This window comes from Flavobacterium sp. KACC 22761, assembly GCF_034058155.1.
Taxonomy (GTDB): domain Bacteria; phylum Bacteroidota; class Bacteroidia; order Flavobacteriales; family Flavobacteriaceae; genus Flavobacterium.
Window position 1 is genome coordinate 1,384,116 of record NZ_CP139148.1, and the last position, 115,343, is coordinate 1,499,458.

The 115,343-nt window shown below is 34.3% G+C and carries 114 protein-coding genes and 1 pseudogene (1 of these 115 only partly in view); 67 read left to right on the forward strand and 48 right to left on the reverse strand.

Going from position 1 to position 115,343, the window contains the following annotated elements; all coding sequences use genetic code 11:
* Positions 1–50: 50 nt before the first annotated feature.
* Together SCB73_RS06075 and SCB73_RS06080 are read right to left on the reverse strand one after the other, a co-directional pair.
* Positions 51–326, reverse strand: coding sequence for a TM2 domain-containing protein (locus SCB73_RS06075; protein ID WP_320569195.1), 276 nt, complete (start codon positions 324–326; stop codon positions 51–53).
* Between the two features lie 173 nt (positions 327–499).
* A complete protein-coding gene (locus SCB73_RS06080; protein WP_320569196.1) occupies positions 500–1,462 on the reverse strand; it encodes a 2-hydroxyacid dehydrogenase in 963 nt (320 codons plus the stop codon).
* 154 nt (positions 1,463–1,616) lie between these two features.
* On the opposite strand from SCB73_RS06080, the gene nhaA reads away from it, so the two are divergent.
* From nhaA to SCB73_RS06095, 3 genes are read left to right on the forward strand one after another with little or no spacing between them, the layout of a single operon-like run.
* Entirely contained in the window at positions 1,617–2,768 is a 1,152-nt protein-coding gene (gene nhaA / locus SCB73_RS06085) for a Na+/H+ antiporter NhaA (RefSeq protein ID WP_320569197.1), read from the forward strand.
* On the forward strand, positions 2,765–3,064 hold the full coding sequence (locus SCB73_RS06090; RefSeq protein ID WP_320569198.1) for an antibiotic biosynthesis monooxygenase: 300 nt from the start codon (positions 2,765–2,767) through the stop codon (positions 3,062–3,064). The genes nhaA and SCB73_RS06090 overlap by 4 nt, the downstream gene beginning before the upstream one ends.
* Before the next feature lie 18 nt (positions 3,065–3,082).
* Positions 3,083–3,487, forward strand: a complete 405-nt coding sequence (locus tag SCB73_RS06095; protein ID WP_320569199.1) for a c-type cytochrome — start codon at positions 3,083–3,085, stop codon at positions 3,485–3,487.
* Positions 3,488–3,560: 73 nt separating this feature from the next.
* On the opposite strand, the gene proC is transcribed toward SCB73_RS06095, so the two are convergent.
* The 7 genes from proC to SCB73_RS06130 all read right to left on the reverse strand — a co-directional run bounded on the left by proC (position 3,561) and on the right by SCB73_RS06130 (position 11,049).
* The gene (gene proC, locus SCB73_RS06100) at positions 3,561–4,346 is read right to left on the reverse strand and encodes a pyrroline-5-carboxylate reductase (RefSeq protein WP_320569200.1); all 786 of its coding nucleotides are present in this window, start codon (positions 4,344–4,346) and stop codon (positions 3,561–3,563) included.
* A gap of 113 nt (positions 4,347–4,459) precedes the next feature.
* A complete protein-coding gene (gene mgtE, locus SCB73_RS06105; protein ID WP_320569201.1) occupies positions 4,460–5,809 on the reverse strand; it encodes a magnesium transporter in 1,350 nt (449 codons plus the stop codon).
* Entirely contained in the window at positions 5,793–6,578 is a 786-nt protein-coding gene (gene rsmA / locus SCB73_RS06110) for a 16S rRNA (adenine(1518)-N(6)/adenine(1519)-N(6))-dimethyltransferase RsmA (RefSeq protein WP_132987813.1), read from the reverse strand. Before rsmA ends, mgtE begins: the two co-directional genes overlap by 17 nt.
* 237 nt (positions 6,579–6,815) lie before the next feature.
* Entirely contained in the window at positions 6,816–7,127 is a 312-nt protein-coding gene (locus SCB73_RS06115) for a DUF4286 family protein (protein WP_132987814.1), read from the reverse strand.
* 140 nt (positions 7,128–7,267) lie between these two features.
* The gene (locus SCB73_RS06120; RefSeq protein ID WP_320569202.1) at positions 7,268–9,049 is read right to left on the reverse strand and encodes a tetratricopeptide repeat protein; all 1,782 of its coding nucleotides are present in this window, start codon (positions 9,047–9,049) and stop codon (positions 7,268–7,270) included.
* Between the two features lie 105 nt (positions 9,050–9,154).
* The gene (gene serS / locus SCB73_RS06125; RefSeq protein ID WP_320569203.1) at positions 9,155–10,426 is read right to left on the reverse strand and encodes a serine--tRNA ligase; all 1,272 of its coding nucleotides are present in this window, start codon (positions 10,424–10,426) and stop codon (positions 9,155–9,157) included.
* 257 nt (positions 10,427–10,683) lie between these two features.
* On the reverse strand, positions 10,684–11,049 hold the full coding sequence (locus SCB73_RS06130; RefSeq protein ID WP_320569204.1) for a lipocalin family protein: 366 nt from the start codon (positions 11,047–11,049) through the stop codon (positions 10,684–10,686).
* Between the two features lie 286 nt (positions 11,050–11,335).
* Here SCB73_RS06130 and SCB73_RS06135 point away from each other — a divergent pair, with 286 nt between their 5' ends.
* Positions 11,336–11,818, forward strand: coding sequence for a hypothetical protein (locus SCB73_RS06135; RefSeq protein WP_320569205.1), 483 nt, complete (start codon positions 11,336–11,338; stop codon positions 11,816–11,818).
* A gap of 152 nt (positions 11,819–11,970) precedes the next feature.
* Here SCB73_RS06135 and SCB73_RS06140 read toward each other — a convergent pair whose 3' ends face one another.
* A complete protein-coding gene (locus SCB73_RS06140) occupies positions 11,971–12,513 on the reverse strand; it encodes a DMP19 family protein (protein ID WP_465221496.1) in 543 nt (180 codons plus the stop codon).
* A gap of 524 nt (positions 12,514–13,037) precedes the next feature.
* Between SCB73_RS06140 and SCB73_RS06145 the strand changes: the two genes are divergently transcribed.
* The 8 genes from SCB73_RS06145 (at position 13,038) to SCB73_RS06180 (ending at position 18,962) form a co-directional block, all read left to right on the forward strand.
* Entirely contained in the window at positions 13,038–13,487 is a 450-nt protein-coding gene (locus SCB73_RS06145) for a protease complex subunit PrcB family protein (RefSeq protein ID WP_320569206.1), read from the forward strand.
* Between the two features lie 106 nt (positions 13,488–13,593).
* Positions 13,594–14,076, forward strand: coding sequence for a hypothetical protein (locus tag SCB73_RS06150; RefSeq protein ID WP_320569207.1), 483 nt, complete (start codon positions 13,594–13,596; stop codon positions 14,074–14,076).
* A gap of 9 nt (positions 14,077–14,085) precedes the next feature.
* On the forward strand, positions 14,086–14,643 hold the full coding sequence (locus SCB73_RS06155; RefSeq protein ID WP_320569208.1) for a YdeI/OmpD-associated family protein: 558 nt from the start codon (positions 14,086–14,088) through the stop codon (positions 14,641–14,643).
* Between the two features lie 384 nt (positions 14,644–15,027).
* Positions 15,028–15,675, forward strand: a complete 648-nt coding sequence (locus SCB73_RS06160; RefSeq protein WP_320569209.1) for a hypothetical protein — start codon at positions 15,028–15,030, stop codon at positions 15,673–15,675.
* 136 nt (positions 15,676–15,811) lie between these two features.
* Positions 15,812–16,714 (forward strand): PhzF family phenazine biosynthesis protein, encoded by a 903-nt coding sequence (locus SCB73_RS06165; protein ID WP_320569210.1) that lies wholly within the window; start codon positions 15,812–15,814, stop codon positions 16,712–16,714.
* Positions 16,715–16,836: 122 nt separating this feature from the next.
* A complete protein-coding gene (locus SCB73_RS06170; protein ID WP_320569211.1) occupies positions 16,837–17,571 on the forward strand; it encodes a hypothetical protein in 735 nt (244 codons plus the stop codon).
* 90 nt (positions 17,572–17,661) lie between these two features.
* Positions 17,662–18,096, forward strand: coding sequence for a hypothetical protein (locus SCB73_RS06175; RefSeq protein WP_204251647.1), 435 nt, complete (start codon positions 17,662–17,664; stop codon positions 18,094–18,096).
* Positions 18,096–18,962: an IS3 family transposase gene (locus tag SCB73_RS06180; RefSeq protein WP_204251648.1), complete on the forward strand. Its 867-nt coding sequence runs from the start codon at positions 18,096–18,098 to the stop codon at positions 18,960–18,962. The genes SCB73_RS06175 and SCB73_RS06180 overlap by 1 nt, the downstream gene beginning before the upstream one ends.
* A 59-nt stretch (positions 18,963–19,021) precedes the next feature.
* Here the strand turns inward: SCB73_RS06180 and SCB73_RS06185 are convergent, their stop codons facing one another.
* Entirely contained in the window at positions 19,022–19,249 is a 228-nt protein-coding gene (locus tag SCB73_RS06185) for a CDGSH iron-sulfur domain-containing protein (RefSeq protein WP_111377641.1), read from the reverse strand.
* 345 nt (positions 19,250–19,594) lie between these two features.
* On the opposite strand from SCB73_RS06185, the gene metG reads away from it, so the two are divergent.
* The 9 genes from metG to SCB73_RS06230 all read left to right on the forward strand — a co-directional run bounded on the left by metG (position 19,595) and on the right by SCB73_RS06230 (position 28,698).
* Positions 19,595–21,652 carry a methionine--tRNA ligase gene (metG, locus tag SCB73_RS06190; RefSeq protein ID WP_320569212.1) on the forward strand — a complete coding sequence of 686 codons (2,058 nt, stop codon included), beginning with the start codon at positions 19,595–19,597 and terminating at the stop codon, positions 21,650–21,652.
* A gap of 94 nt (positions 21,653–21,746) precedes the next feature.
* Positions 21,747–22,631 carry a DMT family transporter gene (locus tag SCB73_RS06195; protein WP_320569213.1) on the forward strand — a complete coding sequence of 295 codons (885 nt, stop codon included), beginning with the start codon at positions 21,747–21,749 and terminating at the stop codon, positions 22,629–22,631.
* A 232-nt stretch (positions 22,632–22,863) separates the two neighbouring features.
* Positions 22,864–23,571, forward strand: a complete 708-nt coding sequence (locus SCB73_RS06200; protein ID WP_320569214.1) for an HAD family hydrolase — start codon at positions 22,864–22,866, stop codon at positions 23,569–23,571.
* A complete protein-coding gene (locus SCB73_RS06205; RefSeq protein ID WP_320569215.1) occupies positions 23,571–24,206 on the forward strand; it encodes a chloramphenicol acetyltransferase in 636 nt (211 codons plus the stop codon). The genes SCB73_RS06200 and SCB73_RS06205 overlap by 1 nt, the downstream gene beginning before the upstream one ends.
* Positions 24,207–24,316: 110 nt before the next feature.
* Positions 24,317–25,450, forward strand: coding sequence for an OmpA family protein (locus SCB73_RS06210; RefSeq protein WP_320569216.1), 1,134 nt, complete (start codon positions 24,317–24,319; stop codon positions 25,448–25,450).
* 154 nt (positions 25,451–25,604) lie between these two features.
* Positions 25,605–27,041 carry a hypothetical protein gene (locus tag SCB73_RS06215; RefSeq protein ID WP_320569217.1) on the forward strand — a complete coding sequence of 479 codons (1,437 nt, stop codon included), beginning with the start codon at positions 25,605–25,607 and terminating at the stop codon, positions 27,039–27,041.
* A 94-nt stretch (positions 27,042–27,135) separates the two neighbouring features.
* Complete coding sequence (locus tag SCB73_RS06220; RefSeq protein WP_320569218.1) at positions 27,136–27,654, forward strand: ferritin; 519 nt, start codon at positions 27,136–27,138, stop codon at positions 27,652–27,654.
* Between the two features lie 84 nt (positions 27,655–27,738).
* Positions 27,739–27,924, forward strand: coding sequence for a hypothetical protein (locus SCB73_RS06225; RefSeq protein ID WP_029271150.1), 186 nt, complete (start codon positions 27,739–27,741; stop codon positions 27,922–27,924).
* Positions 27,925–28,005: 81 nt separating this feature from the next.
* Positions 28,006–28,698: a DUF2461 domain-containing protein gene (locus SCB73_RS06230; protein WP_320569219.1), complete on the forward strand. Its 693-nt coding sequence runs from the start codon at positions 28,006–28,008 to the stop codon at positions 28,696–28,698.
* 79 nt (positions 28,699–28,777) lie between these two features.
* On the opposite strand, the gene SCB73_RS06235 is transcribed toward SCB73_RS06230, so the two are convergent.
* Complete coding sequence (locus SCB73_RS06235) at positions 28,778–29,110, reverse strand: single-stranded DNA-binding protein (RefSeq protein WP_320569220.1); 333 nt, start codon at positions 29,108–29,110, stop codon at positions 28,778–28,780.
* Positions 29,111–29,284: 174 nt separating this feature from the next.
* Here SCB73_RS06235 and SCB73_RS06240 point away from each other — a divergent pair, with 174 nt between their 5' ends.
* Genes SCB73_RS06240 through SCB73_RS06255 form a run of 4 tightly spaced genes read left to right on the forward strand, consistent with a single transcriptional unit; the run spans position 29,285 to position 33,990 of the window.
* Positions 29,285–30,814, forward strand: a complete 1,530-nt coding sequence (locus SCB73_RS06240) for a bifunctional GNAT family N-acetyltransferase/carbon-nitrogen hydrolase family protein (RefSeq protein ID WP_320569221.1) — start codon at positions 29,285–29,287, stop codon at positions 30,812–30,814.
* On the forward strand, positions 30,811–31,158 hold the full coding sequence (locus SCB73_RS06245; protein ID WP_132987834.1) for a hypothetical protein: 348 nt from the start codon (positions 30,811–30,813) through the stop codon (positions 31,156–31,158). Before SCB73_RS06240 ends, SCB73_RS06245 begins: the two co-directional genes overlap by 4 nt.
* Positions 31,159–31,169: 11 nt before the next feature.
* A complete protein-coding gene (locus SCB73_RS06250) occupies positions 31,170–33,560 on the forward strand; it encodes a M28 family peptidase (RefSeq protein WP_320569222.1) in 2,391 nt (796 codons plus the stop codon).
* A 10-nt stretch (positions 33,561–33,570) separates the two neighbouring features.
* Positions 33,571–33,990: an SRPBCC family protein gene (locus tag SCB73_RS06255; protein ID WP_320569223.1), complete on the forward strand. Its 420-nt coding sequence runs from the start codon at positions 33,571–33,573 to the stop codon at positions 33,988–33,990.
* Positions 33,991–34,110: 120 nt separating this feature from the next.
* On the opposite strand, the gene SCB73_RS06260 is transcribed toward SCB73_RS06255, so the two are convergent.
* Positions 34,111–34,506, reverse strand: coding sequence for a rhodanese-like domain-containing protein (locus tag SCB73_RS06260; RefSeq protein WP_320569224.1), 396 nt, complete (start codon positions 34,504–34,506; stop codon positions 34,111–34,113).
* Between the two features lie 146 nt (positions 34,507–34,652).
* On the opposite strand from SCB73_RS06260, the gene SCB73_RS06265 reads away from it, so the two are divergent.
* From SCB73_RS06265 to SCB73_RS06305, 9 genes are all read left to right on the forward strand, one after another.
* Positions 34,653–35,555, forward strand: a complete 903-nt coding sequence (locus SCB73_RS06265) for a LysR family transcriptional regulator (RefSeq protein WP_320569225.1) — start codon at positions 34,653–34,655, stop codon at positions 35,553–35,555.
* Positions 35,540–35,989, forward strand: coding sequence for a GNAT family N-acetyltransferase (locus SCB73_RS06270; RefSeq protein ID WP_320569226.1), 450 nt, complete (start codon positions 35,540–35,542; stop codon positions 35,987–35,989). Before SCB73_RS06265 ends, SCB73_RS06270 begins: the two co-directional genes overlap by 16 nt.
* Before the next feature lie 108 nt (positions 35,990–36,097).
* Positions 36,098–36,913 (forward strand): NAD-dependent epimerase/dehydratase family protein, encoded by an 816-nt coding sequence (locus SCB73_RS06275; protein ID WP_320569227.1) that lies wholly within the window; start codon positions 36,098–36,100, stop codon positions 36,911–36,913.
* A 190-nt stretch (positions 36,914–37,103) separates the two neighbouring features.
* Positions 37,104–37,580, forward strand: coding sequence for a methylated-DNA--[protein]-cysteine S-methyltransferase (locus SCB73_RS06280; protein WP_320569228.1), 477 nt, complete (start codon positions 37,104–37,106; stop codon positions 37,578–37,580).
* 181 nt (positions 37,581–37,761) lie between these two features.
* Positions 37,762–38,475, forward strand: a complete 714-nt coding sequence (locus SCB73_RS06285) for a 3'-5' exonuclease (protein WP_320569229.1) — start codon at positions 37,762–37,764, stop codon at positions 38,473–38,475.
* Positions 38,476–38,565: 90 nt separating this feature from the next.
* The gene (locus SCB73_RS06290) at positions 38,566–39,639 is read left to right on the forward strand and encodes a winged helix DNA-binding domain-containing protein (protein WP_320569230.1); all 1,074 of its coding nucleotides are present in this window, start codon (positions 38,566–38,568) and stop codon (positions 39,637–39,639) included.
* Between the two features lie 110 nt (positions 39,640–39,749).
* Positions 39,750–41,189: a nucleoside recognition domain-containing protein gene (locus SCB73_RS06295; RefSeq protein WP_320569231.1), complete on the forward strand. Its 1,440-nt coding sequence runs from the start codon at positions 39,750–39,752 to the stop codon at positions 41,187–41,189.
* Between the two features lie 450 nt (positions 41,190–41,639).
* Positions 41,640–42,101 carry an IS200/IS605 family transposase gene (gene tnpA / locus SCB73_RS06300; RefSeq protein ID WP_320569232.1) on the forward strand — a complete coding sequence of 154 codons (462 nt, stop codon included), beginning with the start codon at positions 41,640–41,642 and terminating at the stop codon, positions 42,099–42,101.
* Between the two features lie 219 nt (positions 42,102–42,320).
* Positions 42,321–43,925 carry a fumarate hydratase gene (locus SCB73_RS06305; protein WP_320569233.1) on the forward strand — a complete coding sequence of 535 codons (1,605 nt, stop codon included), beginning with the start codon at positions 42,321–42,323 and terminating at the stop codon, positions 43,923–43,925.
* A 132-nt stretch (positions 43,926–44,057) separates the two neighbouring features.
* Here the strand turns inward: SCB73_RS06305 and SCB73_RS06310 are convergent, their stop codons facing one another.
* Both SCB73_RS06310 and dinB read right to left on the reverse strand, forming a co-directional pair.
* The gene (locus SCB73_RS06310) at positions 44,058–44,558 is read right to left on the reverse strand and encodes a PAS domain-containing protein (protein WP_320569234.1); all 501 of its coding nucleotides are present in this window, start codon (positions 44,556–44,558) and stop codon (positions 44,058–44,060) included.
* A gap of 94 nt (positions 44,559–44,652) precedes the next feature.
* Positions 44,653–45,735, reverse strand: a complete 1,083-nt coding sequence (gene dinB, locus SCB73_RS06315; protein ID WP_320569235.1) for a DNA polymerase IV — start codon at positions 45,733–45,735, stop codon at positions 44,653–44,655.
* 140 nt (positions 45,736–45,875) lie between these two features.
* Between dinB and SCB73_RS06320 the strand changes: the two genes are divergently transcribed.
* Both SCB73_RS06320 and SCB73_RS06325 read left to right on the forward strand, forming a co-directional pair.
* Entirely contained in the window at positions 45,876–46,610 is a 735-nt protein-coding gene (locus tag SCB73_RS06320) for a metallophosphoesterase family protein (RefSeq protein ID WP_320569236.1), read from the forward strand.
* Between the two features lie 48 nt (positions 46,611–46,658).
* A complete protein-coding gene (locus tag SCB73_RS06325; protein WP_320569237.1) occupies positions 46,659–47,186 on the forward strand; it encodes a DUF6646 family protein in 528 nt (175 codons plus the stop codon).
* Positions 47,187–47,323: 137 nt separating this feature from the next.
* On the opposite strand, the gene SCB73_RS06330 is transcribed toward SCB73_RS06325, so the two are convergent.
* The 5 genes from SCB73_RS06330 to SCB73_RS06350 all read right to left on the reverse strand — a co-directional run bounded on the left by SCB73_RS06330 (position 47,324) and on the right by SCB73_RS06350 (position 53,341).
* Positions 47,324–47,980, reverse strand: a complete 657-nt coding sequence (locus SCB73_RS06330) for a 3-oxoacid CoA-transferase subunit B (RefSeq protein ID WP_320569238.1) — start codon at positions 47,978–47,980, stop codon at positions 47,324–47,326.
* Between the two features lie 98 nt (positions 47,981–48,078).
* Positions 48,079–48,777 (reverse strand): CoA transferase subunit A, encoded by a 699-nt coding sequence (locus SCB73_RS06335; RefSeq protein WP_320569239.1) that lies wholly within the window; start codon positions 48,775–48,777, stop codon positions 48,079–48,081.
* 397 nt (positions 48,778–49,174) lie between these two features.
* A complete protein-coding gene (locus SCB73_RS06340) occupies positions 49,175–51,481 on the reverse strand; it encodes a penicillin-binding protein 1A (protein ID WP_320569240.1) in 2,307 nt (768 codons plus the stop codon).
* Positions 51,482–51,489: 8 nt separating this feature from the next.
* Positions 51,490–51,969 (reverse strand): gliding motility lipoprotein GldH, encoded by a 480-nt coding sequence (locus SCB73_RS06345; protein ID WP_320569241.1) that lies wholly within the window; start codon positions 51,967–51,969, stop codon positions 51,490–51,492.
* Positions 51,953–53,341 (reverse strand): PSP1 domain-containing protein, encoded by a 1,389-nt coding sequence (locus SCB73_RS06350; RefSeq protein WP_320569242.1) that lies wholly within the window; start codon positions 53,339–53,341, stop codon positions 51,953–51,955. The genes SCB73_RS06345 and SCB73_RS06350 overlap by 17 nt, the downstream gene beginning before the upstream one ends.
* A gap of 225 nt (positions 53,342–53,566) precedes the next feature.
* Here SCB73_RS06350 and SCB73_RS06355 point away from each other — a divergent pair, with 225 nt between their 5' ends.
* Entirely contained in the window at positions 53,567–54,994 is a 1,428-nt protein-coding gene (locus SCB73_RS06355; protein WP_320569243.1) for a hypothetical protein, read from the forward strand.
* A gap of 54 nt (positions 54,995–55,048) precedes the next feature.
* Here the strand turns inward: SCB73_RS06355 and SCB73_RS06360 are convergent, their stop codons facing one another.
* From SCB73_RS06360 to SCB73_RS06385, 6 genes and pseudogenes are all read right to left on the reverse strand, one after another.
* Positions 55,049–55,279, reverse strand: a complete 231-nt coding sequence (locus SCB73_RS06360) for a ferredoxin (RefSeq protein WP_320569244.1) — start codon at positions 55,277–55,279, stop codon at positions 55,049–55,051.
* Positions 55,279–56,520 carry a peptidase U32 family protein gene (locus SCB73_RS06365; protein ID WP_320569245.1) on the reverse strand — a complete coding sequence of 414 codons (1,242 nt, stop codon included), beginning with the start codon at positions 56,518–56,520 and terminating at the stop codon, positions 55,279–55,281. The genes SCB73_RS06360 and SCB73_RS06365 overlap by 1 nt, the downstream gene beginning before the upstream one ends.
* Before the next feature lie 298 nt (positions 56,521–56,818).
* A pseudogene (gene tnpA / locus SCB73_RS06370) lies at positions 56,819–57,250 on the reverse strand (IS200/IS605 family transposase).
* 22 nt (positions 57,251–57,272) lie between these two features.
* Positions 57,273–58,631: an oxygen-dependent tRNA uridine(34) hydroxylase TrhO gene (gene trhO, locus SCB73_RS06375; RefSeq protein ID WP_320569246.1), complete on the reverse strand. Its 1,359-nt coding sequence runs from the start codon at positions 58,629–58,631 to the stop codon at positions 57,273–57,275.
* A 174-nt stretch (positions 58,632–58,805) separates the two neighbouring features.
* Positions 58,806–60,485 (reverse strand): SulP family inorganic anion transporter, encoded by a 1,680-nt coding sequence (locus SCB73_RS06380; protein ID WP_320569247.1) that lies wholly within the window; start codon positions 60,483–60,485, stop codon positions 58,806–58,808.
* 19 nt (positions 60,486–60,504) lie between these two features.
* On the reverse strand, positions 60,505–61,467 hold the full coding sequence (locus tag SCB73_RS06385; protein WP_320569248.1) for a polyphosphate kinase 2 family protein: 963 nt from the start codon (positions 61,465–61,467) through the stop codon (positions 60,505–60,507).
* Between the two features lie 249 nt (positions 61,468–61,716).
* On the opposite strand from SCB73_RS06385, the gene SCB73_RS06390 reads away from it, so the two are divergent.
* The 3 genes from SCB73_RS06390 to SCB73_RS06400 are packed head-to-tail and all read left to right on the forward strand — an operon-like array spanning position 61,717 to position 67,416.
* Positions 61,717–62,862, forward strand: a complete 1,146-nt coding sequence (locus SCB73_RS06390) for an efflux RND transporter periplasmic adaptor subunit (RefSeq protein WP_320569249.1) — start codon at positions 61,717–61,719, stop codon at positions 62,860–62,862.
* Positions 62,863–62,882: 20 nt separating this feature from the next.
* Positions 62,883–66,056 (forward strand): efflux RND transporter permease subunit, encoded by a 3,174-nt coding sequence (locus SCB73_RS06395; protein WP_320569250.1) that lies wholly within the window; start codon positions 62,883–62,885, stop codon positions 66,054–66,056.
* The gene (locus SCB73_RS06400; RefSeq protein ID WP_320569251.1) at positions 66,049–67,416 is read left to right on the forward strand and encodes an efflux transporter outer membrane subunit; all 1,368 of its coding nucleotides are present in this window, start codon (positions 66,049–66,051) and stop codon (positions 67,414–67,416) included. The genes SCB73_RS06395 and SCB73_RS06400 overlap by 8 nt, the downstream gene beginning before the upstream one ends.
* A gap of 166 nt (positions 67,417–67,582) precedes the next feature.
* Here SCB73_RS06400 and SCB73_RS06405 read toward each other — a convergent pair whose 3' ends face one another.
* The 7 genes from SCB73_RS06405 to SCB73_RS06435 all read right to left on the reverse strand — a co-directional run bounded on the left by SCB73_RS06405 (position 67,583) and on the right by SCB73_RS06435 (position 74,344).
* Positions 67,583–67,993 (reverse strand): BrxA/BrxB family bacilliredoxin, encoded by a 411-nt coding sequence (locus tag SCB73_RS06405; protein ID WP_132987765.1) that lies wholly within the window; start codon positions 67,991–67,993, stop codon positions 67,583–67,585.
* A 129-nt stretch (positions 67,994–68,122) separates the two neighbouring features.
* Positions 68,123–68,551: an ArsR/SmtB family transcription factor gene (locus SCB73_RS06410; protein ID WP_320569252.1), complete on the reverse strand. Its 429-nt coding sequence runs from the start codon at positions 68,549–68,551 to the stop codon at positions 68,123–68,125.
* Between the two features lie 112 nt (positions 68,552–68,663).
* Entirely contained in the window at positions 68,664–69,842 is a 1,179-nt protein-coding gene (locus tag SCB73_RS06415) for a lycopene cyclase family protein (RefSeq protein ID WP_320569253.1), read from the reverse strand.
* A gap of 18 nt (positions 69,843–69,860) precedes the next feature.
* Positions 69,861–70,325 (reverse strand): thioredoxin family protein, encoded by a 465-nt coding sequence (locus SCB73_RS06420; protein ID WP_320569254.1) that lies wholly within the window; start codon positions 70,323–70,325, stop codon positions 69,861–69,863.
* A gap of 183 nt (positions 70,326–70,508) precedes the next feature.
* The gene (locus SCB73_RS06425) at positions 70,509–72,761 is read right to left on the reverse strand and encodes a TonB-dependent receptor (protein ID WP_320569255.1); all 2,253 of its coding nucleotides are present in this window, start codon (positions 72,759–72,761) and stop codon (positions 70,509–70,511) included.
* A gap of 312 nt (positions 72,762–73,073) precedes the next feature.
* Entirely contained in the window at positions 73,074–73,979 is a 906-nt protein-coding gene (locus SCB73_RS06430) for an NAD(P)/FAD-dependent oxidoreductase (RefSeq protein ID WP_320569256.1), read from the reverse strand.
* 11 nt (positions 73,980–73,990) lie between these two features.
* On the reverse strand, positions 73,991–74,344 hold the full coding sequence (locus SCB73_RS06435; RefSeq protein WP_320569257.1) for a MerC domain-containing protein: 354 nt from the start codon (positions 74,342–74,344) through the stop codon (positions 73,991–73,993).
* Positions 74,345–74,437: 93 nt separating this feature from the next.
* Here SCB73_RS06435 and SCB73_RS06440 point away from each other — a divergent pair, with 93 nt between their 5' ends.
* The 3 genes from SCB73_RS06440 to SCB73_RS06450 all read left to right on the forward strand — a co-directional run bounded on the left by SCB73_RS06440 (position 74,438) and on the right by SCB73_RS06450 (position 77,526).
* Complete coding sequence (locus tag SCB73_RS06440) at positions 74,438–74,830, forward strand: Fur family transcriptional regulator (RefSeq protein ID WP_320569258.1); 393 nt, start codon at positions 74,438–74,440, stop codon at positions 74,828–74,830.
* Between the two features lie 74 nt (positions 74,831–74,904).
* Positions 74,905–76,773 carry an Nramp family divalent metal transporter gene (locus SCB73_RS06445; protein ID WP_320569259.1) on the forward strand — a complete coding sequence of 623 codons (1,869 nt, stop codon included), beginning with the start codon at positions 74,905–74,907 and terminating at the stop codon, positions 76,771–76,773.
* 99 nt (positions 76,774–76,872) lie between these two features.
* On the forward strand, positions 76,873–77,526 hold the full coding sequence (locus SCB73_RS06450) for a metal-dependent transcriptional regulator (protein WP_320569260.1): 654 nt from the start codon (positions 76,873–76,875) through the stop codon (positions 77,524–77,526).
* Between the two features lie 560 nt (positions 77,527–78,086).
* On the opposite strand, the gene SCB73_RS06455 is transcribed toward SCB73_RS06450, so the two are convergent.
* From SCB73_RS06455 to SCB73_RS06480, 6 genes are all read right to left on the reverse strand, one after another.
* Positions 78,087–78,485, reverse strand: a complete 399-nt coding sequence (locus SCB73_RS06455) for a hypothetical protein (protein ID WP_320569261.1) — start codon at positions 78,483–78,485, stop codon at positions 78,087–78,089.
* Between the two features lie 145 nt (positions 78,486–78,630).
* Positions 78,631–79,413 (reverse strand): enoyl-CoA hydratase/isomerase family protein, encoded by a 783-nt coding sequence (locus tag SCB73_RS06460; RefSeq protein WP_320569262.1) that lies wholly within the window; start codon positions 79,411–79,413, stop codon positions 78,631–78,633.
* A 10-nt stretch (positions 79,414–79,423) separates the two neighbouring features.
* Positions 79,424–80,839 carry an ATP-binding protein gene (locus tag SCB73_RS06465; RefSeq protein WP_320570079.1) on the reverse strand — a complete coding sequence of 472 codons (1,416 nt, stop codon included), beginning with the start codon at positions 80,837–80,839 and terminating at the stop codon, positions 79,424–79,426.
* A gap of 234 nt (positions 80,840–81,073) precedes the next feature.
* A complete protein-coding gene (locus tag SCB73_RS06470) occupies positions 81,074–81,622 on the reverse strand; it encodes a CopD family protein (protein WP_320569263.1) in 549 nt (182 codons plus the stop codon).
* An 84-nt stretch (positions 81,623–81,706) separates the two neighbouring features.
* Positions 81,707–82,720 (reverse strand): ferrochelatase, encoded by a 1,014-nt coding sequence (hemH, locus tag SCB73_RS06475; protein WP_320569264.1) that lies wholly within the window; start codon positions 82,718–82,720, stop codon positions 81,707–81,709.
* 195 nt (positions 82,721–82,915) lie between these two features.
* Complete coding sequence (locus SCB73_RS06480) at positions 82,916–83,791, reverse strand: AraC family transcriptional regulator (RefSeq protein WP_320569265.1); 876 nt, start codon at positions 83,789–83,791, stop codon at positions 82,916–82,918.
* Between the two features lie 227 nt (positions 83,792–84,018).
* Between SCB73_RS06480 and hemA the strand changes: the two genes are divergently transcribed.
* From hemA to SCB73_RS06545, 13 genes are all read left to right on the forward strand, one after another.
* Positions 84,019–85,269: a glutamyl-tRNA reductase gene (gene hemA / locus SCB73_RS06485; protein WP_111425383.1), complete on the forward strand. Its 1,251-nt coding sequence runs from the start codon at positions 84,019–84,021 to the stop codon at positions 85,267–85,269.
* A gap of 90 nt (positions 85,270–85,359) precedes the next feature.
* Positions 85,360–86,283 carry a hydroxymethylbilane synthase gene (gene hemC / locus SCB73_RS06490; RefSeq protein WP_320569266.1) on the forward strand — a complete coding sequence of 308 codons (924 nt, stop codon included), beginning with the start codon at positions 85,360–85,362 and terminating at the stop codon, positions 86,281–86,283.
* On the forward strand, positions 86,283–86,948 hold the full coding sequence (locus SCB73_RS06495; protein WP_320569267.1) for a uroporphyrinogen-III synthase: 666 nt from the start codon (positions 86,283–86,285) through the stop codon (positions 86,946–86,948). Before hemC ends, SCB73_RS06495 begins: the two co-directional genes overlap by 1 nt.
* A 52-nt stretch (positions 86,949–87,000) precedes the next feature.
* Entirely contained in the window at positions 87,001–88,026 is a 1,026-nt protein-coding gene (gene hemE, locus SCB73_RS06500; protein ID WP_320569268.1) for a uroporphyrinogen decarboxylase, read from the forward strand.
* Between the two features lie 85 nt (positions 88,027–88,111).
* Positions 88,112–88,489, forward strand: a complete 378-nt coding sequence (locus SCB73_RS06505; protein WP_320569269.1) for a hypothetical protein — start codon at positions 88,112–88,114, stop codon at positions 88,487–88,489.
* Between the two features lie 2 nt (positions 88,490–88,491).
* A complete protein-coding gene (locus SCB73_RS06510; RefSeq protein WP_320569270.1) occupies positions 88,492–89,037 on the forward strand; it encodes a GNAT family N-acetyltransferase in 546 nt (181 codons plus the stop codon).
* On the forward strand, positions 89,034–89,936 hold the full coding sequence (gene hemF, locus SCB73_RS06515) for an oxygen-dependent coproporphyrinogen oxidase (RefSeq protein WP_320569271.1): 903 nt from the start codon (positions 89,034–89,036) through the stop codon (positions 89,934–89,936). Before SCB73_RS06510 ends, hemF begins: the two co-directional genes overlap by 4 nt.
* A 32-nt stretch (positions 89,937–89,968) precedes the next feature.
* Positions 89,969–90,523: a type II toxin-antitoxin system antitoxin SocA domain-containing protein gene (locus SCB73_RS06520; protein WP_320569272.1), complete on the forward strand. Its 555-nt coding sequence runs from the start codon at positions 89,969–89,971 to the stop codon at positions 90,521–90,523.
* Entirely contained in the window at positions 90,524–92,386 is a 1,863-nt protein-coding gene (locus SCB73_RS06525; RefSeq protein ID WP_320569273.1) for a hypothetical protein, read from the forward strand. It begins immediately after the preceding gene.
* Positions 92,387–92,413: 27 nt separating this feature from the next.
* Positions 92,414–93,352 (forward strand): DUF4421 family protein, encoded by a 939-nt coding sequence (locus tag SCB73_RS06530; protein WP_320569274.1) that lies wholly within the window; start codon positions 92,414–92,416, stop codon positions 93,350–93,352.
* Between the two features lie 63 nt (positions 93,353–93,415).
* Complete coding sequence (locus tag SCB73_RS06535; protein WP_320569275.1) at positions 93,416–94,318, forward strand: fructose bisphosphate aldolase; 903 nt, start codon at positions 93,416–93,418, stop codon at positions 94,316–94,318.
* Between the two features lie 110 nt (positions 94,319–94,428).
* Entirely contained in the window at positions 94,429–95,421 is a 993-nt protein-coding gene (hemB, locus tag SCB73_RS06540) for a porphobilinogen synthase (RefSeq protein ID WP_320569276.1), read from the forward strand.
* 2 nt (positions 95,422–95,423) lie between these two features.
* A complete protein-coding gene (locus SCB73_RS06545; protein WP_320569277.1) occupies positions 95,424–95,831 on the forward strand; it encodes a c-type cytochrome in 408 nt (135 codons plus the stop codon).
* Positions 95,832–96,042: 211 nt separating this feature from the next.
* Here SCB73_RS06545 and SCB73_RS06550 read toward each other — a convergent pair whose 3' ends face one another.
* Entirely contained in the window at positions 96,043–98,103 is a 2,061-nt protein-coding gene (locus SCB73_RS06550) for a M13 family metallopeptidase (RefSeq protein ID WP_320569278.1), read from the reverse strand.
* 278 nt (positions 98,104–98,381) lie between these two features.
* On the opposite strand from SCB73_RS06550, the gene SCB73_RS06555 reads away from it, so the two are divergent.
* The 6 genes from SCB73_RS06555 to SCB73_RS06580 all read left to right on the forward strand — a co-directional run bounded on the left by SCB73_RS06555 (position 98,382) and on the right by SCB73_RS06580 (position 102,897).
* A complete protein-coding gene (locus SCB73_RS06555; protein ID WP_320569279.1) occupies positions 98,382–99,047 on the forward strand; it encodes an SCO family protein in 666 nt (221 codons plus the stop codon).
* A gap of 103 nt (positions 99,048–99,150) precedes the next feature.
* Positions 99,151–99,390: a FeoA family protein gene (locus tag SCB73_RS06560; protein ID WP_026727375.1), complete on the forward strand. Its 240-nt coding sequence runs from the start codon at positions 99,151–99,153 to the stop codon at positions 99,388–99,390.
* On the forward strand, positions 99,390–101,489 hold the full coding sequence (feoB, locus tag SCB73_RS06565; protein ID WP_320569280.1) for a ferrous iron transport protein B: 2,100 nt from the start codon (positions 99,390–99,392) through the stop codon (positions 101,487–101,489). The genes SCB73_RS06560 and feoB overlap by 1 nt, the downstream gene beginning before the upstream one ends.
* Before the next feature lie 5 nt (positions 101,490–101,494).
* Positions 101,495–101,617, forward strand: a complete 123-nt coding sequence (locus SCB73_RS06570) for a FeoB-associated Cys-rich membrane protein (RefSeq protein WP_413927823.1) — start codon at positions 101,495–101,497, stop codon at positions 101,615–101,617.
* Between the two features lie 178 nt (positions 101,618–101,795).
* Positions 101,796–101,921 carry a hypothetical protein gene (locus SCB73_RS06575; protein ID WP_320569281.1) on the forward strand — a complete coding sequence of 42 codons (126 nt, stop codon included), beginning with the start codon at positions 101,796–101,798 and terminating at the stop codon, positions 101,919–101,921.
* Between the two features lie 49 nt (positions 101,922–101,970).
* On the forward strand, positions 101,971–102,897 hold the full coding sequence (locus tag SCB73_RS06580; RefSeq protein ID WP_320569282.1) for an alpha/beta fold hydrolase: 927 nt from the start codon (positions 101,971–101,973) through the stop codon (positions 102,895–102,897).
* 83 nt (positions 102,898–102,980) lie between these two features.
* Here the strand turns inward: SCB73_RS06580 and SCB73_RS06585 are convergent, their stop codons facing one another.
* From SCB73_RS06585 to SCB73_RS06595, 3 genes are all read right to left on the reverse strand, one after another.
* Positions 102,981–103,634 (reverse strand): HD domain-containing protein, encoded by a 654-nt coding sequence (locus SCB73_RS06585; protein WP_320569283.1) that lies wholly within the window; start codon positions 103,632–103,634, stop codon positions 102,981–102,983.
* 208 nt (positions 103,635–103,842) lie between these two features.
* Positions 103,843–104,835 (reverse strand): acyl-ACP desaturase, encoded by a 993-nt coding sequence (locus SCB73_RS06590; RefSeq protein ID WP_320569284.1) that lies wholly within the window; start codon positions 104,833–104,835, stop codon positions 103,843–103,845.
* Between the two features lie 53 nt (positions 104,836–104,888).
* Positions 104,889–105,629 carry a lysophospholipid acyltransferase family protein gene (locus tag SCB73_RS06595; RefSeq protein ID WP_320569285.1) on the reverse strand — a complete coding sequence of 247 codons (741 nt, stop codon included), beginning with the start codon at positions 105,627–105,629 and terminating at the stop codon, positions 104,889–104,891.
* 206 nt (positions 105,630–105,835) lie between these two features.
* Here SCB73_RS06595 and SCB73_RS06600 point away from each other — a divergent pair, with 206 nt between their 5' ends.
* The 5 genes from SCB73_RS06600 (at position 105,836) to SCB73_RS06620 (ending at position 109,814) form a co-directional block, all read left to right on the forward strand.
* Positions 105,836–106,105: a hypothetical protein gene (locus tag SCB73_RS06600; RefSeq protein WP_320569286.1), complete on the forward strand. Its 270-nt coding sequence runs from the start codon at positions 105,836–105,838 to the stop codon at positions 106,103–106,105.
* On the forward strand, positions 106,093–106,845 hold the full coding sequence (locus SCB73_RS06605) for a hypothetical protein (protein ID WP_320569287.1): 753 nt from the start codon (positions 106,093–106,095) through the stop codon (positions 106,843–106,845). Before SCB73_RS06600 ends, SCB73_RS06605 begins: the two co-directional genes overlap by 13 nt.
* Position 106,846: 1 nt before the next feature.
* Positions 106,847–107,263: a ribonuclease P protein component gene (gene rnpA / locus SCB73_RS06610; protein ID WP_320569288.1), complete on the forward strand. Its 417-nt coding sequence runs from the start codon at positions 106,847–106,849 to the stop codon at positions 107,261–107,263.
* A gap of 102 nt (positions 107,264–107,365) precedes the next feature.
* A complete protein-coding gene (locus tag SCB73_RS06615) occupies positions 107,366–109,003 on the forward strand; it encodes a S41 family peptidase (RefSeq protein ID WP_320569289.1) in 1,638 nt (545 codons plus the stop codon).
* 7 nt (positions 109,004–109,010) lie between these two features.
* Positions 109,011–109,814: an OmpA family protein gene (locus SCB73_RS06620; protein ID WP_320569290.1), complete on the forward strand. Its 804-nt coding sequence runs from the start codon at positions 109,011–109,013 to the stop codon at positions 109,812–109,814.
* Positions 109,815–109,962: 148 nt separating this feature from the next.
* Here SCB73_RS06620 and SCB73_RS06625 read toward each other — a convergent pair whose 3' ends face one another.
* The 5 genes from SCB73_RS06625 to SCB73_RS06645 form a co-directional block, all read right to left on the reverse strand.
* Positions 109,963–110,409, reverse strand: coding sequence for a GNAT family N-acetyltransferase (locus SCB73_RS06625; RefSeq protein WP_320569291.1), 447 nt, complete (start codon positions 110,407–110,409; stop codon positions 109,963–109,965).
* A 201-nt stretch (positions 110,410–110,610) separates the two neighbouring features.
* Entirely contained in the window at positions 110,611–111,258 is a 648-nt protein-coding gene (locus tag SCB73_RS06630) for a DUF1579 domain-containing protein (RefSeq protein WP_320569292.1), read from the reverse strand.
* Positions 111,259–111,465: 207 nt separating this feature from the next.
* Positions 111,466–112,431, reverse strand: a complete 966-nt coding sequence (locus SCB73_RS06635; protein WP_320569293.1) for a DUF4837 family protein — start codon at positions 112,429–112,431, stop codon at positions 111,466–111,468.
* A 45-nt stretch (positions 112,432–112,476) separates the two neighbouring features.
* A complete protein-coding gene (locus SCB73_RS06640; protein WP_320569294.1) occupies positions 112,477–114,303 on the reverse strand; it encodes a LysM peptidoglycan-binding domain-containing protein in 1,827 nt (608 codons plus the stop codon).
* A gap of 110 nt (positions 114,304–114,413) precedes the next feature.
* Positions 114,414–115,343, reverse strand: the 3' portion of a protein-coding gene (locus SCB73_RS06645; RefSeq protein WP_320569295.1) for a phosphoglycerate kinase. 258 nt of this gene lie beyond the right edge of the window; the window shows 930 of its 1,188 coding nt (coding positions 259–1,188); its start codon lies off the right edge, out of view; its stop codon occupies positions 114,414–114,416.

Here is a 115,343-nt window from a genome sequence, read left to right on the forward strand (position 1 = left end):
AACATAAAAAAAATCCCGTTTCTAAATTTGAAACGGGATTTTTTTATGTTTTAAAACCAACCTCTATAACCTACCTGATAAATTTGATAAAACTCTTCATCGGTTTTTGTCAAGTATATAATTCCTTCTATAAGACCTATCAAACCTCCAACACCGCACATCAAACCTAAAAGCAAATGAATAATACCCTCTTTTGTATAGCCTAAATAAAATTTATGAATTCCAAGAATACCAACTAAAATCGCCAAAATTCCCGCTGAAATTTTTTTATTTTCTTCTCTTGGCCTCGACGGAGTATTCCATGCCTCGTACTTTGTATTTTCCATTTTTTATTAGATTAATTAAAGCCTACTCTTTTTAGGATTTTCGGTCGCTCCTTTTCTAAATTCTTGTTAAAAATTTCATAACAATATTAAAAAAAAATAACTTTAAAAACTAATAATCAACAGCATAGTTAGATCAAAATCTTACAATTTAAAAACAGAAACTCTAAACTAAATCAAATCTCGGCAGATTTAGCAGCATAAACCATTTTTATTTTATCTACAATCACTTGAGCCAGACGCTCATGACTTTCAAAAGTCCAACCTGCAATATGTGGTGTAAGCAAAACGTTTTTAGCTTCCAACAAATATTGAAAGGCTTCTGGTGTATTTTTATCTTGAAAAAGTGTTTCAAAAGATAATTTCTCATACTCCAGAACATCCAAACCTGCTCCAAGAACCTTTTTAGACTTCATTGCTTCAACTAAATCTGCTGTAACTATATTTTTGCCACGCGAAGTATTTATGATCCAAAATGACTTCGAAAATGCGTTGATAAAATTTGCATCAACCATTTTGTCGGTTTCGGGTGTCCAAGGCAAATGCAAACTCAAAACATCGGCACTTTTTTGCAATTCGGCTAATGAAACTTGCTTGGCATTTTCGTCTCCTATATTTTCTAGAATGTCATAAAATAAAACTTCGGTATCAAAACCGCGGAGTTTTTTGGCGAAAGCCTTTCCCATATTTCCGTAACCAATAATTCCGACCGTTTTTCCGTCGAGTTCGTGACCGCGATTACTTTCTCTATTCCAATGTCCTGCTCTTACTTCGGCGTCGGCCTTATTTAAATTATTGAAAAGCGATAATAGTACGCCAAGCGAATGTTCTGCAACTGCGTTTCGATTTCCTTCTGGTGCCGCAATTAAATGAATTCCTTTCGCTGAAGCATATTCACAATCAATACTTTCCAGACCTGCGCCAACTCTTGCAATAAATTGCAACTTAGTTGCTTTATCTAGAAAAGCCTTGTCAATCTTGAAGCGACTGCGAATCACAATTCCGTTATAGTCTTGAATTTTAGCTTCTATCTCTTCTTTTGAAGATTTAAAATCGGCGTGGTTTTCAAAACCTGCTTCTTCTAATTGGTTCCACAAAACGGGATTATTGCTGTCGATATGAAGAATTTTTACACTCATTTTTCTTGAATTTTATGTACTGCAAAAATACAGTAATTCTACAAGATTCTTTTTATTTTCTCAAGTGCAAAAAGTGCAAAACACAAATTCATTTTATTTTTTTAACTTTGAAAATACGAGATAAAATCTTCACATCTCCAGAAAATCTGCCAAAATGAAATTGACCAAGACTTTTAATTCTTTTTTTAATAACGAAAAATCTGGCGGACTGCTTCTACTGTTTGTCACAATCTTCTCATTATATCTAGCAAATTCAGCTTATTCTGAAGGATATGTTTCTTTTTGGGAAAAAGATCTGGGCGGACATTCGATTACACATTGGATTAATGACGGCTTGATGACCATTTTCTTTTTACTGATCGGGTTAGAATTGGAACGCGAAATTTATCACGGTGAATTATCCAATATAAAAAATGCTTCACTTCCAATAATGGCCGCGCTTGGAGGCATGCTAGTTCCAGCCGCAATTTTTCTGGCTTTAAATTTTGGCACTGCAACTCAAAACGGAGCAGGAATTCCTATGGCGACAGACATTGCATTTGCAATCGGAATTTTATCGCTTTTAGGGAATAAAGTTCCCACTTCTTTAAAAGTCTTTTTAACCGCGCTTGCTGTGATTGATGATTTGGGAGCCATAATAGTCATTGCTGTATTTTACACCACATCGATTGCTTTTGTAAATCTTGCTATTGCATTAGGAATTTGGGGATTTCTTTTCGTTTTAAACCGAATGAAAATCAACAACATAATTCCGTATTTGATTGGCGGCATTTTTATGTGGTATTTTATGCTGAATTCTGGCGTTCATGCAACAATAACAGGTGTGATATTAGCTTTTGTAATTCCGTTTGGCGACGGCAGCGAACAATCATCTTCGTATAAATTACAGCATTTTTTACACAAACCCGTTGCTTTTATCATTTTGCCGCTTTTTGCCATTGCAAATACCTGTATTGCCATAAACCAAGATTGGCATGAAGGCTTAAATCACCCCAATACATTCGGAATTATTCTTGGTTTGGTCGTGGGGAAACCTTTAGGAATTATTCTTTTTTCATCGATTGGCGTAACGGCAGGTTTATGTGCTTTGCCAAAAAACTTAAAATGGGCTCATATTTTAGGCGCTGGAATGTTGGGCGGAATTGGGTTTACCATGTCGATTTTCATTACCATTTTGGCTTTTAAAGATCCTGAAACCATTATTTTTTCAAAAATTGCTATTCTGATTGCCTCAATGCTTTCTGGAATTTTCGGATTTGTTTATTTAAAATATACTTTGAAAAAGAATCAAAAATCAAAATCATGATCGCAAGAATTTGGCACGGAAAAACAAAAATGGAAGATTATGACGCTTATACCACGTTTCTGATCCAAATTGCCATTCCTGATTATGAAAAAACACCTGGTTTTGTGAAACTTTCTTTTTTAAGAAACATCAAAAATAATGAAGCCCATTTTACACTTATTACCTATTGGGAAAATTGGGAAGTGATCAAAAATTTTGCTGGAAAAGATATCGAAAAGGCGAAATATTATCCCGAAGACGAACATTTTCTTTTAGAATTTGAAGAGAATGTCGAACATTTTGAAGTTTTTGCCTAAATCAAAAAATGAGTTATTATGAACCGAATCAGAATCATAGTTTTTTCTTTAACTGCGCTAATCGTATTAGTAGTCGGAATAATTATGTATCTGAAGATTTTTAAAAAACCTGAAAACCCAGGCTGTGCAACACGCGATTTACCTTCTTGTGGAAATGTTGATTTAACTGAAAATCAAAAAAAAGGAAAAGAAGTGTTTGATTCAAATTGTGTGGCTTGTCATAAATTAAACTCAAAATCAACAGGACCAGCGCTCCATGAAGTTGATTCGATTGTTTTTGTAAACTGGCTGACCAATAAAAAATATAAAATCGACAGTTCGAAAGTAGAAATATTGGCAATTGATTATCATAAAACGGTGTTTTCAAAAACCTTGTCAAAAGAAGATGTTGCCTGCCTAATTGAATATTGCCACTCGAAATAAAATTCTAAAAAATAAAAAATTCCAAATCCCAACTAGAAAAAGTGGAATTTGGAATTTTAATTATTGTAATTTTTTATTTTAATAATCCTTTGATTTGTTTCAAAGAAGTTTTGATTCCTTTTATCAATGACGAACTGAAACCATTGTGTTCCATTTCATTCAAGCCAACAATTGTACAACCCTGTGGCGTTGTTACACGATCGATTAATTGTTCTGGATGCACTTTTTCATCTAGCAACATTTTTGCCGCTCCTTTTACCGTTTGCGCAGCAATTGCCAGAGCAGTATTCGAATCAAATCCAATTTCAATTCCCGCTTGCATTGATGCACGTATATAACGCAATGCATAAGCTGTTCCGCACGCGCCCAAAACTGTGGCTGCATCCATCAATTTTTCATCAATTACAGGTGCAGTTCCTAAATCCTGAAACAAATCGACAATTGGCATAGCTTCTTCGCGATCCGTTTCTGGAAACGAAATACAAGTCGCCGATTCTCCAAATTGTGCCGCAATATTAGGCATAATTCGCACAACTGGATAGGCATTATTTGTTTTTTCCTGAAGCATATCCAAAGACAATCCGCTTACTGCTGAAGCAATTGTTTTATTTTGGATTACAGGCAAAATTTCGGCCAAAACAGTATCAACCTGATACGGCTTTATCGTTAAAATTACCACATCAGCTTCCTGAATATTGTGTTTGTTATCATTAGACACTGTAATTCCATATTCAGATAAATATTGAATACTGGCAATGTTTCTTCTTGTTACGGTAACTTGATTGTTTTTCGAAAATTTAGCAATTCCCAAGGCAATAGAAACCCCAAGGTTTCCTCCTCCAATAATATGTACATTCATACTGCTTGGCTTTAATTTATTTTTGGCTGATTAACAGTCTGTTTTTTCGGCTACAAATTACATAGAATTTAAAGATTTTAAATCACTGTAATCTATTAATTTGTGCCAAAAATCTAAAATCCAAGAATCATTTTTGCTACTCCAAAGTAGAGCATAATTCCAAAAACGTCATTTGTTGTGGTGATAAACGGCCCCGTTGCAATTGCGGGATCGATTTTGTTTTTATGAAGAAACAACGGCACTAAAGTTCCAAGTGTTGCAGCAAACATAATTACCACAATCATTGAAATTGAAATTGCCAATCCCACTAAATATTGACCATACATCAGAGAATGATATCCGAGTAAAAGCAATGAAATAATACTTCCGGAAATCATCGAAACAGTTATTTCTTTGCTAAAATAGCTTCGGCTAAATTCTTTCAAAGTTCCGTTTGCCAAACCTTGCACCACAATTGCCGATGCCTGCACACCAATATTTCCAGCAGTTGCAGAAAGCAAAGGCACAAAAATAATTAGTGTTGAATATTTCTGAAAAGCAGTTTCGTTATCTTTCAAAACAAAAGACGCTACAATTTCAATTACCATTCCAATCAAAAGCCAAGGCAAACGTGCTTTTGTCAACTCTAAAACACTGTCATTTGTTTCAATGTCTTGTGTAATACCCGCCGCTAATTGGTAATCTTTATCGGCTTCTTCCTTGATTACGTCTACGATATCATCAATGGTGATTCTTCCTACCAAACGGCCAAGTTCATCAACAACCGGAATTGCCTCCAAGTCGTATTTTTGCATGATACGCGCCACTTCAACATCTTCGGTATCCACATTTACGAAATTTAACTTTCGGATATAAACATCTCCAATTTGAGTTTTAGTAGAAGAAGTCAGCAAATCCTTAAGAGATAACCTTCCTTTTAATCGGTTTTCATCGTCGACAACATAAATGGAATGAACTCTTGAAACATTCTCGGCTTGAATACGCATTTCTTTCACGCAAGTCAAGACATTCCAATTTTCATTGACCTTTACAAGCTCTTTTCCCATCAAACCACCCGCCGTATTTTCATCATAGCGTAATAACTCAACAATGTCTTTTGCGTGCTCAACATCGACCAATTCCGAGATAACTTCTGCCTTGATTTCATGCGAAAGTTCTGCGATAATATCGGCAGCGTCATTTGTTTCAAGCTCATCAAGCTCTTCGGCAATCTCTTTTGGTGATAATCGGCTTAAGATGTTTTCGCGCAGATCTTCTTCTAATTCAAGAAGAATTTCGGCGGTTTTATCACTATCTAAAACCTTAAAAATATAAGTTGCTTCGTCAAAATCCAGTTCTTCAAGGATTTCAGCAATATCAGCGTGGTGCAAATCGTTAAGTAAAACTTCAAGTTCTTTGTCGTTTTTCTGTACAATATGCTCTTCTAGTTGGTGGATTAATTCTTTGCTAACTTTGAACTCCATCGGCTTCTATTTTTTGAGTCAAAACAATAAATTCTTCAACGCTAAGCTGCTCGGGACGTTTATCAAAGATAGTGTCTTCTCGCAAATTATCAGATAAATTTAATGTTTTCAAACTGTTACGTAATGTTTTTCGTCTTTGCTGAAAAGCCGTTTTTACAACCGTAAAAAATAACTTTTCACCACAAGGAAGACTATAATCTTCCTTTCGGGTCATTTTCATCACACCCGACTTGACCTTGGGCGGAGGAATAAAAACATTTTCGTTTACAGTAAACAAATACTCAGTATCATAGAAAGCCTGTGATAGCACAGACAAGATTCCGTAGGTTTTTGATCCTTTTTTCTCGCAGATTCGCTCTGCAACTTCCTTTTGAAACATTCCAGAAAATTCTGGAATTTGATCTCTGAACTCAAGTGTTCTAAAAACAATCTGAGAAGAGATGTTATAAGGAAAATTGCCAATAATGGCGAATTGTTTGTTTTCGTAAACCTGATTTATATTGTATTTCAGAAAGTCTTCTGAAATAATTTTGTCTTTTAATTTCGGATAATTCGCATCTAAATACGCTACAGATTCAGTATCGATCTCGATTACTCGTGTTGTAATTGGCTTATCAAGCAAGTATTTAGTAAGCACACCCATCCCTGGTCCTATTTCTAAAACCTCATCATATCCCTTTAAGCTCAAAGTATCGGCAATTGCTTTTGCGATGCTTTCGTCTTTAAGGAAATGCTGTCCTAAATGTTTTTTGGCTTTTACTTTTTCCATTTTCTTACCTGTTTTGCCACGAGGCTGCAAAAGTATTCTTTTTGAAGCGAAGGGTCAAAGCTTATTTCACTTTTTTTGCCACGAAGGCACAAAGTCACAAAGCTTTATATTCTTTTGCCACAAATTCCACAAATTATCACAAATTTTAAATCAAATAATCTGGGTAAATCCGTTTAATCAGCCAAATCTGCGGGCAATTCTCTTTTCTGACAACTGAAAACCGAGACTGCGAGCTAATCAATGCTCCGAAATAACCTCCAATTCCGTTCTGAACGAAAGCATTTTATCAGCAAATAATTCTAACGCTTCTCTATCAAACTTCGGTTGATCTTCCAGATAATATTTCTCCAACGTTTCTTTGCTGTCTGTTGTATATTGAACAGAATAGGTAATGCCACCCATTTCTTCTTCAACCAAAACCTTTACAATTCGTGCCGATGAAAATTTTTGCGTTGCCAGAATTTCTGGAATATGTTTTTCCTGCATCCATTTCAACCATTGGTCATGAGCGCTTTCGTGTATATTTGTGGTAATGTTGTAAATAATCATTTTTTAAAGATTCTGAGATTCTAAGGTACTAATATTCTAAGTTTTTTTACTTTGACTCTTCAACCGTTTTTGAATCATCACATTATTAATTCTTTTTGTTTATTCAAGAAATGGTTAAACAAATAACCGATTAAACCAAATTATAGATTCTTATCTCCTCTTAATTCGCGGTATTTTTTTCTGGCATCAACAAAGTAAATACTGTCTTGATGATTGAAAATTACCTTTTCATACAAAGGTTTTGCTTTTTCGGTATCGTGAAGTTCATCGCTGTAAATTTCTGCTGAAAAAAACAGTGCTTCATCTACATAAATTCCATCTCCATGATGGTCTATAATCTGCTGATATTGGCTTAAAGCCGAATTATAATCTTTCAAGCTTTCGTATATTTTTCCTAAACGCAACATTGTAACAGCCTCGATTTCCTGACCTTTAAAGGTTTTCAAGATATTCTGAAACTGCGCAATTGCTTCTGGTTTTTTATTCTGATAAATTAAAAAATCGCCTTTTGCAAATTGTTTCAATGCGGTTTGCGTCGAATCGGCAACGGTATTGTCGTTGATCAGCAAAAAATATTCAAGAGCGTCATTGGCAATCAATTGTGTATTTGCCGATTTTAATTCTTTAAACTGTTTTAAAGCCCATTCAAAATCGGCTTTATAATAACTTGTTTTTGCAGCTTTCAGACTTGCTTCATGTGCCATAACATCATTTTTCAAATCCAATTGAATCTGCGAATAATAAATGAGCGCCTGATTGAATTTTTCCTGTAAAAGCAAAATATCTGCCAATTCCATTTTAGCATCGGCTTGCTGATAATCGTTTAAATTGAGTTCCAAAGCATGTTTGACAATCGCAATACCTTCTTCTGGATTTTTCAAATTAAAAGCAGCAAAATGCGCCTTAATCAACTGCAAAGATAGAGTAAAAGGAGTTGTTCCGTAAGTTGCAAGCAATTGTTGCAACTCAGCATCGATTGCCGGATAATCTTTTTCTTGTGCTTTATCAATTTTGATTTGCATCAAATAGCCATTTGACTGAATTAACAAATCCTGATCTTTAGTGTTTTGCAAAATAAAATTTAAGATTTCTGCGGCGGTTTCATCATCATCTTCATTCATTGCAAACTGACTTAGATTTACAATACTCGAAAGCGATTCGGGCTCACGTTTGTAAATGGCTTTTTCTTGAATAAACGCTTTTCCAAATTCTTTCTGCTGCACATAAAACCAACTCAAATAATGATTCCAAAATACATCTTGATCTTTTTGTGTTTTTAAAATCAAAGCTTTTCGCATGGCATCTTTGAAGGCAGTATTATCGGTTTCACCATTCATAAAACGCGATAATTGCGTCTGAATCAAATTTGCATTTTGCGGATTTTTATAGGATTCGGTCAACAAAAGATCAATCATCTCATCAGTTTTGCCCAATTGACCGTACAACATTCCAATTTGAAAATTAAAATTGTAATTCGGCTGAATCTGCATTGCGGTTTGATAGGCTTTTAAGGCATATTCCAACAATACTTTTTTCTCAAATGAATTCCCAATTCCGTAAACATCATTTGGGTTTGCTTTGATTTTTTCTATCGCTTGATCATAGTAATTTCTAGCTTTAGATTCGTTTTTCTGCAATTGGTAATTGTAGCCTAATTCCACCAAAAAAACACCTTGTTTGTATTTATTGTAACGATCCAAAATTGCTTTTTCCGCAACTTGAAATTGCTGCAATTGCTGATAGCAGTCAATCGTTCTTAAAAAATATTGGGTATTGGATGGCGCGCTGTTCAAAAGCTCTTCATAACTGACTTTTGCTTTTTCAAAATCGCCCTTATCGTAATAATATTGAGCCAATTGCTCATTTTGGGCAAAAGTAAAACCAGACCACAACAAAACGATATAGATAAAGATGTTTTTCATATTTCAGTTTTTAATTGTGGTATTTTATTCAGCCACAGTTTGCAGTCTCGGTAATCGTTTAAATTAAACTGAACTGAGACTGCGACTGCAAACTATATACTAAAGTTAGTCAATTATGTCAAATCCGCAATAAGGACGTAAAACTTCTGGAATTACGATTCCTTCTGGAGTTTGGTAATTTTCTAAAATTCCGGCCAAAACTCTAGGCAAAGCCAATGAACTTCCGTTCAAAGTGTGCGCCAATTGGTTTTTTCCGTCTTTGTCTTTGAAACGCAATTTCAAGCGATTTGCTTGGAACGTTTCGAAGTTAGAAACTGAACTAATTTCCAACCAACGATCTTGTGCCGTAGAAAACACTTCAAAATCATACGTCAAAGCCGATGTAAATCCCATATCGCCTCCGCAAAGACGTAAAATTCTATACGGTAATTTCAACTCTTGAAGAATATTTTTCACATGTTCTACCATTCCGTCCAAAGCTTCGTATGATTTTTCAGGATGCTCAATGCGCACGATTTCCACTTTGTCAAATTGGTGCAAACGGTTTAATCCACGAACATGCGCTCCATAAGAACCTGCTTCACGACGGAAACATGGCGTATAAGCGGTATGTAAAACTGGCAATTCGCTTTCGTTCAAAATAACATCGCGGAATAAATTTGTAACCGGAACCTCAGCCGTTGGAATCAAATATAAATCATCAACCGTTGCATGGTACATTTGCCCTTCTTTGTCTGGCAATTGTCCTGTTCCGTAACCTGAAGCTTCGTTTACCAAATGCGGCACTTGAACTTCATTGTATCCTGCAGCTGTATTTTTATCTAAAAAATAATTGATTAAAGCACGTTGCAAACGAGCTCCTTTTCCTTTGTAAACCGGAAAACCAGCACCAGTTATTTTTACACCAAGCTCAAAATCTATAATATCATATTTCTTCACCAATTCCCAGTGCGGCTGTGCGCCTTCGTGCAAAACTGGAATATCGCCTTCTTGAAAAACATTCAAATTGTCATCTGGTGTTTTTCCTTCAGGAACAATATCAGCAGGTAAATTTGGTAAAGTGTATAATTTATTTGTCAATTCAACTGCAAGAGCCTCGGCTTTTTCGCCAAGTTCTTTGCTTTTTTCTTTTAATGAAACTGTTTTTTCTTTTAAAATAGCCGCTTTAGATTTCTCGCCAGCTTTCATTAATTCGCCAATATCTTTGGATAATTTATTAGATTCAGATAAAACATTGTCTAATTCTACTTGCGCAGCACGACGGTTTTCATCTAATTGCACCACCTCTTCAACAACGCTTTTAGCATCGATATTTCGTTTTGCTAAAGCCTTGATTACTTTCTCTTGATTCTCTCTAATAAATGCGATTTGTAACATAGCTTGTTTTTTATAACTATTGTATTTTTTATAACGGAAGCAAATTTAAGGAAATGTTTCCTAAGAATAAGACAAAGTTTATCGGGAAAAAAGTTATTTCACCACGACACACTAAGATTTCACAGAGATCCGCAAAGAAATTCGAAAAACTTTTCGAATCTGTGGAACCTTTGCGAGACTTTGTGGCATAAAAAAACGGAAACAACTTTAAGCCATTTCCGTTTAGCGCTAAATTCTTTGATTTAGAATTTGAATATTTATCTCGTGTAAACCGTGATTACACCACTAGCATCTCTAAGCTTAAGTTCCTTAAGAGTCAAGTTTACAATATCTTGGGTTTTGCTTACACCATTTACAACGGTAGTTAAATTATTGTGTGATCTTGAATAAATTCCTGATTGAACGGTTAATGCACAAGCACTTACAACAGAACTATAATCTCCCATATTAACTGTGTTGTCTAATTTTAATTCCATATAATCACTATTGCATCCACTTTGATTTTCTGGTGCGTCAGTCAAAGTTTCAGTCCCATTTATTACAGTTCCTTTTTTGCTTAAATCCCATTTGCCCTCTAATGGAATTAGTGTTTCCCCTTCGTTGTCGTCGCTACTGCACGACACAGTTGATAATCCGATGCATAATAATAATCCGAATAATATACGTTTAGTTTTGATGTTTCTTTTCTTTAAAATTAATACTGCTAAATTAATTTTAAAGCTTTGCGAATTTGTTACATAACTTGACTTAACGTTTATATAATTTCTAGAAATTCGTAAGTAAATTCACAAACATTGCTTAAAACCCAAAAGATTAAAAATCAGCAAAATGAAAAATTATATTAAAAGATAACTTACTAAAATAATTCTGATATATTTGTTTTAACACTAATTTATAATGATTATGCTTATGAAAAAAATTACTTTACTACTCTTATTATTCGTTTCTGTAGTATTTACTGGTTGCGGTGAACAAACTACCACCAGTTACAACAACCAAATTGTTGAAGCGCATAAAAAACTTTTCGATGCAAACGATGCATTTTTAAGCGGCAGTTTAAATTTTATTGGAAAACCAGAATCAAAAAAAGAATTCCTGAAATTAATTGCTTCAACTAGAAACAAACTTGTAGCTGCACAAAAACCCGTTAATCTCTTAATCCCCATGAATACCGATCATGGTCTTAGAAAAACAATGTTAGACATGTTTGACCTTAGCATTGCGACAATGGATGGTTTTGAAGCCAACATAGACATGCTTACAACAAAAAACAATGAAGAAAAAGCAGCTACAATGATGCAAGGTGCTTTTAGCGGTTTATTAGACCTTGACAAAGAAATTAAAGCAATTCAAGTAGAATATGCAGATGCTAACAATGCTCAATTAAGATAAAATCTTAATTGGGCATTTGTCCTTCTTTATTAAAACCCTTTATTTTCTACCGATAATGTTTTCAATTCATTTGCTTTAAAAAGGCGCTTTTGCCCGAGGTTAATCAAAACCTTTGTCACTTTGCTCCTCTGAATCTTTGAACCTTAAAAAAACTAAGCTCGCTTAATTTCGTGCCCAACAAATTCTTCCAAAACCGCAAACATATCATCAACCGGAAGCGCTTCAAAATCAGGATGCGATTTTAAGAAATTTGCATTCAGCTCAACCAAGTTTTCTTCCAATTCAAAAAAAGCATTATTGTTAAAAGAATCCCGAATTGGGTTTGCGCCTTCAAATTTTCCTTTCAAAAACTTATCAAGTTTGATATTGCTTGTAATTCTGACTTTCTTGCTTTGTTCCAAAAACAATTCCAAATGCTTTTCGGCGCCAATTAACGCCAGACCTTCTTCAATCAATTCGTTCAAATCCTTATTCCAACCTGAATTATGCACAAATTGCGCAAAATTTCCCTGTGTATATTGCGACCAATAATAATCTAAGTAATAACTTGTCAACGCATCTTCATGAATAAATTCGTCGTCGACGCCTTCCTCGCGCATCAAATTGATCACCGAAATATTAGAATGAATCACATCCTGCGGATTTTCACTATTCATTGCTGTTTCTGAAACTAATATTCTCCCAAATTCTTCCATTTCTATATCAATGTTTTGATTTGATTTTGCCACTATTTCTTTCAAACGAAGTTTTTGCGCTTCCTTCTCTTCACGAAGTTTCGCTTTCTTTCTGTTTAACAATTTAGTATGCAAAGCCTTGTTTTTCGTATTTTTTTCTGGTCCTTTTGCCATGATTTTTCTTCTTTTATCGTATAAATACTAAAGAATCGTTTTGCAAATTTCGGAGAAATATCAATATGTTTCCCGAATATTTTTTTTGGCGTTTCCCGCCGATCGGCGGGTCGGGCTATCCGCTTCAAGTCCTCGCACTTCCTTCGTCAGGCTGTGGGCTTTTCACTGCAAATGAAATTCACTGAACTCCACTAAAAAATAAATATATTGTGAAGTAATCCCTAACGCAATCTCGGTTTCGTAAGAAAAAATCATATTTTCAAGTTTCTTTTAAAAACATTAAAATTGCAACTCAACCATTTCACAAAAACGCTATCTGTTTAATTAATAAAACATTACAATTTATTTTTTAACCTAATAAAACCAAAACCATGAAAAGGCTAATCTTATTTTTAAGCTTTGTGTTAACATGTGCAAGTTGCAGCAACGACAATGATGACGGATCAAATATTGCGTTTACAACAATTATTCAAACCGATCATTACGGCGGAACGTCAGGAACAATCCCACAATCCAATTTAGTAATCACCAACCAAACCGATTGGAATAATTTACAAGAAAAGCTGAATATCTTAACACTCGCTATATATACATCTCCTGATATGAATGTCGATTTTACAAAACAACAAGTTATTGCGGTTTTTGACCAAGTTAGAAATTCAGGCGGTTATTCTATCGATATTACCAAGATTACACAATCCAACAACCTGATAACGGTTAAAGTCGAACAATTAAAAAAAGGCGATTTAACATCGGTAATTACACAGCCTTTTCATATTGTGAAAATGGCCAAATCGAGCAAACCAGTGGTTTTTAAATAAGCCACTTTTTATATTCTTTGAGAAATTTCAAATACAAAATCCAGTCAAATTTGGTTTCAATTTCTATTATTTATAATACATTTACAGATAATAACATTTGAAAACAATGGAATTATTTCATAATAATTGCAAAATCAAAATCACCGAGGAAAAAATTGAATGTGACTATTTATACCAAGGATATAAAGAAATAAAGTGGAAAATATCTTTAGCAGAAAATTTAATCTATCAATTCAACTCAAAAGAAACAATTCTTATTCCAGAAGAAATCAAAGAATTTCAATTTGAAATAGAAGAAAGATCACGCGCTGTCATTCAAGAAGCAGTAATTTATTATTTAAAAAAGAATGCATTTGAACCCGTAGAATTTTTCAGATTTTGTGCTCTTGAGGAAACAAAACTAACCAGTCAAACAAAATCATATGAATTCGCAAATGAAATATTAAAAGTTATTGCTGCTAAATATAATATTCCGTTCTCGTTCAAACAGTATGTGGAAACAAAGAATAAAAGAAGAGCTTTATCAAATTTTCTTTCAATACTATTTATAACCATTATAATCGTTACAATATACAATTACTTCAACTAAATCGTAAAAATGACCCCGACTTTCTTCTCCACTCAAGAAAAATTCAGAGCATGGCTAGAAAAGCATCATGAAAAAGAAACAGAACTTTTGGTAGGTTTCTACAAAGTGAAAAGCAAAAAACCATGCATGACTTGGTCAGAATCTGTAGATCAAGCGCTTTGTTTTGGTTGGATCGATGGCGTCCGAAAATCAATTGACGAAGAAAGTTATAGCATCCGGTTTACGCCAAGGAAAAAATCAAGCATTTGGAGCGCCATCAACATCAAAAAAGTTGAAGACCTCACAAAAGCCGGACTCATGAAAGAAGCCGGAATAAAAGCTTTTGAATTTAAATCAGAACAAAGAACCAAAATTTACTCGCATGAAAAAGAAGCCTACGTTCTTGATCCAGATTTAGAAAAACAATTCAAGGCCAATAAAGTAGCATGGGAATATTTCAACAATCAGGCTCCATCCTACAAAAAAGTAATAATTCACGTGATTATGTCAGCCAAACAAGAAAAAACCAGAATTGCGAGATTGGAAAAAGCAATAAAATTTAGTGCCGAAGGAAAACGAATGTTGTAAATTGGCTCAAAAAATAAAATTGACAACAAGAAAAACCCAAAAGAAAATAAATTACAAAAGTAAAGGACTAAGTTTTACTAATTATTTCGTAATACTCGGAATCTCGGCGTTCCTTTTTATTATGTATATTTTTTATCGAATGTACATTTCAGAAAGACATCTGGTCTCAATTGCTTTTTAGCGTTGTTTAGCGGCGTTATTTTTGAAGCAAAGCACATTATCAAAAACTGGACTACAGTTCTTTCGATCGTTACTATTTCGGTTTTACTAAGTTTATTAGCATTTACACCCGGCAAAAAAGAAAATCATTATGACTTCGAAATGCGTATCCAAATATGGCCTTATTGTTTTCTGTTTTTCTTTTTAATTTTAACGATTGTCATGATGAAAGACAAAATAATTCCAAAACTGACAGAAGGAATTACACTGCTTCAATCATTAGCCGTTTTTTATTGGATTTGGGATTTTAGTTATTTAAAAAATCACTTTTTACTTTTATTTTTTATAATTGGTTTTATAGCGCCTTTTTGGGCTTTTTCAGTTTTCCACGCATTTTCAAAAAGAGAATTAACTAAAAAAAGCAGATTAATACTCAGCATTTGGAGTATTTTCATATTTCTTTTATTTTCAATTGAAAACATAATTAGAACTTTTCAAAATCAGCAGATCGAAAATACAGGCAACTTATTTGAAAGTCTTTATATTGGCCTTCAATATTTTCTCTTGGGAGTTTCGAGCGTCTATATTGTCCAAAATTATTGCATGTTAATAGCTTTTTTGCCCTCAAAAGGCAGTTTCTTCAACAAAAAATATTATGCTGAAATAAAGGAAGCAAAAGCAGAACATATAAACAGATTTTCTACAGAACAGATTAAAATTTCAAATGCTCTTTTTTGTCTGATTTTTGCCAGCACATTCTTCTATTTGAATCATTTTTACAAAGCAGTGCCTAAAAATATTGCCATTTGGTTAGTATTTGTAACTTTTCCAATACTTTTAAATTTTTATAAATCTCTAAAACAAAGAAATTAATCCATACTACTTATTATAGATTGAAGAAAAGCCAACGCCAAACAAAAACGAATATTATAATACCTATTGTTTTAGTATAGTATAAACCGTAATTTTATTCCGTCTAAAAAAGTTTGAGCTTAAAAAAGATAAAAATATGGTAGAAAGAACAGCATTAGAATATTACGTTTTAGATGTATTTTCAAATAAAAGCTATCAAGGAAATCCACTTTCTGTGGTTTTTACAAATGGTAATCTAAAATTAGAAACCTATCAGGATATTTCTAAAGAATTTCGCTATTCTGAAACCTCATTTGTTTATTATTCTCCACGAGATAAAGCGCTCGTAGTTCGTTCATTTACTCCAACCGGAATCGAAATTGACGGAGCAGGACATAATTTACTAGGCGCAGTCTGCGGTGCATTGCTAAAAGGAATGCCCATTTTTGACGAACAAAACGAAAGCGAACCTTTTGTAGTCATGAAACATTCAGCAATTCCGGTGACTGTAAGCTTTGATCCCGATACATTTTATCCCGTAGTGCAAATGCATCAAAAATCGGCTGTCATCAAACAGGAAATCCCGACCTATAAAATTGCCGTAGCGCTTGGCTTAAAAATTGAAGATTTAGATGTAAATGCTTTTGTTCCCACTGTAGTTAAAACAGAAGTCGCGCATACAATGGTTCCTATAAAAAACAGTTACTTGCTCAACAGCTTTGTTCCAGACAATCAGCTTTTGATTGAAATTTCAAAAGAATATAATTTTGAAGGTTTTTATTGTTTTACCATTGCTGATGAAGGTCAAGAGCATATCGTCGAAACACGATTTTTCAACCCAATAATCGGAATAAATGAAGATCCAGCGACAGGAACCGCTGCCGGACCTTTAATTGGTTTTTTAACTCAAAAGAAATTCACCAAATCAGATAAAGAATATAAAATTCTTCAAGGTGTAAGATTAAAACAAGCCTCAATGATTGAAGTAATGAATCGTGAAGAAGACATTTTAGTTGGTGGTTCTTCGATCATAACCATGAAAGGCGAACTTTATATTTAATAGCAAAATATTCACATAATTTGATACCAAATTAAAACAGTAATTGTTAAAATCTGAAAAATAATAATATATTTGAGTTAATTTAACACTTAACCCACAATCTACTTTTAACAACTATTAACATGGATCGAATCGTAATTCTTTTTAGGCTTGCAGTAGCAATTTTTCTATTTTACATACTTAATTATTTATTATACAGTGCTTTTAATCAAATTCCAGTTTTTATAAGTGCTCCAATAAATGGTATTTTAGTAATTGGAGCGTTGTATTACATTTATAAAAGCAGAAAACAATTTATTATTGATAACGAAGACGAAGAAGGGATGCCTTTTCAGTTAGAAAAATCAAGTTATTTTTTCATACCCGTAGGGGCTTTTATTGCATTTTTTCTGGTTACTTCTAGTTTTAGAACCACACTTTATATTGACAATGGAAAATCTGTTCCTGTTGAAGTCAAAATCTCTTCAGAACCCATACAAACCATTGCTCCAAATAGCTTTATAACTACCGAAGTTCCTATCGGGCAAAACGAAATAACCATAAATGGAAAGAAAAAAACCATAAACATTGCAGACAACGGACGATGGGTTTATAATGTAGACAATTTGAATTCTTATATCGAAAGTACCGTCGATTACGCAAGTCAGGAAATCAGAAGCATACATCCAGAAAAAGACACCACTGTAACAAAACTCTCTGTAGATAAAATTATCCATAAAGAATTTTTCAAACTAGAATCGGATTTTATTTTTGAAGCCCCAGAAACCATATCGGTTTCAAAAGAAGCCCAAACAGGTGAAATACACACTCAAACTGTTTTATATCGATTACCAAAAGAATTATCTCAGTTAAAATAACTCATAAAAAAAGCTGCATCCTGAAAATGCAGCTTTTTTTATTTTAAAAACTGTCTTGTCCTGAAATAGCGATACACAAAAAGTATCATTATGGAAAAAGATCAAGAATTACGCTATGTAAAGCGCACCCAAAAAGATTACAGCATGTCTTTTAAGCTTCAAATTGTTCAGGAAATAGAACAAGGAAGAATTTCAATTTCCCAGGTTAAAAAAGATTATGCCATTCAGTCCCGTTCTACAATCGTTCAATGGCTTCGAAAATTTGGTAACTTTGATTGGGACAATCAAACACCTTCTGCTATGCCAAAATCTCCTGAACAAAAAATAATGGAACTTGAAGCCAAAGTGAAATTATTAGAAAAACAAAAATCATTTTTAGAACAGCAGGCTTACGTTGCCGATAAAAAAGCTATTATTTTCGATATGATGATTGATATAGCAGAAAAAGAATATCAAATTGACATTCGAAAAAACTCACCACCCGAACAATCGAACATTTTAAAGAAGAACATCAACAAACAATAATGTTTGCCTGTACTTTGTTCGGGATAGACAGACAGGTTTATTATCGAAGAATAAAAAGAACCAGTTCCAGAAAGCTTATTGCCTCAGAAGTTATTAGTCTGGTTTTGAAAATTAGAAATACAATGCCCCGAATAGGGGCAAAAAAACTGTATTATCTTTTAAAAATCCAATTGAATCAACTCAAAATCGGCAGGGATAAATTTATAGATATACTTAGAGCTAATCATTTATTAATAACACCTAGGCGTTCTTATCATATAACAACAAACTCTCATCATAGATTTAGAAAGCATGAGAATCTAATATTGGATTTAAAAATCTGCAGACCAGAACAAGTCTGGGTATCAGACATAACTTATGTCGGAAAAAGAGAGAATCCATGTTATTTAAGTCTTATAACAGATGCTTACTCTAAAAAAATAATGGGTTTTTATGTGGCAGATAATATGAATACTAAAAGCAGTTTAACAGCTTTAAAAAATGCAATAAAACAGCGCCGAGACAAAGGAAAAACATTAATCCACCATTCAGATAGAGGACTTCAGTATTGTTCTGATCAATATCAAAAACTATTATATAAAAACAATATAAGATGCAGTATGACACAAAACTCTGATCCTTATGAAAATGCAGTGGCGGAGAGAATAAATGGAATTTTAAAACAAGAATTTAATATTGATAAATTTAATCAGCAACTTGCTGTGATGAAGATTTTAATAAAAGATGCAATTGAGGTTTATAATAATGAAAGACCCCATTATTCTAATTATATGCTAACACCCAATCAAATGCACAAACAAAACATAGTAGAAATGAGAACTTATAAAACAAAAACACCTGCAAAAAAAGTTCTTACAGGTGTTTAATTAAATATATTTGTCTAATAATCTGTATCGATTATTTAGGACTAGTCAAACTAAAAAACTTAGTTTGTTTTCATCGGAGGCAAATCAAACGCTTTTGAATCGTGTTCAAAGTTGTTTCTATGCGCACCATCGCAAAATGGCTTATTTGCAGAATGTCCGCAACGGCAAAGTCCTAATGCTTGTCTTCCTTGTAATCCGTAAAGTGTTCCTTCTGGATCCATGATTTCAAAATCGCCTTCAATTTTGATTGATCCGTTTTTATTGATGATTAATTTAGTCTTGCTCATAAATTTTATTTTTTCGGATGCAAAGATTGCGAAATATATTTTGAAGATTTTAATGCGAACGCTAGTTTAAACTGGTTCTATTTTAGTGGTGAATTCCAAAGAAATTCACAAAAAAGTTAGGTATTGCAATGAAATAATCTCGCAAAGACGCAGAGTCGCAAAGTTTTTTAATTTTAGCCACAGATTGATAAGGATTTAAATGATTTTAACTTAAATCTGCTCAATCTGCATGAAACAAATCTTTGCGACTCTGCGTCTTTGCGAGATTAAAAACTTCAGCGAATCTCCACGTAATATCAAAATCTCAATTCTATTGCTTATTTTTGCACTCAATAAAATTGAGTTATGACACAGAATCCAAAGAGATATACAATCACGGCGGCATTGCCTTACACCAATGGACCTATTCATATTGGCCATTTGGCGGGAGTTTACGTGCCTGCAGATATCTATTCGAGATACTTGCGCCTGCAAGGAAAAGATGTAGCATTTATTTGCGGAAGCGATGAACACGGCGTTGCAATTTCGATGAAAGCCAAAAAAGAAGGAATCACGCCACAGGAAGTTATTGATAAATATGATGGAATTATCCGCAAATCTTTTTCTGATTTCGGAATTTCATTTAATAATTATTCTAGAACTTCTGCAAAAGTTCATCATGACACAGCTTCTGAATTCTTTAGAACATTATATGATAAAGGAGATTTTATTGAAGAAGTTACTGAACAATTGTACGATGCAAAAGCGAATCAGTTTTTGGCCGATCGTTTTGTTGTAGGAACTTGTCCAAAATGTGATAATCCAGAAGCTTACGGAGATCAATGCGAAAAATGTGGATCTACTTTGAACGCGACAGATTTGATCAATCCAAAATCGACAATTACTGGAGAAACTCCAATTTTAAAAGAAACTAAACACTGGTTTTTACCTTTAGACAGATATACCGATTTCTTAACTGAATGGATTTTAGTTGGACATAAAAACGACTGGAAAACTAATGTTTACGGACAAGTAAAATCGTGGATTGACGCAGGATTAGAGCCTCGTGCTGTAACGCGTGATTTGGATTGGGGAATTGATGTTCCTGTTGAAGGGGCTGAAGGCAAAAAATTATACGTTTGGTTTGATGCGCCTATCGGATACATTTCTTCTACAAAAGAATGGGCCGCGCGTGAAGGAAAAGATTGGGAACCGTATTGGAAAGATGAAGAAACGAAATTGGTTCACTTTATCGGAAAAGACAATATTGTTTTCCACTGTATCATTTTCCCAGCAATGTTAAAAGCGGAAGGAAGTTATATTTTGCCAGATAACGTTCCAGCAAACGAATTTTTGAATTTGGAAGGAAACAAACTTTCGACTTCTAAAAACTGGGCGGTTTGGTTGCACGAATATTTAGAAGAATTCCCAGACAAACAAGATGTTTTGCGTTATGCATTGACATCAAACGCGCCTGAAACAAAAGATAACGATTTTACTTGGAAAGATTTCCAAGCTAGAAACAACAATGAATTAGTTGCTGTTTTTGGAAACTTTGTGAATCGTGTTGTGGTTTTAACCAACAAATATTATGATGGCGTTATTCCAACTCCAAACGAATTTACAGAAGTTGACGAACAAACTTTAACCGAATTAAAAGCGTATCCAGCAGTAATTGCAAGTTCAGTGGAACGTTACAGATTCCGTGAAGCTTTAGGCGAATTGATGAATGTGGCTCGTTTAGGAAACAAATATCTTGCTGATGAAGAACCTTGGAAAGTAATGAAAGACAATCCGGAGCGTGTAAAAACTCAAATGTATGTGGCGTTGCAAATTGCTGCAGCTTTGAGCGTTTTAGCAGAACCGTTTTTGCCTTTTACTGCTGCAAAACTTTCAAGAATCCTTAAAAATGAAGGAAACCTAAAGTGGTCTGATGTTGCAGATAATTCAGAATTAATTGCATCTGGACACAAAATTGGCGAAGCAGAGTTGCTTTTCGCTAAAATCGAAGACGAAGAAATACAAAAACAAATAGATAAATTGGAAGCAACAAAAACGGCAAATCTTGCTGAAAGCAAACAACCAGAACCACAAAAAGATTTAATTCAGTTTGAGGATTTTGCGAAGATGGATATTCGTATCGGAACTATTTTGGAAGCTGAAAAAATGCCAAAAGCAAACAAACTTTTAGTTTTAAAAGTAGATACCGGAATCGATGTTCGTACGATTGTTTCGGGAATTGCTGAAAGTTTTTCTCCAGAAGAAATCATCGGAAAACGTGTTTCTGTTTTGGCAAATTTAGCACCAAGAGCATTACGTGGTGTTGAAAGCCAAGGAATGATCTTGATGACAACAAATGCCGAAGGAAAATTAGTTTTCGTAAACCCAGATGCTGATGCACCTAATGGAGCGACTGTAAACTAAGTTTTGTAAAACATGCAAAATTGCGTGAATCGGTTAACATTATTAATTGATTCACGCAATTTGCTTTTTTCTAGACGCCTAAAAAACAAACAAAATGAAACTCACCAAACCAAGATTAGCCCTAATCTGCGGTATACTTTGCATATCAATTTTTCCAATATTGGTAAAATTACGCTTAACACCAGGCTTAATTTCGGCTTTTTACCGAATGTTTTTTGCTGTGACCTTGCTTTTTCCTTATGTAATTTTGAGCAATAACTTTAGGCTTCCAAGTTTGAAATTTGCACTTTTGGCAGCACTTTGCGGTATTTTATTTGCTTCAGATGTTGCCGTTTGGAATATCGCTATTCAAGAATCAAGCGCGACGCAAGCTTCATTGCTGACAAATTTATCACCGGTTTGGGTTGGCGTCGGTTCATTTTTATTTTTAAAATCAAAACCTGCAACAAATTTCTGGATTGGAACGCTCGTTGCTTTATTCGGAATGGTGACTTTAGTTGGTTTTGAATTTTTTATTGATTTAAACTTCAATCAGGCTTTCCTATTTGCAGTTTTATCGGGAATTTTATATTCGATTTATCTTTTGGTCAGCAAAAATGTACTGTCAGTAGTTGATGTGCTTTCGTTTATGACGATCAGTTTAACAGCTTCAAGTATCTATTTGGGAATTTTATGTTATGCGCTAAACGAACCTTTCAGAGGATTTTCAAATGCAGGCTGGTTTGTTCTGATTCTTCAAGCTGTAATTTGCCAATTGTGTGCTTGGCTTTCGATTAGTTATGCTACACAACACATGCGCGCAACCAGAGTATCATTGAGTTTACTAAGTCAAGCGGTAATTACATCCATTTTGGCTTGGTTGTTTTTGGAAGAAAAAATAACTTTACAGATGGTTTTCGGCGGAATCATTCTGCTTTTCGGAATCCGAATTACGTTTTATGATAAAACCATTTCTTTGAAAAAGCTGTTTATAAAGTAAAAAATCAGCTCACAGATTTCCACAGATTAAAAGGATTAACACAGATTATTAATTAATTTTAGAAAAAGTTCTCCCGCAGATTTGAGTAGATTTATTTAAAAATCCTTCTAATCCCAGTAATCTGTGGCAATAATTATTGTAATTCGTGAATTGCTTCGCCTGTTCGCTATCGCTCGGGTCGTGGCAGAAAAACCTGAAACAAAGAAAACCTTAAACTTTAAACAAAAACACCATGTTACATAAAACTAAAATACCAAACCTAAAAGTAATCGCATTTGATGCTGATGATACTTTATTTGTGAACGAACCTTATTTCCAAGAAACCGAACATAAATTTTGCGCTTTGATGGAAGATTATCTTTCACATCAAGGAATTTCACAGGAATTATTCAAAATTGAAATTGCAAATCTTCCTTTATACGGTTACGGAATCAAAGGCTACATTCTTTCGATGATTGAAACCGCAATGAACATTTCAAACAATACGATTCCTGTTGCTGTAATTGAAAAAATCATTCAATACGGAAAAGAATTATTAGAAAAACCAATCGAGCTTTTAGACGGAATCGAAGAAACACTCGAAGCTTTAAAAGGCAAATACAAACTGGTTGTTGCCACAAAAGGCGATTTAAAAGATCAGCACAGCAAATTGCACCGTTCTGGTTTGGGACATTATTTTCATCATATTGAAGTAATGTCAGACAAACAGGAAATTGATTATCAGAAACTTTTAGGCCGTTTAGATATTGAGCCACACGAATTTTTGATGATTGGAAACTCACTAAAATCAGATGTTTTGCCGGTTTTAGGAATTGGCGGTTATGCAGTCCATATTCCGTTTCATACTACTTGGGAACATGAAAAAATTAATCATACTATCGAACACGAGCATTTTAGTTCTTTTGAAACAATTGCGCAAGTGGTTCCGAATTTATTATAATGAAAACACTTTTAGACTTAGATAATTGGAATAGAAAAGAGCATTTTGCCCATTTCAAACAAATGGAAGAACCTTTTTTTGGTGCTACTGTAGAAATTGATTGCACAAAGGCATATCAATCGGCAAAAACACTAAAAACTTCTTTTTTCATCTATTATTTACATAAAACATTAGTTGCCGTAAATGCAATTGAAAATTTCAAATACAGAATTTCAGAAGATAAAATATACATTAATGATCGCATCGATGCATCGGCAACAATCGGGCGTGAAGACGGAACTTTCGGATTTTCTTTAGTTGAATATAATCCCGATTTTAAAATCTTCGAAAAAAATGCATTGGCCGAAATTGAGCGCATTCAAAACACAACCGGACTCTTCACAAGAGAATTCAATGATGATAATTTGATTCATTTTTCGGCAATTCCGTGGCTGAATTTCACATCGCTTACACATGCTCGCAGTTTTACTTTTCCTGACAGCTGTCCTAAAGTTTCTTTTGGAAAAATGATGGTTTCAGAAACCGGAAAAAGAACCATCGCAATGGCAGTCTATGTTCATCACGGCTTAATGGATGGTTTGCATATGGGTCAATTTGTCGATTTCTTTCAGGATTTGATGAATATGGAGCACTAAAATGCAACCTTAAAAAAAGTCTTATTCTATTACGTTTAAAACTTATTGTGGGGGATTATTCCTACAATACATTGTTCTTTTGAGCCAAATTTAAAAATCTCAAATTAACAATGAAAAAAATTGTAATTACCCTCGCATTTGCACTAAGCATCATGCATGTAAGCGCGCAAACAAAAACAAAGACTACCGATAATTACAACAAATGGTCTATCGAACTTGATGGTGGTTTTAACAAAACACAACGTCCATTCAGTTCAAGCAGTTATTACAGCCCAAGAATCAACCCTTTTACAGCTGATTTAGGTGTAAGATACATGTTGAATAACAAGTTTGGTTTAAAAGCCGATTTTGGATACAATAGTTTAAGCGAGCAAAAAGACAGCTCTCTTCCTTTTGATTCAAAATACTACAGATTTGACTTGCAAGGTGTGGCAAACTTAGGACGTATCATGAATTTCGAAACATGGACAAATACCTTTGGTTTGTTGGCACACGCTGGTTTTGGGGTTGCCCAATTGGAAAACAAAGATTATCATGTTAAAGACAAAATTGGAAATGCAATTGCTGGTTTAACAGCACAGGTACGATTAACAGACAGAATTGCTTTGACTGCCGATGCAAGTACAATTTTAAATGCCTATCAAGATCATACTTTTAATGGTGCTAGTTTAACAGGAAACAGAGGTTTCTCAGGATTAATGTTTAATGGAACTGTTGGTTTGCAAGTTTATCTAGGTAAAAATATTAAACACGCTGATTGGGTTTCGACTTCTAACAATACTGATCTTACTGCTTTAGAAGATAAAGTAGCAGGACTTGAGCAACAAATTAAGAATGTGCCAGAGAAACAAGTAATTGTAGAAAAACCAATTAACAATGTTGTTGCTGAAAAAGACGTGGTTAAAGACATGATCAACGATAAATATTACAGCGTTTATTTTGATTTCAACAAATCTACTCCAATTGAAAGTTCAACATCTGCAATTGATGTAATTTTAGCTTATTTAAGAAAAAATCCATCAGCGTCTATTGATGTTGTGGGTCACGCAGATCAAGTAGGAAGTTCAGATTACAACAATAAGTTAGCAAATCTAAGAGCCACAAATGTGAAAACTATTTTGGAAAAAGCTGGTATTTCATCTTCAAGATTAAACGTTATTTCAGAAGGTGCCGATACCTCTATCCAAAAAGACTCTGAAGAAGCTAGAAGATTAGCAAGAAGAGTTACTTTTAGAGTGAGATAATTTCAATTCTAACTCAAAAAAAAGCTCCAAAGAAATTTCTTTGGAGCTTTTTTTATGGATCATAAAAAAGAAATTCGTCGCAAATTAGTCTGAATTTTACTTTGCAAAAAATCATTTTATTTCATTAATTTTGAAAATATATCCCACCAAATCAATGAAAAAATCACTGCTTTTCTTGCTTTTGCTTTCGCAATCAATATTGGTAAGTCAGACCATATTAAATTCTTCCGTTTTAAATTTAAACAAACCGATAGAAAATGGTCAGCTTATAAACGCTGAAAATGTCAAAACACACGAAGTATATGTTTTTGCGGCAGACAATAAAACCATCACTATTTTAAAGTACAACAAATCAATGTTCCTTACAAATCAGTTCAAGGACACGCTTCGCGCTGAACAAAAGAGAATTTTAATTGGTTATAGCATTGGTGAAGATGGAAATCCAACACTTTATTGGGGATCAGAAAATCATAAAAACATTCGAATTATAAAATACAATCTCGAAACCAAAACATCAAATCCGTTGAGTTTTGATTTTCCTGCAAATACAGGAAATACAATAACTTCTTTCCAAAAAAACAATGCTTTTTATGTTGTTTCAAAAGAAAAAGATCAGGAACATTTGCTTTTATTTGAATTCCGAAATGAAAAATGCGAAATAAAAATGTTCGATTTCACTCCTTTTTCTTTTAAAAATGAAAAAGGACAAGGTGTGTCTTTTACTGCATTGGTCCAATACCATTTTCCTATTGAAAAAATGGAATCTGACGATTTTTCTTCTTTGGAAAAAAGCGAAAACAAAAGCAAAATGTACATACAGGACGACGGAATTGTGCTAACATTTGATTATAATACAAAACGCACTCAAGCGTTTCATTTAAATTTTGAAACCAATGCGGTAACTGAAAAAATTTTTGATACTCCAACGACGCAAACGCCTTCGACAACAAATTCTTTTTATCTCGAAAAAAAATTATATCAAATTAGTTCAAATAGCGACCAACTGTTATTTAGTATAAAAGATTTTGACTCGGGAAAAAGCATTAAAAATGTTTCTGTATCAAAAAATGACAGCATCACTTTTAAAAATTCGCCAATGTTTTTGCAAATAAATGACGAAAAACCAATAAAATTAAAAACCACAAGTAAATTTCTAAAACAACTATCTACAGTAAATTCAGCACTTTCTGCATTCAAAAGCAAACAAAATACTTTTATCACTTTTGGCGGATTTGCGGCTTACCAAACTATTGGACTAAGTTATAACGGAATGGATTTTAATAATGTTCAAAATGCCAGTAAAATGGTTTTCTTTGATGCCGCATTAAATTCTGATTCTGAGTTTGTAAACAACAGTCGCTTAGAACCTTTGGCAATTGACAATCTCAACTATTTTTTGAGCACAAGCAAAAATATTTCTTTAGTGAGCATTCTTAAAGTTCCTGATTTCTATATTTTAGGCTATTATGATAATGTTACGAAAAGCTATATCATGCGCAAGTTTACAGATGGTTTCATGGATCAAAACCCTGGAAACCCAATCATGAACAAAGCTATTTTTACCAAATCTATGCCAGCAAACAGGAATTAATTTGATTGCTAATTAATCTATACCACTAATGTTTTGGCTGTTTCTAAAAAATGGAATGAATAATTTTTGTTAATTTTACAGAAAAGACATCATTATGCTATCAAAAAATATTGAAACAGCTTTAAACAAGCAAATTCGCATAGAAGCAGAATCTTCGCAAACCTACCTTTCTATGGCTTGTTGGGCTGAAGTGCACGGATTAGAGGGAATCGCTCAATTTATGTACACACAGTCAGATGAAGAGCGTGCACACATGCTTAAATTGGTAAAGTATGTAAACGAACGCGGAGGACACGCTCACGTTACCGATCTAAAAGCGCCTAAAACCAGCTATTCTACTTTTAAAGAAATGTTTGAGGAGCTTTATAACCACGAACTTTTTGTTTCAAAGTCGATCAATGAACTGGTACATATCACTTTTGAAGATAAAGATTATGCAACACATAATTTCTTACAATGGTATGTTTCTGAACAAATTGAAGAAGAAGCTACAGCAAAATCAATTTTGGACAAAATCAACTTGATTGGTGATGATAAAGGCGGACTTTACTTGTTTGATCGTGATATTCAGCAATTAACAGTTACAAGCTCAATAGCTATCAATCCAAAATAAAAAAAGTTAAAGTTTATTTAGAATATTTAAAAATAACTTTTTTACTTTATATTTGCTCTGTTTTTAATAATACAGAGGGAAATTTTGAGCAAGAAAGAAAAAGACAAGGACAAGAAAAAGGATAAAAAGAAAAAAAAGAATAAAGATATCCTTGACAAGATTAAGAAGATTGAAAACTGTAAATCTTCTTGCTGTGAGAAATACAAAAAAAGCGAAAAGAAGCGTTGCTCACGCTGTCCTATGTTTGATTTATTCAAAAAAACGGCTTAACGATATAAACAAAACCCATCAGATTTCTCTGGTGGGTTTTTTAGTTTTAAATTGCATCTTCTTTTGATTTTAAATTCAACTATGGAAAACAACGTCACAATCCCGAAATCAAGTCTTGATTTTTTGGTTCAACTCAAAGAAAACAACAACAAACCTTGGTTTGAAGCTCATAAAGCACAATATTTAATGGAACTCAATCATATTGAAACTTTTGCAGGAGCTTTACTAAAAGAATTAGCCAAAACTGATGTTTTAGAAAATGCTTCGGGCAAAAAAAGTGTTTATAGAATTTATAGAGATATTCGGTTTTCAAAAGACAAAACGCCTTTCAAAACTTTTTGGGGAGGCAGTTATACTCGCGCAACTGCTGCACGTCGCGGCGGTTATTATTTTCATTTGGAAAAAGGAAATAGTTTTTTTGCAGGCGGATTTTGGGGACCAAATGCTCAAGATTTAAAACGAATAAGAGCCGAATTTGCATTAGATCCCGAAAGTTTTCAAAAAATATTAAATTCAAAATCTTTCATCACGAACTTCGGAACTTTGCAAGGTGAGCAACTTAAAACAAAACCAAAAGGTTTCGACGTAGATCATCCAGCTATTGATTTACTGCGTTTCAAACAATTTTTGGTTATAAAACGATTTTCAGATGAAGAAGTTTTAAGTCCGCAATTTTTAGAATTGGCTTTAGATGCTTTTAAAAATATGCGTCCTTTTTTTAATTATATGAGTGAAGTATTAACAACTGATATAAACGGAGTTTCTGTTTTATAATTCTAAACATAAAACCCGACAGTCCCGATACCGAAACTTCGGGACGGGACTGTCGGGTTTGAATATCAAAAACAAAATGTTATTTGCTGAGCAATAAAATATCATTTACAACAACTTCAGTTACATATCTTTTCTCCCCGTTTTTATCATCATAACTTCGGTGTGTCAATTTTCCTTCAACAGCGACCTCCTTGCCTTTTACTACGTATTTTTCAACAATTTCGGCAACTTTTCCCCACGCAGTCACGCGATGCCACTCCGTCTGCTGCACTTTCTCTCCTTTCTCGTTTTTGTAATAATCGTTTGTTGCAATAGTAAAATGCGCAAGCTTTTTACCTGTTTCTAATGTTTTAATCTCTGGGTCATTTCCAACATTCCCAATCAATTGCACTCTGTTTTTCATTTCGTTCATGGCGTATAGTATTTTAAAGTTTTTATAAATGAATCTGTTTCTCAAATTCAACAATGCAAAGATGGATCGACTTTCAAAAATTATTCGGTTGTAAACTATTTACTTTCGATTGTAACTATTTGTAAACGTTTGTAAATGGAAATATTTTTGTATATTTGAGATAAATCCTACGATATGCAAACAAAAATCAAAAAAGTTGAGCTTCGTAATTTGGAAATCGAAGACTACAAACAATTAAAAAATTCGATGATTCAATCCTATCCCGAAATGGCAAACTCCTATTGGGAATCTAAAGAGATTGAAAAATTGCTTGGGATTTTTCCAGAAGGACAATTAGTAATTTTGGTTGACGGCAAGGTTGTAGGATCGGCATTATCGATTATTGTCGATGAAAAACTGGTGGACAAAAAACACAATTACAGTCAAATTCTCGGCGATTATACTTTTTCAACCCACGACTATGACGGCGAAATTTTATACGGAATCGATGTTTTCATTCATCCAAACTATCGAGGTCTTCGATTAGGACGTCGATTATACGATGCCCGAAAGGAACTCTGCGAGCAATTGAATCTAAAAGCTATTGTATTTGCTGGCCGAATCCCTAATTATGCGCAACATTCAAAAAAATTAACTCCCAAAAATTATATTGAAAAGGTAAAACACAAAGAATTGTATGATCCTGTTCTTTCCTTTCAGTTGAGCAATGATTTTCACGTTTTAAGAATTATCAAAAATTATTTGGAAGGCGACGAAGAATCAAAAGAATTTGCGGTTTTGCTTGAATGGAATAACATTTATTATGATGAAAGTCCAAAACTGATCAATCTTGAAAAAAGCGTTATTCGTCTTGGCTTGATTCAGTGGCAAATGCGTCCGTTGAACAATCTCGAAGAGTTTATCGAACAAGCCGAGTTTTTTATTGACGTCGTTTCAGGTTACGGAAGTGATTTTGCTTTATTTCCAGAACTTTTCATCGCTCCACTAATGGCCGATTATAATCATCTATCCGAAGCCGAAGCCATTAGAGAACTTGCTAGATATACAGACTCAGTCAGAAAACGTTTCCAAGAACTTTCAATTTCATACAATATCAATATCATAACGGGAAGCATGCCGTATATGGAAAACGGAAATCTATACAATGTCGGTTTTTTATGCAAAAGAGACGGAACTTCAGAAATGTACACCAAAATTCACATCACGCCAAACGAAGTCGTGCACTGGGGAATGAAAGGCGGTTCAGAATTCAAAACTTTTGATACCGATTGCGGAAAAATTGGAATTTTGATTTGTTATGATGTAGAATTTCCAGAGCTTTCAAGATTATTGGCAGATGAAGGAATGAACATACTTTTTGTTCCGTTTTTAACCGATACACAAAATGGCTATACTCGTGTAAAACATTGTTCGCAAGCACGTGCCATTGAAAATGAATGTTATGTCGCTATTGCTGGTTGCGTTGGAAATCTTCCAAAAGTGAATAATATGGACATTCAATATGCGCAGGCATCTGTTTTTACACCTTCAGATTTTGCTTTTCCAAGCAACGGAATCAAAGCCGAAGCTACTCCAAATACTGAAATGACGCTGATCGTCGATGTCGATTTAAATTTGCTGAAAGAGCTTCACGAACACGGAAGCGTTCACACGTTAAAAGACAGAAGAACAGATTTATATGAAATCAAAAAACTAAATTCATGAAAACATGCCTCGAATGCTCCGAAAAAATTGTTGGTAGAGAAGACAAAAAATTCTGTTCTGACAGCTGCCGAAATGCCTACAACAATAAAATAAACAAAGACAGTACAAATTTTATGCGCAATGTGAACAACAAATTACGCAAAAATTACCGTATTTTGGCTGAGTTAAATACGGACGGAAAATCTAAAGCAACAAGGGAAAAAATGATAAATAAAGGTTTTGATTTTGATTTCTTTACCAATATCTTGCAGACCAAAACAGGGAACACCTACTATTTCCTGTATGACCAAGGATACCGCTCCTTAGACAATGATTATTTTATGCTAGTTAAAAAAGAAATATAGTACTGTTCATCATGAAAAAAAACCCCACCTCAATTCTTGGATTTCTTTGTGTATTAGGCATTTTGGGCATAATTTATGCCACAATGATGCCACAATATATCTCGCGGGAAGAAGAAGCACTAGCAGAATTCTCGACAGAAAGAGCTATGAATCAGGTAGAAATTATTGCGCAAAAACCGCATTATGTAGGGTCAACCAATCATGAACTTGTTGCTAATTATTTAATTCTTGAACTCAATCGAATAGGATTAGAAACTTCAATCCAGGAAGGATTTACACTTAACGAGAGAGGACTTTTAGTAAAATCAAAAAATATTCTGGCTCGCATAAAGGGTTCAAATAACTCAAAAGCACTTTTATTGCTTTCACACTACGACAGCGCGCCCCATTCTTTTTCAAAAGGAGCCAGCGATGACGCTTCTGGAGTTGCTACTATTTTAGAGGGCATCCGTGCTTTTTTATATGCAAAACAACCGCAAAAAAACGATATTATAATCCTGTTTTCTGATGCCGAAGAATTAGGATTAAACGGCGCCGCGCTTTTTGTCAACAAACATCCTTGGGCAAAAGATGTTGGTTTAGTGCTTAATTTTGAAGCTAGAGGTTCATCTGGCCCAAGTTATATGCTGATGGAAACTAATCAAGGAAACAAAACCCTTGTAAAAGAATTTGCAAATGCAAAAGCGGCTTATCCAGTTTCAAATTCTTTGATGTACAGCATTTACAAAATGCTTCCAAACGATACTGATTTGACTGTTTTTAGAGAGCAAGGAAAAATTCAAGGTTTCAATTTTGCTTTTATCGACGGACATTACAATTATCATACGCAGCAAGATGATGTACAACATTTAAACAAAACAACTCTTGCCCATCAAGGTTCGTATTTGATGCCTTTGCTGAAATATTTCGCAAATACCGATTTGAATGAAACAGATTCTACTGAAGATGATGTGTATTTCAATATTCCTTTCTCATTCATCAGTTATCCATTTTCTTGGGTAATCCCAATGACAATTATTGCGCTAGGATTGTTGATTTTATTTATTTTTATTGGAAAAGCAAAACATATTGTCAATTTCAGAGAGATTTTCAAAGGTTTTGTACCACTAATTGGCGCTATTTTAATTGCTGGATTAGTAACTTTCTTAGGCTGGAAAATCGTTTTGGAAATATATCCTCAATATTCTGATTTACTAAACGGATTCACTTATAACGGCCATGCTTATATTGGAGCATTCGTAACTTTAAGTATTGCAATTTGCTTTGCATTCTATCATCATTTTTCTGAGACAAAAGCCACAATGAATCATTTTGTTTCGGCTTTACTTTTATGGATAATCATAAATGGATTTATTGCCAATAGTTTAGTTGGAGCTGGTTTCTTGATTGTTCCTGTTTATTTTGGCGTAATTTTATTCGGAATTTATGTTCTTACTGGACACAATAGTTTAGGAGTGAATTTAGTTTTCTCTATTCCGGCTTTAATTATTGTTGCACCTTTTATTGTAATGTTTCCGGTCGGCTTAGGATTGAAAATTCTTTTTGGAAGTGCTGTTCTTACCGTGCTTCTTTTTGGATTATTGCTTCCCATATTTGGCGCATTTATCAAAAAAGGTGTCTGGACTATATTGTTTTTTGGTTTTTCAATAGGCTTTTTCATCTACGCAGGATATCATTCTGGATACGAACACGGAAAAGCAAAATCAAACAGTTTGCTGTACGTGTATAATGCCAACACTAATTCTGCAGTATGGACAACTTACGACATTAATTTAGACGATTGGACAAAATCATATTTAGGCGAAAAAAACCAAAAAGCAGTTGGATTAAACAGTCTTCCTCTTGCAAGTAAGTATAATTCTGGTTTTACTTATAGTGCAATTGCTCCAGTAGTTGATGTTCCAAAACCAACAATCGCTTTCTTAAGAGATAGTGTTATTGGAAACAAAAGATATTTAAAAATCAGAATTACGCCAAACCGAAAAGTAAATCGTTATGACATTTTCGCCAATCCAAAAATGACGTTCTACAACTTTAAAGCAAATGGTGTTTCAGAATCGGGTGCAAAAACAAATCGCCTTGAAAGAGAAGGCGCCAAAATATTATGCTATTATGTTGTAGGCAACGAGCCACTTGAAATGGAATTTTACATCAATAAATCTTCAATTTTTGATATGGATTTAATCGAAAGCTCTTTCGATTTAATGACTAATCCGTTATTGAAAGTAAAACCAAGAAGCGACTGGATGATGCCAACTCCTTTTGTATTGAATGATGCCGTTTTGATTCAGCAAAAAATAAAAAGATACGTGGCGCCAGTTCCGCAAGTACCAGCTGCTCCTGTTACGGATAGTTTAACAGTAGCAAAAGACAGCATAAAACCTATTGTTCAACCACAATAACGCAATTAAAATGGCAGCAAATATTTCTACAATCGTTTTGAATGCCCCGGTCGAAAAAGTATGGAATGCCTTGACAAAAGCAGAATTCGTCAAACAATGGCAATATGGAAGTGATTTAATCACAGATTGGAAAACAGGTAGCGAGATTCGATTTAGAAATGAATGGGAAGGCCAAGTTTTTGAACAATGGGGAACAGTTTTAGAAGTTGTTCCCAATCAAAAAATCAAATATTCTTTGTTTTTTCCAAGACCAGAATTAGAAGACAAACCAGAGAATTACTTCATAATGAACTACGTTTTGACGGAAGAAAACCAAAAAACAAAACTCGAAATAATTCAAGAAGATAATCGTCCCGGAGCCGTTCAAGAAAAACCGCAAGGTGAAGAAAATCCAATTCTTCAAGGCTTAAAAGCTTTAATTGAGGGTTAAAATTAGGTTCTAAGGTACTAAGGTTTCTTAACATATGTAAAAAAATAAAAAGCACTATTTTCATAGTGCTTTTTTTAATCTTAGTACCTTAGAATCTTAGCATCTTAAAACCTTTAAGACTTAACATGCACACTCAATCTTCAAACCTTGCTTTTCGCCTTTTGTTCCTTCAGTTGCATATCCGTCGATTTTCCACCATTCCAGTCCGCCGATTAGCTCTTTTACTTTAAAACCTAGTTTTGTCATGTTTAATGCTCCTTTTGTAGAGGCATTACAGCCAATTCCAGTGCAATAGGTTACATACAAAATGTCTTTGTCTAAATGTTGAGTAGTTTCTAAATTCATTTCGCGATGTGGTATATTAATCGCATTCGGAATATGTTCTTCATCGTAACCAAAAGCTCTTCTAGCATCAATTACAATTATTTTTTCGCCATTATTTAAAGCTTCAAATAAATCTGATGGATCCATTTCAAAAGCTAGTTTGTTTTCATAATGTTTAATTTGTGCTTCCATGTTGTTTAAGTTTTGATGTTTTACTTTTCCAAAAGTAGCCGAACATCAAACACCATAAAAACGAAAAGAATTCATCAAGAACATTACTTTTTTTCATACAAAAGCGAGTCTAAAATTTTGTTTCTTTGCGTATTAATTCTTCAAAAATGGAAATACGCCACTTAAAATTGATCAAAGCAATCGTCGAAGAAGGAAGCATCACAAAAGCGATCGACAAACTTCATTTAACGCAATCGGCCTTGAGTCATCAACTCAAAGAAGCCGAATATCAACTGGGTACAGCCATCTTTTTAAGAACTAATAAAAAACTGGTACTCACAAAAGCGGGAGAAAAAATCTATGAACTCGCTAACGAAATTCTGAATAAACTCACCGAAACTCAAAGTCAGATCAAACAAATGGTTTTTGGCGAATATGGCGAAATCCGAATCAGTACCGAATGTTTCTCGAGTTATCATTGGCTTCCACCGGTTTTAAAACGGTTTCATCTTTTGTATCCAAATGTTGAATTGAAAATTGTAATCGAGGCAACTCATATTCCACTTCAAAAACTTTTAGATAATACGATTGACATTGCCATTGTAAGCGACACCATCAAAGATAATAACATCAAATATACCGAGCTTTTTCAAGATGAAGTGGTAATGGTAGTTTCTGAAAATCATCCGTGGGCAGATAAGAAATATGTTGTTGCAGAAGATTTTGCAGAAGAACATTTGATTATACATTCACTTCCGATGGAAACTGTTACCATTCATCAATTTCTTTTGGCTCCAGCCAAAATCACACCAAAAAAAATAACACCAATGCCATTGACCGAAGCTTCTCTCGAAATGGTAAAAGCCGATATGGGTGTAATGTCAATGGCAAAATGGGCGCTTCAACCGCATCTAAAGTTAAGTACTATACGAGCAATTAAAGTCGGGAAAAATGGTTTGAAACGAAAACATTTCATCGCAACACGTGCCAATGAAAATTATCCAGATTATTTCCATCATTTCATCAGCTTTTTACAAAACGAAATCAATCTGCAATGGAATATTCAATAAGAAACTGCGAAATCACAGATTTACCTAAACTGCTCATTTTAATTCAAAAACACGCCGAATTTGAAAAAGCCGAATTTTCTCCCGAAGGAAAAGAAGAAGGTTTAAAAAATGCTTTATTTAGCCAAAATCCAAAACTATATTGTTTAGTTGTGGCTACAGAAGAAACCATTGTTGGTTATACCTCTTATACTTTTGATTTTTCTACTTGGAACGCGCAAAACTTTCTCTACATGGACTGTTTATTTTTGGAAGAAGAAACGAGAGGTTTTGGAATTGGTGAAATCTTGATCGAAAAATTAAAAGAAATCGGAAAACAAAACAATTGCGTCAATATTCAATGGCAAACACCCGAATTTAATACAAGAGCAATTAAATTTTACCATAGAATGGGCGCAAAAGGAAAAGATAAAGTTCGATTTACTTTAACTTTGTGATATAAATAAATTAAGCTGTTTAATCTCGCAAAGTCGCAGATTCGCAAAGAAAATTAAACTTGGCGTCTTAGCGACTTTGCGTGATTATTACTCAAAGCAAACAAAAAAATGAAACAAATTAGCATTCTCGGCTGTGGCTGGCTCGGCTTTCCTTTGGCAAAAAAACTGATTGAAAAAGGAAATTCGATAAACGGCTCAACAACTTCAGAAAATAAACTCGCAATTTTAAAAGATTCCGGAATAAATCCGTTTTTGGTAACGCTTGAAAGCGAAAGCATCTCTGAATCTATAAATGCATTTTTATCCGAAAGTGAAATTTTAATCATAGATATTCCGCCAAAATTGAGAGCAATCAATGCTGATTCTGAGAAGAAGGTTTTTGTCGAAAAAATCAAAAATTTAATTCCGTTTATAGAAAAATCAGAAATCAAGAAAGTGCTTTTTGTAAGTTCAACATCGGTTTATGGCGATGATAACAGCATAATTACCGAAGAAACGATTCCAAATCCAGAAACCGAAAGTGGCAGACAACTGTTTTTAACCGAAAATCTTCTTCAAGAAAATCAAAACTTTGAAACTACAATTCTACGTTTCGGTGGATTGATTGGCGAAGATCGTCATCCTGTAAAATTTCTTGCCGGAAAAGAAAATTTAGAAAACCCAGATGCGCCAATAAATTTGATTCATCTAAACGATTGCATCGGAATAATTGAAGAAATCATAAATCAATCAAAATGGAGTGAAGTTTTTAACGCCGTAGCTCCTTTTCACCCAACAAGAGAGGAGTTTTATTCCCAAAAGGCGATTAAAATGAATTTGCCAGAACCGAAATTCAGTTCTGAAAAATCAAACATCCAAAAGGTTATTTCGAGTGAGAAAACTGAGACCGTTTTAAGTTATCAGTTTCGATTAGAAAATTATTAATGAAATTGTCAGGCTGAGCGATCCCGAGACTTCGGGAGAAGCCCCATTGCAATTGGCGAGCCCTTCGACTTCGCTCAGGGTGACAACCACATGATAACACAAAACTTAAATTACTTATATAACTTACATGGTTTAAAAAAACTTTGCGAACTTTGCGTAAACCTTCGCGTCTTTGCGGTAAAATAAAAACATGGAAACAGTTTATATCAATTCGCCTTTAGGAATCACCAAAATTATTGGAGATGAAAATGGCATTTCGGTAATTTCTGTTTCTGATGTTGGTACAAACGAAGTTTCCGAAACCATTCCCGAAATTTTACAAGAGGCTGTTTCACAATTAAACGAATATTTCGAGGGCAAAAGAACTGATTTTGATTTGAAACTCAATCCAGAAGGAACCGAATTTCAGCAAAAAGTATGGAAATCATTATTAGAAATTCCGTACGGAAAAACGGTAAGTTATATGGATCAAACCAAAAAATTGGGCGATGTAAAAGCGATTCGAGCAGTGGCTTCGGCAAATGGAAAAAACCCGCTTTGGATTGTGGTTCCTTGTCACAGAGTTATTGGAACAAATGGATCTTTAACCGGATATGCCGGCGGATTGTCACGCAAAAAATGGCTTTTAGAACATGAAAATCCAAGTAAACAACAAAGTTTGTTTTAGTTTGCCACGAATTACACTAATTCCCACGAATATTCTTTATAGCCTTTCGATTAATTCATTTTACAAAAAATAAGTAAATTCATTCATTTTGTGTTTATAACGAATTAAAAAATCAAATTTGTGTACATTTATACCAAATAAAAAAATTAGTGTTATTCGTGCAATTCGTGGCTAAAAAAATATGATTGAAAAAATAAACCTCAACAACATTTTATTTCTCGATATTGAAACCGTTCCTGAAGAGGAAAATTTCAATTCGCTTGACGCGGAAATGCAAACTCTTTGGGATTTAAAAACGCAATATCAGCGCAAAGACGATTTTTCTCCACAAGAATTTTACGATCGCGCCGGAATTTGGGCTGAATTTGGAAAAATTATCTGTATTTCTGTCGGTTTTTTTACCATCAAAGGAGATGTAAGAAATTTCAGGGTGACTTCTTTTTTTGGTGAAGAAAAGAAAATCCTGAAAGACTTTTCGAACCTGATCAACAATCATTTCAATCAGCCACAACATTTGTTTTGTGGACATAATTCAAAAGAATTTGACATTCCATTTATTGCTCGAAGAATGATCATTAATCAAATGCCAATTCCCGATAAATTGAATTTATTTGGTAAAAAGCCTTGGGAAATTCCGCATTTAGATACTTTAGAGTTATGGAAGTTTGGCGATTATAAGCATTTTACTTCTTTGAAACTGCTTACCAAGATTTTAGGCGTACCATCGCCAAAAGGCGATATTGACGGAAGTCAGGTTGCTCATGTCTATTATGTCGAAAAAGACATTGACCGAATTATTACGTATTGTGAAAAAGATACGATTGCCGTAGCTCAGATTTTCCTTCGCTTACGCCGAGAAGATTTATTGATTGATGAAGAGATTATTCATGTTTAGCTTTAAGTTTCTAAGCTACTAAGGTTCTAAGATGCTAAGTTTTTTAACTAGTATGTTAAAATGAACTTCTATGACTTATATGGTATAAAAATGACACAAGAGGAAATTTCACATTATCGTTTGGTTTCGCAAAAGCTTTATAAAACCAGTTCTTGTTTACCACCGGAAATTGTGAAACATTTCGGAGCAATGCAGGCTCAGGATTATGCAATGGCAAAATGGGCCATTGGTTCGCGTTGCAATTCCTCAGAAAAAGAGATAGAAGAAGCTATAAATTCGGGCAAAATTATCCGAACTCATATTCTGCGTCCGACTTGGCATTTTGTTTCTCCTGATGATATTTATTGGATGTTAGATCTTTCGGCGTCGCAAGTGAAACGTTTTACAGCTTCTGCAGCTAAAAAATATGGTTACGATGAAAAAAAATTAAATCAAGCAAATGCTGCTATTGAAAAATTATTAGCTGGAAATAATCATTTGACTCGAAATGAAATTATGCAGGAACTTGGCATAAAAAAAACTGCAAGTGATGATTTTTTGAGTGCGGCAATTATGATGAACGCAGAACTCGATGGTTTGGTTTGTAATGGAGAAATGAAAGGCAAACAGATAACTTATGCTTTGCTTGAAGAAAGAGTTTCAAAGCCAAAAAATAATTTAACCAAAGAAGAAGCATTAGCAAAACTTGCTCAACGTTATTTTGAAAGTCACGGTCCGGCAACATTGCCAGATTTTTCATGGTGGTCAGGTTTTCAGCCAACAATTTGTCAAAAAGCCATTAACGCAATAGGGTTGCAATTGAATCATGTTACTATTGATAATCAGAAATATTGGTTTAAAAAAGAGGTTAAAGACGCGGATCACTTTCGCGAAAGCGTACATTTTCTTCCCGCTTTTGATGAGATTTTAATTTCGTATAAAACACGCGAAGCTTCTTTCAATACAGAACATCAATCGAAAGTTTTTACTAATAATGGCATTTTTAAACCCATAATTTTAGAGAATGGAAAAGTCGTTGGAATCTGGAAAAGAACGATCAAGAAAAATCATGCCAAAATTGAAACAGAGTTTTTTAAGGATTTCAAAACAGACCAAAAACAGATTTTATTTGAAAATATTAAATCTTTTGAAACGTATTTGGAAACCAAGATTATTATCGAATAAATCAAATTTTAATTAAAAAATTGCCGTTCATAACCATAACTTCCTGTTTCGTTACTTAAATCTTTATGCTTATTATTGCTAAATAATTACATTTACAAAAAATTACAATTATGGTATTGAGCAGATTTTGGTTAACGATTTTTATTTCTTCGATTGTTTTTATTGTATTCAGTTTATTCACTGCCAATACATATACGATTGATTCTGTTTTGAATGGAAAAAAAGACGATCCAATTTTGATTTCTGAAAAATACGTTGAAGAACTTCCTGTATTCATCAAAGACAGCATTTCAAAAGCCAAAGATCAAACCATGATTATCAATCGTGATACGCTAAATGCCGACACGACTTACGTTTTCAAAAACAAAACGGTAAAAATTTACAGCGGTCTTCAAAAATCTGATGGTTTGTTGCCAACTTGTAAAACTACTTTGGTTGATTTGATTTTACCGCTTATCGCCTATTTAGCTTTTTTCTGCGGATTAATGGAACTTTTAATCATTTCTGGAGCTTCGGGAAAACTAGCCAAAACTTTAAGTCCGGTTTTTGTAAAAGTATTTCCAAGTATTCCTAAAAATCATCCTTCGATTTCTTATATGACCTTAAACTTTGCTGCCAATTTCCTAGGATTAGATTCGGCTGCAACGCCATTTGGATTAAAAGCAATGGAAAGTTTACAGGAAATAAATCCCGAAAAAGACAAAGCCAGTGATGCGCAAATTATGTTTATGTGTCTTCACGCGTCAGGCTTAACTTTGATTGCAACTTCAATTATTGGCTATCGCGCTGCCGCAAATGCTACAAATCCAGCCGATGTAATACTTCCATGTGTTATTACTTCGTTTATTGGTACAATTGCCGCTTTCTTAATTGTTGGAATAAAACAAAAAATCAATTTTAAAAGTGCTTCGCTTTTAATTGGTTTAATTACTATGATTGCTGCGATTGTTGGTTTGTTATTGTATGTGAATCATTTGGACTTGATTGGGAAAAATTACTTTACTTCTAATCTTTCAGGTTTAATTTTGCTTACGATTGTTCTTTTTACTTTGATTTTCTCTTTCATGCACGAGAAAAAATTCAAAGAAGCCGACACTACCGTTTTCGACACTTTTGTTATTGGAGCAAATAACGGAGTTAAAACAGGAGTAACGATTTTTCCTTATGTTTTAGGAATGTTGGTTGCAATTTCACTATTCAGAAACAGCGGTTTATTTGAAATTATCAGCGACGGAATCGGATTTATATTCTCAAATTTAGGCGTAAGCAAAGAAATCACGAATGCGTTACCAGTTGCAATGTTGCGTCCGTTTAGTTCTGCAGGATCAAGAGGTTTCTTAATTGATTCGATGAATACTTTTGGTGCCGATTCTTTAACGGCGAGATTAAGCAGTATTTTCCAATGTAGTGCCGAAAGTACGTTTTATGTAATTGCGGTTTATTTTGGATCTGTAAATATCAAAAATACGCGTTATGCTTTGGGTACTATGCTTTTGGTTGATTTGATCTGTGTGATTACGGCGATTTTTGTGGCGACTTGGTTTTTTTAAAACGCTAAGCTTACATATCTAAACTGGACTGAAGTCCAGCCCTACAAAATGGTTCGAGCCGTTGGCTCTTTCTAAAGTTCCGCAGGAACGATTTATTTTGTAGAGCTGGACTTCAATTTTTGAAATTTAATATATACAACATATCCAAACTGGACTGAAGTCCAACCTTATAATATGGCTCGAGCTTTTGGCTCTTTTCAAAAGTTCCGCAGGAACGATTTATTTTGTAGGGCTGGACTTCAGTTTTTGAAATTTAATATATACAACATATCCAAACTGGACTGAAGTCCAACCTTATAATATGGCTCGAGCTTTTGGCTCTTTTCAAAAGTTCCGCAGGAACGATTTATTTTGTAGGGCTGGACTTCAGTCCAGTTTATTTTATACGACACGAATATTTTGTAAGAAAAATTATATATTTATAAAATTTTAATCTTTAAAAATATAAAAATGTCAAACAATTTTCATCAAGTTTATATCCAAGCCATTTTTGCGGTTAAATACAGAGAAGCCCAAATTACTTCTGAATGTAAATCTAAAATACTTAGTGTTATTGGAAATTTAATAAATGAAACAGGTTGCAAAACAATTATTATAAATGGCATTGAAGATCATGTTCATTGTCTTCTAGCATTAAAACCAACCGTTTCTATTTCAGATTTGATGAAGGTTGTAAAAGGAAAATCATCAAAATTCATCAATGATCATCAATTGACAAAAAGCAAATTTGAATGGCAAGAAGGTTATGGCGTTTTTTCATATAGTAAATCTCATATTGATGCCGTTTTTAAATATATCGCCAATCAAGAAGAACATCACAAAAAACAAAACTTCAAAGACGAATACTCCTATTTTCTGAATAAATACAATGTCAAATATGATGAAAAATGCGTTTTTGAAAATTTGATATAAATACAACATATCTAAATCGGACCAAAGTCCAACCTTACAATATGGCTAGAGCGGATGGCTCTTTTCTAAAGTTCCGCAGGAACGATTTATTTTGTAGAGCTGGACTTCAGTCCAGTTTAGATATATGTGATTTTCCGCAATAAATTAATACACACAAACCTTCTTAATTCAAATTCTTTCTTAGGTAAATAATTTCTAACTTTGTAAAAAAACAAAACAATGATTGATTTTATATACCAAGATCCTTATCCAATTTTGAAGGATGAGACAGAATACCGCAAAATCACTTCTGATTTTGTAAAAGTTGAAAAATTTGGAGACCGCGAAATTTTGACTGTAGATCCAAAAGGTTTAGAATTATTAGCCGAAGAAGCTCTTACAGATGTTTCGTTTATGTTGAGAACGACACATTTACAAAAACTAAGAAACATTCTTGACGATCCAGAAGCAACTGATAACGATCGTTTTGTAGCTTATAATTTATTGCAAAATGCATCAGTTGCAGCCGAAGGTCAGTTGCCAAGTTGCCAGGATACTGGAACTGCAATTGTAATGGCAAAAAAAGGCGAAAACATTTTTACAGGTGTTGATGATGCAGAATGGTTGAGCAAAGGAATCTTTAATACGTACCAAAAACGCAACTTACGTTATTCACAAATCGTTCCGATTTCAATGTTTGAAGAGAAGAATTCAGGTTCAAACCTTCCAGCGCAAATTGATATTTATGCTAAAAAAGGAGCTTCATACGAGTTCTTGTTTATGGCAAAAGGTGGAGGATCTGCGAATAAAACTTATTTATATCAGCAAACAAAATCATTATTGAATGACAAATCTTTGGATGCATTTATTCGTGCAAAAATCAAAGATTTAGGAACTTCGGCTTGTCCTCCTTATCACTTGGCTTTAGTAATTGGTGGAACTTCTGCGGAAGCGAACTTAAGCGCTGTCAAAAAAGCGTCTGCTGGATATTATGATCATTTGCCAACTTCAGGAAATATGGCTGGCCAGGCATTTCGTGATTTAGAGTGGGAAGAACGCGTTCAGAAAATCTGCCAAGAAAGTGAAATTGGAGCTCAATTTGGAGGAAAATATTTCACACACGATGTGCGTGTAATTCGTTTGCCTCGTCACGCAGCTTCTTGTCCAGTTGGATTAGGCGTTTCTTGTTCGGCAGATAGAAACATCAAAGGAAAAATTACAAAAGACGGAATCTTTGTTGAGCAATTGGAAGTAAATCCGAAACAATTTTTACCAGAAACTGCGCCACATTTAGAAGCACCGGTTGAAGTTAATTTAGATCAGCCGATGGCAGATATTTTGGCTAAATTGTCTCAATATCCAATTAAAACACGTTTAAAATTAAACGGAACTGTTATTGTTGCTAGAGATATTGCTCACGCAAAAATCAAAGAATTATTAGATGCCGGAAAACCAATGCCGGAATATTTCAAAAATCACCCAGTTTATTACGCTGGTCCAGCAAAAACTCCGGAAGGAATGGCCTCAGGAAGTTTTGGACCAACAACTGCTGGACGTATGGACGTTTATGTTGATGAGTTCCAGAAAAACGGCGGAAGTATGGTAATGTTGGCAAAAGGAAACCGTACAAAACAAGTTACAGATGCCTGCAACAAATACGGCGGATTTTATTTAGGTTCTATTGGAGGTCCTGCAGCTATTTTGGCACAAGATAACATCTTGAAAGTTGAAGTAGTTGATTTTGAAGAATTAGGAATGGAAGCTGTTCGTAAAATTACAGTAAAAGATTTCCCTGCTTTTATCATTACAGATGACAAAGGGAATGATTTCTTTGAGAATTTATAATCTAAGACACTGAGGCTCTAAGAAACTAAGATTCTAAGTTTTCTTTTTCCATAAAAAAAACCGCCCAAAAGGCGGTTTTTTTATTTTCTTATAAATTATTTTCCTCGCGACTTAGTGTCTTTGTGGCAAAAACTAAGCACTCAAAGCATTTTTCTCAAAGGCAATAAAATGCGATACTTCACCTTTAAAATTATAAACGGGAAAACCATTGATATGGCAACTGTACACTTTTCCGTTTTTTTTATAGTTTTCGATAGTCTTTTCAAAAGAAGTCTTTAACTGAATTGCTTCTCTTATTTCTTTCAATGCTGTTGGGCAAGTTTCTGGGCCTTGAAACATCTTTGGAGTATTTCCTAAAACTTCGGCTTCAGTATAACCTGTCATTCTTTTAATTTTGCTTGAAGCAAAAACGATTTTTAAATTTAAATCAGTTACTACAATCACTTCATTTTTAATGCGTTCTTCTATTTTCAACCCTTTTTCATTCCAGGAATATTGGGCCGAAATCTGATGCATTTTTTTCAAATCAGAAGCAATGGCTTTCAATTCGTTTACATATTCGTAGTGAAAATCCCATGCCAAAATAGGAACCGAATAACGATAAGAAGCATCTTCAAGGTCGGAATTTTTCATTTGGAGTGATTTAATTGATATCTTTTCTCTCAAAGATAGCACGAAAACTTGAACTTTTTTTACGGAAAACCGTATTTTTAAATATTATAACAAATCAAAAAGAAAATTTTAACTGGACAACAACAGCCTTCTTTTCTTCTGTGTTTAAGTTACTTAACGAAATTCCGAGTAATCTAACAGAATCTTTCATGCGTTCCTGATAAAGCAATTCTTCGACAACTTCTAAAATCAAACTTTTATCAGAAATAAAATACGGAAGTGTTTTGCTCCGCGTCTGTTGTGTAAAATCACTGTATTTAATTTTCAGCGTCACTGTTTTGCCTGAAATCTTATGCTTTTTCAAACGCTTTTCAAGTGATCCGGCAATTTTTTCAAGCTGTTCGAGCATGAATATTTCAGAGGATAAGTTGATATCAAAAGTATGTTCGGCCGCGACCGATTTTGTGATGCGATGCGGTTTTACTTCGCTGTTATGAATGCCCCGAACCACTTTATAATAAAAAGCACCCGATTTTCCGAAATGTTTTTCTAAGAATTCTTCCGTTTTGCTTTTTAAATCGGCTCCCGTGAAAATTCCGAGTTGATACATTTTTTCAGTCGTTACTTTTCCAACTCCGTAAAACTTCCGAATTGGCAATTCTTCTAAAAAAGCTAAAATCTCATCTGGATTTACCGTTTTCTGGCCATTCGGCTTATTTACATCGCTGGCAATTTTAGCTACAAATTTATTGACTGAAATTCCTGCAGATGCTGTAAGTCCGACTTCATTTAAAATTCGGAGTCGGATTTCTTGTGCTAATAAACTGGCACTCGGATTTCCTTTTTTATTTTGAGTTACATCCAAATAGGCTTCGTCAAGCGAAAGTGGCTCAACCAAATCAGTATATTCATGAAAAATTTTATGAATTTTAGAAGATATTTCTCTGTAGCGGTCAAATCTTGGGCGCACGAAAATAATTTCTGGACAATATTTTTTGGCCAAAACACCGCTTATGGCACTTCGAACACCAAATTTTCTTGCCTCATAACTTGCCGCCGAAACTACTCCTCTATTTTCTGAACCTCCAACTGCAACAGGTTTTCCGCGTAAAGCTGGATTATCCATCTGCTCTACAGAAGCATAAAAAGCATCCATGTCAATATGGATAATTTTTCGATATGTAGGGGTTTCAGACATGCTACAAATTTAAACAGTAAAGCCATAAAAAAACGCTGGCAATAGTTATAAATAGTATCAATTTTTAAAGATTAACAACTAAATGATTCCAAACAAATCATTTTCTTTATTTTTGTAATCCTTACCCGAAAATTTAAAAAATGCGAACATTTGTTATAGGCGACATACACGGAGGATTACGCGCACTTGAGCAAGTGTTGAATAAAGCGAAAGTTACTACCGAAGATACTCTTATTTTTCTTGGCGATTATGTGGATGGCTGGAGCCAATCTGCTGAAGTAATCGATTTTTTAATTGACCTTAAAAGCAAGCAAAAATGCATTTGCATTAGAGGAAATCATGATCAATTGGCCTTAGATTGGCTTGAAAACAGACATGAGGATTTTGATGAAGAAATGTGGTACAAACATGGCGGAAAAGCGACTGTTGAAGGATATTCTAAACTTTCTGAAGAAAAAAAGAAAACGCATATAGCCTTTTTAGAATCTTTGAAAGACTACTACCTTGATGACGAAAACCGACTTTTTGTTCATGCCGGCTTTACCAACTTAAATGGCGTTGTCTGGGAGTATTTTCCAAAATTATTTTACTGGGACAGAACACTTTGGGAATCGGCACTGGCTTTAAACCCAAATTTAAAACCAGATGACTTATATTATCCAAAACGATTTATGGTTTATAAAGAAATTTATATTGGACATACACCTGTAACAAGAATTGGACAAACTGTTCCCGTAAACAAGGCATGTGTTTGGAATGTTGATACCGGCGCCGCGTTCAAAGGCCCTCTGACCATTTTGAATGTAGATACTAAAGAATTCTGGCAAAGTGAACCCTTAAACGAATTATATCCTGACGAAAAAGGTAGGAATTAAAATATTAAATTATACATTTGCACCGCAAAATAATTAATATTTAAGTTTATGAAAAAAGTTGTTACACTCTTGTTTTTAGTATCATTTGGATTTATTAATGCACAACAAGCTTTTAAAGGCAAAGGAGATATCAAAGTGAATGTTGGCGCTAATCTACAAGATGGTGGTTCTGGAATTCAGGGTTCTGTTGATTTTGGTTTAGGAGAAAATTTCTCTTTTGGTTTTGTTTCAAATTATTTACTTGGTGTAAACAATTTTAATGGTATCTATGGTGATCACCCAACTCCATACAATGATTACAAACCAGAATTCAAAGATCGTTTTGATGCAAAAGCAAGAATTAATGCTAACTTAAGCAGCGTTATTGGAATAGAGCAATTAGATGTTTATCCAGGTTTAAGTTTAGGTTTGAAAAATTTTGGAGGTCATGTTGGAGGACGTTATTTCTTTACTGAAGGATTTGGTGTTTTTACAGAAATTGGTTTCCCAATTGCAAAATACAGCAGTAATAACGATGTATTCGATCATTTAAACAATCAAGCTACTTTCAGTTTAGGAGCTTCATTTAATTTATAGTAAACTTTTAAGTTCCAAAGGCTCAAAGTGGCAAAGGGACAAAGTTTAAAATATAAAACCGCCCAAATAGGCGGTTTTTTTTTACTTTTCTTCTAAATTACTTTGTCCCTTTGCAACTTTGTTACTTTGTACCTAATCTAAAAAATCATTTCAGGAATTTCGCCTTCAATAATCAAATCAGCTTCGGTTGAGGCGATGATGTGCTCAACTGAAACATCTGGCGCGCGTTCTAAGAGCTTAAAACCATTTTCAGTCACTTCTAGAACCGCAAGCTCAGTTACAACCTTTTTAACGCATCCTACGCCCGTTAATGGCAAAGTGCATTTTTTTAAGATTTTAGATTCTCCTGCTTTGTTCACGTGCATCATAGCAACAATGATATTTTCGGCAGAAGCCACTAAATCCATTGCACCGCCCATTCCTTTTACCATTTTGCCCGGAATCTTCCAATTGGCAATATCTCCGTTTTCAGAAACTTCCATTGCTCCCAAAATAGTTAAATCCACTTTTTGGCTTCGAATCATTCCGAAACTAAAAGCCGAATCAAAAAAACTCGCGCCCGGAAGCGTCGTAATGGTTTGCTTTCCTGCATTAATAATATCTGCGTCTTCTTCTCCGGCAAAAGGGAAAGGCCCCATTCCGAGAACGCCGTTTTCACTTTGAAACTCAACAGCAATATCTTCTCTAACGTAATTGGCAACCAGAGTTGGAATCCCAATTCCAAGGTTTACAAAATATCTGTCTTTTACTTCTTTAGCAATTCGTTTTGCTATATCTTCTTTACTAAGTGCCATAATAATGTGTCAATTTTTTAATGTGCCGATTAGTCAATTTGATAATTAGATAATTATATAGATTACGCAAGACATTTTCTAATTATCACATTTTCTAATTATCTAATTCTAACGGTACGTTGTTCAATTCTCTTTTCGAATTTCTCTCCCTGAAAAATACGCTGCACCATAATTCCCGGGATGTGAATTTGATTTGGATCTAAAGTCCCAACAGGAACCAATTCTTCAACCTCGGCAATAGTAATTTTTCCCGCACCGGCCATACAAGCGTTAAAATTTCTCGCTGTTCCTTTAAAAATCAGATTTCCTGCTTCGTCGCCTTTCCACGCTTTTACAATTGAAAAATCAGCTCTGAAAGCTTCTTCCATAATATGCATTTTTCCGTTGAATTCGCGCGCTTCTTTTCCTTCGGCAACTTCTGTCCCGTAACCTGCTGGTGTAAAGAAAGCTGGAATTCCGGCTTGAGCCGCACGACATCTTTCTGCTAAAGTTCCTTGCGGCGTAAGTTCGACTTCTAATTCTCCTGAAAGCATCTGGCGTTCAAACTCGGCATTTTCTCCCACATAAGATGAAATCATTTTCTTGATTTGTTTTTTCTGCAAAAGCAATCCCAATCCAAAATCATCTACTCCTGCATTATTCGAAATGCAAGTCAAATCTGAAATTGAAGTATTTACCAATGCCGCAATAGTATTTTCAGGAATTCCACATAATCCGAAACCGCCAAACATGATTGTCATGCCACTTTCAATTCCTTGAATTGCCTCATGAACATTATTTACTTTTTTTGTTATCATAACAAAGTGTCTTTATTACTGTATATTTTTGATAAAAATAAGATTTTTAGATTTAATTATAACGATTTCGTAATGATTTTGGCGAATTTAATTTTAACCACTTTAATTGTCAATATTCAACAGTATATAAATATATCTCATAGAGATTAAATATCGATAGAAAATTTATTGCCAATGTTGTTTTGTCCCGTACGGACTGTATGTGAAATTAATTAACAATCTTAAAAGATGTAGTCCCTACGGGACATCTTCGAAATCTTATCATTCAATGTTTTCTACCAATATTTAACTCCTGACGGAGTATTTATGTAAAGCCTCGTGACAAAAAAAATCCTTTTGTATTCTTCCAGATTTAGAAGAATACAAAAGGATTTATTATTTAAAAAACGAAACGAAACTATAGCTCGAATTCGTCTGTATTTTGTTCTGTTTCCGTGGTATCTTTAACGACGGCTGGCCTTTGGTAACAATCTACTTTTATAGAAAGATTAGCTGGGCGCTCAAATTCTGATTTAGAAACCTGGAGTGCTTCATCAGCATAACATTTTTTCATGAAATACGCCCAAACTGGCAATGCTGCTGTAGCTCCTTGTCCGTAAGTCAAGCTTTTGAAACGTGCCGAACGATCTTCACAACCAACCCAAACTCCTGTTACTAAATTTGGAACCATTCCCATGAACCAACCATCTGATTGATTTTGCGTCGTTCCTGTTTTACCTGCGATAGGGTTTTTGAACATATATGGATATCCTGTCCAACGGTTATCTCCGCTTCCACCGCCTTGCGTACGCAAACGCGCACCAGAACCAGTTTCGGTCACACCTTCTAATAATTTGATTACTGCGAAGGCAATATCTTTATTTAAAACGTCATGAGATTCCGGAATCGGCTCATAAATAACCTCTCCACTTTTATTCTCAATACGGCTTAAAAACTGTGGTTTTACATAAACTCCTTGATTTGCAAATGTGCTGTAAGCTGCAACCATATCTTCAACTGTAATATCAACCGCTCCAAGCGCAATTGAAGGCTGCACTGGGATTTCAGTCTTAACACCTAATTTTTTTGTCAATTCAACAACCGCTTCTGGACCCGTTCTGTCAATTAATTTAGCCGAAACTGTATTGATTGAATTTGCCAAACCTTGTTTCAAAGTCACCATTCCGCGGTATCTATTGTCAGAGTTTCTTGGTTCCCAATCTTCGGTTACATGGTGACGTCCTTTGTGAATCATAAACGGACCATCTAAAATTGAATCACAAGGAGACATATTCAATTGCTCAATTGCAGTAGCATAAACGAATGGCTTGAAAGTAGAACCAACTTGTCTTGCTCCCTGGCCTACGTGATCGTATTGGAAATATTTGTAATTGATTCCACCAACCCACGCCTTAATGTTACCTGTTTGAGGTTCCATCGCCATTAAACCAGATTGCAAAAAGTGTTTGTAGTAACGAATAGAATCAAGTGGCGTCATTACTGTATCGCGTTCTCCCTTCCAAGTAAATACACGCATTTTCGTTTTTACTTTGAATGATGCGATAATATCATCTTCGCTTTTTTCCATATCTTTCATAATTGCCCAGCGATCAGAATTTTTCATCGCTTGCATCATGATACGATCTGTTTCTTGTTGTGTGATATTTACGAAAGGTGCATTTTTATTGGTTTTCATCTCAATAAAAAACTGTTGTTGTAAGTTTTTCATATGTTCAGAAACCGCTTCTTCAGCATACATCTGCATTCTTGAATCAATAGTCGTGTAAATTTTCAAACCATCTTTGTAGATATCATAATCTGAACCGTCTGGTTTTTTGTTTTCAGTTACCCATTTTTTCATGTAATCACGAAGGTATTCTCTGAAATAAGTTGCCATTCCTTCACGATGACTCTCCAATTTGAATTTTAACGTAATTGGCAATGCTTGTAATCTTAATTTCTCAGCGGTAGTGATCATTTTTGCTTTTTCCATCTGCGAAAGCACCACATTACGACGATTTTTTACACCTTGCGGATTACGAACTGGATTGTATAATCCTGAGTTTTTGAACATTCCGACTAAAATAGCCGATTCGTCCATTGTCAAATCTTTTGGATCTTTAGAAAAATAAGTCTGCGCAGCCGAACTTACTCCAACAGAATAATTTCCGAAATCGTAAACGTTGCAGTACATTGCTATGATTTCGTTTTTTGTATATTGTCGTTCCAGACGAATGGCAATAATCCATTCTTTTATTTTTTGAACAATTCTGAAAGGAAGGAATTTTGATCCTTCGCCATGAAACAATTGTTTTGCAAGTTGTTGCGTTAACGTACTCGCCCCACCATTTGTTCCCAAGGTAAAAATTGCTCTCAAAGTACCACGTCCGTCAATTCCTGAATGTTCGTAAAAACGTGCATCTTCGGTTGCTACTAAAGCTTCAACCAAACTTTTTGGCAAATCTGAATATTTGAGCTGAGATCTATTGGTTTTAAAGTATTTACCAATCACGACTCCATCAGAAGAAATAATTTCAGTAGCTAAATTTGAATCGGGATTTTCAAGATCTTCAAAAGAAGGCATTGAACCGAATAATCCCCAAGAGGCAAATAAAAAGAAAGCCAAAATACCCAGCAAAGTATAGGCAAAAATTCGCCAGAATTTCTTTTTATAGTAATTAATATCTTTAACGCTATTTGATTGGTTGTTTTTCTTGGCTGCCATAACTATTTCTAATCTTTTTGTTCTATTCTAAAACCTACGTCTGTAATACCTTCTAAAGCTTCAACACCAGGAATTTTGCCTGATTCTCTAACCGCTTGTTTGATGTGAACTTTGTATTTTCCTTTAAACTTTACATCTTCTTTGTAGTACAGCTTACTTTCTTTTATGTCAGTAAAACCATTTCCTAATAAAGTTCCATCTGGATTTGCCATTTGATATTCTAAAGTATCGACTTTCGTAAAACCGCTTGGTGTTTCAAGAGCAACAATCAAGAATAAGTTATTGAAAGGATAATTGTTGTTGTCTCTCAAATTTACAAATAAATTGTATTTTTTGGTAGAATCTAAAACCGGTAGATCAAAAGTTACTACACTGTCTTTGTGCCAGGCGCTTCCAACCGATTTGTACTCGTCAAATACTCTTTTTTTATCACATGAAAAAAGAAGTATTGCAACCAACAGAAGAATTCCGCTATTTTTTATTCTCATTTTTAGTAATAATTATTGGTTTTCTAGGCTCAGCAGATTTGTTATCATTTGAATTTTGCGGATTCGGATTGTTTGATTTATTCGAATTCTTGTGCTTATTCTTATGATTTTGTTTGTTTGGATTATTAGGTTTGCTCTGCTGATTTGAATTTCCATTCGGATTATTATTTCCTGCAGGTTTTGTATTATTATTTTTCTCGTGCTGTGGTTTTGCCGGAGTTGCAACACCAGAAGCCTCAGCATTTTGCTTGCGTTTACGATTTGGTTTTTTCTTTCTTTTTGGTTGATCAAAACGAGTCAAACTCTCTTGCCCCATTGCATTATTGAAATCTTTTTCAGGCTCTGAAGTTACTTCGATTGCAAAATCTTCTAATGAAGAAACTTTGTTTTTCTGTTTATTTTCAGCGATAATCTCTTTTACCTGATCAATTTTTAAAACATGCCAGTTTGCAAAATTGTTGGTATAAGCAAACCACATTAATCCTTTAAAAATATCTTGTTTTTGGCAAACAGCATCGCCTTTTTCAGTAATCAACTTCGTGTCATAATCCGGAAAATCTTTTAAAGCATCCATGTAAGTGTCTAACTCATAGTTTAGACAGCATTTTAATTTTCCACATTGACCTGCCAATTTCTGCGGGTTCAATGACAACTGCTGATAACGCGCTGCTGAAGTATTTACACTTCTAAAATCAGTCAACCAAGTAGAACAGCAAAGCTCGCGTCCGCAAGAACCAACTCCTCCTAAACGTGCCGCTTCCTGACGGAAACCAACTTGTTTCATTTCGACTCTAGTACTAAATTCTTTAGCAAAATCTTTAATCAGCATTCTAAAATCGACACGATCATTTGCTGTGTAGTAGAAAGTTGCTTTTGATCCATCACCTTGAAATTCAATATCCGAAATTTTCATTTCCAATTTGTGCTGAATTGCCAATTCACGCGCACGAACCTTCATTGGCTCCTCGCGATCACGAGCTACTGACCAAATATCAATATCTTTTTGAGATGCTTTTCTGTAAATTTTAGGAACTTCGTTACTATCTGGATTTACTCCTTTTTTCTTCATTTGAATTTTAACTAATTCTCCTGTCAAAGTAACAATTCCAATATCGTGTCCTGGCGAAGCAACAGTTGCTACAATATCACCAATACTTAAAGTTAATTTCTCTGAATTTCTAAAAAATTCCTTACGTCCGTTTTTAAAACGTACCTCAACACAATCAAAAATCGCCTCTCCATTAGACGGACTCATGTTTGAAAGCCAGTCAAAAACCGTCAATTTATTGCAGCTATCGGTGCCGCAAGTCCCATTATTTTTACAACCTTTTGGTGCGCCACCATCTGAGGTTGAACAACTTGTACATGCCATAATAATATATGTAGTGTTGCAAAAGCAACTTAAGTTCATAAACGTTTAATCGGTAAAGATAGTATTTTTTTTATTTTGCTCTATACAGATTAAAACTAATGGTTTGTTAAATAAAAAAAGAAATTTTCTATCTCTAAATAATTCTAAAAGGAAACCAAAATTTGTTAAGTTTACTTGTACAAAAAAAAGATTTAAACCAACTCAAAAACAAATCCTAGCCATTAAATGAATACTGAAATTTCACTAGACAAACCAAAAGAGGAACAAAACTATTTTTATCATTTTAATTTTTCAAAGTTTAAAAAAATAGTACCAGCGCTTGTAATTATTACCTTCCTTTTGATTTTAAAACAATTTATTGCAAACAATTTTTATATCCCACACAGTAATCCTTTATTAGATTCGCTAAATCTTATAAATGCTCCTAAACAATTACCACCTTGGGCAGAAATTCTGGACATAATCATCAACATTATGATTATGATAGTAGCTGTTTGCTGGGAAGCAGTAAGCGAAAAAAAGTACGACAAGATTAAGTATTTACTTTTACTTTGTCTGCCTTCGATATTTTCGCAAATAATCGCCATCTACTCAGATATTAATGAAACTTTTACTAAAAGCTCCTTTTTCTGGATTTATTTTATTCTAAATTACCTTCCATACTTTGCAACTTATGGTGCGTTTAGAGGAAAAATACTTTATGGAAAAAAAGTAAGCTTATTAGGCTACTTCATTGGATTGTTTGTTTTGGTAAGCATAAGTGCTTTGTATCAAAAATTGGGATCTGTACTACTTTTCAATGATTTTTTTATTCCAATTTTATCTTACGGAATGGCACTCACAAAAGTAATTATTCTGTTGTCATTTTTCTATTTTATATTTCTCGCAGATGCTGGATTTTCTTTTAAGAATTTCATAAAACTGCCTCCTACTGTTTTACTCACAAACAAAAAGTTTACAGCGCATTTCATATTTTTATTTACTTTCTTGTTTGCTAATTACCTGAATTTTAAAGAAAATTTCTCTGAAAGCTGGTTCAGAGATCTATCTTTAAATTTCTTAAGTATATACAACACTATTTATTCTCTTATTTATATTATTGCTCAGATTGCAGTTGTGTATTTATTATTTTCCCAATTATTATTGTTGCAATTAAGTGCATTGCGAAGAAGACCTTTGTGGATATACTTGATAAGTTTCATGCCAATTGTAAATTTATTTCCTTTATTGCTGTTTTTCCGAAAAAGTAAGCCGCTAAACAGTGCCGATTTTTCTGAAATGGAAGAAATTGAAGATCAGAGAAAATCCTATCTCCAACTATTTATTTTACTGTTTTCGACTGCTTATGCAATATATCGATTCATTGGATTAGGTCTTAGTCGTGAAAACTTGATTTATTTAATATCAGCTTTTCTTGTCCTTTATATTGTAATATTATATTTCCGAATTGGTGTTTGGATTGCTTTAGCTTTACTGGGCCTCACAACAGTATTCGTTTTATATCAAGATTTGCCTACAGGCCTCTATTATACTTGCATTTTTTCTTATGGAGCTATTGGCTTATACAATCTTCACATTTCTTTATTTTGGACAGCTGAAGAATGGGAGAAAATTGACGAAAATATCGTGACAGAAAACATTCAGGAAGTTTAAAATACAAAAAGAGTCGCAAATTGCGACTCTTTTATTTTTACATAAATACTATTCCTAAGTCTCTTTAACCGTAATAATTTTCACTGGACAAGCTTTTGCTGCCAGTTCGCAACTTTCCGTAATGGAATGATTTGGAGATTTCAGCGTAAAAAATCCTTTTGCATTTTGCGAATGAATGAGAACCGATTTCCCGTCTTTTTTTGACATCTGAAAATGCACTGGATCCATTTCCACACAATAATTACAGCCAATACATTTATCTCTTTGTAAAGTAACGATAACCATTATGCCTCAACAATTTTGTATAATTTGTCCGACATTCTGATTCTGAATGGTAATTTGAAACTACAGTCATCCCCTTTTGTGGCTTTTTCACCAGCAATGTCATTCACAAACATTTCATCAACAATCATTTCCTGAGCGCCTGTACTTGGGCCTGTCACTAAAATTTTATCTCCGATTTTAATATCATAAGCTTCAATCTTAAATTGCCCAACCGCAGCTTTTGGAAAATAGTGAGTTCCTTTTCCAACATAAACCTTTTTCTGAGTCGCTGCAGATCCTGGAATATCGCTCCACTCGCCCAATTCTTGCCCCAAATAATATCCTGACCAGAATCCGCGATTGTAAACTTTTTCTAAAGCTTTCATCCAATCTGACGTTTTTTCTTTTGAAAAAGTTCCATTGTAATACGCGTCGATAGCTTCACGATAGGTTTTGGTTACTGTTGCCACATATTCTGGCGCACGGCCTCGACCTTCGATTTTTAAAACTTTAATTCCAGAATCGATAACCTGATCTAAGAAATCGAGTGTACACAAATCTTTAGGCGACATCATATATTCATTATCCAATTCAATTTCAAAACCTGTTTCCTGATCGATAACGGTATATTTTTTTCGGCAGTTTTGTTTGCAAGCACCACGATTCGCTGATGAATTATGCGAATGCAAGCTCAAATAACATTTTCCTGAAACTGCCATACACAAAGCGCCGTGGCCAAAGATTTCGATTTCAACTAAATTTCCGTTTGGTCCTTTGATCTGTTCTTTCTCAATTTGATCCGTAATATTCTTTACTTGGCGTAAGCTTAATTCTCGGCTTAAAACCATTGTATCTGCAAACAAACTGTAGAATTTTATGGTTTCAATATTCGTTACATTCAATTGGGTTGAAATATGAACTTCCATTCCTATCGATCTTGCCATAGCGATTACAGCTTGATCCGAAGCTATTACTGCTGTAATATTGGCTTCTTTGGCTTTTGTCAATAATGTTTTTACAACCGATAAATCATGATCGTAAATAATAGTGTTTAAAGTCAGATAGCTTCGAACGTTTTTGGCTTCGCAACGAATGGCAATTTCTTTTAAATCGTCAATCGTAAAATTCACCGTTGAACGCGCACGCATATTAAGCTGTTCAACTCCAAAATATACTGAATCACAGCCATTGTCTAAAGCAGCCTGAAGCGACTCAAAATCTCCAGCTGGAGACATAAGTTCGATTGTATTGTTAATTGTCATTTTTGATTCTATTATTTCAATGAAATGATTTTTCAATCAGTCATCTAACAATTGACAAAAATAATGTGGGTGTAGATTAGATTCCTATGATTTATATCATAGTTTATGTTTTAAAAATTTTTGTTGTAGCCCAATCCTAAATCATTTGCTATCTCCATAATTGTAAGGCAATCTTTATCAAATATAGCCCACGGTTTCAACCGTGGGAACACAATGGGCATCCTTAACGTTACGCAACAATACGTTTCCCACGGTTGAAACCGTGGGCTATGTTCTATATTGTGATATTTTTATCGATTTAATTTCCTAACCCATGCAGTTTTACAAATTCATCAAATTCATCTTCTCCATTTTTCTTAAGATGATGTTGCTTTTGTTTTTTAATATAATTGTAAACAGCATCCAACTGAGATTCGCTTACTGCAAAAGCCGCATAACCCTTTTGCCATGCGAATTTTTCAAGAATTAGATTTTCTCCATTTATACAATGAGATGAAACTCCTTTCGCTTGACGAATTACATCCGAAATAGATTTTTGGGGATTCAATAAAAATAAAACATGTACATGATCAGGCATTCCGTTTATGATTCTAACAGGACAACCCAATTCAATTAACTCATTGTGAATATAATCGTGTACCTTTTTTTCAATTCAAAAGTCAATTAATTCCTTTCGGTTTTTAGTTGACCAAATGGTGTGAATCCATAATTTGGCAAAAGAATGTGACATTGTAAAGTAGCGTTAAAAAGCGCTAATTTACAATTTTATACAATTTATCTGACAAACGAATACGAAATGGAACCTCAAAAGTAACCTTATCACCAACTTTTGCAGATTGAGTTTCCGCTCCATTAACAATGATTCTGTCTAAAACCAATTCCTGATCTCCAGTAGTCGGACCAGAAATTAGGATTTTATCACCAACGTTTAATTCGTGATTTTCAACGGTAAATTGTCCAACTTGAGCTTTTACATAATAATGCTCTGCTTTTCCAAGAAGTACTTTTTTTACTTTTATTTTCTGACGAATATCCGCTGGCTTTTGCGCTGTAGCCAAAGCAGCTTCTGGTAATTCGCCTGAATGTTTGAATTTCAAGTTTTCCGATTTTCCTTTTCTGAATACTTTGTTTCCAACTTGTTTTCCAGTTCTTAAACGAACTTGGTCAACTAATGGCATGTGGATGATTTCTAGACATTCTGTAGAACAGCAGTTTTCCATTGTTGCTTTACATTCATCACACTGAATGAATAATAAATGACAACCATCATTTTCACAATTTGTATGATTATCACAAGGTTTTCCGCATTGGTGACATTGTGAAATGATATCATCTGTGATTCTTTCACCAAGACGATTATCAAATACGAAGTTTTTACCAATGAACTTACTTTCTAAACCTTCTTCTTTCAATTGTTTTGCGTAATTAATAATGCCGCCTTCTAACTGATAAACGTTTTTGAAACCTTGGTGTTTAAAATAAGCACTCGCTTTTTCACAACGAATACCTCCGGTACAATACATTACCAGATTTTTATCGTCTTTGTGATCTTTAAGCTGCTCGTTGATAATTGGCAAACTCTCTCTGAAAGTTTCAACATCCGGAGTAATCGCACCTTTGAAATGTCCAACTTCACTTTCGTAGTGATTTCTAAAATCTACAACAATTGTGTTTGGATCATCAAGGATTTCATTGAATTCTTTGGCTTTCAAGTGAACGCCTATATTAGTAACATCAAAAGTATCATCGTTTAATCCATCGGCAACAATTTTGTGTCTAACTTTGATTGTCAATTTTAAAAATGAATGATCGTCTTGTTCTACAGCAACATTCAATCGTATGCCTTTCATGAAATCATAAGCTTCAAGGGTTTCTCTAAAAGCTTCAAAATTTTCGGCAGGAATACTCATTTGAGCATTTATTCCTTCATTGGCAACATAAATTCGGCCTAATGCATCAAGGGCATTCCAGGCAATAAATAAATCGTTACGAAATTTTTGTGGGTCTTGAATTTTGGCATACGCATAGAAAGACAACGTTAGTCGTTGTTGTCCTGCATCATCGATCATGATAGCTCTTTCTTCTGCGCTCAAAGTGTTATACAGTTGCATGCTATAAACAGTTTTAAGTTAAGAATATATGGTTTTTTTTTTAGATTTTTCTCTAAATCTGCGGCAAAAATAGGGTTTATTTTGAGATTAAAAATGATCTTGCCCTAATTATCTGATTTTTTTAACAACTTCTAAAAAAAACAAACTAATCAACAATATTCTTTTTAAATAAAATCAGAATTTATTTTCCGTTTCAGAAGCACGAACCACTAAGTCATCAACCGAGACAGAACGGCTTATGTGTCCCATAAAAGATTCAAAATCCTCTGCTCTCAGGCTGTCGCGAACTTCAGAACGTGCTTCGGCTATTTTGAGCGTAATATTTTTGGCATTTAAATCAAAAAACAAATGTTTCAAGAAACGTGTTCCAGCAATATCAACACGAGGAGATGAATTAAGATCTAATATTACTGTTTTTAATGAATGTGGTTCGGTATATATTTTTTTCCAAATTTTTTCTTTGATATATTCGGCATTAAAATAAAATATAGACGATTCAATCCTTACGATCAATACGTTTTCAATTTTTTCATTATCCGGATGTCTTTCTAAATCGGTATAAAGTTTTGTTCCAGATACTCTGCCTAAAAAAGCCACGTTTGGTTTTGAAGCGGCTTTCAGCAAAAGCAGTAAAGTAAACATTGCCGCCAACAATACACCTGTCAAAATTCCCCAAATGAGCACTCCTAGAAGCGCAATCATTGCTACGGTAAATTCCTGTTTGTCTCTTTTGTAGAGATATTTCATTTCTTTTAAATCAAAAAGACCTCGGATGGCCACCAAAACGATTGAAGCCAAGACCACAGTTGGCAGATTTTGAAGATATCCCGTTAAAAACAAAAGACAAATTGCAATTGTAGCCGAAGAAAATAAAAGAGACAAAGGACTTTTTGCGCCAGCAGTATCATTTACAGCCGATTGTGACAATCCGCCAGCAACAGGATAACCTTGACCTAATGCAACTGTTGCGTTGGCAACTCCAAGTGCTAAAAGTTCTTGGCGCGGGTCGATAACATATCCATTTTTTTGTGCCAATGTTCTTCCCGCAGAAACGCTTTCAATATAAGACAATAAAAAACAGGCCATAGCAAGAAGCAATACTCCATCGACATCCCGAATCATTATTGACGGTAAATGAAATTCTGGAAGTCCTGTTGGAATCACGCCAACCGTTTTGAAACCACTATACTTTAATGATGTTGTCGAAACAAGCACAATCGACAAAATAACTATTAAAATTGCTATTGGTCGGCCGGGGGCTAGTTTCTCTCCAATAATTAATAGTATTATAGCTGTAATACCAAAGATGAAAACGGTACTATTAAGATCTGGAATTTGCCGAAATAGCACAATAATTCGTTCCAGAAAATTGTCGCCACCGCCTTCTACACCAAATAATTTAGGCAATTGAGTCATCCCAATTGTTATGGCAGCACCAGCTTTGAATCCCAGCAAAACCGTTTCACTTATGAAATTTATGATGCCACTTAATTTTAAAATATAGGCAATGATTGCCATTACAGCAAAAACTAATGCGGTGAGCGAAGCAATTTCAGACCATCGTTGCACATCACCTTTGGCCATAGTCGCGATTGTAGTTCCAATCAACAAGGAAATTGCTGATGTTGGCCCTATTGCAAGCTGCTTGCTGGTTCCTAAAAAAGCATAAAATATTCCTCCCAAAAGGTAGCCATAAATTCCAAATTGTGGTGGTAATCCTGCCAGCGTTGCATATGCTAGTGAAACCGGAATTCCATAGGCGGCAAGTGTCACTCCTGCCACAAAATCGCTTTTAAGGTTTTTTGATTTATACTCTTTGATCCAGCCCGTAATGGGCACAAGTTTCGAAATCATCATTTAATAATGATAAGAATTAATCTTTTTCGGCTAATAAGGCTTTTTTAACCTCAATTAGTTCTGCAAGTTTTTCTTCGCTTACTTTTGGATATTCTAAATCCATTTCGTCTAAAGCATGAATAATTGCAGATGCAATTGCAATTCGGGCATAATATTTATCATCTGCAGGAATAACATACCAAGGTGATTTTTTTGTTGAGGTATTTTTGATCAGTTCTTCATAAGCAAACATATAATCATTCCAATATCCTCTTTCTTTGGCATCGGCGGCACTGAATTTCCAGTTTTTATCGGGATTGTCAACGCGCTCTATGAACCTGTTTTTCTGTTCTTCTTTAGAAACATTCAGAAAAAATTTGATTACTATAGTTCCGTTTCTATTCAAATATTTTTCAAAGTTTCGAATGTCTTCAAAGCGGTTTTCCCAAATATTTTCCTTTATCAATTTTTCTGGAATTTTTTGACTTCTTAAAATCTGTTCATGCACACGAACTACCAAAACTTCTTCATAATACGAACGGTTAAAAATTCCGATACGGCCTCTTTCCGGCAAATGTTTTTGGCATCGCCATAAAAAATCATGATCCAATTCTTCGGAACTTGGCGCTTTAAAAGATGAAACCTGACAGCCTTGCGGATTTATCCCAGACATAACATGTTTGATTGCGCCATCTTTTCCCGCCGCATCCATTGCCTGAAAAATAATCAGCACCGACCATTTATCCTGGGCATAAAGAGTCTCTTGCATCGCAGCCAATGCTTTTACACCCATTTGCAAAGTTTCTTTAATCCCAGATTTTGATTCATTTCCAGAATAAGAAGTTGGCTTGCCTTTTAGCGTAAAATCTTTATCATCTCCAACACAAAACTCCTCCGAAAACTTCTTTGCACGATGAAGCAACTCCTTTTTGCTTAATGCTTTTAAACTATCTGGAACGGCATCTAAATTATCCTGATTTTTTTTATTTTTTTTTGACATAAACGAACAATATTTAAGATTTTGAATTTTGACAACAAAAAAGGGTTCTTACAAAACATGCATTTTAACGACAATTTGTGTCTTTTTGTCGGTTTTTTAGCTACTGAATATCAATTAACTATAAATTTAATAAAAAATCAAATTGAAAATAATATTTAAAAAATTAATTAAAAAAATGTTAACTTAGCTTAGGATTTATTTGGTTTTAAGTTAGTTAAGTTTTAATAGAATTTTAAAAAATTTGAAAAAATGAACAAAATTTACTCCCCAGCAATTTTCTTACTTTTTTTATTGTTTTCCTGCAAAAAAGAAGCCCCACCGCAGCCAAAGCCATTAGAAATTTCAGTCACCACCGTATTACAGCAGGATGTTAAAATTGAATCTGAATACACGGGACAAACTTTTGGTCAATCAGACATTCAAATTAATCCTCGAGTCGATGGCATTATCGAAAGTGTGAATTTTAAAGAAGGAAGCTTTGTTACGAAAGGACAATTGTTGTACACTATTGATCCTTTGCCTTATAAAGCAAAACTTAATCAAGCCGAAGGAAATGCCGCTGAATCACAAGCGCGTTTGTCAAAAACCAAATCCGATCTGGACATGATTACTCCTCTTGCTAAAATGAATGCAGTCAGCCAGAGAGAATTGGTTTCGGCCAAATCTGCCTACACGGCTTCCATTGCCCAAATCAAAGCATCAGATGCATCTGTTCAAAATGCTAAAATCGAGTTGGGTTATTGCCGAATCGTGGCTCCAATTTCTGGTTTAATCGGAATCTCAAAAGTTAGAGTTGGCGATTATGTTCGACCGGGAGCTGTTTCTATTTTGAATACCATTTCTGATTTAGGAGATGTAAGAGTTCGTTTCACCATGAGCGAGCAGGAGTTTCTTCGTTTATACAGAGAATTCAACAAACCAAATTCTGCTTTAAAAGGCTCTGGAGCATCAGTTACTTTAAAATTGTCAGACGGTTCTATATATCCTCAAACAGGAAAAGTAAGTTTTACCGACAGACAAATAGATCCAGCAACTGGTGCCATCACATTTGAAGCTGCATTTCCAAATCCTGACAAATTGCTACGTCCAGGGCAATATGCAAAAATTGCACTCCTTACTGACATTCGCAAAGATGCAATCGTAATTCCACAACGTGCTGTTATCGAAGTACAAGGAATTTATCAAGTTTATGTTTTAGGAAATGACAATAAAGTCCAGATGCAAATTGTAAAACCAGGTCCGGCGGTTCAAAACGGATATATCATTGAAGAAGGTTTAAAACCAGGCGATAAGATAGCCATGGGAGGAACATCATTATTAAAAAACGGAAGCGTTATTACACCTAAAGTTGTGCAATGGCAATTGGGTGACACTGAATCTGCAGTTACTAAATAATAATCTATATACATAGTATTATGGGAGAATTTTTCGTTCGAAGACCAATCGTTGCTATCGTTATCAGTATTATTATTGTAATACTTGGACTGCTAGCTTTACAAAAAACACCAATTTCACAATATCCAGATATCAATCCTCCTGTTGTAAAAATTACTACATCATTCACAGGAGCAAATGCGCTCAATGTTGAGCAAGCTGTTGCTACTCCAATTGAACAAAAAGTAAATGGTGTTGAAAATATGTTGTACATGAAATCCATCAACACTTCTGATGGTGCCTGTACGATTGAGGTAACTTTTGATGTGGGAACCAATTTGGATAATGCCAATATGCTTACCCAAAACAGACAAAACCAATCGGCTCCTTTTATGCCTTCGAGCGTAAAACAACAAGGGGTTGTGGTAAAAAAATCGTTGTCGTTTCCAATGATGCTGTTCACAGTTACATCAACCAATCCAAAATATGACGCTAAGTTTTTGAACAACTATGCTAGTATTAACATTGTGGATCAATTGGCTCGTATCAAAGGAGTTGGAGAAGTTACCCTTTTTGGAGGAAGTGATTATTCGATGAGAATTTGGCTAAAAGCCGATATGATGAGCAAACTTGGCGTCACTGTCGAAGATGTCAAAAATGCACTTAATGCTCAGAATATGATCAGTCCCGGAGGGAAATTTGGAGCAGAACCAGCGCCACCAAATACTGAATTCACTTATGGTGTAACACTTCAAGATCGTTTAGTCACAGAAAAAGAATTTGGAAACATCGTAGTTCGAAGCAAACAAGACGGTGCTCAGGTTTTGATGGGTGATATTGCCCGAATTGAATTAGGAACTGAAAACTACAGTTCTACCGCAAGACGAAACAGTTCGCCAAGTGCCGTTGTTGCTTTGTACCAAATGCCTGGAAGTAATGCTCTTGAAGTTGCAGAAAATGCAAAAGCCACAATGAAGCTTTTATCTGAAAAGTTTCCTAAAGATATCGAATATCAGGAATCTTTAGATACAACTTTAGCAATTACTGCCGGTGTTGACGACATTGTACATACGCTTTTTGAAGCCATTATATTAGTAATTTTAGTGGTTTTCATTTTTCTTCAAAACTGGCGCGCTACTTTAATCCCGTTAATTACAGTTCCCGTTTCGCTTATTGGAACCATTGCTGTGTTCCCAATGCTGGGATTTTCCATCAATACACTTTCGCTTTTAGGATTAGTATTGGCAATCGGAATTGTGGTCGATGATGCTATCGTGGTTGTTGAGGCCGTTATTCATCATATCGAACACGGAAAAACTCCGAAAGAAGCGACAGTTCAAGCGATGCGGGAAGTATCTGGACCCGTAATCGCAATTGCCTTAATTTTATGTGCTGTATTTATTCCGGTTGCCATGACTCCGGGAATTACTGGACGATTTTATCAGCAGTTTGCCATAACCATTGCCGTCTCGGTTGCGTTCTCTGCTTTTAGCGCACTTTCTTTGAGTCCCGCGCTCTGTGCCATGTTGCTAAAACCAACTAAACCAATTGAGGAACAGACTGGCTGGCTGGCCAAATTTTTCGCGGGATTCAACCGAATCTTCGAAAAAGTCACTGGAAAATATATCAACGGAGCTACATTTTTTGCCAAAAAAGCAATGCGCATCGTTTTATTGCTTGCTGTAATATTAGTTGCTATTGTTTTCTTAGGAAAGAAAATTCCGTTAGGATTTATTCCTGAAGAAGATCAAGGTTATGTTTTAGTAAATATTGCATTGCCTCCTGCGTCGTCATTACAGCGTACAGATGAAATTTCGAAAAAGGTGGACAGTTTCCTTAAAGAAGAAAAATCGATTCTGTCCTATACAACTATAAACGGATTTAGTATGCTTACGAACTCCTATCAGCCAAACAATGCTTTCATTTTCATCTCATTAAAACCTTGGGAAGACAGAGCCGAAACTGCCAAACAATTTGTTGATAGACTAAACATAAAACTTGCAACTCAAATTACGACTGCAACCTGTTTTTCATTTGGTCCACCGGCAATTCAAGGTTTAGGAGCTTCGGCAGGTTTCAGTTTAATGCTGCAAGACAGAGGTGGAAATACTCCACAATATTTGGCCGAGCAAACACAAGCATTTATCGCGGCCGCACAACAGCGCCCAGAAATAAAACGAATTTATACCACTTTTAATGCTGGTACACCGCAAGTAAAATTAGATATTGACAATGATAAAGCCATGAAATTAGGTATTCCAGTTTCAAAAGTTACAGAAGCTTTAGGAGCATTTTTAGGAGGAAGTTATGTAAATGACTTCAACCGTTTTGGTCGTCAGTATAAAGTTTACCTGCAAGGTGAAGCCGCTGATCGTGTGAGGCCGGAAGATTTAAATCTGATTTATGTAAAAAATAATGCTGGCGACATGTTGCCCGTTTCCACATTGGTTACGGCAACAAAAGTTACTGGTCCCGACTTTACCAATCGTTTAAATTTATTCCGATCTGCAGAAATTGGAGGAAGCCCAAATGATGGTTATAGTAGTGCACAAGCCTTGACTGCACTCGAAGAAGTTGCTAAACAGACTTTGCCTGCTGATATGAGTTTTGATTACATCAACTTATCTTATCAGGAAAAACATTCACCTGGAGGAAGTTCTGTATTTATTATGGCATTGGTGTTTGTATTCTTGATTCTTGCGGCGCAATATGAAAGCTGGAAACTGCCTTTCAGCGTATTGCTTGGAGCTCCTTTTGCTGTATTTGGTGCCTTTTTAGGATTAATGTTGGCAAGATTTGGAAGTGATGCTTACGTAAATAACGTTTTTGCACAAATTGGACTCGTTTTATTAATCGGACTAGTTGCCAAAAATGCCATTTTGATTGTAGAGTTTGCCAAAGAAGAATACGAAAAAGGGAAACCGCTTTATGAATCGGCTATGGTTGCGGCAAAACTTCGTTTCCGACCGATTTTGATGACGGCATTTGCATTCATTCTTGGGGTTGTTCCTTTATTGACTGCTACTGGCGCGGGTTCTCAAGCTCGTATCGTAATGGGAATGGCGGTATTTAGTGGTATGTTAATCGCGACAGTATTAGGTGTATTAATTGTACCCGGTCTATTTGTAATGATTGAAAACATCGGAAAAAAGAAAGATGAAGCAATCGTATCTGAAGGAAATAATGTGGAATCAAATACTGCAGATCATGATTAAGAGACATAAAATAATCGTTGTTATATTTCTCCTCATACTATTTCCTATTGGCTGTATGGTGGGGCCAAAATATAGCAAACCAGAACAACAAAAGTCAGATTCGTATAAAAACGAAAGAAACTTAGATAGTCTGGCGAACGTAACCAATTTAAAATGGTTTGACCTATTCAATGATGATGTTTTAAAAGACCTCATCAAAAAAGGATTGGAAAATAATTACGATCTAAAAATTGCAGTTTCCAGAATTGATCAGCTTCGTGCACAATTAGGTTATGCTAAAGCCGATTTGTTTCCTTCTTTTCAATACGGAGCAACGATAAACAGCAACGACAAAAACTTTACGCCTTCAACGGCCGGAGCAAGTATGTCGTGGGAACTTGATTTTTGGGGAAAATATCGCCACGAAAATAATGCTGTACAAGCCGAACTTTTAGCTACTGAAGAAGCACGCAAAGTGGTGCTCTCAGATATTGTCAGCAATATTGCGTATGCATATTTTCAAATGCGAAATCTGGATGAACAACTGGAAATTACCAAATCAACACTTGAAACAAGAGAGAAATACTATGAAATCATTAACCAAAGATTTAAAAATGGTTATATCTCTGAAGTTGACAAAGTGCAAATTGAACAACAGGTTGCCATTGCAGAAGCCGCAATTCCTAACATTCAAAGACAAATCACTTATCAAGAAAATACGATTGCGTTGCTAACAGGCCAGCTTCCAACTGAAATTCCTAGAGGGAAAAGTAATACCGAATTGCAGATTGTGAGCGAAATTCCGCTTTCACTTCCATCAGCATTGTTGGAAAACAGACCCGACGTAAAAGCGGCAGAATTAAGATACAAAGCGGCGAATGAAAGAATTGGCGTAGCTCAAGCGATGCGCTTTCCATCTTTAAATCTAGCTGCAATTGCCGGATTTGCAAGTGCTGATTTGAGCAACTTATTTCTAGGAAGTTCTTATTTGCAAAATGCATCGGCAGGAATTGCAGGTCCAATTTTTGCCTTTGGAAAAAACAAAAGAAGAGTTGAAATCAACAGGCAACAAGCGGAACAATTCAAATTCATTTATCAAAAAACTTACATCGGCGCCGTTTCTGAAGTTGAACAATCCATTCAAAACATCAAAACGTATAAAGAAGAATGGAAAGCCCGCGACAGACAAGTTAAAGCCGCCTTGATAAACTTTAATCTCTCTCGCGAAAGATACGACAGTGGCTATGTTTCGTACCTAGAAGTTTTAGACGTAGAAACCAACTTGTTTAATGCCCAATTAAGCCTTGCTCAATTAACCGAAAGACAATTAAGCTCCATGGTTGAATTGTACAAAGCGCTTGGCGGGGGATGGAATCTCTAAGATGCTAAGTTGCTGAGATGCTAAGTTTTTTCTAAACGTAAACGTATAAAACAACAAAAAGCACTATTTTCATAGTGCTTTTTGTCTTAAATTTTTGTACTGCGAATCTTCGCTTCTTAAAAAAACTTAGAATCTCAGTAACTTAGAATCTTAGCATCTTTAGGAATTAGCAGAATTCGTTAAACGCATCTTGCAAATTCTCAGCAATCATTTCAGCTGGACGTCCTTCGATGTGGTGACGCTCTAACATGTGAACCAATTCTCCGTTTTTGAACAAAGCCATAGATGGCGATGATGGAGGAAAAGGAAACATATGTTGTCTTGCAGCATCAACAGCTTCTTTGTCAACACCAGCGAAAACTGTAATAAGGTGATCTGGTTTTTTAGCATTATCCAAACTCATTTTTGCTCCCGGACGTGCATTTCTTGCAGCACAACCGCAAACTGAGTTTACAACAACTAAAGTGGTACCTTCAGCTTTGATAGCATTCTCAACAGCTTCAGCACTATGTAAATCTTGAAAACCTGCAGAAGTTAATTCAGCTTCCATTGGTCTTACCATGTCTAGTGGATACATATTTCTTGTTTTTAAATTTTACTTTTGAACTGCAAAGTTACAAAGTTTACTCGCAACTCCTTAATTTCAAGTATAAAGTTTTGTTATAGTTTGATATAAAATTTCGAGCAAAATTATTTCTATCTGATTCTAATCCTCCTTTTTATGTTTTTTGTGCAAAAACTCGTAATTGTATTGCTTCAAATGAGTATTTCGGCTTCTAACTTTTAATTTTGTTCCCAAAACTGTTGATTTATTTTGTTCCGAAATTTCAATAGTCGAAAGATAACTGGTCAAATACTTCCGAAGAATCTGTATTTTATCAACTTCAATAGAATAAATGGTCTTTTTTCCATCGTATTTTATATTGACCAAATTCGCTTTTTTTAATTCCAGCAAATGTTTTGAAATAGTGGACTGCGCGAGCGGAATCAATTCAACTATTTCACCGCAAGTTCTGTTGTTTTTTTTCCACAATAGAGTCATAATCTGAATTCGTACGGCATGCCCGAGAGCTTTGCAAATTTTTCCTATTTCGTCTGTTTCACTATCAAAACCCAACTTTTTTGTAATTCCCATAAATTAGCCGTTCATTAATTTGAATATACAAACTTAACTTGAAAGGCAATTTATTAATCACCTCAAAAAGTCGGAAGAATAAAACAATAAGCCAGATTTTTCAAGGATTGAACTATTTTTTACGATTATAGAATGTTGTGTTAAACAAGGCTTGGATAAAAGGCAATTTCGGGCATTTCATGATAACCCGTAAATCTTCAGCAAAAGAGGTTTTTTCATCCAAGAATTTGAAAATTAACTTAGGATTTCCTTTTTTGAATAAAGAAGAAAAAATAGCACTTCCCAATTCATTATGACGGTGCAGAATATCTAAAAGTAATAAATCATAAAACCAAAAACGGCTTTTTTTATGAAAGTTTGTCATCCTGAGCGAAGTCGAAGGAGCACAAAGAAACGCTACCAATTCCGAAGATTTTTTATCCGAATTTTTAAAAGTATAACCCGTACTGGCTTTTGTCCAACCACCCGCAGTTCCAATATTTAAAACTCTTTTTGTGTTTTTTTCCCAAAAAGGATAACAAGTCATTGGAATACTTCCCTGCTCTTTTTCAAGAATTTGATAGTGGCTTACGCCGAATTTCTCTAGATAAATTTGAATCTCATTTTCATATTCTTCTTTCGGAAGCAATTTTTCTGAAAACAAAGTATATTCAACCAAAGCTTCGGTTTTAGAAATCGGCAAAACATACATAAATCTTGTGTTTCCTTTCTGTTCAACAGAAAAATCCATGAAAGTGGCTTGATTCGGATTAAAAACTTCTGATTCTGATTTTACAAACCATCCCACAAAATGCTGATGTAAAACAGGATATTTCGTTTGATTTTCGGCGAAAGCCTTAGTATAAATGCTGTTGAATAAATAATTGCAGGTATATCTGTTTTCTTCTGTTCCAACAAAAACATGCGTTTCGAGCTCATTGATATCGGTTACTTTCTCATTCAAAAAAGTAATATTTGAATGTTTTGATAATTCTTCGAAAACAAAATTATAAAAATCGATTCCGTTGATTTTGTTGTATTGATAAGGCTTCAACGCCAAATCGCGCTTAAAATTTTCATTGGCAAACAAAGCCAAATCCCATTTTTTTGAGACAATCGAATTCCAAGTTGAATCTTCCTTTTCCCAAAAACACCAAGTTCTGTCGTTGATTTTTTTTGAGTCTTTATCTAGCAGCAAAATTGATTTATCTGAGAATTTACCAGACAAAACCATTTTATAAACAGTCATCAAAGAAGCCAATCCGGCGCCGGTAAAAATGTAATCGAAATGTTTGATTTGTGAAGAATTCATTCTCAAAAATAAGGAATTTTATTCTTTTAGTTTTTCTAAAAGAATTTTAAAATCATTTGGACTCAAATAGATATTATATTGAAAAATGATTTCGTTCTTCTCATTCAAAACACATAAAGTTGGATATGCAATTTGATTATTAATAGTGCCGAGTTGCAAAGCCAATTCATGAACGCCCACATTATTCCCCGAAGGCTGAAATTTAAAAACGTGATTATTAAAACTGATGTCTCGTTTTTCTTCGGCATTAAAATCAATGAAATAGAAATCTGAATTTAATTTTTGAATGATATCAGATTTACTGAAAGTCGTAGCTTTCATTCTTTGGCAAAACTGACACCAATCGGTATGAATAAAAACAATGATTTTTCGTTTTTGAATCTGCTGTAAGCTGTCAATTTCTTCAAAAGAATTACTTTTCAGCTGGCAGAAACCTGTCGCTGAAATTCCGAAGAAGAAGATTAATAGAAAAAGCTTTTTCATTTGTTATTTATTTTTTGCCACAGATTACACAGATTAAATGGATTTTTTTTTTAGATTTTGATTTGCATTTGTCAGGCTGAGCGTAGTCGAAGCCCGTTTCCAATTGGCGAGCCCTTCGACTCCGCTCAGGGTGACAACCAGAAAAAAATCCATTTAATCTGTGAAATCTGTGGCTATAAAAAATCACCTCAAAGTATATCGCAATCCCAAAAACCCACGAATAGTCTGATTTTGCCCATAAACATAAGTCGTATCAAAAGTCAAACCGTACGGATTATCAGGCGTTACCAAAACTTTTCCGGCCGAATCGTATTGCACATTTTTATCAAAAGGATCATTCGTTCCCGAAATCAAAAATGGATTATTTTGCATTGGCGTAAAATTCAGCAAATTTTTGATTCCGCCATAAAGTTCAAAATTCTTCCATCCCGTAAAGGTAAACTGAATATTCTGAATACTGTACCACGGCGAATTTGGATTTCTAGGATCAGTTTCGCTTAACAGAGGCAGTTTCATCGGACTGTAAACATTTCCGGTATAATCCAACAATAAATTTAAAGCTTTTATTCTATACGAAACGCTCCAGGTTGCAGTGAAATTCTCGGTTAAAAAAGGTCTTTCAGAAATTCCGTTCTGAACATTTTTGTTATCCAAAACCGTTGCTCCGACAATAAACTTCAAACCCGATGGAAGATTAAGATCAATATTTGTGCTTATTCCTTGGCTTAATGCATATCCGTCGATATTATCGTAAATAATCTTGTTTGGGTCACTTTCATAGTCCGAAATGATTTTATTGCTAAAACGGGTGTAAAAAGCCGTTGTTTCGATGCCCATAAACGTTCCGTTTCCAAAATTAATTTTCTGAATATAGTTCAAGTTCACATTCACCGACTTTTCTGGCTTCAAATCATTTGCAATTACAACATCTCTCGAACCTGTCAACGCGGCGTGATCTTCAGTAAATAAATTCACTACACGAAATCCGGTTCCAGCATTTAATCTGAAAATCGTGTTTTCATTGGCTTTGAATCGATACGCAAATCTCGGCGTTAAAATTGAGCCATGAATCGAATTATAATCATAACGCATCCCTAACAAAACTTGACTTTTTCGAGAAAACGTAATTTCGTCCTGAACAAAAATTCCCGGCAACCAAGTATTTTCAGGTTCATTTGTCGCTGGAGTATTATCGTCATAATAAGTATATCGGCTAGCGATTCCGGCCAATAAATCATTTCGTCCAATTTTTTTATCCCAAGTCAATTGCAGAAAACCAATTTTCTGATTTGCGATATACGAAGTCGTTCCGTAGCGACTGTCTTGATAATGCACATTTCCAGAGAACGAAAGCATCAGTTTTTCTTCAAATGGCAATTGATAACTTCCTATTAATTCGGCTCTTTTGGTATAAATACTTTCGCCGTAAATTTCGTCGCCTCCGCGGAATTTCTTTTCCCAGCGCACATCTCCGCCCCAGCGATCTTCGTACATTCCACGGGCTGCGATCGTAAAAATACGATTATGATTTCGCAGAAAACTCCATTTATTAAAAACCGAAATCCGGTCAGATAGCGTCACATCCGTAAAATTGTCTTTGTCCTTATCGATAACCTGATTGTAATTGAAATAATTAAGACCTAAAAGTGCGTTTGCTTTTTTCCCAACATTGAATTTCAGTCCCAAATCTAGATTATTTTCGAAATAAGTCGTCGTAAAATAATCTGCAGAAAACATTGGAGCATTTGTTGGATTTTTAGTTATGATGTTAATCAAACCGCCAACCGCTTCACTTCCGTAAAGAGACGAAGCCGGACCTTTTACGATTTCGATTCGTTCCACCAAAGAATTCGGAATTCCAGACAAACCATAAACCGTCGAAAGATTGCTTACAATTGGCATTCCGTCAATCAAGACCAAAGTATAAGGCCCTTCCAATCCGTTGATATGAATGTCGCCCGTGTTGCAGACACCGCAATTCAGCTGTGGCCGAACGCCATTTATATTTTGAAGCGCATCGTAAATACTTGGAGTCGGGTTTTTTTTGAAGAAAACCGGCGAATAAACCTCAACCGGAACAGCACTTTCTAAATGTTTTACCGGTTTTAAAGTTCCAGAAACCACCACTTCATTCAATTCATTTTGGTCTTCGGTCAATTCAAAATCAAGACTTAAATTTTGGTTTTCTAAGAGAGATATTCGTTGGGTTATTGATTTAAATCCTGTTGAAGTTATATTGATTTTATAAGTCCCTGTTGGAATGTTTTCGAATTTATAAAACCCCAAAGAATCTGTTTGCGTTTTAAAGTTTGTATTTAACAAAGTGATATTAATTTCCTGTCCAGCAGGAATTAATCCGTTAATTTTTCCCGAGATATTTTGCGAATTAAGGCGTGTAGCAGAAATTATTACTATTGTCAAAAATAAATATTTCATTATTATAAAATTAAATTTAGACAAAACTAAAAATTAAATTTGATAAATATTGTTTCTGGCTATAATAATTTTAAACGGATTGAATTCAATGTGTTAGATTTTTGTTTTTATCACACAAAACAAAGTCTCAAAATTGTTTTATTAAATTCATTATGATTAATCACGCAAAGACGCAGAGACGCGAAGTTTTTTTCTAAACCATATCAGTCATATAAGTTCATTTCAAACCAAACTTAAATCATCTTATATGACTTATATGGTGTAATTTCTCCTTCGCGACTTTGCGTCTTTGCGAGAAATTTTCAGCGCGCGCTAGAAATCTTCGTCGATAAGATCTTTATTGATAACCGCTCCGGCGAAAGAACCGGTAGAAACCGCAATAGCCACAGATCGCATTTGAGTCGTACAATCTCCACTAGCATAAATTCCTGGAACATTTGTTTTTTGCATGGCATCCACTTTTAGTAAACCTTGTTCGTTTATATCGCAACCCAAATCTTTGGGCAACGAACAATGTTGTTCAAATGGCGGTCTTGCGTAAATGGCTTTTACCTCAACTTTTTCATTGTTTTTAAAAACGATATTCGAAACATATCCATCATTATGCTCAAACGAATCTATTTCATCTTCAAAAATTGAAATACCCTTTTCCTTCAGAATCCGAGTTTGTTCCAAAGTCATTTCCGATCTTCCATTAGTAAATAATCGTAAATCTTTTGTCCAATTGGAGATTAATTTTGCGTATTCAAAAGCCATTTCGCCATTGGCAATAATCGCTGTTTTTTCATTTTTAACCTCATAACCATGACAATACGGACAATGCAAAACCGAGATTCCCCAGCAATCTGAAAAACCCTTTATTTCCGGCAATAAATCTTTTGCTCCACTTGCGAACAAGATTTTTCTGGAATTGAAAACTTCCCCTGATTCTGTTGAAACTTCAAATCCATTTTCTTTTTTAATTGCTTTTAAGGCTAGCCCGTTATAAAAATAAATTGTTTTATAAAGATCAACTTGTAATTTGGCTTTCGCCGAAATAACAGCAGGCTTCTCTCCGTCTTGTGTAATAAAATTATGCGAATGCGGTGTTTGTCTGTTGCAAGGCAATCCGCTGTCAATAACCAAAACCTGACGAAGCGAACGCCCTAAACTCATAGAAGCTGATAATCCGCTATAACTTCCACCAATGATAATCACTTCAAAATTCTTCTGTTCCATAATGCTAATTTTTAATGATTTTGTTTTCTGTGTAAATTGTAATTCAACAAATGCCCTACAATCATTCCGAAACCTCCGAAGTAGATCAGGTCAAGATGAATTTCAAATAAGATTTCGCTCAAAATACTGATCCAAATCAAACTCATCGAAATGATCAAAATTGAAGATACCAAAAGAGCGGATTTTTTTATAATTTTGATAATCGCAAATAAACCAAAAGAAGCAAAAATCAAATCGATAATTGGGTTGTGAATTAGCCCTAAAGGGAGAATGGTTAGTATTGGAAAAATCAAACAATGAACCAAGCAAAATGCCGCACTAGAGATTCCCAAAATATCGTAAAAAGATGTCGTTATTTTCTTCATTTATTTTATATTTGCTTAATGCAATTTTGTTGCAAATATACATGATTTTACACAATCGCAACATTGTTGCGATAATTTTTTTTAAAATTAAAAATGAAAGCTACACGTAACACAACAGCAAAGACGGCCGTTTTAGAGGTTTTTGAAAAAGCTAATACCGCCTTGTCTCACACAGAAATTCAAAAACAACTGAACGATGTATGCGACCGCGTGACCATTTATAGAATTCTTGATAGACTTTTGAACGATGATATTATTCATAAAATTTCAAACCTTGATGGGACGGTAAAATATGCAAAATGCAATCATTCCAACCAGCGTGTTCACATTCATAATCATGCTCATTTTAGTTGTGAAAATTGCCATGAAATTACTTGTCTTGAAACTGTAAAGCCGAGCTATATAATGCCCCATAATTATAAAGTGACAGAGATCAATTTTACTCTTTCTGGCTTATGTCCAAAATGTTTAAATTCTAACATTTAGGTTTTAGGCTTGTCTAAAAATATTGTTTCGCGAATATAATTTTTACCTATATTTGTGAAAACAATACTTTTACAATGGCCAAATCTTTAGAAGAAGTAAACCAATCCGTTGCTACGGAACATAAAAAAACCGGATTCAGAAAAATATTAGCCTTTTTAGGCCCTGCTTATTTAGTTAGCGTTGGCTATATGGATCCTGGCAACTGGGCAACAGATATCGCAGGTGGAAGCCAATTTGGTTATACTTTAGTCTGGGTTTTATTGATGAGCAACTTAATGGCTTTGCTTTTGCAAAGTTTGAGCGCACGGCTCGGAATTGTAACACAGCGCGACCTTGCGCAAGCTTCAAGAGAAACCTATTCAAAATACATCAATTACATTTTGTATTTTTTAGCCGAAATCGCCATTGCAGCTTGTGATTTGGCAGAAGTTCTCGGAATGGCAATCGGGATTAATCTTTTATTCGGAATTCCACTTCTTGAAGGTGTTTTGATTACCGTTTTAGATACTTTTCTTCTTTTATTCTTAATCAATAAAGGAATCCGCAAAATGGAAGCTTTCATAATTGCTTTGGTCGCGATTATTGGTTTTTCTTTCATTTTTGAAATGATTTTTGCTGAACCAGAAATTCATAAAATCATCGGCGGACTTGTGCCTTCAATTCCAAATTCGGCTGCGCTTTATATTGCAATCGGGATTATCGGAGCAACTGTAATGCCTCATAACTTGTATCTGCATTCTTCTTTGGTGCAAACCAGAAAATTTGATCGCACTCCAGCCGGAATCAAACAAGCTTTGAAATATAACCTTATCGATTCGACAATTGCCTTGAATTTGGCTTTTTTTGTAAACACCGCAATCCTAATTCTTGCAGCGGCGACATTTCATAAAAACGGAATGTTTGAAGTTGCCGAAATTCAAGATGCGCATCAATTTCTTGAGCCTTTATTGGGAACAAAATGGGCACCAATTTTATTTGCTGTCGCGTTAATAGCCGCGGGGCAAAGCTCAACCGTTACCGGAACTTTGGCTGGACAAATTGTAATGGAGGGTTATCTTCATTTTAGAATTCAGCCTTGGGTTCGTAGAATTATTACACGCTTGATAGCTATTATACCTGCTTTAGTAGTGATTTATATTTACGGCGAAAGCGTCACGGGAAAACTACTGATTTTAAGCCAAGTCATTCTTAGTCTGCAGTTGGGATTTGCAATTATTCCGCTGATTCACTTTGTGAGTGATAAATCAAAAATGAATGGTTTTCATATTTCAAGAACGACTCAGATTGTTTCCTGGGTTATTGCTTCAATCATTGTTTCGCTAAATGCAAAATTAGTTTATGACGAAATCACTTCTTGGCTCGAAACTTCTAATAATCCAACGATCTTATGGTTAACGGTTGTTCCGTTGGCTTTTGGATTCTCAGCATTATTGCTATACATCATTTTTAAACCGTTTATTGCCAAATTCAAAGCAAAAACAATCAACCATTCGCCACATAATCTAAAACTTCATTTTTCTCAAAAGAAAACTCATGAAGTTAAAAATATCGCTGTTTCTGTGGATTTTTCAAATGCTGATGAAGCTGCGCTTAACCATGCATTCGAATTGGGCGGAATGCACGCAAAATACACGCTTATTCACATTGTCGAAACTGTTGGCGCTTTGATCTACGGAATTCATATTCATGATCATGAAACCACTGTCGATGAAAAATTATTATTAAATTACAAAGAAATGCTTTCGCAAAAGGGCTTTAAAATTGAAACAGAACTCGGTTTTGGGAAACCGGATAAGATAATCCCAGAAATCATCAATAACGGAAATTTCGACATTCTTGTTATGGGAACTCACGGCCACACTGGCCTAAAAGATATTCTTTTTGGCACAACGGTCGATAAATTGAGACATAAAATTTCAATACCTTTGTTGATTGTTAAATAAAAGTTGCTAAGGTGCTAAGCTGCTAAGATGCTAAGGTTTTTTAAACCTTAAAAGAAAACTTACAAACTTACAAACTTAGGAGCTTAGAAGCTTAAAGAAATGACTTTTTCAGAAGAAAACTACTTAAAATCAATCTATCACTTGACTGCCGCTTTGGAAACCGAAGTCAGCACAAATGCTATTGCAGAAATCATGGAAACAAAGGCTTCCTCTGTAACAGATATGCTTAAAAAGCTTGCAGAGAAAGATTTGGTTAATTATAAAAAATACCAAGGCGTTTCATTGACCGAAAATGGAAAATTGGCCGCAAAAATGATTGTGAGAAAACACCGCCTTTGGGAAGTTTTTTTAGTTGAAAAACTAAATTTCAGTTGGGATGAAGTGCATGAAATTGCAGAGCAATTGGAACACATCAAATCGGAACAATTAATTAATCGCTTAGATGATTTTTTAGGAAATCCGACTGAAGATCCACATGGCGATCCAATTCCAGATGCAAACGGAAGAATCATCAAAATCGAAAAACATCTTTTATCTGAATTGGAAGAAAATCAAACCGGAGTTTGTGTAGGTGTTAAGGACACTTCTTCAGAATTTTTAAAGTATCTGGACAAGCAAGAAATTGCTTTAGGCTCTAAAATCGAGTTTTTATCTAAAGAATCTTTTGATTTATCGGTCCGAATTAAAGTAAATGAAAGAGAATTGTCAATTTCAAATAAAATAGCATCAAACTTGTTTGTAAAACTGGTTTAAAGAATCTTTTTTGTCTTTAAAAAATCTAAATTGACAAATCGTTTTTCTAGATAGTGGATCAATTTGTCTGCCCTATTCAACGTTAACAAGTTTACTTTTATTCGTTTTTTGTCTTTTGAATTTGTTTCAATGTAAAGCACAAAATGATTAACATGATAGCCTTTTATTTCACTAAATTCTAAAGTGCGCGTAATAAATGCATTTTTTGAAACAATAACATTTTTTTTTAGTATAATCTTTTTGCTAAAAACGGCTATAATTAAAATAGTTCCCGAAATAATTATAGCAAGTATAATTAATGGAGTTAAGTAAAACAGATAATTTGTAGAACTACATGCATCATACAATTTTGACGCAAAAGAATCCTCTGGCAAAGAAATAAAAGGAATGACGAATAGACCAATTAAAGCGATTATCAATGAAATTGTAAAAAAAGTAATAAAGGCTTTTAATCGATCTGACACACCAAAAACATTCCCTCTCATTATTTTTTATTTAAACCAATACAAAAATAATTGATTTTTCTTACAAAAAAATAATCAGAAGTTATTTTAACAATTTTACAATAGTCCTTTCTCGACCATTTCAAGCATTACTGGCGAAGCGTTTTTAAATGTTGGAGGTTGTTCAATAATACTTCCTGCATTTTTCTTGTTTACCTTGAAAGTCAAATCATTAACTGTTGTAAACAAAAGTGCCGTAAGAAACGGTTTCTTGATATAAGATCCTAAAATCAACAAAGCTTCATCTAAAGAATGAAAACTTTCAATTTCTTCGGTTTTATAACGCGTTGTTAGCGAGATTGACATTGTATCATCTTCATTCAAAACCAATCTAAAATAGATGTTTTTGATTTCGGTGTCGCCCATTGTTTTTGCCAAAGTCAGCTTTGCGAAAGTGCCGCTTTGAATGCTTTCTTTAACTCGTTCACAAAAAAGGGTGAATATTGGTTCGTACATTTTTTTTAAGATTCTAAGTTGCTAAGATACTAAGGTTCTAAGTTTTTAACCTTTGTCTAATATTATAACGCAAAGCTACGCAAAGATTTAAATAAAATTTTCTTTGCGACTTTGTGTTATCTTCATGTGACTTTGCGGAATAACTTTATTTCCCTGTAAATTCAGCTTTACGTTTTTCTAAAAAGGCTGTTGTTCCTTCTTTAAAATCTTGAGTTCCGAAACATTCTCCAAATGATTTTATTTCGGTATCAAAACCATTTTTGCCATCCTTGAAATTAGCGTTTATTGATTTTATTGCTTTTCCGATTGCAAAAGGCGCATTTTTAATGATTTTTTGAGCAATTACTTTTGTAAATGATAAAAGCTCTTCTTGAGGCACAACATGATTTACCAAACCGTACTCTTTTGCTTGTTCGGCAGTAATCATTGCCGCCGTCATGATCATTTCCATCGCACGACCTTTACCAACTAATTGTGGCAAGCGCTGTGTCCCTCCATATCCAGGAATTAATCCTAGAGTAACTTCCGGAAGTCCCATTTTTGCATTGTCTGAAGCAATTCTAAAATGACAAGCCATTGCCAATTCTAATCCGCCTCCTAATGCAAATCCGTTAACGGCTGCAATAACAGGTTTTTTAAGTCCTTCTATAAAATCAAAAAGTGATTCTTGTCCTTCGGCTGCTAATTGTGCTCCTTCAACAACAGTATAATTGGCAAATTCTGAAATATCTGCTCCGGCAACAAATGCTTTTTCTCCGCTTCCGGTCAAAATTATAACTCGGACATCATCATTCTTGCTTAACAATTTAATTGCATCGCTCAAGTCACTAATTGTTTCCTTGTTTAAAGCATTTAATTTTGCTGGTCTATTAATCGTAATTGTTGCAATTCTCTCCTCTATTGCAATTAAGATATTTTCGTAGTTCATGACACTGATTTTATGAGTTTGTGATTGGTAACGAAACTGTAAAAGTCGTTCCTTTTCCGTATGTTGATTCAAAGGTAATTGTTCCTTTGTAATTTTCGATGATGTTTTTGATAATTCCAAGTCCAAGTCCCATACCGCTGGTTTTGGTAGTAAATTTAGGCTCGAAGATTCGGCCGATATCTTGTTTCTGAATTCCGATTCCGTTGTCTTTTACATCAATTTCAACATGATCATTTCGTCTTTTTATTGATACAACAATCGATTTCTGAAACTGATTCTCTGAAATTGCCTGAGTAGCGTTTTTAACCAAATTGGTAATGACACGTATTAATTGCGTACGATCCATTTTGGAAATGATTTCTTCTTCTTCTTTTTCAAAAGAAATGTATTCTTCGTTAAAGATATCCAAAGCCAATTCAACAACCTCAACGACATTCAAAGTTTCGTTTTGCTGCGCTGGCATTGAAGCAAAGTTCGAAAACGCCGAAGCAACAGCTGTCATCGTATCGATTTGTTGAATTAAAGTCTCCGAATAATCATTCATTTTCTGTTTTACATCGGGATCATTTGGATCAAATTTTCTTTGGAAACTCTGAACCGTCAAACGCATCGGCGTAAGCGGATTTTTGATTTCATGCGCGACTTGTTTTGCCATTTCGCGCCAAGCTTCTTCACGTTCACTTTGTGCTAATTTGATAGCACTGGTTTCTAATTTGTCCACCATTCCGTTATACGCTTTTATCAAGAAGTTGACTTCTTTGCTGTTTGCTTCTAAAACAATTTTCTCGTTTTTCTGATCCAAATTAGTTTCTTCCAAACGATCTGAAATGGTTTTTAATGATTTTGTAATATAAGTTGAAAGCAAATAGGCCAGTCCAAAAGCCACAATCAGCATAAAAGAATAGACTTGGCTTAAACGAATCAAGAAAGTATTCAACTCATTATCGTAATAACCATCATCTTCCAAATAAGGAAGATTTAAAATTCCGAGCGGTTTGAATTTTTCGTCTTTAATTAAACTATATGAAGATCGGTTTTTAACTCCATCAATCGTTTTGATATCAACAAATCGCTTTTCGATAGAAGAACGAACGAGTTTTAATATATATTCTGGAATTGGTGGTGGCGCTTTATCAACAGCAAAAGACTCTTTTGAAGATTTTAAGAGTTTTCCGTCGAGACTGTAAATATTGATTTCAATTTTATGAATCTGAGCTAATTCGTGGATTTTATCTTTAAAGATCAAATCTAGATTTTGAGTTTTTAGCGGATATGTTGTAGTCGAAAGCACATAATTGATGTGTTCTTTTACCGCATTTTCTTTTCGTTCTAAACGCTCCTGATGGTATTCTTTCGCCTCGGTTTTAAACTGAATAATCGAAATCGAAGCCAATAAAAAAGATGCCACAACAATCAATACAATCATCGACAGGAATATCCTGGTACGAAGCGATAGCATTGACATTTTGAAGTTGTTTAGCATAATTTTCTTTTTTGCCACGAATTACACGAATTTACGCTAATTATTTTTTTCTGCCACAGATTAAAATGATTAATGGGATTATACGCAACGCTAAAAAATCATTAAAGTACTTTTAATCTGTGGCAAAAAATTATAAAATTTAATTCGTGCTAATTTGTGAAATTCGTGGCAACCTCTTTATTTTTTTTCTCGAATGCGCTTATAAAAACGGAATCCCAGCATAATTAAAACCGAGAATAAAATAATTCCGATTACGCCGAAAATCCAGTCGATGGCACTTTTTAAAACTACTAAAAAGACAACAGCAAACAAAATAATCGTTGCGCCTTCGTTCCATAAACGCATGAAATTATTCGAATATTTCACCTCATCATTTTGCAATTGCTTAAAAATCTGATGGCATTTTCCGTGATATAAATATAAAAGGAAAACGAAACATAATTTTACGTGCATCCAAGATTGTGTAAGCCAAATATGTCCTGCTTCTGTAAAAAACAGCATCCAAAAAGCAAAGATACTTGCCAAAACCGCCGATGGCCATGTAATAATGTACCACAAACGGTAGGCCATAATTTTGTATTGCGCCTGTAGAATTTCTTTTTCTGGCGAAGGTTTTTCACTGGCTTCAATTTGATAAACAAACAAACGCACAATATAAAATAAACCAGCAAACCAAGTAATCACAAAAATGAGGTGCAGTGATTTTAGATAGTTATAGTATTCCATTATTTTTTGTTTCAGGTTTCAGGTTTCAGGTTTCAAGTTAATCAACTTTGAGAAAAACTTGAAACTTTAAACCTGAAACAAATTTTATTTAGCCCAATCATTAATCCAGTTAGAAACCGTTTGGCACCATTCGTCATCATCATTCAAACAAGGAATTGCCAAGAACTCTTCTCCTCCTTTTGCTTCAAAATCTTCTTTGGCGCGCATGGCGATTTCTTCTAAAGTTTCTAAACAATCGGAAACGAAAGCCGGAGTAACAACTGCTAATTTTTTAATTCCTTTTGCAGGCATATTATCAATTTCAACATCTGTGTAAGGTTCTAGCCATTTGTCTCCTGCTAAACGAGATTGGAAAGTCAAACTGTATTTGTCTTCAGGAAGTCCTAATAATTTAACGACTTGTCTTGTTGTTTCATAACACTGGTGACGGTAGCAGAATTCATGTGCCGGAGATGGCGTGTTACAGCAAGAACCGTCAATTTTACAATGTGATTTTGTCACGTCCGTTTTGCGAATATGGCGCTCTGGAATTCCGTGGTATGAAAACAATAAATGATCATATTCAAATCCAACTAAATGTTTCTGAATAGAATCTGCTAAGTTTTTGATGTAATCCGGTTTGTTGTAAAATGCCGGAACATCTGTAAATTTCATGTGCGGGAATTTCTTCTTGCGAATTTCTTCTGCTTTAACCAAAATAGTCAAAGTTGAAGCCATTGCATATTGCGGATATAAAGGAAAAAGCATTACATCTGTAACTCCTTTATCGCTCAATTCTTGAAGTCCTTTTTCGATTGTCATACTTCCGTAACGCATTGCCAAAGAAACGGGAACATTTACTAAAGGCTGTACTTTTTGCTGCATTCTTTCTGAAAGAACCACTAATGGAGACCCTTCTTCCCACCAGATTTTTGAATATGCGTGCGCAGATTCTTCTGGCCTTTTTCTTAAAATAATTCCTCGAACTAATAATGCTCTTAATAAATACGGAACGTCAATCACGTATTTATCCATTAAAAATTCATCTAAATAAGGTTTAACATCTTTTGGAGTTGGACTGTCTGGAGAACCTAAGTTTACTAATAATACGCCTTTCATTATGTTTTTTGCTTTTAAGCTTTTTGTTTGTTTTTAAAAATTTCAGCAAAAGTAAACGCTGTACTTTATTCGAAATATGATAATTATTACTTTTTAATTATTGTAGAATATCTAAAATCAATTTCTCTCGCAGATTTGGGAGATTTAGCAGATTAAAAATTCGTGCTAATTAGTGAAATTAGTGGCAAACCCTTTTTAAACATTCGCATTAATCGACATCAAATATTTTTTTGGTGTTGTTCCGAATTTCTTTTTGAATGCTGCTATAAAATGACTTCCGGTGCTGTAGCCTATTTTCAATCCAACTTCGTTTACATTATATGATCCGCTATCTAGTAGTTTTCTAGCAAAATCCATTTTATAATCGAAAAGAAAACCATAAACCGTATCGCCGTAAATTTGTTTGAAACCCATTTTAAGTTTTTTCAAATTTAAACCGATTTCATCTGCTAGTTCTTGTAATCCTGGCGGTTCGGCCATATTAGCGATTACAATTTCTTTGGCTTTTCTGATTTTCAAAACATTGTCTTCGTCAATCAAAAACGGACATTGTTCTGCATTCGGATCTTCGGTTCTGTTAAAATACAAACTCAGTAATTCGTATCCTTTTCCTTTATAATAAAGATTTTTTATCGATGGATGAAGATTGTAATGAAACAACTGACTCAAAACAATTGCCATCGACGGACTGATATTTCCTTCGTTATAATATTTCTTATCCTTATTGTCAGGACTTAAAAAAGTAATATAGTTGGCTTCGGCAGAAAATAATGCGTGAAATTTCTTGATTGAAACAATTACTGAAATCGCCCACGAGTTAGGAGCCAGCTCTAAATTTAGCGGCAATTCTTTCTGTGGATTGTATAAAAGCAACGATTTTTCTTCTTTCAACTCTAAAGCATAATTGCCTTGATTGAATAAAAATTTTGCGTTTCCTTTTATCCCGAAGTGAAACTGTATCAGACCAGTACCTATTATTTCGTGCTGTGCATAGAAAGATTCTGAACCATCATTTTGAAAACGAATCAGCGTAAAGTCGTCTTCAATTTTTATAACTTCTTGAGAACTCATAGCGATATTTTTTTGAAACGAAAATCAAAACAAACTCAAAATGTTATTTAGAACGACTCTAAACTAATCACTTCAAATGAGTTGATTTTGCTACAAAAGTAGTCCTTTTTACTCAAAAACACCTATTTAGGTTCAAAAAAACATACAGCGACATAAAAAGTACTTTTAGCGTTATTTTTATCGATGGTATAGTAATAATTTTGTTGCACTTTTATGAAAGTGAATTTATGGAAAACAATAACGTACCGAAACACCTTTATTTTTACTCAGTTGGTCTGAGTTATAAAAAAGCTGATGCTGAGGTCAGAGGTCAATTTAGTTTGGATGCAGTTGCGAAAACTCGCCTGCTGGAACAAGCTAAAAACGAGGGAATCGAAAGTTTAATAGTTACTTCAACTTGCAACAGAACCGAAATCTACGGTTTTGCTGAACATCCATTTCAATTAATAAAACTTATTTGCGATAATAGTAACGGATCTGTAGATGCTTTTCAAAAAGTAGGTTTCGTTTACAAAAATCAAGAAGCAATCAATCACTTATTTCGTGTAGGAACTGGTTTAGATAGTCAGATTTTAGGCGATTTTGAAATTATATCTCAAATAAAAACCAGTTTTACGCATTCAAAATCAATGGGATTAGCCAATGCTTTTACAGAAAGACTGGTAAATGCGGTAATTCAGGCGAGCAAGAGAATTAAAACAGAAACAGAAATAAGTTCTGGTGCTACTTCAGTTTCTTTTGCTTCGGTTCAATATATTCTGAAAAACGTTGAAGATATCAGCAACAAAAATATTTTACTTTTTGGAACTGGAAAAATCGGAAGAAATACCTGCGAGAATTTAGTAAAACATACTAAAAACGAGCACATCACTTTGATCAACAGAACTAAAGATAAAGCAGAGAAATTAGCAGGAAAATTAAATCTGATTGTTAAAGATTACTCTGAATTACATTTAGAACTTCAAAAAGCCGATGTCGTAGTTGTTGCAACTGGCGCGCAAAACCCAACGGTTGACAAAGCAATCTTAAATCTTAAAAAACCTTTGTTGATTCTGGATTTATCTATTCCGAAAAACGTTCATGAAAATGTTGAGGAATTAGAAGGTGTAACTTTAATTCACATGGATTATTTGTCTCAATTGACAGATGAAACACTGGAAAACAGAAAATTACACATTCCGGCTGCTGAAGCGATCATCGAAGAAATCAAAGAAGAATTTGTTACTTGGATGAAAGGCAGAAAATTTGCTCCAACAATTAATGCTTTAAAAGAGAAATTAAACGCTATTAAAGCTTCTGAATTGGATTTTCAAAGCAAAAAAATCGCTGATTTTAATGAAGAGCAAGCTGAAATCATCAGTAACAGAATCATCCAGAAAATCACTACTCATTTTGCAAATCATTTAAAAGACGACGATACCATGGTTGATGAAAGCATCGAATGGATCGAAAAAGTCTTCAAAATAAAAGCATCTTAATTTTAGTTTTACCATTAAGATATTAAGAAAGTTAAGTTTCTAAACCTTAATTCACTTAATATCTTAATGGTAAAATTTTAATACAAAAACATGGCAGAAAAAACAATCAGAATAGGAACGCGCGATAGCGAATTAGCACTTTGGCAAGCACACACTGTAGAAAAAAAACTAAACGATTTAGGTTATAAAACCTCAATTGTTGCGGTAAAATCTCAGGGTGACATTATTCTTGATAAGCCACTTTATGAATTAGGAATCACTGGAATTTTCACTAAAACCTTAGACATTGCTATGATTAATGGTGACGTTGATATTGCAGTGCATTCGATGAAAGATGTTCCGACAGCTTTACCAAAAGGTATCGTTCAAGGTGCCGTTTTGCCAAGAGCCAATGTTTTGGATATTTTAGTTCATAAAGGAAATCCTGATTTTACAAATCCGAGCACCATTGCAACCGGAAGTTTACGTCGTCAGGCGCAATGGTTCAATAAATACCCAAACCATACGGTTGTTGATTTACGTGGAAACGTGAATACGCGTATGCAAAAACTTCAGGATAATGAATGGGACGGAGCTGTTTTTGCCGCTGCAGGTTTGGAGCGCATCAACTTAAAACCTGAAAATTACATCAATTTAGATTGGATGATTCCAGCTCCGGCTCAAGGTGCAATGCTTGTGGTGGCAATGGAAAACGACAATTATACTTTGGATGCTCTTTCGCAGTTAAATGATATCGAGACTGAAATTTGCACATACATAGAACGTCAGTTTTTGAGAACGCTTGAAGGTGGATGTACTGCCCCAATTGGAGCTTTAGTAACGTATAACGAGGACGAAGATACTTTGCATTTTCAAGGTGTTTTACTTTCTATTGACGGAAAACAAAAACTAGAAATCAACAAAACGGTTGATATTTCTGAATGGAAAAAATTAGGCTTTAATTCTGCTCAGGAGATTTTGAATAATGGAGGAACGGAATTAATGCAGAAAATCAAAGAATCTCTAAAGAAATAATGGCAAATCCAGTTCAGATATTATCTACTAAAATATTATCTCCTCTTCATAAACAGGAACTAATGAAATATGGCGTTGAGTTGATCGAAGCCGATTTCATTAAAACCGAAAACAAGCCTTTCGAATTAAAAGATCTTAATGAAAGTTTAATTTTTACAAGTCAAAATGCCGTTCACAGTGTTTTAGCTCATCCTAATTCTGAAGAATTAAAGAAAAAAAACGTGTATTGCGTTGGACTTAAAACCAAAACGCTTTTAAGCGATAATGGCTTTAATGTCGTGGCTTACACAGGTTATGCTGCAGATTTAGCTGAAATTATCACTTTGATTTACGGAAATGAAAGTTATACTTTTTTCAGTGGAAATCTAAGAAGAGACACTTTACCAGACGCTTTAAAAGAAAACGGAATTAAATTCAATGAAATTCAGGTTTACGAAACCACATTACAACCGCAGAAAATAAAAGCAAATCCAGAAGCGATTTTGTTTTTTAGTCCGTCTGGAGTTAAAAGTTATTTGAAACACAATGCTATAAATAAACAAATCTGCTTTTGCATTGGCGATACGACCGCAGAAGCTTTAAATAAAATCACAAAAAACATTATCGTCGCTGATCAACCAACAATTGAAGATGTGATTGAAGATGTAATTCACGAATACAAATAAAAACCTTTGCAACTTTGTCACTTTGCGACTTTTGCACCTAAAATAAAAAACAATGTTAAAAAACGACCTATTTTTAAGAGCATTAAAAGGAGAAACTGTACAACGTCCGCCAGTATGGATGATGCGTCAGGCAGGAAGATATTTACCAGAATTTAGAGAACTTCGTGATAAATATGATTTCTTTACGCGTTGCGAAACTCCAGAATTAGCGGCTGAAATCACTGTACAGCCAATTCGCAGAATTGCTCCAGATGCTGCTATTTTATTTTCGGATATTTTGGTAGTGCCACGCGCAATGGGAATTCATGTTGAATTGAAAGACAATTTAGGTCCGATTATTCCAGATCCAATTCGTACAATGGAACAAGTGAATCAAGTTTTTGTTCCAGATGTAAACGAAACTTTAGGTTACGTTTTTGATGCTGTGAAATTGACTAAAGAAATGCTGAACGACGAAGTGCCGTTAATTGGTTTCGCTGGTTCACCTTGGACAATTTTCTGTTACGCTGTTGAGGGAAAAGGTTCTAAAAGTTTTGATACTGCAAAAGGTTTCTGTTTTTCAAACCCGGTTGCAGCGCACACTTTATTGCAAAAAATTACCGATACCACTATTTTATATTTAAAAGAAAAAGTAAAATCAGGAGTAAATGCGGTTCAGATTTTTGATTCTTGGGGCGGAATGCTTTCTCCTGTTGATTATCAGGAATTTTCATGGAAATACATCAACCAGATTGTTGACGCTTTAGCTGATATTACGCCTGTTATTGTTTTCGGAAAAGGATGCTGGTTCGCACTTGGTGAAATGGGTAAAAGTAAAGCTTCAGCTCTTGGAGTTGACTGGACTTGCACGGCAAGAAATGCTCGTTATTTGTCTGGTGGAAATATTACGTTGCAAGGAAACTTTGATCCGTCAAGATTACTTTCTCCAATTCCAACTATCAAGAAAATGGTTCACGAAATGATCGACGAATTCGGAAAAGATAAATATATCGTAAATTTAGGTCACGGAATTTTACCAAATATCCCTGTAGATCACGCAAAAGCGTTTATTGACGCTGTGAAGGAATACGGGCAATAATAGTTGATGGTTGATGGTTTTTGGTTGATAGTTAAGCTCCCAGAAACCATCAACCAAAAACCATCAACTACCAACTTAAAAAAACATGCTCAATAAAGGATTAAGAGACGAAGAAAAAATAAGAATTGATAACGTTCTCAAAACGTTACGAAATCTCATTTATGTACCTTATCCTTTGAATGTTTTACAAAAAACAGAAATTGAAAATCAACTGAAGGAATTCGGATTAAACATTGAAAGTTTAATTGATTTTTCCAATGAAGATTTAATCACATTGTTAATGCGTCTTCATTTTGATTGGGAACATTTGGAACAATTCGGAGATATTTTGATCGAATTCTCGAAAGAAGAAAATTATAATTTCGCCGATAAAGCTTTAGCTATTTATCAATATATTCAGCAAGAAAGCAAAGTTTTTTCTTTTGGAATCAATGCTAAAATTGCTTCTCTAAAAAACAATTAGAAATGAGTTTTACAGATTGGAAAACTGACCGAATCGAAAATATTCTTCCTAAAGAGTTTTATAAACTAATTGATAAGAATAAAAATCATATTGAAAAGACTTTCCCTGTAACGCTAGCTAATTCCGACTCACCAGAAAAAGCTGAAAATTTTATCTCCGTTAATAAAGACAAGGAAAGAAATAGTGAAGGATATTATTTCTTCGCCCGAGATATAAAAACAAATAATCTAATTGGTTATTTATGTGTAAAAACGATCGATTATCGCATTTCTAAATGTGAATTAGGTTATTTTATTGACGAAGATTTTCAAGGAAAAGGAATTACATCCAAAATGGTTTCTGATGCGCTTGACTTTTGTTTCAATAAATTAAAAATGAACAAAGTTTTTATCTGCACTTCAGAAATCAATCTCGCAAGTCAGCGAATTGCATTAAAACACAATTTTAAACAAGAAGGAATTTTAAGAGACGAATTTAGAAACGGCGACGGCACTTTGCAGAACACGGTTTATTTCGGACTACTTAAATCAGAATATATTAAATCATGAAAGACAAATTTTACGCCTACATACAACAATTACAGGACCAAATCTGCGCTGGATTAGAAGCTATTGACGGAACTGCAAAATTCCGCGAAGATTTATGGAAACGCCTAGAAGGCGGTGGTGGAAGAACACGTGTTATTGAAAACGGTGCGGTTTTCGAAAAGGGTGGTGTAAACATTTCAGCCGTTCACGGAAAACTTCCTGAAACGATGCAAAAAATGTTCAACGTTGGCGAAGCCGATTTCTTCGCTTGCGGATTAAGTTTGGTAATTCACCCAAAAAGCCCAATGGTTCCTACTGTGCACGCCAATTGGCGATATTTTGAAATGTATGATGAAAACAGAAATGTTATCGAACAATGGTTTGGCGGCGGACAGGATTTAACGCCTTATTATTTGTTTGAAGAAGATGCGAAACACTTTCATCAAACTTGTAAAACAGCGTGTGACAAACACAATCCAGAGTTTTACCTGAAATATAAAAAACAATGCGATTCCTATTTCTGGAACGCGCATAGAAATGAAGCCCGCGGAATTGGTGGTTTGTTCTTTGATTATTGCAAAGCAAATGAATCAATGTCAATGGAAAATTGGTATAACTTTGTAACTGAGGTTGGTAATAGTTTCCTTGAAGCGTATGTTCCGATTGTAGAAAGAAGAAAAAATTTAGCATATACTCCGGAAAACAGAAACTGGCAGGAAATCCGTCGTGGCCGTTATGTGGAGTTTAATCTAGTTCACGACAAAGGAACTTTATTCGGTTTAAAAACAAACGGAAGAATTGAAAGTATTTTAATGAGTTTGCCTCCGCATGTGCAATGGGTTTATGATCATCATGCCGAAGCAGGAAGCGAAGAAGAGAAATTAATTTTAACACTATCTAACCCAATTGATTGGATATAAATAGATTATATTTACAATAAAATTTACTAATTATGAGTACGAAAATAGAAATATTTGAGACAATTGTTCATCGACTAAAAGATTGGTATATGGAAGAAAATAAAATCACTTCTATAGAAAAATTCAATCAGAGTAATGACTTTAGTATCTTAAAATTAATCAAATTACATTTTTTCGTGACAGCAATCAATAGTAATACAGATCCAATTTTACTAGATAAATTTGAGTTTTTTGCTATGCCATATGGACCAGTTGAAACTGATATTTATCGTAAAATAAAAGATAACTCCAGTTTTTCTAACTTTTCAATTAACAATTTTAAGACAACATTCATAGACAATACTCCATCAACAAATATTGATGGAGCAGTTAACAATTCAATTGATGAAGCTATAATTACAATAAAAAAAATCGACTCATGCTTTGTAAATGCAGATGCAGGTTCTTTAGTTGAACTAACTCATAAATGGGATTCTTGGAAATTTGTTTATGCTGAAGCGGTAAGAAGTGGTATTTATTCTAAAAAAATTGAAAAAGATTTAATTGTCAGAGATAATAAAATTCTAAACCTACAATTAGTCTGTTAAATGAGGTGGTTAGAGCAGTTACAGAACTTTCTAGATATCGAATTTCAAAATCCAAATTGGGCAGACGAATTAAACCCAAATTTAGATTTGGTTGAATTCACAACAAATCTTGTTGAAAAAGAAAAAGATGTTTTAATAAAAGTATTTGAATTTTTAAATCTTTCAGTCTTAGAAAGCGAATATGTTTTTAATAAAACTGTTTTTGATGAAAAGTTAAAAGAGATCCATAGCAAAGTTGGTGTTTTACAAGGAAGTTTAATGACAACAGACAATGATGATTTTCTTTTTTCAAAAGCTTTAAGTGATCAACAATTCTTATTTTCATTCAAAAAAGCTCTAGAAGTTTACAAAAGAATTTCGGACAATGTTAATAAACAAATTAGCAATCTTCATAAAACAATAGTTCTAGATATTTCAGATACTTTTGATGGTACCAACAAATATTTCACATCTAAAGATGATGTATTGACTGAAAGTTTGTTCGATTTATTTTATATTAATATTTCTCTTTCCAGAGCAAGTTTCTTTTTAGAAAATTATAATTCTGAGTTTAAGGACCTTCTTGAAACAAAAGATGTACTTAAAAAACTAAAAACCAAAATAAACTATCCTGAAACATGTTATAATCAAATTATTGATATTTTAATTGAATCTGCTACTTTTTTTCAAAGAAAAATAATAATTCGTATTACACAAGATGAAACCCGATACAATGATGGTTATATATATAATTTAAATGAGTATAGTTTTTCATTAGATCAACATCCTTTAATGTTTGATTACTTTAAAAAATGGGATAATTATTCGCAGAACCATTTTTTAAGTGAGGATAATAAAGAAAAAGAAACTATAATAAAGAGATTAGCTGAAGAAATATTAACAGAAACAAGAGACTCTTCTACTTTTACTTTTTTTCAGACTCATTGTCTAATAAAATATTATAAAGACCTTAAAAAAGATCTAACTGATCTAGAAAAGCTTATTACAATATTTGAAAACTATGAACCAAAATCTGATTTTGATAGATTAGCCTTAAATGTTTCAAAGAATTATTTAATGAATAATATTCTTTCATTAAAAATCAACAATATTAATTTTTCTGATATAGACAATTTAATTTCAGAATATAGAAAACTTCAGGAAAGTTCACTTGTAAATAATTTCTTTCCCTATTTTAAAATTTGCTCATTTTTAAAAAAATACATTGAAACAAATATTTCAATTGAAGAATTGAAAATTGAAAATCTTACAAATGTCGAAATTGCTCTTGAAAAACTTAAAATATGCTTTAAGCTTTACAAAAAAAATGTTCAATGGTCAGAGAATCATTTATATTATGCGTATCAACTTCCATGCGAGGAAGCTAAAATTAATATTAACCTAAAAAAAGGAGAAGAAGATATCACCTTAAGTTATTTTACCTCTTTGGGGTTTTCACTTTCGATAGATTATACAAAATATAAAGATTCTCTAAAAGAAATTGAATCTTTTATTTTGAATTTTGACAATCAAATTAAAAGCTTAAAAAACATTTATTCTTCTACAAATAAACTAATTGAAAAACAAACAGAAATTCAAGCTCAATTAAAAGAACAAGAAAAGAAAAACTTAGAATTACTAGGAATATTTTCAGCAATTATAGCTTTACTCTTTCAAGGAGTTAATACCGCTGGCAGTACAGAAAGTATTCAATATAAATTAATAACATTCATTTGCATGTTTGTAGTTCTTTTTTCTTTTTTATTTATGATAAGGATCTTTTTTAATAAAGAAGAAAAAATTGAGAGAATGAGTAAATGGTTTGAAATGTCTGTATTTATTTTAATGTTTGTCGTTCTAATTTTACTCTATTCTACTAAATAGTATTGTTGTTGTTTTTATTTTTAATAAGTGGATTTAAAATTAATTTATATAGCGTTTTTTGCAAGTGTTTTTGGGTGTTTTGCCCAAAATGATACGCTACAAAATCCGTATTTTAAATCATACAATGATAAAATTACTGGGAGCATTTATTATTTAGATACTTCAAATAGTTTTCAAATTGCTTCAGATAAAGAAGAACCTAAAATCTTTCTCGATCTTATTCCGAATAGAAGAGAGCAAATTGGTTTTAATTTGAATTATAAAATCATTGACGTAACAATTGGTTTTGCTCCGAAATTTCTTGGAGGAAATACTGGCGATTCACATTCCAAAAACTTTAATTTCAATACTCGTTTTTATTATAAAAAATGGATGCAGTCGCTCACTTTCATCAATCAAAAAGGATTTTATGTCAGTGAAAGCGGTATAAATGCCCAACTGCCAAATATGCGTACAACAAAAATTGGTGGCTCGACATCGTATATTTTTAATGATAAATTCTCATACAAAACATTGGTAAACCAAAACGAATGGCAAACTAAAAGTTCTGGCAGTTTCATCCCTACTTTTTCTTTCTATTATACTAATATAGACTTAAATACACCCGATTCATCTCCTGGAGATATTTACGTATTTACTTTAACTCCTTCATATTTTTATAATTTTGTAATAAGTGATCGCGTTTTAATTGGAGCTGGACTTGGTTTGGGCGCCGGGATTAACGATGTTGACGGAGACACCTCAGCATTATATCAAGCCGATTTCAATTTAAAATTGGCTTATAATCAAGATCGTTTCTTTGCTTTTGCCAGTCTCAATGCGGTAAGCTTTGATCAGGATGAAAAAGTAGATCCGCGATTGAATGACAATATTGTCACTTTAAAAATTTCTGCAGGATATCGATTTGATCCTCCAAAAAAGATAAAAGAAGTATATGACAAAGCAAATGAGAAAATAGGTCTTTAAAAAGCCTTCAAAATAGCAAAAACAAGCACAAGCAGGGATTTCTAATAATTAAAAATCATTATTATGGAAAAGACAAATGTAAAAACGGCACAACTAAATCGTATGCATTCCGGAAAAGGCTTTATCGCCGCGCTTGATCAAAGTGGCGGAAGTACCCCAAAAGCATTATCGCAATATGGCGTTGAAGAAAGCAATTATGCAAATGAAGAAGAAATGTACACACTTGTACATGAAATGAGAACCCGAATTATTAAAAGTCCAGCATTTGACAGTCAATATATTCTTGGGGCAATTCTTTTTGAAAATACAATGGACCGCAAAATCGACGGACAATGGACGGCCGATTATTTGTGGGAAAAGAAAAATATCGTTCCGTTTTTAAAAGTTGACAAAGGACTTGCTGAACTTTCAAACGGTGTTCAATTGATGAAACCGATTTCAAATTTAGATGATTTGCTCGACCGTGCCGTGGCGCGAAATATCTTTGGAACAAAAATGCGTTCGGTGATTAAAGAAGCAAATGCGAAAGGAATTCAGGAAGTTGTTGAACAACAATTTGCAGTTGGTTTGCAAATCTTCAAAAAAGGACTAATTCCGATTATTGAACCAGAAGTTGACATTTATAGTTCAGATAAAGAAAAATCAGAAGAAATTCTGAAAAATGAAATTATAAAACAGCTAAATACGCTTGCCAAAGATGTAAAAGTAATGTTGAAATTATCAATTCCAACGGTCACTGATTTTTATAAAGAACTAATGAGTGACTCTCATGTTGTGCGTGTCGTAGCATTATCCGGTGGTTATTCACGAGAAGAAGCCAATCAAAAACTTTCACAAAACCACGGACTAATCGCGAGTTTCTCAAGAGCATTATCTGAAGGACTTTCAGCCGGACAATCTGACGATGATTTCAATAATGAGCTAAACAACACAATCAAAGAAATTTACAACGCTTCAATTAAATAATTAGTCGAAAGTTTAAAGTCGTAAAGTCAAAAGTATTTCAAATAATAAAAATTAAAGTAAGATTGCAAAAAATCTAAAATCTGCAGTCTAAAATCTAAAATTCAAATAAAATGTTCCCATTACAAAGAAACCGTCGTTTAAGAACCAATGAATCTATTCGTTCTTTAGTTCGTGAAACAAGCTTAAGTCCGCAAGATTTTATGCTTCCAATGTTTGTTGCCGAAGGAAAAGATGTAAAATCTGCCATTCCTTCAATGCCTGGAATTTATCGCCATTCGCTAGATAACACAATCAAAGAAGTAAAAGAAGCTTGGAATTTAGGAATCAAAGCGGTGAATATTTACGTAAAAGTAAGCGACAATCTAAAAGACAATAAAGGAACAGAAGCCTGGAACAAAGACGGTTTGATGCAACAAACAATCCGCGCGATTAAAGATGCTGTACCGGAAATGATTGTAATGCCGGATGTTGCTTTAGATCCGTATTCAATCTACGGTCACGACGGAATCATCGAAAATGGTCAATTAATCAACGACGCCACTGTTGACGCGCTAACCCGAATGAGTTTAAGCCACGCTGAAGCTGGTGCCGATTTTGTTGCGCCAAGCGACATGATGGACGGAAGGGTTTTGGCGATCAGAAAAGCGTTAGAGGAAAATGGTCACCATAACGTGGGGATAATGAGTTACAGTGCCAAATATGCTTCGGCATTTTACGGACCGTTTCGTGATGCGTTGGATTCTGCTCCGGTAGATTCTCAAAATATCCCAAAAGATAAAAAGACCTATCAAATGGATTATGCGAACAGAATTGAAGGAATTCGTGAAGCATTATTAGACGTTGAAGAAGGTGCAGATATCGTAATGGTAAAACCAGGAATGGCTTATTTAGACATTGTTCGTGAGGTAAAAAATGCCGTTCACGTGCCCGTTGCGGTTTATCAAGTATCTGGTGAGTACGCAATGGTAAAGGCCGCAGCAGAAAAAGGGTGGTTGGATCATGACAAAATTATGATAGAGCAACTTTATTGCATTAAGCGTGCAGGAGCCAATATTATCTCAACTTATTTTGCAAAAGAAGCAGCTGTAATTTTAAATAAATAATAATGAAAAAAATAATATTCTTAATTGCCGTTTTAGCTTTTGCTTCATGTAAAAAAGAAAGTCAGGAATCATTTGGAAAATCAACAGAAAGCACCGAATCAGTTTCTGAAGGAGAATCGGCGAGAGCCAAAACACCAGAAGATTTAGGAAAAGAAATTTTTGAAGGAAGAGGCAATTGCACTTCTTGCCATCAGGTGGGGGAAAAAGTGATTGGACCAAGTATTCAGGAGATTGCTAAAACTTACAAAGACAAAAAAGGTGACATTCCGACTTTCTTAAAAGGAAATGCAGAACCAATTGTTGACCCGAATCAGTTTGCAGTTATGCAGACTAACTTTGCGATAACAAAAGCAATGTCTGACGAAGAATTGAAAGCAATTGAAGCTTATATTTACAGCCATTTGAAATAATCTTCTTAAATCCCAGAGGGAATTTATAGAACCTAATAATTGTTAGAAACAAACCCCGTCCGAGTGAAATATCACTCCGCTGGAGCTTAATTTCATCATGTTTTTTTCAGCTATAAATATTATACTCCGCTGGAGCTTTAAATTTATAAAACAAAAAAGAGGCTGTCTCAAAAATTGAGACAGCCTCTTTTTATATTATAAAATAAAAGAATTACCAGATTTTAACTCTCTTTTCTGGTTCAACATACATTGCATCACCTTTTTTGATTCCAAAAGCTTGGTAGAAAGAATCTAAGTTTTGGATTGGCACAACTGCTCTGTACATTCCTGGAGAGTGTGGATCCGTTTTAACTTGGCTTTTAATAGCCTCATCTCTAGCTTTTGTTCTCCAAACTGTTGCCCAAGAAATAAAGAAACGTTGCTCTGGAGTAAATCCGTCAATTAAGCCAGGATTTCCATGAGATTTCAAGTATAATTGCAAACCGTCATAAGCAGCATTTGTTCCACCTAAGTCACCGATATTTTCACCTAAAGTAAATTTACCATCAACGTGAATTCCTGGCAATGGCTCTAAAGCACTATATTGAGCAGCAAGTTCTCCACCAAGAGCAGTAAATTGTTTTAAATCTTCAGGAGTCCACCAGTCAACTAGGTTTCCGTCAGCATTGTAACGAGCACCAGAATCATCAAATCCGTGAGAAATCTCGTGACCGATAACTGCTCCAATTCCACCGTAATTTACAGCAGCATCAGCTTGGTAATTATAAAATGGAGGCTGTAAAATTGCAGCTGGGAAAACAATCTCGTTGTAAGATGGGTTGAAATAAGCATTAACAGTTTGTGGAGACATTCCCCATCTTGTTTTATCTACAGGCTTTGAAAGATCAGCAAGATTGTCAGCATAAGCCCATTTTGAAATACTTTTCATATTATCAAAATATGTTCCGCCTTCCTTAACGTCTTTAAGCTCTAATTTTGAATAATCTTTCCATTTGTCCGGATATCCAATTTTAATCGTTAGTTTTTTTAATTTTTCAATAGCCTTAACTTTAGTTTCAGCAGACATCCAAGGCAACGCATTGATTCTGTTCTCATAAGCAAGCATAACATTAGCAATCATGTCTTTTGCTTTTTCTTTTGCTTCAGCAGGAAATAATTTTTCTACATACAATTTTCCTAAAGCTTCTCCAGTTGCTCCGTTGATTACTTGCAAAGCAACTTCTTCACGCGGACGTTGTTTTAAAGCTCCAGTTAATGTCTTTCCGTAAAAATCAAAGTTTGCGTTTTCAATTTCTGTAGTCAAAGTTGAAGCTGCTCTGTTTAATAATGACCATTTTAAGTACTCTTTCCAAGCTTCTACTTTCTTTTCCGTAAAAGTTTTTTCTAGAGCGATCATGTAACGAGGCTGTGCCACATTTACTGTATCTAATTTAGCCATTCCAATTCCTGCGAAATATTTCTCCCATTGAATAGAAGGCGTATTCTTTTTCAAATCAGCAACAGCAGTTGGGTTGTATTGTTTTCTTCTGTCTCTTCTTTCAACACGGTCTAATCTTGGCGCAGACATTTCAACTTCTAGAGCCAAAATTTGTTTTGCACTTTCTTTTGCTTTAGCAGGAGACTCTCCGATGAATTGCATCATACGAGCAACATGTAATTCATATTTTTCACGTTTTTCTTTAGAATCTTTATCATCTGCATTATAGTAATCTTTATCAGATAGTCCTAAAGTACCTGGACTTAAACTCACAGTGTTTTTGTTACTGTTTTTAGCATCAGCACCAACATAAACTCCAAAGAAACCTGATCCGCCAGAAAGTTGCATTTCAGTGATATAATTTTGAAGATCGGCAACATTTTTAATGGCATCGATTTTCTTCAAATAAGGTTGAAGCTGCGTAACGCCTCTTTTGTTTCTTCCAACAGTATCTAAGATAGTGTTGAACAAAGCAATTGCTTTACCTTGATCCGTATTTGATTTATACTTCGGGTTTTTCGAAGCTTCTTTCAAAATAGCAAGAGAATTCTCGTCAGTTTTTTGACGCAATTCGTTAAAACTTCCCCATGAAGTTCTATCACTAGGAATTTCAGTTTTGTCTAGCCAAGCTCCGTTTACATAACGAAAAAAGTCCTGACCTGGACTTACTTTTGTATCCATATTGGCAATATTGATACCTGGTTCTTTTGGTTTTGCACTTTGAGCTTGAACTGCAGTTAATGAAAACATTGCAGAAACTACACAAAACATTGGTTTAGTAAGCTTTTTAATCATTATAATTTATTGTTTTAGTATATATACAAACATATTGTTATTATTTTGAATGTTATGTTAAAATTCATCAATAATTAACAGTTTCTTTTCGAAGATATCCTTTTGAACGCCTTCAGTTAAACATTTGTCTAGACAACTATCTTTTTGTTACAAAAAAATTCGATAAATAATTCTAACCTGAAAAACAGATTATAATTTACCGTTTTCATTCTGTTAAAAAGCCGTTATAATTAAGACTTTAAAAAGCTGTTTTTGTATTTTTGCGCCAAATTATTTTTATGAAATCGCTTCTTTATAAATACCGCAAATTCTTTATTGTTTTAATTCTATTTTCGGTTGTCACCATATCGTTATTTTATTCGGCTTTAAAACCTCAAAAAACGCTTCCAATTTACAATCCTGCTGATGTCAATCCAGAACTTGTTGACAGTACGATTCAATACAAAAGCAAATACCACACCATTGCCGATTTTGCGTTTGTAAACCAAAATGGAGACACGATTACGCAAAAAAACTATGAAGGAAAAATTTATGTTGCCGATTTCTTCTTCACAACTTGCGGGTCTATTTGTCCAAAAATGACAACTAATCTGGAAGATGTTCAAAAAGCAGTTTTGAATAATCCGAAAGTAATGTTGCTTTCGCACACCGTTTTTCCTGAAGTTGACAGTATTCCAGTTTTAAAAGCCTATGCCATTAAGCATCATGTTGTGGACAGCAAATGGAATTTGGTAACCGGCGACAAAAAAGAAATTTACACGATGGCAAGAAAATCGTATCTAGCTGTAAAATTAGGCCGTCCAGATCAGCTTTATGATATGGTTCATACCGAGAATTTTGTTTTGGTCGATCAAAAACGACGTGTCCGTGGTTTTTATGACGGAACAAATAAAGAAGAAATCAAACGTCTTTTGGAGGACATCGATTTCTTGTCAAAAGAGTAAAATCCTTTATTTTTAGAAAGATTTAGCATATTCAAGAGTGTTAAATGCCTTGAAATAAAGAATAATTGCCTACTTTTGCAATCTAAATTCAATCTAAATAAGCTTGCAAAATACAATTCACACTCTGAAAAAAGGCGAAAAAGCCATTATCAAAGATTTTGATATCGATCTTGTTCCTCTAAAATTATTAGAAATGGGTTGTTTGCCGGGCAGCTTGGTCGAATTAATTCAAATTGCTCCTTTTGGAGATCCTCTGTATCTTGACATTAACGGTTCGCATGTCGCGATTCGCATTGAAACTGCTCGTGAAATTGAAGTTGAACTTATCCAAAACAATTTGTAATGAGTGTTCAAAACATTAATGTTGCCCTTATTGGGAATCCAAATACCGGAAAAACTTCCGTTTTCAATCAGCTTACAGGTTTAAATCAACAGGTTGGAAATTATCCGGGAATTACGGTGGAGAAAAAAATGGGGTTTTGCAAACTTCCCCATAACATTAAAGCCAATATTCTAGATTTGCCAGGAACGTATAGTTTGAATGCAAGTTCAATGGACGAAAGTGTTGTAATCGAACTTTTGCTCAACAAAAACGACAAATTATATCCAGATGTCGCAGTTGTAGTAACCGATGTTGAAAATCTGAAAAGAAATTTACTGATTTACACGCAAATAAAAGATCTTCAAATTCCGACGATTTTAGTCATTAACATGTCGGATCGCATGGAGCGAAAAGGAATCTCGCTCGACATTCCGCTTTTGGAAGAAAAACTAAAAACTAAAATTGCTTTAGTCAGTTCAAGAAAAGGATTAGGAATTGAAGAATTAAAGGAATTAATTGTTTCTTATAAAACAATTCCGAACGAACCTTGTTTAAATGCTTCAGTAATTGACGAAGAATACTTTAAGAAGCTGCAACACGCTTTTCCGAATCAATTATTGTATAAATTATGGCTTGTGATCACGCAAGACGTGAATTTTTTGAATTTGGATCGAAATGAAATCAGAAGCACTTTCACAAAATCACATTCCGAATTAAAACGCTTGCAACAAAAGGAAACGATTAAACGTTACCAATTTATAAATGATGTTTTAAAAGAAGGCTTAAAAGTCGACGCCTCAATGGCGAATGACATCCGTGCAAAACTAGATCGCGTCTTGACGCATAAAGTTTGGGGTTATGCAATTTTCTTTGCCATATTATTTTTGATATTCCAATCTATTTTCAGCTGGTCAACCATTCCGATGGATTTTATCGATAGCACATTTGCTTCGCTAAGCGCCTGGACTGCACAAGAATTGCCAAGCGGCATTTTGACCGATTTGCTTTCGCAGGGAATTATTCCGGGAATTGGTGGCGTTATTATATTTATTCCGCAAATTGCCTTTTTATTTCTCTTTATTTCCATTTTGGAAGAAAGCGGTTATATGAGCCGAGTTGTTTTTTTAATGGATAAAATCATGCGCAAGTTTGGCCTTTCAGGAAAAAGCGTTGTGCCTTTAATTTCGGGAACGGCTTGTGCTATTCCGGCAATTATGGCAACTCGAAATATTGAAAACTGGAAAGAACGCCTTATTACGATCTTGGTAACGCCACTAACGACTTGTTCGGCAAGATTACCCGTTTATGCAATCATTATTTCGCTGGTTATTCCAAGTACACGTGTTTTTGGAGTATTGAATCTTCAAGGATTAACATTGATGTGTCTGTATGTTCTAGGATTTGGAACTGCAATTTTATCAGCTTATATTTTAAACAAAGTTTTAAAATTAGAGTCAAAAACGTATTTCGTGGTTGAAATGCCAAGTTATAAAATGCCACTTTTGAAAAATGTTGGAATCAATGTTGTCGAAAAAACGAAAGCTTTTGTTGTTGGAGCCGGAAAAATCATTTTAGCAATATCTGTTATTTTATGGTTTTTAGCTTCTTACGGCCCAGGAAAAAATTTCAACGAAGCCGAAACAATCGTTAAAGAAAGATTTGCCGACAAAACATTGACAGAAATTCAGTTTGAAAATGAAGTTGCTTCTCAAAAACTTGAAAATTCCTATATCGGATTAATGGGAAGAGCGATCGAACCAGCAATTGAACCTTTAGGATACGATTGGAAAATCGGAATTGCCTTAATCAGTTCGTTTGCCGCGCGCGAAGTTTTTGTTGGAACACTTGCAACCATTTATAGCGTTGGCGATACAGATAATGAATCGACTATAAAAAGCAAAATGCAGGCCGAAATTCGGCCAGAAACCGGACAAAAAGTATTCAACTTTGCAACTGGAATTTCATTATTGCTCTTTTACGCTTTTGCAATGCAATGCGCCAGTACATTAGCAATCACCAAAAAAGAAACCAATTCTTGGAAATGGCCAGCAATGCAACTTGTTTTTATGAGTTCGCTTGCTTATTTATCAGCATTAATTGCTTATCAATTCTTAAAATAAAAATCATGGTTCAGGAAATTATCGCTTTTGCCATATTAGGATTTGCCATTGGGTTTTTAATCAAAAAATTCTTTTGGAAATCAAAAAAGAAAAAAGACTGTGGTGACGGAAACTGCGGTTGCAGTTGATTTCGAAAAAAAACCATTAAAATAAAGACAAAGCTTCACAGAGATTTTTCAATTTCTTAGTGAAGCTTTGTCTTTTTTGCCTTTAAACAAAACGTCCTTTTTTGATATTTAAAAAACTTTTAGTAGCCTAATATCAAGTTCAAAAGATGTTATTTTGCACAAACTCAAAATCCATAAAATGATGACTGAAGAAGATAAATTCGAAATCGTAAGAGACAATAGAGTTGCCCGATTGTTATGGTTCTCTCTTGGTTTTTTATGCGCTTTTTTAATTACATACTTTGTAATGAAAAACAATCATTAGTTTTTTTCTGTGCAGTTTTAATTACATTTATGTTTTTAAAATATGCCAAATGAAATCAAAAGTTCCTTTTCTGTTTTTGCTATTTCTTATTTTTATTCAAAGCGGAATCAGCCAAACTAAAACTGATGTAAAGCAAGAATCAAATAGCACTTTCATTACTTCAGATGGAGTTTCGTTATTTTTGAAAGTTTCAGGAAAAGGCGAAGTCTGCATTTTTGTACACGGCGGTCCTGGCGCTTGGAGCAAATCATTTGAAGAATTTGGCGGAAATGTTCTAGAAGATCAGCTAAAAATGTGTTATTACGATCAAAGGGGATGCGGTCGATCTGGATCTTCGGTTGACAACAATTACAGCATGGACAGAATGATTGATGATATCGAAGAAATTCGTGTGCATCTTAAAACCTCGAAAATATTTGTAATTGGACATTCGTTTGGAGGAATTCTAGCCACAAAATATGCCGAAAAATATACGCAACATGTAAAAGGCCTAATTCTACTGAATGCCACACTTGATATTAACGATTCGCTTCTGAATCAAATTGCTTTTATGGGCAAAACGCTAGGAGAAGATTTCTCAGTAAAAAACAAAGATTCCATATTAAACACCTTTTTTGAAGCCAAAACAAAAATCAAAAAAGCTGATTTGGATTATAAAATACTCTCTGATAACAGAACCACTGTCGAAAAACTAGACAGCATTGATAACAGCGAAAAAAGAAATTCGTCGTTTGCTCAGTATGCGCTTAGCGGCCCTTTATATTTTAGTGACTTCACCAAAGAAACGGCTTCAATCAAAGTTCCAACACTAATAATCTCCGGAACAAAAGACAATAACATTGGCCCGAATCATTATCGTTTGTTTAAATTTCCAAACCAAGAAGTCAAGATCATTGACGGCGGACATATTTTGTATTATGAACAAAATAAGGAGTTTAAAACCACGATTGAGAAATTCGTTCAGAAAGTCAAATAGGAGATCAAAGAAAAAAGATCAAAGATGAAAGACTGAATCTTAAATTTTACTGTGATTGAGACTGAAAACTGAGACTGAAAACCTTACTTAACTCCCTCCCATTCAGCATAAAACTGAGCAAGAAACAATTCCATGAAATGATGTCTTTCAGCAGCGATTTGTTTTCCTTTTTCAGTATTCATTTTATCTTTCAAAAGCAAAAGCTTCTCATAAAAGTGATTTATCGTTGGTGCATTGTTCTTTTTGTATTCTTCTTTCGTCATGTTTGTAACAGGAGCAATTTCTGGATCATACAAAGCTCTGTTTTTAAAACCGCCATAATTAAACGCTCTTGCCACGCCTATTGCACCAATCGCATCCAAACGATCTGCATCTTGAACAATATCCAATTCGACAGATGAGAATTTCTTTTCGAAATTTCCGCCTTTATAGGAGATATTTTCAATGATATCGACTACATGCTGGATAATGTCTTCCGAAACGTTTTCAGCCTCTAAAAACGTTCGTGCTGTTTTTGGACCAATAGTTTCATCTCCATTATGAAATTTGCTATCGGCGATATCATGAAGCAATGCTCCTAATTGTACAATTTCAAGATTACAATCAGTGTCTTTTGCAATCAAAAGTGCATTTTTATATACACGCTCAATATGAAACCAATCATGACCGCCTTCGGCATCATTAAGTTTTTCTTTTACAAAAGTGATCGTTTTATGGATTAATTCAGAGGTATTCATAACAGAATTTTATACATCTTTAGGAGTAATTTAATTTACTCACAGATTTTGGAGATTAAACAAACTTGGCAGACAAACAACTGCTTTTATAAAAAATGTTGATTGCCAAAATGCTGGTAAAGCTATGACAATCAACATAAAAATATTTCTCTATTTAAAATCGCAACTTTGTTGCATGATCAAAATTTCAAGCTATAATTTTCAAAAATTATAATCTTGCAGGCTCAACCCATTTAAAAATGTGAGATTCTGCAGGAATAACTAATCTTTCAGAAATTCTAGCCATACGAGCTGGTAATTTCATCAAATAATCACGAGCTTTTTCAGCTTCGTCTGTCAAATTCGAAATTTTATCGATTTCCCATTTGTTCATCAATTTCTGCATGATATCAACATAATCGTTAGCCGTATAAACTCCAATACGTTGTGCTGAATCTGAGAATTGCTCAAAGGCAGAACTGATTTTTTGACCAGATTCTCTCAAAAAGTGTGCAGGCATTACGATTTTTTGCTTCATCATGTATTGAAAAGCCAACATCATTTCGCTCGGATCCACTTGAAAAATTCTCGTTACGAATTCGCTGTATGCATGGTGGTGACGCATTTCGTCTCCAGCAATCATTTTACACATTTTAGACAACTTGTTATCACCAAATTTCTTTGCAATTTGTGAAACTCTATTGTGCGAAACATAAGTTGCTAATTCCTGAAAACTAGTATATACAAAGTTTTTGTATGGGTCAGTTCCAGTTCCGATATCAAAACCGTCGTTGATTAAGTGCTGTGTTGTCATTTCGATTTCACGCATGTTCACACGACCAGACAGATACAAGTATTTATTTAGAAGGTCTCCATGACGATTTTCTTCACCAGTCCATTGCCTGATCCATTTTGACCAGCCATTTCCGCCGTTCTCCACCTGATCGACACCTTCTACATCCATTAACCAAGATTCATATGTAGGCAACGCTTCTTCAGTGATGGTGTCACCAACAAGCGTAACCCAGAAATCGTATGGAAGTTCTTTAGCAATTTCACGCAACTCTTTTACCTCCTCAAAGAAATTATCTCCTTCAGAATTAGGCAAAAAGTCTGACGGCTGCCAAATTTTTTCCACTGGAATTAAATACTGTTCAACGAAGCTTTCTACGTTTTTTTCCAAAAACTGCATTACTTCTAATCTAATGTTTTTTATAGACATTACTTATTTTTGATTTGGGATTTAAGTTTCAGCTTTTCGCTAAAAACAAAAATCTATTTATACTCGTTTACTCCTTCTACAACAGCCTTTTCTGTCAAAGCCATCAATTCTGCAAAATCATAATCTTTTACAGCCATTGCTTTGTGTGCGGTAAAAGTTAGATCGTTTCCTAAACCAACAGGAAACATACCATAGCGAACCATTTTCCATGAATTATTGATGCTCACCGGCACAACATAAGCTGATGGAGCATATTTACATAAGATTTTCAAACCGCTTTGGGCAAATTCTTTAGGTTTTCCAGTCTTGCTGCGGGTTCCTTCCGGAAATATAACTGCAGACCTGGTGTTTTTTTCGATATATTCAGACAAGCCTTTGATTACAGGAATCGCTTGTTTAGGGTCTTTTCGGTCAATAAGTACTGATCCTCCGTATTTCAAGTTGAAAGAAACACTTGGGATTCCGCTTCCTAACTCTTTCTTACTTACAAATTTACAATGAAAACGTCTAAAGTACCAAATCATTGTAACGATATCGTACATACTTTGGTGATTGGCAACAAAAATGATCGGAACTCCTGTCGGAATATCTTCTACACCTGTAACTTTATACGTTGTTCCCACAAGATTCGTACATCTTAAAAGACAAAGGTTCAAATAATCGACACTTTTTTTGTGTGCTTGATATCCAAAAACATTTAAGCAAATCCATTGTATTGGATGAAAAACCACCAAACACAATCCAAAACATAAGTAGTAAATAACAGATATTGGGTACGAAATTATCTTTTGCATGCCTGAAAAATTAATTGCCAAAAGTAGTAAATATATTTTTAGCCTTATAAAAATTGAAAACAATAACTGTTTTTCTTGTTTAATTGTACCTTTGCCGTAAAATTTGCAAATTTTTTCTGAACTAAATGAACCTCCAATTCAACAAAATGAAGGGTTTATATCAGATAAAAATTGTAAATTTGACAGTAAACTTGTTTATAAAAGTCATGAAAAGTAAGATCGCACGTTTTGTTATAAAACAACACAAAGAAAAACTAAACACTAATGAAACAGATATTTTAATTAAATCTGCTTCAAGAAGTTCAAGTTATGCTATTAGAGAATCTAAAGCTTTAGGACTAACTATAAAATCAATTTCAGATAAAAAAATAATTGAAAAACTTCCAAACGGAGAAATCAAAGTAATTCGAAATCTACAAGATACATCCATTTCAGATAATGGTTTGAAAAAAGGAATGGTATTATGCAGGAAATAAAAAAAAGACTGAGAATATTTGCTGGGCCAAATGGATCTGGCAAAAGCACTCTTTTCGAAGAATTTTCAAAACATTACAATACTGGATATTTTATTAATGCTGACTATCTTGAAAAAATTCTCCAAACCAAGGGCTTAATAGACTTAGATTCATACAACATACAAGCCACATCTGAAGATTTAATGACTTTTTTTAAAAAAGAAAGCACCAAAACCCTAATAGAGACTGCAAGAGAAAAAGGATTTAAAATTTCTTTAGATATAAAAGAAAATTTCATTCTTTCAATTTCAAAAAAACCGAATAGCTATGAAGGGTCTTTAATTTCTTCTTTTTTAAGAGAAAAACTTCTAAAAGAAAACAAAAGCTTTTGCTTTGAAACAGTAATGAGTCATGTTTCTAAATTAAATGACATAGAAGAAGCAAATTCTTTAGGCTATACAACGTACTTATACTTTGTCTGCATTGATGATCCTGAAATTAATATCTCAAGAGTAGAAAATAGAGTACAAAAAGGCGGACATGCTGTTGATAATCAAATAATAAAAAACAGATACTCAAGAACTTTAAATAATTTATTTCCAGCTATTGAAATCTCAAACAAAGCTTATTTATTTGACAATTCTGGTGACAAATTAACCTTAATTGCAGAAATTTACGATGCAAAAGCATTAAAACTTCATATCAATGAAGAAGATTTTCCAAATTGGTTTAAAGAATTTGTATTAAATCATTTTATATAAAATGAACTTCACTTACCCTAAAAATGAACGCTTAAAAAGCAAAACGACAATTGGATTACTGTTTTCTGAAGGGAAATCGGTGTCGAAATATCCGCTTCGTTTGGTTTACCGTCACGCGGAAGAAAATTCAGAAGAAAAAATAAAACTTGGCGTTTCGGTTTCCAAAAAATATTTCAAAAAAGCTGTTGACCGAAATTATTTCAAAAGAGTGCTGAGAGAAACCTATCGACTCAATAAACATTTGCTTTTGGAAAACTTGAATGCGCCTTATTCCATTATGTTTTTTTATCAAACAAAAGACAAATTATCCTATCAGGAAATCAATACCAAAACGATTCAGTTGTTTGAGAAATTTTTGCAGCAAATAAACAAAACTCCTGATTCTGAAAACAAACCTGAATCGCAGAATCCCTTATAATCAATCAGTTTGAAATAGAACTTTGAGATTAGTCTGTCCGAATAATCGTAATTGATGATTTATTCTTATTTTAGTGCTTTATAATTAAGATAATTCACGATTATGTATCCATATTTCAAAAAGAGATTCATTATACCGACCGTTGCGGCAGGGCTTTTATTTGTTGGAACCAGTTTCAAAGAAGACTTTTTTGAAATTGCCAAACAAATCGAAATTTTTACGACTTTATTCAAAGCAGTAAACACAAATTATGTAGACGAAACCAATCCCGGCGATTTGATGGACAAGGCCATTAAAAGTATGCTTGGAAGTTTGGATCCATACACCGTTTACTTCAATGAGCAAGATGTTGTCAATTTCAAAATCAACAATACAGGCGAATACACTGGAATTGGTGCTTTGATCGCAAGAAAAAAAGATCGCTTAATTGTTCGCGAGCCTTACAAAGGCTATCCTGCAGATAAAGCCGGACTTAAAGCGGGTGACGAAATTATCCAGATTGGCGATATTTTGATTGCCGATTATAAAGACGACGCCTCACAATTGATGAAGGGAACAAAAAACACCAAAATTCAGATCAAATACATTCGTCAAGGAAAAACCAATACTACAGAACTAGTTTTGGACGAAGTTGATATCAAATCGGTTCCTTTTTATGGAAAAATTGACGATAAAACCGGTTATATCGTTCTTTCTCACTTTAGCCGAAAAGCCGCTGCTGAAGTGAAAGATGCTTTGGAAAAATTAAAAGCTGATGGAGCGACTCAAATCGTATTGGATTTAAGAGGAAATCCTGGCGGACTTTTAAATGAAGCTATTGACATCTGTAATTTATTTGTTCCGAAAAATGAAGTGATTGTGACAACTAAATCGAGAATCGAAAAACACAACAATACATATAAAACGACAAAAGATCCTGTTGATACCGAAATTCCGCTTGCTATTTTAGTGAATGGGCGAAGTGCATCTGCATCTGAAATTGTTTCTGGTGCTTTGCAGGATTTAGATCGCGCGGTTATTTTAGGAAGCAGAAGTTTCGGAAAAGGTTTGGTACAACGTTCTGTAGATTTAACTTACGGAACGCAACTAAAAGTTACCATTTCACGCTATTATACTCCATCTGGACGTTGCATTCAGGCACTTGATTATGCGCATAAAGACAAAAACGGTGTTGCTCAAAAAACAGAAGCAAAAAACTTCAATGCTTTTAAAACCAGAAAAGGAAGAACCGTTTATGATGGCGGTGGCGTTCTGCCAGATATCGAATTGGATGAAACCAAAATGAGTCCGATTACAACTGCTTTATTAAAAAACGATGGTATTTTTGATTATGCAACAACATATTACTACAAAAACCCAAATCTTGGAGATAAAATTCCGGTTTTGACCGATGCCGATTACGCATCATTCAAACAATATTTGAAAACCAATAAAATCAGTTTTGATACTGAAACCGAAATTGCTCTTAAAAACACTTTGGCTGCAGCCAAAAATGAAAAAATAGAAGAAACAATTGCCCCAGAATATCAACAACTATTAAATGCTTTAGAAAAAAGCGAAACCACTTTACTTGACAAAAATCAAAAAGAAATTAGAGGTTTGATTCAGGAAGAGCTTATCAAAAGATACCAATATCAAGAAGGTTTATATCAATTTTATCTTAAAAACAATTCAGAAATTAAAAAAGCGGTGAGCGTTTTAAATAATCAAACTGAGTACAAAACGATTTTAAAAATGTAAAAATGAAATGAAACTTTGTTTAGCCCTATTTCTGTTTATTATTTACAATTTATCGGCACAGCAAAAACCTATCGAAACCATTTATTTTGAGTTTGACAAATACGATCTAACTCCTCTACAAACCGAAGTTGTAACTAATTTCATTAAAAGTATTGATACAGCCAAAGTTGAATCAATACAAATCTACGGGTACTGCGATGATCGCGGTACCGATGAATATAATTATAGATTATCGAGCAATCGTGCCAATACGATTCAGAACTTATTGGTATCTCTCGGATTTAACCAAAGCAAAATTGTTATTCTAGAAGGAAAAGGCCGAATTGTTGTCCGGCCTGACACTATTGAAAACCTGCACGAAACCCGTTCCCGGAATCGGCGGGTTGATTTGATCGTAGTAAAACGGAATAGTTTTGGAAAGGGAATTTACACTTCTTTCAAAGACAATCTAAAAGTGGGCGACAAAATATATTTAGAAAGTATTTTGTTTGACATTGGAAGCTCAAAATTAACCGCATCGTCTCAAAAAGAACTGGACAAAATCGCCGAAAAACTTCAAAAACAAAGAAATATCCAATTTGAAATAAGAGGCCACGTTTGCTGTACTCCTGAAATTTACAACGACGGAATTGACAAGGCAACCAACGAAAGAAGGCTTTCATGGAACCGCGCCAAAACCGTCTTCAATTATCTAAGCTCTAAAAAAGTGTCCAAAAACAGAATGACTTATCAAGGTTGTGGCAATAAATATCCGTTAGGAAAAGGAGATAAATATGACCGCAGAGTCGAGTTTTTGATTACTAAGATTTGACAAAATTCTATTAACTAAACCAAAAAAACGCTTTTCGAACTTAAAGTTATACTTTAAAAAAAACTATTATTAAATTGTTTTTTAGATTATTATAAAAAAATAAAAATATGAAATTTTAACAATGCAATAATGTTGCATTAATGTTTTTTTATCCGCGAATCATTTCTATATGTTCGATATCGTCCTCCAAATACATTTCGCTTGTTTGCACAAAACCATGGCTCTCATAAAATTTCTTTAAATACAATTGTGCACCAATTGTAATTTTATCTCTGTCGAAATTAGACTTTATTTCAGCAATAGCTTTTCGCATTAAATCGTGTCCAAATTTTTTATCTCTGTAATTGGCATCGACAGTCACTCTTCCTATAGAAGCATTGTCAAAACTTATTCCGGCATCGAATAAACGAGAATAAGCGACAATTTTGCCATCAAGTTCACCCATTAAGTGCAATGCTTTTTTGTCCTTGCCGTCAAGATCCAAATACACGCAATTTTGCTCCACTACAAAGATCTCACTTCTCAATTTAAGCAAATCGTATAGTTCGTTAACCGTTAATGCCTCAAAAGGCTTTATTTTCCATTTTAGTTCCATTATGCTAAAGTTTTGCCACAAAGGCACAAAGTCGCAAAGTTAACTTTATATTTTTTGCTAATAATATTGATTTTAATAAAAAGCCCGATTACAAATTGGAATCGGGCGATTTACTTTATAGAAATTCCAGTTTTAACCTTTCACACGGTCAGGAAAAACTTTGTTACTTTGTTACTCTGTATTTTTGTAACTCTTTAAAAACTATTTTTTCTTCGAAATAATTTCCATGCTTTTATATTCGGCACCGTTTTTCATATCATACATTTCGAATTTTCTAGTTGTCGGATCAACAATAGTATAAACTTCACGATAAGGAGTTTTTTTTCCCTTTACTGGATCTACAGTTTCTCCTTTTAATTCGATTGTTTTTGTGCTTTCGTCATATTTACCATAGGCTACCATCATTCCGGTTCCCATATTGTCAATAAAAGTATTCGTAAATTCTTTAGTGGCATTATTATATGCTAACGTCCCTTTTCCTTCAAAAGGAGCTCCCATAATAGTACCTTTGTAATCCGTTTCTTGATAACGCCCGCCAAAAACCATTTTTACGGTTGCTATTGAAGTTGCTTTTTCTGGTTTACCGTTTGGTTCATACCAAAAAGTCATGTCGCAAGTCCATGTTCCAACTTCTTCCGCCATTATTTTATGTGGCTCGCCCGGAGTTGCATATGCCTGCCAAGCCTTTGTTGCAGTTGCAGAATCTACAGGCGCTTCAGTTTCGGCAACTGGTTCTTCGGTTTTAATACTATCTAAATCTTTTGTTTCAACAGTTTCGGTTTTGACTTCTTTTTTACAAGAAATAAAACTCAACAAAAACACTACTAATATTCCGGTTACATTTTTCATAAGTATTTGTTTTTACGTTTGTTACAAACAAATTTAATGAAAAAATATTTAGTTTCAGGTTTCAGATTCTATACGTAATTTGAAACTTATGCATTTTATGTTATGTGAGCGGAGTCGAAGGGCTTAACTTAAATAGCTTCGACTCCGCTCAGCCTGACATTGCTAAGAGATCTTGAAACTTGAAACCTGAAACTTGAAACAAAAAATCTACTTCTTATCAATCTTAACTGATTTTATAATTGCTTCAAGATCGAGCATTAAATCGCGTTCTTGATTCGAAGGTGAATAGCAAAAACCTTCAATTACTAAAATTCGGTTATACTTTTCGTCTATGATTGCATAATTGATGAAAGGTCCTGCCATAAAATCATTGCGCATTTCCCAAGTTCCTTTTGTTTCATAGGCTTTTTTACCATCTAATTGCATTACGGTAAAATATGGCGCATAAGCTTCTCCTGTTATCATTCGGGTTTTGGGTTCTCTTCCTTTGATATATTCTCCAACAGAATCTCTCATTTTGATAATATCGGCAACAACATTTGATTTTTTGAAAGAATTAAGCGGAATTTGGTAAATCAGTAAACTCGTATTGCCACTGATAATGTTTTTCTTGAGCCAAATAAAATTCTTTTTGTGGAGCATGTATTCATAACCAACTGGAATTTCAAGCGTTGCATGAAACTTGTTTTTGATAATAGCTTGATTCATCAAAGATTTGCTATTATCCTCTTGGATTTTTTGAATTTCCGCCTCATGAATAATTTTAATCATTTGAGCCGAATTAAGTTCGATGCTGCAAATAATATCATCTACAGATCGTCCGTAAATTCGAAAAGTATTGTGAGGAAGTTTTTTGCTTCTGATAATTTCAAACTTATCAGTTGCGGCTTTTTTGACAACAATTATGCTTCTGCTGTCTGTAACAAAACCTTCGAGCAAACGAGCGGGATATTGATTGATTGTAAAAAGCGGTTCTTCTTGGGTCAATCCCCAAACTGGCGAAGCAAATTTATTTCTGATGGTGTCGCCCACTTCTCCGTACCACAACTGATCGTCGATGATAACAGAAATCGTGTTGGCTTTACCCGAAACAGGTTGAGTCTGTTTGTCTGTTTTTAGGCATGAAACCAATAAAAACGGAACTATTAGAAATAAAAAAAGGGTTTTATTCATTTTTTTAATTTATGAAATAAAACCCAAATTTAGATGATTTTTTTGTTATCCGTTTATTTTGAGTTTCATTCCGGGTTTAATATCTCCATCTTTAATACCATTCCATTTTTTAATATCTGAAATTGTAACTCCAGGATATTTTTTAGAAATGCTATAAAGAGAATCTCCTTTTTTCACGTAATAATCTTCGCTAACTTTTTTAGACACAGCACTTTTCTTAAACGAATCAACTGATGCATTCGAAGCAATCGCTGTATTTACGTTTGCAGTTTCTTCAATTACTGGAACTTCCTTAGAAATCACTAATGTTTTTCCGATACCAATATTATTTGAAGTTAGACCATTAAGTTCTTTTAACTCCGCAATAGTCATACCGAATTTCTTCGCAACGTTCCCTAAATTATCTCCAGCCAACACAACATACTCTTGAGGAAGCGAATTCTTTTCTTTGTCATCAGCAGCAGCGATCGCTTCTTCTGATTTTTTCTCTACAGCAGGAATTGATTTAGCATCCTTTGAAATTTTTGATGGATCAACATCCGACTTGATTTTTAACGTTCTGCCTAATGCGACATTATTTGATTTTAAATTATTCCATTTCTTTAAATCGGCAATATTTACATCGTATTTATCTGCAATGGCACCCAGATTATCACCTTTTTGAACTTCATACATTTGAAAATCCGAATTGATTTTCTCTGGTTGCAACTTCACTTTAGGCGCAACTTTTACAGCCAACTTTGATGGTAATGTGCGAATTGTTGACATATGATCAACATAGGCATAAATTTGTTTTTCATTTGAAACAAAAGTGGCGATTTTGTCTTTTGGCAACCGCAGACAATGCTGTTCTCCTTGATAATAAGGCACCACATTCAATTTATAAGAAGGATTTAAAAGCTGAATTTGAGATTGTGGCATATCAAGCAAATCTGCGATTTGTTTGAATGTCATTTCTTTTTTGATATTTAAAGTATCTGTTTCGAAGTTTTTTACAACAGCTCTTTCGGGATTGATTCCGTGCTCTTTATGATATTCAAAAAGATACATTGTCGCATAAAAAGCAGGTACATAACCTTGAGTCTCTTTAGGAAGATTGCTGCGAATGTCCCAGTATTTTGATTGTCCGCCAGAACGACGAATTGCCTTAGTAACATTTCCAGGTCCTGAATTGTAAGAGGCCAAAACTAGTTCCCAGTCACCAAAGACTTCAAACATTTTGGTCATGTATTCGCTTGCTGCTGCTGTAGCTTTCATTGGGTCGCTGCGCTCATCAATATATGAATCGATTTTTAAAGCGTACTGTTTTCCAGTTCCATACATGAACTGCCAAAGTCCTGTAGCGCCCATTTTAGAAACTGCTTTAGGATTTAAAGCAGATTCTACAACGGCTAAATATTTGATTTCTAAAGGAACATTGTTTTTTGCAAATGATTCCTCGAAAATTGGGAAGTAATATTCGGATAAAGCCATTAATCGAGAAAACGATTTTTTACGATTCTTGAGAAATGACTTTATTAAGTTTTCTAAACCTTGATTGTATTCAATGTGAAACGGCGATTTTTCATTCATTGCCTGAAGTCGCTGTTTCAGCAAATCAGTAGGCAACTCTTCATCAACCGTAACATCTGAATTGATAGTTTGAATATCTTTTGTTAAATCATCGTAGATATCTAAACTTGTTAATTCTTTCATCCAAAGACTGTCTGCTTTTGCAGCCATGTCATTTTTCTTGAATGTGCTTTTAACCGAATCTAAGTACGATAATTTTACTTCAGGCTTGATTTCAACTTCTGAAGATGCACTTTGCTGTGCAAACATCGTCATTGAAAAAAGAGCTGTCGCTACTATTGATATTTTCCTTACAATCATATAACATTTTTTTAAAATCTTATAAATCATATATTTATAAGACATGTATTTTTGCAAAACTAAAAAGTTTAGTGTTTAAAAATACGTAAAAAAATGTTAATTGTGATATTTTAGTCTAAAATTGCAGCAATTCCAGGTAAAACTTTTCCCTCAAGCATCTCTAGCATAGCTCCTCCTCCAGTTGAAACATAGCTCATTTTGTCTTCAAGACCAAATTGTTTTACTGCAGCAACTGAATCTCCACCTCCAACTAATGAAAATGCGCCATTTTTAGTAGATTCTGCAATAAAATCACCTAAAGCAATAGTTCCTTTAGCGAAAGTTTCCATTTCAAAAACTCCTAATGGACCATTCCATAAGATTGTTTTAGACTCTAAAATTACTTTTTTGAAGTTCTCCAACGATTTTGGACCCGCGTCAAGACCTTGCCATCCGTCAGGAATTGCCGTTACATCAACAACTTGTGTATTTGCACTATTTGAGAAATCGTCTGCAGCAACTACATCAACAGGAATATGAACTTGAACACCTTTTTCTTTAGCTGCTTTTAAGATATCAAGCGCCAATTGCAATTTATCATCTTCGCAGATAGATTCTCCGATTTTTCCACCTTGCGCTTTGATGAAGGTAAAAGTCATACCTCCACCAATAATCATGTGATCAACTTTGTCTAAGATATTTTCGATCACTGTAATTTTTGAAGAAACTTTAGAGCCTCCAAGAACTGCAGTTACAGGTTTTTCACTGTTTTTCAAAACTTTATTCAAACTCTCGATTTCTTTTGCCAATAATGTTCCGAAACATTTATCATTTGGGAAAAACTGAGCAATAATTGTAGTCGAAGCGTGCGCTCTGTGAGCCGTTCCAAAAGCATCGTTTACATAAATATCTCCAAGTGAAGCCAATTCTTTAGCGAAAGCTACATCTCCAGCTTCTTCTTCAGCATGAAAACGTAAATTTTCTAGCAATAAAACTTCTCCCGGTTTCAAAGCTGCTGCTGCATTCTGAGCCACTTCTCCAACACAGTTTTCAGCAAATTT

Excerpts from the sequence above, each read along its gene's own strand:
- SCB73_RS06320 (WP_320569236.1), top strand. The coding sequence starts at position 45,876 with ATGCGAACATTTGTTATAGGCGACATACACGGAGGATTACGCGCACTT.
- SCB73_RS06210 (WP_320569216.1), top strand. The coding sequence starts at position 24,317 with ATGAAAAAAATTGTAATTACCCTCGCATTTGCACTAAGCATCATGCAT.
- SCB73_RS06430 (WP_320569256.1), bottom strand. The coding sequence starts at position 73,979 with ATGGAACAGAAGAATTTTGAAGTGATTATCATTGGTGGAAGTTATAGC.
- SCB73_RS06535 (WP_320569275.1), top strand. The coding sequence starts at position 93,416 with ATGGAAAAGACAAATGTAAAAACGGCACAACTAAATCGTATGCATTCC.
- SCB73_RS06245 (WP_132987834.1), top strand. The coding sequence starts at position 30,811 with ATGAAAACATGCCTCGAATGCTCCGAAAAAATTGTTGGTAGAGAAGAC.
- SCB73_RS06275 (WP_320569227.1), top strand. The coding sequence starts at position 36,098 with ATGAAACAAATTAGCATTCTCGGCTGTGGCTGGCTCGGCTTTCCTTTG.
- nhaA (WP_320569197.1), top strand. The coding sequence starts at position 1,617 with ATGAAATTGACCAAGACTTTTAATTCTTTTTTTAATAACGAAAAATCT.
- SCB73_RS06450 (WP_320569260.1), top strand. The coding sequence starts at position 76,873 with ATGACTTTTTCAGAAGAAAACTACTTAAAATCAATCTATCACTTGACT.
- SCB73_RS06640 (WP_320569294.1), bottom strand. The coding sequence starts at position 114,303 with ATGATTGTAAGGAAAATATCAATAGTAGCGACAGCTCTTTTTTCAATG.
- metG (WP_320569212.1), top strand. The coding sequence starts at position 19,595 with ATGACACAGAATCCAAAGAGATATACAATCACGGCGGCATTGCCTTAC.
- SCB73_RS06580 (WP_320569282.1), top strand. The coding sequence starts at position 101,971 with ATGAAATCAAAAGTTCCTTTTCTGTTTTTGCTATTTCTTATTTTTATT.
- SCB73_RS06355 (WP_320569243.1), top strand. The coding sequence starts at position 53,567 with ATGAATACTGAAATTTCACTAGACAAACCAAAAGAGGAACAAAACTAT.
- SCB73_RS06575 (WP_320569281.1), top strand. The coding sequence starts at position 101,796 with ATGATGACTGAAGAAGATAAATTCGAAATCGTAAGAGACAATAGAGTT.
- SCB73_RS06080 (WP_320569196.1), bottom strand. The coding sequence starts at position 1,462 with ATGAGTGTAAAAATTCTTCATATCGACAGCAATAATCCCGTTTTGTGG.
- SCB73_RS06075 (WP_320569195.1), bottom strand. The coding sequence starts at position 326 with ATGGAAAATACAAAGTACGAGGCATGGAATACTCCGTCGAGGCCAAGA.
- SCB73_RS06160 (WP_320569209.1), top strand. The coding sequence starts at position 15,028 with ATGAAAGACAAAATAATTCCAAAACTGACAGAAGGAATTACACTGCTT.
- SCB73_RS06460 (WP_320569262.1), bottom strand. The coding sequence starts at position 79,413 with ATGAACTACGAAAATATCTTAATTGCAATAGAGGAGAGAATTGCAACA.
- SCB73_RS06170 (WP_320569211.1), top strand. The coding sequence starts at position 16,837 with ATGGATCGAATCGTAATTCTTTTTAGGCTTGCAGTAGCAATTTTTCTA.
- SCB73_RS06390 (WP_320569249.1), top strand. The coding sequence starts at position 61,717 with ATGAACAAAATTTACTCCCCAGCAATTTTCTTACTTTTTTTATTGTTT.
- tnpA (WP_320569232.1), top strand. The coding sequence starts at position 41,640 with ATGTCAAACAATTTTCATCAAGTTTATATCCAAGCCATTTTTGCGGTT.
- SCB73_RS06440 (WP_320569258.1), top strand. The coding sequence starts at position 74,438 with ATGAAAGCTACACGTAACACAACAGCAAAGACGGCCGTTTTAGAGGTT.
- SCB73_RS06195 (WP_320569213.1), top strand. The coding sequence starts at position 21,747 with ATGAAACTCACCAAACCAAGATTAGCCCTAATCTGCGGTATACTTTGC.
- SCB73_RS06200 (WP_320569214.1), top strand. The coding sequence starts at position 22,864 with ATGTTACATAAAACTAAAATACCAAACCTAAAAGTAATCGCATTTGAT.
- feoB (WP_320569280.1), top strand. The coding sequence starts at position 99,390 with ATGAGTGTTCAAAACATTAATGTTGCCCTTATTGGGAATCCAAATACC.
- SCB73_RS06345 (WP_320569241.1), bottom strand. The coding sequence starts at position 51,969 with ATGAGAATAAAAAATAGCGGAATTCTTCTGTTGGTTGCAATACTTCTT.
- SCB73_RS06290 (WP_320569230.1), top strand. The coding sequence starts at position 38,566 with ATGACACAAGAGGAAATTTCACATTATCGTTTGGTTTCGCAAAAGCTT.
- SCB73_RS06255 (WP_320569223.1), top strand. The coding sequence starts at position 33,571 with ATGGCAGCAAATATTTCTACAATCGTTTTGAATGCCCCGGTCGAAAAA.
- SCB73_RS06505 (WP_320569269.1), top strand. The coding sequence starts at position 88,112 with ATGCTCAATAAAGGATTAAGAGACGAAGAAAAAATAAGAATTGATAAC.
- trhO (WP_320569246.1), bottom strand. The coding sequence starts at position 58,631 with ATGCAACTGTATAACACTTTGAGCGCAGAAGAAAGAGCTATCATGATC.
- dinB (WP_320569235.1), bottom strand. The coding sequence starts at position 45,735 with ATGTCTGAAACCCCTACATATCGAAAAATTATCCATATTGACATGGAT.
- SCB73_RS06550 (WP_320569278.1), bottom strand. The coding sequence starts at position 98,103 with ATGATTAAAAAGCTTACTAAACCAATGTTTTGTGTAGTTTCTGCAATG.
- proC (WP_320569200.1), bottom strand. The coding sequence starts at position 4,346 with ATGAATGTACATATTATTGGAGGAGGAAACCTTGGGGTTTCTATTGCC.
- SCB73_RS06335 (WP_320569239.1), bottom strand. The coding sequence starts at position 48,777 with ATGATAACAAAAAAAGTAAATAATGTTCATGAGGCAATTCAAGGAATT.
- SCB73_RS06330 (WP_320569238.1), bottom strand. The coding sequence starts at position 47,980 with ATGGCACTTAGTAAAGAAGATATAGCAAAACGAATTGCTAAAGAAGTA.
- SCB73_RS06120 (WP_320569202.1), bottom strand. The coding sequence starts at position 9,049 with ATGAAAAACATCTTTATCTATATCGTTTTGTTGTGGTCTGGTTTTACT.
- hemH (WP_320569264.1), bottom strand. The coding sequence starts at position 82,720 with ATGAAAGGCGTATTATTAGTAAACTTAGGTTCTCCAGACAGTCCAACT.
- SCB73_RS06625 (WP_320569291.1), bottom strand. The coding sequence starts at position 110,409 with ATGGAACTAAAATGGAAAATAAAGCCTTTTGAGGCATTAACGGTTAAC.
- SCB73_RS06145 (WP_320569206.1), top strand. The coding sequence starts at position 13,038 with ATGAAAAGGCTAATCTTATTTTTAAGCTTTGTGTTAACATGTGCAAGT.
- SCB73_RS06280 (WP_320569228.1), top strand. The coding sequence starts at position 37,104 with ATGGAAACAGTTTATATCAATTCGCCTTTAGGAATCACCAAAATTATT.
- SCB73_RS06175 (WP_204251647.1), top strand. The coding sequence starts at position 17,662 with ATGGAAAAAGATCAAGAATTACGCTATGTAAAGCGCACCCAAAAAGAT.
- SCB73_RS06350 (WP_320569242.1), bottom strand. The coding sequence starts at position 53,341 with ATGGCATGTACAAGTTGTTCAACCTCAGATGGTGGCGCACCAAAAGGT.
- SCB73_RS06235 (WP_320569220.1), bottom strand. The coding sequence starts at position 29,110 with ATGAACGAAATGAAAAACAGAGTGCAATTGATTGGGAATGTTGGAAAT.
- SCB73_RS06340 (WP_320569240.1), bottom strand. The coding sequence starts at position 51,481 with ATGGCAGCCAAGAAAAACAACCAATCAAATAGCGTTAAAGATATTAAT.
- serS (WP_320569203.1), bottom strand. The coding sequence starts at position 10,426 with ATGTTACAAATCGCATTTATTAGAGAGAATCAAGAGAAAGTAATCAAG.
- SCB73_RS06180 (WP_204251648.1), top strand. The coding sequence starts at position 18,096 with ATGTTTGCCTGTACTTTGTTCGGGATAGACAGACAGGTTTATTATCGA.
- SCB73_RS06205 (WP_320569215.1), top strand. The coding sequence starts at position 23,571 with ATGAAAACACTTTTAGACTTAGATAATTGGAATAGAAAAGAGCATTTT.
- rnpA (WP_320569288.1), top strand. The coding sequence starts at position 106,847 with ATGAACTTCACTTACCCTAAAAATGAACGCTTAAAAAGCAAAACGACA.
- SCB73_RS06435 (WP_320569257.1), bottom strand. The coding sequence starts at position 74,344 with ATGAAGAAAATAACGACATCTTTTTACGATATTTTGGGAATCTCTAGT.
- hemC (WP_320569266.1), top strand. The coding sequence starts at position 85,360 with ATGGCAGAAAAAACAATCAGAATAGGAACGCGCGATAGCGAATTAGCA.
- SCB73_RS06590 (WP_320569284.1), bottom strand. The coding sequence starts at position 104,835 with ATGTCTATAAAAAACATTAGATTAGAAGTAATGCAGTTTTTGGAAAAA.
- SCB73_RS06615 (WP_320569289.1), top strand. The coding sequence starts at position 107,366 with ATGTATCCATATTTCAAAAAGAGATTCATTATACCGACCGTTGCGGCA.
- SCB73_RS06260 (WP_320569224.1), bottom strand. The coding sequence starts at position 34,506 with ATGGAAGCACAAATTAAACATTATGAAAACAAACTAGCTTTTGAAATG.
- SCB73_RS06265 (WP_320569225.1), top strand. The coding sequence starts at position 34,653 with ATGGAAATACGCCACTTAAAATTGATCAAAGCAATCGTCGAAGAAGGA.
- SCB73_RS06445 (WP_320569259.1), top strand. The coding sequence starts at position 74,905 with ATGGCCAAATCTTTAGAAGAAGTAAACCAATCCGTTGCTACGGAACAT.
- SCB73_RS06395 (WP_320569250.1), top strand. The coding sequence starts at position 62,883 with ATGGGAGAATTTTTCGTTCGAAGACCAATCGTTGCTATCGTTATCAGT.
- SCB73_RS06600 (WP_320569286.1), top strand. The coding sequence starts at position 105,836 with ATGAAAAGTAAGATCGCACGTTTTGTTATAAAACAACACAAAGAAAAA.
- SCB73_RS06285 (WP_320569229.1), top strand. The coding sequence starts at position 37,762 with ATGATTGAAAAAATAAACCTCAACAACATTTTATTTCTCGATATTGAA.
- SCB73_RS06230 (WP_320569219.1), top strand. The coding sequence starts at position 28,006 with ATGGAAAACAACGTCACAATCCCGAAATCAAGTCTTGATTTTTTGGTT.
- SCB73_RS06220 (WP_320569218.1), top strand. The coding sequence starts at position 27,136 with ATGCTATCAAAAAATATTGAAACAGCTTTAAACAAGCAAATTCGCATA.
- SCB73_RS06400 (WP_320569251.1), top strand. The coding sequence starts at position 66,049 with ATGATTAAGAGACATAAAATAATCGTTGTTATATTTCTCCTCATACTA.
- SCB73_RS06095 (WP_320569199.1), top strand. The coding sequence starts at position 3,083 with ATGAACCGAATCAGAATCATAGTTTTTTCTTTAACTGCGCTAATCGTA.
- SCB73_RS06310 (WP_320569234.1), bottom strand. The coding sequence starts at position 44,558 with ATGAAAAATTCCGACCTTGAAGATGCTTCTTATCGTTATTCGGTTCCT.
- SCB73_RS06480 (WP_320569265.1), bottom strand. The coding sequence starts at position 83,791 with ATGAGTTCTCAAGAAGTTATAAAAATTGAAGACGACTTTACGCTGATT.
- SCB73_RS06140 (WP_465221496.1), bottom strand. The coding sequence starts at position 12,513 with ATGGAAGAATTTGGGAGAATATTAGTTTCAGAAACAGCAATGAATAGT.
- SCB73_RS06380 (WP_320569247.1), bottom strand. The coding sequence starts at position 60,485 with ATGATTTCGAAACTTGTGCCCATTACGGGCTGGATCAAAGAGTATAAA.
- SCB73_RS06090 (WP_320569198.1), top strand. The coding sequence starts at position 2,765 with ATGATCGCAAGAATTTGGCACGGAAAAACAAAAATGGAAGATTATGAC.
- SCB73_RS06585 (WP_320569283.1), bottom strand. The coding sequence starts at position 103,634 with ATGAATACCTCTGAATTAATCCATAAAACGATCACTTTTGTAAAAGAA.
- SCB73_RS06410 (WP_320569252.1), bottom strand. The coding sequence starts at position 68,551 with ATGGGAATTACAAAAAAGTTGGGTTTTGATAGTGAAACAGACGAAATA.
- SCB73_RS06405 (WP_132987765.1), bottom strand. The coding sequence starts at position 67,993 with ATGTATCCACTAGACATGGTAAGACCAATGGAAGCTGAATTAACTTCT.
- SCB73_RS06420 (WP_320569254.1), bottom strand. The coding sequence starts at position 70,325 with ATGAAAAAGCTTTTTCTATTAATCTTCTTCTTCGGAATTTCAGCGACA.
- SCB73_RS06525 (WP_320569273.1), top strand. The coding sequence starts at position 90,524 with ATGAGGTGGTTAGAGCAGTTACAGAACTTTCTAGATATCGAATTTCAA.
- SCB73_RS06155 (WP_320569208.1), top strand. The coding sequence starts at position 14,086 with ATGACCCCGACTTTCTTCTCCACTCAAGAAAAATTCAGAGCATGGCTA.
- SCB73_RS06185 (WP_111377641.1), bottom strand. The coding sequence starts at position 19,249 with ATGAGCAAGACTAAATTAATCATCAATAAAAACGGATCAATCAAAATT.
- SCB73_RS06325 (WP_320569237.1), top strand. The coding sequence starts at position 46,659 with ATGAAAAAAGTTGTTACACTCTTGTTTTTAGTATCATTTGGATTTATT.
- SCB73_RS06570 (WP_413927823.1), top strand. The coding sequence starts at position 101,495 with ATGGTTCAGGAAATTATCGCTTTTGCCATATTAGGATTTGCCATTGGG.
- SCB73_RS06630 (WP_320569292.1), bottom strand. The coding sequence starts at position 111,258 with ATGAAAAATGTAACCGGAATATTAGTAGTGTTTTTGTTGAGTTTTATT.
- SCB73_RS06455 (WP_320569261.1), bottom strand. The coding sequence starts at position 78,485 with ATGTACGAACCAATATTCACCCTTTTTTGTGAACGAGTTAAAGAAAGC.
- SCB73_RS06250 (WP_320569222.1), top strand. The coding sequence starts at position 31,170 with ATGAAAAAAAACCCCACCTCAATTCTTGGATTTCTTTGTGTATTAGGC.
- SCB73_RS06385 (WP_320569248.1), bottom strand. The coding sequence starts at position 61,467 with ATGTCAAAAAAAAATAAAAAAAATCAGGATAATTTAGATGCCGTTCCA.
- hemA (WP_111425383.1), top strand. The coding sequence starts at position 84,019 with ATGGAAAACAATAACGTACCGAAACACCTTTATTTTTACTCAGTTGGT.
- SCB73_RS06215 (WP_320569217.1), top strand. The coding sequence starts at position 25,605 with ATGAAAAAATCACTGCTTTTCTTGCTTTTGCTTTCGCAATCAATATTG.
- SCB73_RS06365 (WP_320569245.1), bottom strand. The coding sequence starts at position 56,520 with ATGACAATTAACAATACAATCGAACTTATGTCTCCAGCTGGAGATTTT.
- SCB73_RS06545 (WP_320569277.1), top strand. The coding sequence starts at position 95,424 with ATGAAAAAAATAATATTCTTAATTGCCGTTTTAGCTTTTGCTTCATGT.
- mgtE (WP_320569201.1), bottom strand. The coding sequence starts at position 5,809 with ATGGAGTTCAAAGTTAGCAAAGAATTAATCCACCAACTAGAAGAGCAT.
- SCB73_RS06415 (WP_320569253.1), bottom strand. The coding sequence starts at position 69,842 with ATGAATTCTTCACAAATCAAACATTTCGATTACATTTTTACCGGCGCC.
- SCB73_RS06465 (WP_320570079.1), bottom strand. The coding sequence starts at position 80,839 with ATGATTGTATTGATTGTTGTGGCATCTTTTTTATTGGCTTCGATTTCG.
- SCB73_RS06425 (WP_320569255.1), bottom strand. The coding sequence starts at position 72,761 with ATGAAATATTTATTTTTGACAATAGTAATAATTTCTGCTACACGCCTT.
- SCB73_RS06305 (WP_320569233.1), top strand. The coding sequence starts at position 42,321 with ATGATTGATTTTATATACCAAGATCCTTATCCAATTTTGAAGGATGAG.
- SCB73_RS06165 (WP_320569210.1), top strand. The coding sequence starts at position 15,812 with ATGGTAGAAAGAACAGCATTAGAATATTACGTTTTAGATGTATTTTCA.
- SCB73_RS06620 (WP_320569290.1), top strand. The coding sequence starts at position 109,011 with ATGAAACTTTGTTTAGCCCTATTTCTGTTTATTATTTACAATTTATCG.
- SCB73_RS06135 (WP_320569205.1), top strand. The coding sequence starts at position 11,336 with ATGAAAAAAATTACTTTACTACTCTTATTATTCGTTTCTGTAGTATTT.
- SCB73_RS06360 (WP_320569244.1), bottom strand. The coding sequence starts at position 55,279 with ATGGTTATCGTTACTTTACAAAGAGATAAATGTATTGGCTGTAATTAT.
- SCB73_RS06240 (WP_320569221.1), top strand. The coding sequence starts at position 29,285 with ATGCAAACAAAAATCAAAAAAGTTGAGCTTCGTAATTTGGAAATCGAA.
- SCB73_RS06595 (WP_320569285.1), bottom strand. The coding sequence starts at position 105,629 with ATGCAAAAGATAATTTCGTACCCAATATCTGTTATTTACTACTTATGT.
- hemE (WP_320569268.1), top strand. The coding sequence starts at position 87,001 with ATGTTAAAAAACGACCTATTTTTAAGAGCATTAAAAGGAGAAACTGTA.
- SCB73_RS06115 (WP_132987814.1), bottom strand. The coding sequence starts at position 7,127 with ATGATTATTTACAACATTACCACAAATATACACGAAAGCGCTCATGAC.
- SCB73_RS06150 (WP_320569207.1), top strand. The coding sequence starts at position 13,594 with ATGGAATTATTTCATAATAATTGCAAAATCAAAATCACCGAGGAAAAA.
- SCB73_RS06295 (WP_320569231.1), top strand. The coding sequence starts at position 39,750 with ATGGTATTGAGCAGATTTTGGTTAACGATTTTTATTTCTTCGATTGTT.
- SCB73_RS06270 (WP_320569226.1), top strand. The coding sequence starts at position 35,540 with ATGGAATATTCAATAAGAAACTGCGAAATCACAGATTTACCTAAACTG.
- SCB73_RS06635 (WP_320569293.1), bottom strand. The coding sequence starts at position 112,431 with ATGAATAAAACCCTTTTTTTATTTCTAATAGTTCCGTTTTTATTGGTT.
- SCB73_RS06510 (WP_320569270.1), top strand. The coding sequence starts at position 88,492 with ATGAGTTTTACAGATTGGAAAACTGACCGAATCGAAAATATTCTTCCT.
- hemF (WP_320569271.1), top strand. The coding sequence starts at position 89,034 with ATGAAAGACAAATTTTACGCCTACATACAACAATTACAGGACCAAATC.
- SCB73_RS06495 (WP_320569267.1), top strand. The coding sequence starts at position 86,283 with ATGGCAAATCCAGTTCAGATATTATCTACTAAAATATTATCTCCTCTT.
- SCB73_RS06470 (WP_320569263.1), bottom strand. The coding sequence starts at position 81,622 with ATGGAATACTATAACTATCTAAAATCACTGCACCTCATTTTTGTGATT.
- SCB73_RS06605 (WP_320569287.1), top strand. The coding sequence starts at position 106,093 with ATGCAGGAAATAAAAAAAAGACTGAGAATATTTGCTGGGCCAAATGGA.
- SCB73_RS06520 (WP_320569272.1), top strand. The coding sequence starts at position 89,969 with ATGAGTACGAAAATAGAAATATTTGAGACAATTGTTCATCGACTAAAA.
- SCB73_RS06555 (WP_320569279.1), top strand. The coding sequence starts at position 98,382 with ATGAAATCGCTTCTTTATAAATACCGCAAATTCTTTATTGTTTTAATT.
- rsmA (WP_132987813.1), bottom strand. The coding sequence starts at position 6,578 with ATGGAAAAAGTAAAAGCCAAAAAACATTTAGGACAGCATTTCCTTAAA.
- hemB (WP_320569276.1), top strand. The coding sequence starts at position 94,429 with ATGTTCCCATTACAAAGAAACCGTCGTTTAAGAACCAATGAATCTATT.